Genomic DNA, 87,903 nt, shown 5'->3' on the forward strand with positions numbered 1-87,903 from the left:
TGCTGTACCCCATAACTGGTGACGGGTAAATTCACCCATTATCCAAAGTCAACGACTTGCGTGCTTTTGAGGTATTTTGGTTAGCAGGTTAAGTTGACTGCGTTTGCAACGTCATCAGCCTTTTTACTGGGCAATTGCTTGCTGAGGGTAAACATGGTCTGTCTTTCCCTGAGAACCAGAATATGTTGAGAACCCTTACAGAAGCTCATCAAATCCCCTTCCCAGTGACCAAATGTTGTCCGCTTATCATCGTGCTGGGCCGTTGATGGAAGAGACTCTGTTTGGTATACGTGAAGCACCAGCGCCTTTAGATTTCCTTAGTCCTCGCTTTGCTTTTATGCCGCGGAAGGAATCCAGATTTTCTCTTTTCGTCTGGAACCCTGATAAATCCAGTGGTAGATCGTTTCGTGACAAAATGGATTTAGCTCGAGTTTGACCATGCTTAAGATGACCGGCGATTTGCTCAGGTGTCCAGAAATGGTTCTGCATGTTCCATAACAAATTCCTGGAGCTTGATATCCTTGTCGAGTCGCGCTTGGCGGCAACGGCGGCCAGCTGCCAGGCGATGTGCCGTATCCGGCCAATATTGACCTGGCGGTGCTTCATTGCGCTTTTAGCTCCCGATAAACGGTACACACTGGACGGCCGATCGCTGAAGCAATCTGGCCTGCTAGCAGGCCAGATTGTTTTCAGCTGAGATATCTTTACTCTTCTTCATAACTTCAAATGGTTATATCTTTTCATACGCAACATCTTTTTGATTATCTGTTTTGACAACAAACATCATAAGGTGTTGCACTTCATTTTAGAACAGGCCACATATTAATATTTTTGAAAAAAATGAATGTATTTGTAGCGATAATAAGAAGGAAATGCTGATTTCTTATATCATTTTACGCTATAGATTTGGGTATAATCACGATAATGCTCTCCAAAGACTGGGAAATTTTACAGGTGACGAGATCTATGCATTAAGCCTGGGATTCTCACCTGCTGCCTTTGAGGATAAAACGAGAAGCCATGTTTTCATTATGCCGTTATTAATGAAACATTGCTCTCGCTTTAGATCGCCTGATTTTGTACAAAGAAGAGAGCACTTATGTGCGGCTATTAAAGAAACCACTGAGCATGGAGGGGAATCCAATCCAGAGGTTAACATTATTTCAATTTCAAAGGACGTTGTAAATGTCGCTTTCCCATCTAATTCTATAGAACTATTTAACGAAGAGGCAAATCAACTCCATGAGCTATACTTCAAGAGTGTTATGTCCCATGAACCTATAGAAATGCAACGCAGTAAGCCATCCCGACTAAACCAGAAAAAGATGATTGTCATGAGGGAAATTTCATTCTCATCATCGGTATTACCGGTATTGCCGATTGAGAGTGTGCAATCAAGTAAACGGAATGTGAACGACATAAAACGCAGTTCCAGAGAGGACTTGATGTGTTATGCCATTTTGCGATATCGGTTTAATTATGAGTCTGAACAGGCAAAGATTAGGGTAACTAAATTAACCATAGACCAGAAATATGCTTTATGCTGCGGATTTTCACCAGAGGTTTTTGAAATTAACGCTAGCAATTCTTGCATGACCTTAGCCCACTTATATAAAAATCCTCCAAGACACAGTAAGCCTTCTTTTCCAGATAAAATCAAATCAATGAACGATGCTATTGTTGAAAAAGCCCAAGAGCCTACTCTTATTGAAGGTACCCAATACCGTGACCTATCTGTTCCTCTTACCGTTTGTTCTGTTTCAAGGAGGCATGCTAAAAGTTTATTTCAATCTTCAAAGGAAACCAACAAAGAGGTAAGGTCACTCGAAAAGGCTTACTTTTCTGAAGAAACGGTGAAAGAGATCCAGAGCTGGAGAGAAAAGCTTGCAAGTCAAAAGAATCCTTTATCAGGTTCTGTACAACCAAAAATATGCTCATCTCTTGTGCCGGTTTCCCGGACGTGAATGAGACCAAAGGAAGATATTTTTATAGACTATCTGGCCTCTATCATGGAAAATAAGGAGGTGGGCGGCCTGCTCTTTTTAGGTTTAACGGAGGGGCTTTGTTTAAGCAATGATTGAACAATGGCCTTTATATAAAGTTACTTATATTCACATTCTGTACGTGTATGGCATACGTTGCTCAAGGTTGCGGTAATCGTTCCCATGCCAAGTTGGCCTTGAAATTTAATGGGAAGTGTTTGTTCGTCATCGGTTAAATAGACGTCAATTTCAGGACGCTCATTTTCATCATTCTTCCATTCTTTCTTGGTGTAACCTTCTAAGAGTTGCCGTGTAAAATGGACATGAATAACACGGAAATCCTGATGATTAACCGAAATGTTTTTTCTGCCAATAATCGTAAATTGATATTCAGCCAGTCTTCTTGCGTCATAAACCGGTATTTTAAAGTTGTTATGGGTTGGGTCCTTGCGGTACTCAAGGACATGGCGGTGGACTTCTAGTGACGCAAAAAGCGGATTAAACATGGTTTTACGGCTAGAGTTTACTTCTGGTCGTTTAACGCGCTTATCTGCTGGGATAACCTCTTCATGCTTTACTCCCCCCTGGTGGTCATAATCAATATGGATTGATTTTTCTTTATTACGCAAGGTTGATTCCGTACGAAATTGTATCGGCATAAGCCGACCATCCTTGGTATACGTTGTTTCAAGTGTGGAATGGCTGTGATGGTTGAGCAATATATCGACAATGCCGGCAGACTCAACGGCGAGGAACATGTTAAATCCTCCCTTCCGTGGCATTAACTCACCCAGCATATAGCCAGCCTTCATGGTCTGCCATTGGACTTGGTAGCGATAAACCGTATGAGGAAGATAGTCTGCTTGAGCTCGGGTATAACACCCCAAGCTCACAGCAATGAAAAGAGCTAGTATTCGTCTTAGCAAAGCAAAACCGCCTTTAGTTTTTGTTGCGGCGAAGGAATGCAGGAATATCGAAAACATCATCGGGAATTTTGCGCTCCTCAGGTGCCGCACCAACGGTCTCCAATTGACGCTGCCCGTGTTTATCGTCCTCTGGACGATGCTTAGGCGATCTAGAAAACAGGCTAAGTCCACGTGGGGTTTCTTGGTCCTCCTGGTCTTCCTGATCGGTTTCTGTAGTCTCATGATGATCGACAGCCTCAGGCTTAATTGCCGAATTAAATACATTGGTTTGTGGTCTGCGAATCTGTGGGGTCGCTGTCGGAGGGGCGGCTTCCGCAGGACGAGGGGGGATGTATGATTGTTGTTCCTTTTGTGGTGTAAATCCCGCTTTTTCTGCATTGAAAACAGATGGATCAATACGTTGGTCGCTTTTTTCAGGAGCCGGTTGAGGCTGCGTTTGATGGTGTGTTTGATGGTGCTCTACTTTGGCAAAACTTGGTTTATGTAACGGAAGCCCTCCCGGTTGACCAACACGGGTATCAATGCCAGTTGCAACGACAGATACGCGAATTTTTCCATCAAGCTGTTCATTGAAGGCAGATCCGAAAATAATATTAGCTTCAGGGTCAACTTCCTGACGTATACGATTGGCTGCTTCATCGACTTCAAAGAGAGTCATGTCACCACCGCCGGTAATATTGATTAACACGCCACGAGCACCCTGCATGGAGGTATTATCCAGTAAGGGATTGGAAATGGCAGCTTCCGCTGCTTTGATGGCGCGGTTTTCGCCTTCTGCCTCGCCGGTTCCCATCATGGCATTACCCATTTCGCCCATAACAGCGCGTACGTCAGCAAAATCCAGGTTAATGAGTCCTGGCATTAACATCAAATCGGTGATGCTGCGAACGCCAGAATGAAGAACCGAGTCGGCCATTCTAAACGCATCAGCGAACGTGGTTTTTTCGTTAGCAATCCTAAACAGATTTTGGTTAGGAATCACAATCAGGGTATCGACATATTTGTGAAGTTCTTCTAAGCCAAGTTCTGCAATCTTCATGCGGTGAGAGCCTTCAAAATGGAAAGGCTTAGTCACAACGGCAACGGTAAGTGCGCCTTGCTCTCTGGCAAGACGTGCAATGACAGGAGCCGCACCTGTGCCGGTTCCACCGCCCATCCCGGCCGTAATGAACACCATGTTGCACTCCTGCAGATAGGCACAGATTTCTTCCGAGACTTCTTCCGCAGCGCCCCTGCCAATTTCAGGTGAAGAACCTGCTCCAAGACCTTTGGTGATATTGGGGCCTAATTGAATTTTATTTTGAGCCATTGAGTTTTCGATAGCCTGCGCATCGGTATTGGTCACAACAAAATCGATTCCGTCCAGATTAGAAGTAATCATGTTATTAACAGCATTACCTCCAGCTCCTCCTACTCCGAAAACGATAATACGCGGTTTAAGCAGGGAACTCTCAGGTAAAAATAAATTCAGTTCACTCATGTGTGACTCCATCATTCAAAAAAATCAGATACATATATGTACTAGTTTATCACCGATTTATACGATTAGTACAACCAAAAAAAATAGTTCACTTAAAAATTTTCTTTTACCCATTTGAAAGCCCGTGGAAGAAAGTTTTTGACCGATAACTTAGGTGATGACTCATTATCAAAAGGATTAATAACCCCTTTTTGTTTTGCAAACATTAACATCCCAACCGGTGTCGAGAAAGCTGGGCCTTTGGTGCTTTCAGCAACGCCAGGAAGCTGTTTAGGAGACGCAATGCGCACTTGTTTTCCCATAATATGTGATGAAAGTTCTTTGATGCTGGGAAGCTGGCTGGCCCCACCGGTGAGAACGATACGTTGATTGGCATATTCCTCAAGCCCCTTTTCCTTTAACGTATCATTGATCATTTCAATGATTTCTTCTAGCCGAGGGCGGATAATGGCAATCAGTTCAGAGCGTTTGATGGAATGAAATTCTTCTTCGCCGACAATCTGGATATCAAGCTGCTCTTTATCATCAGCTGCTGTAGCGATAGCGTTACCATGCAGAATCTTTAATCGTTCTGCTGAGGCAAGTGACGTTGACAGGCAAGAGGCAATATCGCTGGTTACGTGATAGCCGCCAATAGGGATTGAATGGGTGTAAACGATGTTGTTATTCTTAAAAATAGCAATGGATGTGGTTTGCCCCCCCATGTCAACCAGGGTAACTCCAAGGCGCTTTTCATCATCGGTTAAGCAAGCAAGCCCGGAGGCATAAGGAGATGCAACATAATCATCTACATTAAGCTGGCATCGTGCCAGGCAGTTGCTGAGGTTAAACATCAAGGAAGAAGAAATACTCACAATATGAATATCGACCCCCAGTATTTTGCCATACATACCCACAGGATCCTGTATGCCGTATGTGCCATCAATGCTGTAATCGATAGGGATACAATGAATCACTTCGTAACTGTCCCGGTCAAATTTGGTATAGCCGTTGGCAAGTACTCGGTTAATATCGCGGCTATTGATCTCGTTACCAGAAACATTCACTTCTGCATGGATAATATCCGATCGTAATGTTTCGCCTGAAATATTGACAATGACATGTTCGACGGTTTCGCCTGCCATTTTTTCAGCATCCGCCAAGGCAGCTAAGATTGAATTCTCGGCGTGTTTGATATCGGTCACTACACTGCCACGGATACCTTGTGAAATTTGATGGCCGATGCCAATAATTTCAGGATCGTGCATCGGGTTCAAACGTGCAATAAAACATACGATTTTATTGGAACCAATATCAATGACTGTAATAATTCCATTTTTTGGCTTAACCATTCCTTAGCCTGCCTCCTCAGCATTTTGAATCTGTTGTGTCTTAGGACGAATGCGAATATATAATTTGCCTGGGATACGTAAGTCAACACTTGTTACAGGATGTTTATCAAGTTTTTGATGATAGTAAATATCAATGAGACGTCGCCACGATTCCTCGACATTCGCTTCGGGTAATTTTACTTCTATTCCATTGGTTAAACGAATATTCCATCGACGATTAGAAACCCAGATTGCCGAATGAACCATCGCACTAAATGTTGGATCAATGGATAAAAGAGAAAATAATTCTGAAGCATGTTTAGGCGCATCTTCACCCACTAACATCAATAAATCAGCATACGCATCAATATTGGGTTCAGGGATAATATCACCTTTTTTGTCTACTAGAATAAGTTTTTGTTGGTGCTGCCAAACGGCCATAGGCGTACGTTCCGTAATATGGACATGCAATGTATGCGGGAATTGCCGTTCAATGGTTGCATGATCAACCCAATAAAAATGTTCAATCTCGGACTGGATGTCTTTAAGTGATAAGCTAAGTAAAGGGGAACCTTTGGGGGTGTTAATAATTTTATGGATTGTTTGTGGTTTAATATGATGTAGGCCATCTACATAGATATGCTGCAATGTAAGCCCCATCGCTTGCGAGACAATCGATTGTTGGTGCCCCATATATCTAGCAAATGAAGCAAACGTACCTTTGTGCCAAAGGTAAAAACCAGTTACGGATAAGAGACTGATAACAAGGACATCAAGCATTAACGCTATTTTCCACGCGTTGGCTTTGGTGCGGCGGGATTTATAGTTCTTAGCTTTTGCATCCTGAGCTTTGCTTAATCGCATCGCGCCTCCTTGACTAAGCGATCCACGATGGCATGATAACTCATTTTGCAGTGTTTGGCGATATCTGGTACGAGCGATGTCGGTGTCATGCCCGGATGTGTATTTAATTCAAGGAAATAAAATTTTCCTTTGCTTCCGGTGTTATCATAGCGAATGTCGGCTCGGCTGACACCACGACAACCTAACGTACGGTGCATGAGTAACGTTAGCTCTTTGATGGATTCGAGATCTTCGGGCACAATACGTGCAGGAAAAATATGATCGGATCCACCCGGTGCATATTTAGATTCAAAATTATAAAAACCAAGATTGGGTTGAATTTCCATGACACCCAATGCTTCATCGCCAAGGATGGCGGATGTTAATTCGATTCCTGGAATATATGGTTCAACCATATAGGTGTCGGATAGGTCTAATTGTTGCTTCGTTAATTGACGCTGACTTTTTTCTAATAAAACAAAGACGCCGTTGCTGGAGCCTTCGTTGGTTGGTTTGATGACACAGGGAACGTCCATAAAATTGTTATTAAGAATATCTTCTTTCGTGCGGATTTCATGAGCAGGGAAGGGAATGCCAAGCGGCTCACATATCCGTTTGGTTAATAATTTATCCATCGCAATAGCGGAGGCCTGCACGCCAGAATGAGTGTACGGAATATTCATAATATTCAATAATCCAGGCAAACATCCATCCTCACCATAGGTCCCATGAAGCGCATTAAAAACCACATCAGGTTTTAAGTTAGCTAGCTGAACGGCAACATCTCGCCCCATATCGATTTCGGATACGTTATAGTTTAATTCCCTTAACGCATTGGCAATTCCGGTTCCGCTTACCAACGATACTTCGCGTTCGGAAGAAAGCCCACCTTTCACAACGGCCACATGGATCATTCTATACCTCTTTTTTCCTATGTTATAAACGTAGAAAGACTTCGTTAACGAAACCTTTACTAGCGTTCACCAATTCGTTTAATTTCCCACTCCAAGAGAATGCCTGAATGCTCATGCACCTTTTTTCGGATGGTTTCCGCTAATGTCTCAATATCGGCTGCTGAAGCATGTTGATCATTAATCATGAAATTACAGTGTTTTTCTGACATGTGCGCACCGCCGATTCGTAATCCTCTGCACCCAGCTTCATCAATGAGTTTCCAGGCACTTTTTTCTTGCGGGTTTTTAAAGGTGCTACCACCTGTTTTAGCGCGGACAGGTTGCGAAGCCTCGCGCTGTTGCATAATCCTATTCATGCGGTCTTTAATGCTGGCAGGTTCATCATCAATACATTGATAGGTGGCATTGGTAAAAATGTAGCCATCTGGTAAGTGATTACCACGGTACACATATCCAATATCATCAGGGGTTAGACGAACAAGGTTACCTAGTGGGTCAACAGCTTGAGCTTCCAGCAAGATAGATGCTGTGTCTTGATGATAGGCCCCAGCATTCATGGCCAATGCACCACCTACCGAACCAGGAATACCAACGTAAAATTCCAATCCTGATAAACCTTGTTCTGCTGCGTAACGGGCCACGTTGCCGGTAAGTGCCGCTGCACCTGCGGTGATACGATTTTCCTGATGGGATATCTGTGCAAACTCCCTGCCCATACGGATCACAATACCTTTTATCCCTCCATCTCTTACCAATAAATTGGAAGCAAGGCCGATAACAGTGATGGGTATCGAAGAAGGACATTCTTGGATGAAATGCTGGAGATCTGCAATATCTGCAGGGCGAAATAATACCTCTGCCGGGCCGCCAACTGCAAACCAGGTCACTTTGGACAAATCGTAATTATCACGGTAATTGCCGCGCACTTCAGGAAGATTTTCAATCATCAAATGGTGTTACACCATGTGATCGGAAGATGCAAGTTTTTTGGGTAGTTCGTAGGCCCATTTAGAGATGCTTCCTGCACCCATACATAAAACAATGTCACCAGGTTTAGTAACGTCTTTTATAAGATTGGGCAGTTGTTGTTCATTTTCGAGCATAACAACATGCGGATGGCCTGATTTTTGTATGCCTTCGACCAATGAGGTTTGTGTGATTCCTTCAATGGGTGTTTCTCCTGCGCTATAAATATCGGCAACAATGACCGTTTGTGCCTGAGGGAAACAGGTGCAGAAATCGTTAAATAAATCATGGACACGTGAGTAACGGTGGGGTTGGAAGACAGCGATGACATTGCCATTTGTTTGTTTGACAACATCAGAAGCCATATTCAGGGTTGTTGATATTTCTTTGGGATGATGGGCATAGTCATCAATTACGGTGACGCCGTTCCAATTACCCGTTTTGGTAAAGCGACGTTTCACGCCACTAAATGCCAATAAGCCCTTACGAATTCCTTCTTCTGGGATATGTAACCCCAGAGCTACTCCTAATGCTGCTAGGCAATTTTCGACATTATGCTCTCCTGGGACACCCAAACATAAATCCTTCCAATGGAAGGCCTCACCTGTAACACTGTCGTTGACCGTAATATCAAACGTGGTTTTGTCTGGGAATTTACGTAAATTGGAGGCTTTGATATCGGCATCTGCATAAATGCCGTAACTTATAAGCCTGCGTTCAATTCCCATATCCAAATAGGCGCTAGCTTGCGGATGGTCTTTGCAGATAACAGCAAATCCATAGAAAGGCAATTGGGTCAAAAACATTTTAAAGGCATCTAATTGCTTTTCAAACGTACCGTAATAATCAAGATGTTCAGGGTCAATATTGGTAATGATGGCTATTGAACGTGGCAGTTTAATAAAACTTCCATCTGATTCATCGGCTTCGGCAACGACATATTCACTATTGCCAATGCGTGCATTGCTTTTATAGGCATGAATGACGCCTCCATTAATAATGGTAGGATCAAGGCCTGCATGGTCAAGGATTGCACCCACCATGGCCGTGGTGGTTGTTTTTCCATGCGTTCCGCCCACGGCGATTGAAATTTTATCTCTCATCAGTTCGGCAAGAATATCCGAACGGTGAATGACCGGTATTCCCAATTCAATGGCCTTTTTAAGTTCTGGATTGGACGGCTTAATCGCGGTCGAGCGCACGATGACACTAATCTGAGACGTAATATTGACGGCTTCTTGGCCAATATTCACCCCAATACCCAGTGTTTTTAAATGGTCGGTTACGTAAGACTCGGCTGCATCGGACCCTGCCACACTAAAACCACGATGGTGGAGTACTTCGGCGATACTACTCATGCCAATGCCACCAATTCCAATAAAATAAATCTGTCCTAACGAAGGGGCTATATTCTTTGCAATAGGCAAAATTCGCTTATGTGTCATGTTAGGTGCTGCCTTAATATTCATGTGGGTTATAAGGTTAGAAGTAACTTTATTCCCTTCTGAATGCAAGGATTTTAATGCAATTTCACAAATAAATTATAAACCCTCACTTTCTTCTTGTTCCCTCTTGTCAATATTGATATGATATTTGCGGATGAGGTTAAAATGTTGGGATTAAGGGAAATGCAAGAGGGTGTTAAGGATGAATTTAGAAACCGAGATATCAGTATTGCAACGAAGAATAAAAAACTGTTGGGTTAGTGCTTTATGGGTGTGGTTTGTTTTCATTCTCGCGGCGTGTAATTCTTTTGCTCAGCAATCAGCTTATCAGCAACCATTGAGTTATCCTATTCAGAGTAATGCTCAGCAGCAACAAGTTCCACGGACACAGGCGGTTAGGCCATCTTCCACAGGGCAAGTGCATTATCAAAAAATAGCCCATCCTACCGAATATTCAACTAGTCAATATCCACGGGACAATGATTCTGATTATATTCCTTATCAGCCTGAAGATGGACGGGGATATGAAGGTTATCCTCAGGATAACGACTCTGATTACGTGCCTTATCAGCCTCAGGGAAAATCAGATCCTTACTATGGTTATGGACAAAAGGGTGATGAAGCAGGTCATGAAGAACCGACCAATCATCGTAATCAGGCGCCGGCTGACAATGATTTTGACTTTTACCCTATGTATTATAATTAAAACTAAATCGTTACGTTAGGGATGCCTTGACGATTTAGGCTTATGTTTACTTTTATGTGGTGTACTGGAATATATAACGAAAATCGGAGAGGGTCATGCATAGAATTAACATGTTGATTTGTATATCTGTATTGTTCGTGGTCGCTTCGTGTGCGAGTAAGCCGTCAACGCCTAAGCCAGCTCCAGCTGATACAAGTCAGGGACCATGGCAATCTCAGGAAGAGCCTACCAGTCACGATTTCGACTACTATCCTATTTATTACTAGTTTTTTGCGCTATGATATTATAGAATTCAATAAGTTAATTCTATCAAGGTATCTGGTATGGTTCGTTTTTCGACGTTGGGTTTGTGTGTCGTTTTGAGTTTGTCCTTACTTAGTCTATCAGGATGTGAAAGTCTTAAGCAAAAGCAGCAAACCTCTTCTGCTGAAGAGCTGAAATTCAAAGTCGACAAAAAACAAGGGCCTAATGTTAAAACGCTGGAACAAACCATGGAGGAAAATGCCAAGGCAGCTTTTGATGCCAGCGAGTATCGTAAAGCGGCAGAACTGTATGCTCAGTTGGTGATCGGTCGTGATACCAATACCAAATACCGATTAGCCTATGCAGATTCTTTGCGTTTACTAGGCGAAACACCAAAAGCACACCAACAATATCAAGATGTACTTTCTGCCGATGAAAATTCTATTGATGCCCTTGAAGGGAATGGCCTTACCTATATGGTTGAAGGTAAATTTCAGGATGCGGTAACGATCTTTAAAAAAGTGATGGAAAAAGATGCGTTGCGTTGGCGGACTATTAACGCCCTTGGTGTGTGTTTAACCATGACCAATCGCTATGATGAAGCGATTCCTTACTTTCAGACAGCACTTGAAGTAAGTCCGAATAATCCGGCTATTTTAAATAATAAAGCGTTGGCCTACGCCCTTAGCGATAAGAATGAGGAAGCTATCAAAACATTAGAGAATGCTTCACAATCGTTATCCGTTGCCGATCCTAAACGTAAAACCATCGATCTTAACCTAGCGCTTTTTTATAGCTTAGCTGGTAAGCTGGATGATGCTGAAAGAATTGCCCGCTTACACCTCAAGGATGCTGAACTGGCTAATAATATGGGGCTCTATGCTAGTTTGGCCCAAGATCCCAAATTGGCTAAATCTTATATCAATCAGGCATTAGCTCAAAGCCCTAGTTATTATCAAAAGGCGTGGGATAATTTACAAATTTTAGAGAGTAAGCATTCACTGGCTTCAGACGATTAGATCACGGTGATCGATTCTATTATCAGCGCTCGTGGCCAGCGCTTGGACCTACAGAAGGTGTGGATGAGGCAACCGTACTAAAGTTTCCTCCGTGAGAGTGTCCTTCTCCAATACCTGTGTAACCATAACCTTTTGTGGCACCGACTTCGTGGCTAAACATACCCGCAGATCCTGGGGTACCGTGTCCGCCAACGAAAGAATGATTGAATGCTTGGTTCCCCATTCCCTGAATTGAAAGGCCAACCATCATAGCGCCTTCTGGAGCACCTGTAGCGCCGCCGTCACCATTTCCTGCTGCACCAGATCCTTGTGGAGCTCCAGCGGCAGAACTATCTGCAGGTGCTCCTGTGGCACCGTTTGTTTTTGTGCCTGGAATCGCTTGGTCGTGCGGTGCAAAAGCTACACCTGCAGGGGCTTGATCATGTCCTGAAGAGCCAGCGCCAACGGGGCCATGACCTTGTCCATGGTCGGAAGATCCAGTTCCAACAGCCCCGGGGCCGCCACTTCCTGCTCCGGCATAACCAAAGCCTACTCCAGATCCTACCGTCGCATTATTCAAATGAGAGCCTGTACCAGGATTACCATGTCCACCAGCGTGAGCATAAGGATGTAACGGTGCACCTGAAGCACCTGAAGGCAAACCGCCTGGCATCTGCGATCCTTCAGGATTACCTGGTCCGCTGCCATCGCCATTTCCTGCGGCACCTGAATGCTGATTCTGGCCTTCTTGGCCGTGTCCCTGGCTTTGTTGATTTTGATGATCTTCACCAGTGGGTTGCTGCATGTCTTTTCCATGACCGCCAGCTTCTGAGTCGCCTCCGCTACCGGCACCTGTTGGGTCGGTGAGTTTTCCATCGGGATCTTGGAGAGAGTTAATGTCCTTTTCCTGCCACCCAAACGGATTTTTACCTAAAGGAGAACCTACTTTTAAGACCGATCCAAATATACCAGCAAAGAAAGGTAATCCCGTGACTTCTAAACCTGAAGTTTTCATCGAAGTACCAAAGTTGAAGGTCATAAAACGATCAACAGTACTGCCTTCAGCGGCATCCGTTGGGGCTGGAAATACACTTTTTAGTGAAAACAACCCGTCATTTCCTCCTTGGCCACCCGCTTGTTGCTGCGAGTGTTGAAGCATGGAGGTAATCATACCTGAATCGACGGGAGCTGGTGCACCAGACATAGGGAACATCCTTACTTGATTTTTTTTATTAAACTAGTAGTTATTATTATACCATAAAATACACTAAAATGGAAGAGTTTTAACAGGAGGTGCCGGCATTGGAGCTGGTATCGTATCCGCCGGCTCTGTGGCCTGTGAGTTGACATTGTTTTCGCTCGCCAATACTAGACATTCCCGTACCCAACGAGGAGGCTAATTGCCACATGATCTGCTTTATCGAGATGATAACAAGGGTGATTATCATGACGAATTGTACATATTTATTTTGTGAAAGTCAAGGGGCAATAGTGAGGACACGGCTGAAGGCAGTGTTTAGCGGCTGGGGCCACCCCCACCTTTGTGTCCGGCAATCGTGGCTTCTTTTGCGGCTCCCAACGATTGCGCACCGCGCGCCACTGCGTTGTTTTCTAGTTTAAAAGACTTGCTCAATCCTGTGTTTCAAGCGACAAAGACCCACCCTCACCAAAGGCGTTAGCATTTGTGATGCCTAAAACGCCTGCAGATTTGAGGGTTTTCTCAGCATTGCTCAAAATGGTTATCGATTTCGCATCGCTTAAACTATCCTGCATACCTACCGATGGACCATGCGCAGATTCCGCTGGTGGAGACTGTGACTGGCTTGATTCGCTACCGCTTCCACCTTTTTTTAAGAAGTCCATGATTCCCATATAGACACCATCCCTGTAATTGGTATAGTTACATTATACCATTAACAAAGTAAATTTTGTATAAACTACTTTAATTGAGAGGGGAGGAGGCCAATAAAAAGACAGAATGGGCAAGGGTTGAGAGCTCGTCTCTTGATATAGTCAGGGCTGGTGCGATATAAATAACGTCGTCAAAGGGGCGTAAAAATACTCCGTGTGTGACAGATTGTTGACGAAGTGCGAGTATATGGGAACGGTTTGAAGTGTGTAACTGTACTGCGCCTATAGCACCCATGACCCGAACTTCTTTGACATTTGGAAGATCCATGCAGGGCTTAAGAAGGTGCTGCAATTGGTGTTCTATGGCGTTAGCCTGGTCAAGGCGGGGTTCATTTTCGAAAAGGTCAAGGGAAGCGTTTGCAGCTGCGCAGGCAAGAGGATTGCCCATGTAAGTTGGGCCACTCATGAGGGCTTGATCTAAGCCTTCACCCAGGAAGCCTTCAAAAAGATATTCCTTGGCTAAACAGGCTGCAAGCGTCATCGTACCACCTGTCAGCGCTTTACCGATACACATCATATCAGGACTGATTCCTGCCTGGTTGCAGGCAAAAAAGGAACCAGTGCGACAAAAGCCGGTGAAAATTTCATCGGCAATAAAGGGGATGGTATATTGCTTACAGATACGATCTATTTCAGCTAGAATATCAGGAGCATGAAAGCGCATCCCACCTGCTCCTTGGACAAGTGGTTCAATAATCACCCCGGCTAGGGTTTTGTGAATGCTTTCTATAATGGCAGCAAACTCAGCAAGTGTATATTCATCTGAGGGGATATCTACGTAATATTGGCGCGGCATGTGATGATTGAGCGCGCGGTGCATGCCATGCTCGGGATCGGAAAGCGACATGCATCCCATGGTGTCGCCATGATAAGCATGTTTAAAGGCGATAAATTTATTGCGCTGTTTGTCCCCTCGATTGTGCCAATATTGGACCGCCATTTTCATGGCGGTTTCAACCGCTGTTGAACCAGAATCTGTAAAGAAAACGCGGTTAAGCCCTTCTGGGGCTAGTTTTACCAAGCGATCAGCAAGTGTGTAGGCTTGCTCATGGGCAAACGAGAACATAACGTGCGGCATTGTACGCACCTGTTCCATCATAGCCTCAACGATATGGGGGTGGTTATAACCGTGGCAGGCCGTCCACCATGAGGCAATTCCGTCAATTAACTCGGTTCCATCAGCCAAATAAATACGGCTGCCATCGGTTTTAACAACAGGTTGTGGTAAAGGCGCATCCTTCATCTGGGTATAAGGAAGCCAGATATGGGGAAACCCTTGTGCAAACCAGGATGGATAACTAGAGTTCATCGGAGATGACCCTCAAAAAATTAGCAATGACTCATCTTAGTTAACCCTAAACGCTTAAATAAATCGTTATCATTGTCAGCTTCGGGGTTGGCTGTTGTCAGTAATTTTTCGCCGTAGAAGATCGAATTGGCTCCGGCAAAGAAACACAAGGCCTGGGCTTCCGAGGCCATAGCTGTACGTCCCGCTGAAAGTCGTACAAACGAATAAGGCATGAGAATTCTGGCAATGGCAATGGTGCGGATAAAGTCAAATATGTCGACTTCACCTTGTTTTGAAAGTGGAGTTCCCTCTACTTTTACCAATAAATTGATGGGCACACTATGCGGATGTTCGGGCATGTTAGCCAGCGTAATCAGCATGTTGGCACGGTCATCCAGCCCTTCGCCCATACCTATAATACCTCCGCAACAGGTTTTCATACCGGATTGGCGGACATATTCTAATGTATCCAGGCGATCCTGATAGGTGCGGGTGCTGATGATTTCTTTATAGAATTCTTCGGACGTGTCGATGTTGTGATTATAGAAATCAAGGCCGGCCTCTTTTAATTGATGCGCTTGGTCTTGGCTCAACATTCCTAGCGTCATGCAGGTTTCCAGTCCTTGATCCTTGACGTGTTTGATCATTTCAACCACCTGGGGGAGGTCGCGGTCATGGAGGCGGCTCCAGGCGGCACCCATACAAAAGCGGGTGGCTCCGGCATTCTTAGCCTGCATAGCCATCTCTTTAACCCTGCCTGCATCCATCAGCGGCTCTTTTTCTAGCTGGGTTTTATAATGTGCGCTTTGCGGGCAATATTTACAGTCTTCCGGGCAAGCTCCGGTTTTAATACTCAACAGGGTTGAAGTTTGGATGGAATTAGGATCAAATGTCTGCCTATGGATCGAATGGGACTTGAAAAGCAAGTCATTGAATGGTAAAGCAAACAAGTCGAGTACTTCTGAGAGTTGCCAATCATGTTTGATAAGGGGGGAAGCATCAACAGCTGCTGTTGGTGTCTCGTGTGAAAATGGCTGCATAGGGCATCCTTTAGGATTTTGTCAGGTTCGTTGTTATAGCATGGAAGTCAGTTAATGTCATCTTTTGAAACCACATTTTCTAAGCGTCTTGAGGCTTTGCAGGATGCCAAGCAGTTGCGCACGCTTGTTTCTACAGATTATCTGGGGCACGGATTGATAGAGCGGCATCATAAAAAATTAATGTCGTTTGGTAGTAATGATTATGCGGGCCTTGCCGACCATCCTGAGGTCATTCAAGCGGCGCAAATGGCATTAGATACATATGGTGCGGGGAGTAGGGCTTCGCAGTTGGTCAGCGGTTATAGTGCTTTAATGGAAACGCTTGAAAAAGAACTGGCAGACTATGCCGCTTGCGAATCAGCCTGTCTATTTGGCAGTGGCTATCTAGCTAATATTGGGGTTATCCCCGCTTTGGTAGGAAAAGGTGATGTGATACTGGCAGATCGTCTGGTTCATGCGTGTATGATAGATGGCAGCAGGCTGTCTGGAGCAGCTTTTCATCGTTTTTATCATAATGACCATGAGCATTTAAGCACGCTGCTTGAAACGCATCGATCTCCTTATCGGCATTGCTTGATATTAGTTGAGCGCGTCTATAGCATGGATGGTGACGTGGCACCTCTGGATAACATATTGGAAATTGCAAAACACTATAATGCCTGGGTTTTGGTTGATGATGCCCATGGTATGGGAGTGTTACCGCCGCATCATGGCGACTATCTCCATTTGGGAACATTGTCTAAGGGATTAGGAAGTTATGGCGCATATGTTTGTGGGCCATTAAGTGTGATTGAATATCTTAAATCATCGGCACGGAGTTTGATGTTTTCAACATCGTTGCCGCCTGCATCGGTAGCAGCGGCGCTTACAGCCCTTAGGATTATTAAACAAGATCCCAAGAGAATGCAACATGGCCTTGACATGGCTAGGTATTTTACAGAGAAAATGCGAATGAAAATGGCACAGAGTGCGATTGTTCCGCTTATTATCGGTGATGAGGATAAAGCCATAGCATTATCCAAGCGATTGGAAGATGATGGATTGTATGTTCCAGCTATCAGGCCGCCTACTGTACCACCGCAATCATCGCGATTACGGTTCGCTTTTTCAATTTGGCATGATAAGGCTATTGTTGATAAGGTTATAGGGATTATTAAGTAAATATATTGGCTTATTTCTCCACAAAAAAGGAGGCCGGTTCTCAAACTACCGTGCGTGCTAGTGAGGGTAATCCACATATCTTGCCTCTTTCTCATGAAGCCATGCAACACAAAAATAATCCTCATGGTTTCAGTCCCAACGATCGAGCGTGGTCTATGAATTATCATGATGGGTATCAACACGGATATATACCAATACAATGCTTGATCTTACGAGAATGGATAAATCAGATGTTGAGTCCATGGTTAAAGCTGCTAAAACGGTTCAATGGAATGAAACGTATTCCAAACGGGGTAAAGAAGCAGGACACGAAAAAAGTAGTGTTGAGGCTGGTGGACATCGCCAAGCGGCTCGCAGTATGTAAATTTCAAGTGACTGAACTTGAAATTTGGAGTTGAATCTTTTTTCAAATCATTATCTAATCACTACTATAAGTTCCTTAACTTAATGGCATTTTTTGGGCTGGGGGTAGGGTTTTGGAAAAACGTGGAAATATGACATTTACAAGTCTCGGTTTGATGCTGGTCTTTTCTTTTCAGCATCTGTTGGTTATGCTCAAGAAGCACCTGGGATACTCCAGGATTTAGAAACGAATCTTGGGCGTTTGTCAGAGCGACAGGGGATCATTGCTAAAAATATTGCTAATGCCAATACGCCAGGTTATGTCGCTAGAGATATTGAAGCCCCTCGTTCAGGCCATGCTAGAAAGCACCGCTTGGGAATGGTGCGAACTAGCTCCATGCATATGAGCGGCAATATGCCCTCGTCATCGTCACGATTAATTGATGATACGACTGCGGAATTAAAACCCAATGGAAACCAGGTTGATTTAGTCCATGAAGTCGATAAGGCATCACAGACCAACCTTGATTATAATTTAACAACCAATCTCTATAAAAAAATGTCAGGAATGATGAAAAAAGCGGCAGGAGGGCAATAAGATGTTGCGTTACATTGGAAGGGGGTTACTTGGATTATCATTAGTTCTTACCGCTGCAGAAGCCTCAGGTGGGGATGATTTATTGAATGCGATGGCGACATCATCTTCTGGTTTGGAAACGCAGAGTAAACGGATGCGGGTAACTGCAGAAAATATTGCTAATGCCGAATCATTACCGGATGCACCTGGCAAAGATCCTTATCGACGTAAACTGATCTTCTTTAAGAATCAGCACGATCGAACCACAGGCAAAGATACGGTGCGGGTAAAGTCGATTAAAGATGATCCGTCCGAATTTCCTTTAAAATATGATCCTACCCATCCGGCAGCAGATGCCGATGGTTATGTTAAAACACCCAATCTTGATCCTACGATTGAGCAGATGGATGCGCGCGAAGCGCAGCGATCCTATGAAGCAAATTTAAATCTGATGGACATGACAAAAGGTATGGCGCAACGCACAATAGATGTGCTACGATAACACAAGGAATTATAATGTCGGTTAGGGAGTGAGCATGGCAGTGGGTATTTCAGGAGTTTCTCAATTTCAGCAAGGGCTTAATGCTTATCGTCAAGCGGCGAGCATGACGGTTGATAAATTGTCCGTGGAGCCACAAGTCAGAGCGACAGCTTCTGGAGCTTCTGCGGCCAATGGCAATGTAGCGGCTTCTGGTTTTGATGGCGTACTTGGATCAACGCTTGAACGAATGGTGACTTCAACACGCGATACCATCGGCAAATCTGAAGCACTCAGCGCCCAGGCCATTGCTGGAAAGGCATCGTTAAGTCAGGTTGTGTCGGCTGTCAATGAAGCGGAGCTTGCGTTGCAAACGGTCATGTCGATTCGTGATCGCGTGATTTCAGCTTACCAGGACATTATGAAAATGCCGATTTAGGGTTGTAGATATGGATGATACAGCTGTACTGGATATTAGCCGTGAAGCGATATTTTTGTTAATTAAAACATCAGCTCCATTGCTCCTGGTAGCACTGGTTGTGGGGTTAGCTATTTCATTGGTGCAGGCATTGACGCAAATCCAGGAAATGACCTTATCGTTTGTTCCCAAAATTGTGTCTATCTTTTTGGCATCCTTGGTGGTTGTGCCTTTTATTTTTCATGAGCTTGAATTATTTACCAATCACATTAGCGATATTATTATTGGTCAGGCAAATAGTGACCAGAATGATGATGTGAATGAATGAATTTTTAAAAGAACATGAGGATATCTGAAGTCGTGGTCTTAAGCGGATAGAGGTTCAGTAATCTGCACCAGTTGTGATTCTCTTTCACGCACCACGGATTTGCGTTCTTTGATGCTCTCTGATTTCAACTGACCACACGCTGCTAAAATATCACGTCCACGAGGACGGCGAATGGGGGCTTGAATTCCAGCTTCATAAACAATTTCTGAAAAACGTTCTATACGATTCCATTCGGAACATTCGTAAATCGTGCCGGGCCACGGATTAAATGGAATTAGATTGACCTTAGCAGAAATGCCTTTGAGTATCCGTACTAACTCACGAGCATCTGCATCACTATCATTTACATCTTTAAGCATCACATACTCAAATGTAATGCAATTCATCGCATTGGCGTTGGGATAATGGCGGCAGGCTTCCAGTAATTCCTTCAGCGGGTATTTCTTATTGATGGGCACTAATTCATCACGCAGATCATCGCGCACAGCATGGAGCGAAATGGCTAAGCGCACATTGACGTCTGCACCTAACTGGTTAATCATCGGCACAATGCCGGAAGTAGAGACGGTCACTCGGCGGCGTGAAAATGCAAGGCCGGATTGATCGAGCATAATAAGGATAGCATTGCGAACATTGTCATAATTATACATGGGTTCACCCATTCCCATAAAGACAATATTGGATAGATGATGGGGGGCGGCCGTGGATGGCCAGTCGCCGATGGTATCGCGCGCCAGCATCACTTGAGAAATAATTTCTGAAGCAGTTAAATTCCGCACCATAGGCTGGGTGCCCGTATGGCAAAACGAACAGTTTAAGGTACAGCCAACTTGTGAGGAGACACAAAGGGTGCCCCGATCATCTTCGGGGATAAACACGGTTTCGGCTTCATTGGCATCGCTGAATTTAAGGAGCCATTTTTGTGTGCCGTCATTGGATAGTTGGTGTTTGCTGGTGCCGGGACGTTCTAGCGTATAATGTTCGTTAAGACGCTCTTTAAGGGCTTTGTTGATATTGTGCATGGCATCAAAGGATGTGACGCCACGGCTGTAGATCCAATGCCATAATTGCTTTGCTCGAAAAGCTGATTCGCCCATGGCAAGCACTGCCTGGGTGAGTTCTTCCTGGGTAAGGCCAATAAGTGAGGTACGCTGATCCATGGGGTTTCCTTATAAGACAGTGGATTATACCTTATAAGGGACAAGGATGCAATAAAGCTTTGTACGGCAAATCGTGGGCTTTGTTTAGTCAAAGAACCTAAGTGCAGTAAGGGCCGCAACGGCTGTGGCAAGCATAAGGCCTAGTTTGACAGTAAGTTTAAGTTCAAGTTTGTCTATTTTTGCGTTAAGGGATGTATCAACATGTCCAATTTTAGATTCCAATTCCAGCATAGCCAATTTAAGATCAATCTTGGTAACTTAATTTGATAATTGTGAATCAGCAGAATATTTGATTTCTTCTGCGATGGCTTCGGAAGTGGCTTGATTAAGACCACTCTGCATCAAGCGTTTAGAAGATTTAAGAGGGTCAAAAATAACGATCATATTTTTTCATTCATAGAGAATTGTCTCATGATGTCATGTCCTTGTGCAAATACTATTAACAAAATTCTGTGTTATCAATAGTCTTTCTGTGCAATCTATATTGCAACATACAAATGTTGTCAATGCGTTGCGTTAGGTAGAGCGGTTGTTTTTGTTCTTTTAAACAGATATTTCCACATGCGTGTTTTTGGTTTCGATGATATGGTAATGCAATTCGAAGCTAAAGGGATCATTGTGGAGCATCTATTAAAAGACTTAACCATCGAATGGGTGTTAGGGGTCTTTCTGGTTTTTTGCCGGATTGGTTCGGCGATGGTGATGATGCCAGGCATTGGTGAAGCGTTTGTACCTATGCGCATACGTTTATGTTTTGCCCTGATGTTTTCGCTGGTGATGTTGCCTTTATTATCGGCAGTATTACCTCATGCGGTTCCACCAAGTGCTATGCAATTGGCAATGTGGGTGATGGCGGAAGTGTTGATTGGACTGGCACTGGGTGCGGTTGCACGTCTTATTTTAAGTACACTTCATATGGCAGGTATGATCATTGCCTATCAAACTGGGCTTGCATCAGCCATGTTATTTGATCCCAATAGTGGAAATCAGGGATCGGTCATCGGAAATTTATTTACGATGGTGGGAGTGGTGTTGATATTTGAAACGAATGCCCATCATTTATTTTTGAGGGGGCTTGCCCATAGTTATGATATATTCCGTTTTGGCACGTGGCTGCCAATTACCGATATGAGTCAGGCCGTTACTCAATTAATGTCACATTCGTTTATGGTTGCCATGCAGCTTTCGGCGCCATTTATCGTTGTTGGCATTGTTTTTTTTCTGGGTTGTGGGGTACTGGCAAGGCTAATGCCAAATATGAATATCTTCTTTGTGATTGTGCCACTGCAGGTATTGCTTGGATTATTCATTTTGCTGGCAATGTTTACGGCAGGAATGAGTTGGTATATTGATTCTTACCAGGATTCGTTGCATGATTTTCTAAGTGGAACCATGACGGTTCAGGATTAGGGATGTAGGATGTCAGAAGATCAAGACAATTCAGATAAAACCGAGGAACCGACTCAGAGGCGCCTGGAAGAGGCGCGTAAGAAAGGTCAGATTGCCGTTTCTCGGGAATTAGGTAGTTTTTTGATGATGCTCACGTTAAGCGGCAGTGTGCTGTTTTTATCGCCATGGCTTATGCACAAAACCAGCCTTAGTTTAGTGGCGTTTATTGATCATCCTAATGCGATTGAACTTTCCGGAGATGGTGTCAAAAAAGTGTTGGTAGCCGTACTGGGAATATTTACCGCCATTTTAGCAACGCCTATCCTATTAGCTGTTTTGGTTGCGATAGGGTCGTCGGTTGTCCAAAATGGATTTTTAATTTCGTATGATGCATTAGCGCCAAAACTAGAGCGTATATCTCTGGTTAAAGGATTGGGCCGTTTATTTTCGATGCGTTCATTGGTTGAATTAATAAAAGGTATTTTTAAAATTGTGTTGGTGGGTGCGGTAGCCTATATTTCGGTGCGGCCATTGTTGCATACGATTCCCATCATGCATACGTTAAGTATCGAGGGCATGTTAGCCCTTTTAAAAATGATGACCAAACGCATGTTGATCGGTATTTGCCTGGTGCTGGGATTTATAGCCATTGTTGATTTTTTGTATCAGCGTTTTGAATTTATGAAAAGCATGCGCATGTCGCGACAGGATATTAAAGACGAACTTAAGCAATCGGAAGGGGATCCGGAAATTAAATCGCGCCTACGTGCCTTGCGTAGTGAGCGATCACGTAAACGCATGATGTCAGCTGTTCCCAAGGCTGATGTGATCATCACCAATCCAACTCATTATGCCATCGCCTTGCAATATGATCGTTCAACCATGAAGGCGCCACGTGTTGTTGCTAAAGGGGTTGATATCATCGCCGCAAAAATTCGTGAAATTGCCAAAGAGCACGATGTTCCCATTATGCGCAATCCTCCTTTGGCGCGAGCCTTGTATGATACAGTCAAACTGGATGAAGAAATTCCAGAAAAACATTACCATGCTGTGGCTGAAGTGATTAGTTATGTCTATCAATTAAAAGGTGTTGCCGCCTAATGTCTGCATAATTATGATTGCACTCCGATTTTGAAGTGTTTAGACTGGAATGACCAACCTATATTTTTGGTGATATTGAACATTCTAAGAGGGACTTATGCACATACAATACACAGGGTTATCCACACCTAAAAAAGATACCGTGGTTATTTTAGTTTCGGACGCATGCAAGCTGAGCACAAAAGGGAAAGAACTAGATAAGCAAGTCAACGGTGCGATCACAAAAGCACTCAAAACAGCGCAGTTTAAAGGTAAACTAGGGCATACGTTATCTGTTTACACACCTGGTGATATGGGGATCGACCGTATCGTGGTGCTCGGCGTTGGCAAACCCAAAACGATTACGGAGATTGAGGCACAGAATGTGGGTGGAAAACTTTATGCCATGTTAAACAGTGTCCATGTTAAGCACGCAACCGTGATAATCGACGAATCATTTGGTGCCAAATTAAGTGATGCCGATATTGCGGCAGATATTGGTTATGGCGTATTGTTACGTAGTTACCGGTTTGACAAATACCAAACCAAAGATTTAAAAGACAAAGCTCCGTCTTTAGCAAAATTGGCTATTCAACTTAAGTCACAGCAAAAAGCAACAGAAGCGTATGCCGAAAAAGCTAAAGTGGCTGAAGGTATCTTTTTAGCGCGTGATGTCGTAACCGAGCCGCCAAATATACTTTATCCAGAAAGCTATGCAGAACGCTGTGTTGAAGAGCTTTCTGGCCTTGGAATAAAAGTAACTGTGTTGACCCCAAAGGAAATGAAAAAACTCAATATGGGTGCATTGCTGGGAGTGGGTCAAGGAAGTGTACGTGAATCGCGGATGGTTATCATGGAATATCATGGTGCTGCTAAAAGCAAAAAACCTATCGCGTTTGTTGGTAAGGGCGTTACCTTTGATACGGGAGGTATTTCGATTAAACCGGCTAATGGCATGGAAGATATGAAATATGATATGGGTGGTTCTGCTGCGGTTGTTGGCCTCATGAAAGCCCTTGCTGGCCGTAAAGCCAAAGTCAACGCCATTGGCGTGATTGGCTTGGTTGAAAATATGCCAGATGGCAATGCGCAGCGTCCAAGCGATGTGGTCAATACCATGTCGGGTCAAACCGTTGAAGTATTGAATACCGATGCAGAAGGCCGTTTGGTCCTGGCCGATGCCTTATGGTATACCCAGGAAAAATTTAAGCCGCAATTTATGATTAACCTGGCAACCTTAACGGGTGCGATTGTGGTCGCGCTGGGTGAAGAATATGCGGGTTTATTTTCAAACAACGATAAGTTATCAAAACAATTGACCGAAGTAGGGGAAGTCACCGGTGAAAAACTCTGGCGCTTTCCGCTCCATGCCAATTACGACAAAATGATCAACTCCGATATCGCTGATATCAAAAATATCTCCGATGGCCGTGGCGCAGGTAGCATTACGGCGGCTCAATTTTTGCAGCGTTTTGTTAATGATGTGCCGTGGGCGCATTTAGATATTGCTGGTACGGCGTGGACTAAAAAGCCACAGGACACAACCCCTAAAGGGGCGGTGGGCTTTGGTGTTCGCTTGCTCAATCGTTTGGTAAAAGAGCATTACGAAGAATAAATTGCATTCTTTTTGAAAGCTGATTAAGATGCAAAACCCCGGCCCTTATTAGGAGGGACGGGGTTTTTGCTTTTTAAACAGGTGGTCTTTTCGTGGCGCATGAGGTCAATTTTTATCATTTAACCGTTTTACCGGTAGAGCGCGCATTGCCCAAGCTCGTTGAAAAAATCTATGCTGGAGGCAAAAAGGCGGTCATTCGTGTATCGTCTGTTCAACGCGCGGAAGAATTGGATCAGTTATTATGGACTTATTCACCTAATGACTTCCTGCCCCATGGTTTGGCACATGATACTCAAGCGGCAGAACATCCGATTGTGATTACGGAAAAAGATGAAAATCCTAATCAATCGGATATATTGCTGATGGTAGGTGATGCCTGGTCTGAGCGTTGGCAGGATTTTGAGCGTTGCTTATTGATGTTTGATGGCCACCGCCAGGATGAATTAGCATTTGCCCGCAGGCAATGGCAGACCATTAAAGAGCAAGGAGTCACGCTTACATATTGGAAGCAGACAGAACAAGGTAGTTGGCAAAAGGCAGCGTAAAGCATGAATCACGATCATAAACTGATATTAGAAGAATTAAAATATACGGCACGTTATGCGGCGCCAACGGTTTCGTTTGAATTTTTTCCTCCCAAAAACGAAGAAATGGAACATAAATTGTGGGATGCTATTGCGGAATTAGCGCCCCTAAATCCTCATTTTGTTTCTGTTACCTATGGTGCTGGGGGATCAACCCGCGAGCGGACCCATGCCACTATTAAAGGTATTTTAGAAACCACCCGCTTAAAACCAGCAGCGCACTTAACGTGTGTGGCCGCTACCCGTGAAGAGGTAGACGAAGTAGCGAAGACCTATTGGGATATGGGCGTAAAACATATTGTGGCATTACGCGGTGATGCACCGGATGGAGCCAATAAATATGTGCCTCATCCTCACGGTTACGCGTATGCCGATGAGTTGGTTCGCGGCTTGCGGGATATTGGTGATTTTGAAATTAGTGTGGCTGCTTATCCGGAAGTGCATCCTGAAGCCATCAGTGCCAAGTCAGATTTGGATTATCTTAAGCAAAAAATTGATGCAGGGGCTACCCGTGCCATCACTCAATATTGTTTTGATACAGAGCAAATGTTGCGTTTTATTGACAAAGCCCGCAAAGTTGGCATAACGGCTCCTCTTGTTCCCGGAATTGTGCCGGTAGGACATTTTGATCAATTGGTACGTTTTAGCAAACGCTGCGGAGCGACCATGCCTGATTGGTTATTTACCCTCTTTGAACATATTCCCCATGATAGCCAGACTGCCCGTACGTTAGCTATTATGGTAGCGGTAGAGCAATGCCGAATCCTCCAGGCCGAAGGAATAGACACTTTCCATTTTTATACCTTAAACAGGGCCGACTTAATCGTCAGTATCTGCGAGGTACTTGGAATTAGGCAGACAATTTCTAGTGTGAAATGAATATAGTATTCCTGTTATAAATTTATATAATGTATTGAATAATTATATTTATTTATGCTAGAATGCTTGACGCAAGGATTTTTTTTGGATTTTTGATGGAGAAATTCTATCAAAGAGCATCTGTCTTCTTATCTTTTCTAAAGTTTCCTTGTTTTTTAAAAGGAAATGAATCAATGCCTAGGGAAATGTCAGGGTCGGAATTAGAAATTGAATCTGAAAATTTAGAAAATGAAAATGCTGTAGAATATTATTTACCGAGAGTGCTTGAGGACTTAAGGGTATATTGTGCGACTCTAGGAAAAGAGCTTCCAGAAGCGATAAAGATTCTAGGAAAAGAGCTTCCAGAAACGATAGAAAATATTACAGTTAACTATCTGGAAATCCTGTCTTACTTGGGAATGTTAGAATTATTGTCAGATGAGAGCAAACTCGCTCGATTTATTAAATCATTAGAACGTAGTATTACATCGCATACCATTGATTCTATTCTTCATTTGGATATCGCGCTCAATAATTATATTAATCTTGATTTGAGCAATTTGCAGAAATCTGTTGTTGGTATGGACGATGTTTTGCCAAATCCAGGGGGATTCCTTAGTCAGCCTCAAATTATGAGTATGCAACCCATATTTACTACCTTCTGTTTTGATTATCAAATGATGCGTATTAGGGATGAGACAAAGATTGATAATGCAGAGGCTACGCAACGTTATAGTTGGGCACTGGAAACCTTGGTCAAAAAATGCAAAAAATATATCTTTACTGTACCTCAGCCTAACAAAAATCTATTGACTGCATGCGCTCTCTACGCCACCGACATTGCCAGCAATATGAGTTTGACGACTGAGGAAGATATAAGATGCTTTGCCAAGAAAGTGGTTTCCAAAAAGGAAATTAAAACTATTCAACAATGCATGGATAATCAACCCATTGAAAATCATCGGCAGTTGTTGATTACCATCAATTTTTTTAAGGAAAGAGCATCTGCGTTGGCTAACGTACCTAAGGAAAAGGTTTCCTTCGTAGATCGCATGGGTGAATGGTTAAATGAGCTAGATTCTTCAGGAACGACATCACGCAGCATACGTCCAGTTTATGTAACCAAGAAACCGCAAGCTGAAAAAAATGCGCCAGTTAAATCAGATTCAATGGAGAGTATCAAAGCGACGTTAACATCTACTCCCTCTAAAGTAAGCTATGCGTTTGCCGGATCGGGTGCGGGTATTTTAGTTTTGTGTTTAACGGTGCCTGTCCTTGCTCCATTCCTTGTGGTTGGAATTCTTGTCATGTTGAGTGGAGGAGCTGTTTTTGGAGGTGGGGTGCTTAAATCGTCTCTGGGTGCAGATAAAGAATCTAAGTACCCTTCTTTACCCTCTGCAAATACCCAAGGAACCGATGTGAATCTGCAATTTTCTTCGCCTCATACATCGCGTATTCAAGGACGAGGGGCAGAGTCGTATATCAATAACAGGAGCGGTGGCGTGCTTTCGCTCTAGGAGGGGCATTTTTATGCTTAACAACGGATTGTTTGTTTGACATCGCAGCCTTTTCCCTCTGGATTTTCATCGCAAAATAAAGTAGAATAGGCGCCCATTTAATTTATTGCATATTTTTGAAGGAGCGTATCCATGGTAAAAGCCCGTAATTTAGGTTACCCGCGCGTAGGTGCCCATCGTGAATTAAAAAGAGCTGTAGAGGCTTATTGGAAGGGTGAATCTTCGGTTGATGCGCTGCAAGCAACGGCTAAGGAAATCCGTAAAACCAACTGGCAAACTCAGCAGAATGCTGGCATTGACATTATTCCATCCAACGATTTTTCATTCTATGACCATGTGTTGGACACCATCGCCTTAGTGGGTGCAGTGCCTGCACGCTATCAGTTTAAAGGTGGCAATGTTGGTTTAGATACGTATTTTGCAATGGCTCGTGGTGCACAAACACAAGGTGCCGATGTGACAGCCATGGAAATGACCAAATGGTTTGATACCAACTATCACTATATCGTTCCTGAATATAGTTCTTCGACTGCCTTTGCTGTTTCATCGACTAAAATTGTCGATGAATATAACGAAGCCAAAGCACTGGGTATTCAAACCGTACCTACGCTTGTTGGCCCTGTTACCTTGTTGCTATTAGGTAAAACCCATGAAGCCGGTTTCAAACCGATCAATCTGTTGGCTAAATTGGTTCCTGTGTATGTACAAGTGCTTGAGCAACTCAAACAAGCTGGTGCTGAATGGGTGCAATTGGATGAGCCTTATTTAGTGATGGATGGTGACGATGCAACCCGTAAAGCCTTCACGGATGCCTATAAGCAGATTGCTGCTGTGGCTGGTTTGAAAGTGCTGGTTGCTACTTATTTTGATAATCTGGGTGATAATTTAGCAACGGCTGTATCGCTGCCAGTTGCTGGTTTACATATTGATTGCGTTCGTGCTCCTGAGCAACTGGATCATGTGCTTGCTGCATTCCCTGCCGATAAAATTTTGTCTGTGGGTGTGGTTGATGGCCGTAACATTTGGAAAAATAATTTTGACCGTTCATTGGCTCTCATCAACAAAGCGATTGCTAAACTAGGTAAAGAGCGCGTCTTTGTGGCTCCTTCGTGCTCATTGTTGCATACCCCAGTTGATTTGGATAATGAAACCAAACTCGATGCTGAACTCAAACAATGGTTAGCGTTTGCTAAACAAAAATTGTCTGAAGTGGCAATATTGGCTAAAGCGGCTAACCAAGGTGAGGATGCTGTTGCAGCTGAATTGGATGCTAATCGAAAAGCCCATGCGGCGCGAAGTGCATCACCCCGCATCCATAAGCAAGACGTTAAACAACGTTTGGCGGCGGTTACTGACAACATGAAAAAACGTATGAGCTCGTATGGTGATCGTCGTGAAAAGCAACAACAGACTATTACACTGCCATTGTTTCCAACAACAACCATTGGTTCATTCCCGCAAACCGCTGATGTCCGCAAAGCGCGCGCTGATTTTAAAGCGGGTCGTATCAGTGCTGCTGATTATGAGGCGTTCCTTGAAAAAGAAACCATCAGCTGCATCCGTTATCAGGAAGAAGCCGACATTGATGTCCTCGTTCACGGCGAATTTGAACGTAACGACATGGTGGAATATTTTGGTGAACAATTAGGCGGCTTTACCTTTACTGAAAATGGTTGGGTGCAAAGCTATGGTTCACGTTGCGTAAAACCTCCGGTTATTTTCGGAGATGTTTACCGCGAAAACCCAATGACAATACGTTGGATCAATTTTGCACAAGCGCAAACCAAACGCATTATGAAAGGAATGTTAACCGGTCCGGTAACGATTCTTCAGTGGTCGTTTGTACGTGATGATCAACCTCGTTCTGAAACCTGCTACCAAATCGGTTTGGCCATTCGTGATGAAGTGGTTGACCTTGAGAAAGCCGGTATCAAAATCATTCAGATTGATGAAGCCGCTTTGCGCGAAGGTTTGCCGTTGCGTCGCAGCAACTGGAAAACCTATCTGGATTGGGCAGTCGATAGTTTCCGTTTAACGGCTTCTGGCGTTAAAGACGAAACACAGATCCATACCCATATGTGCTATTCTGAGTTTAATGACATCATTGAAGCAGTAGCTAATATGGATGCAGATGTGATCTCAATTGAGACCTCGCGTTCACAAATGGAATTGCTCGATGCTTTCGTTAACTTTAAATATCCAAATGAAATTGGACCTGGCGTGTATGATATTCACTCGCCACGTGTTCCTACTCAAGAGGAAATGGAACAATTATTGAGAAAAGCGCTGGAAGTATTAACACCAGCACAATTGTGGGTTAACCCAGATTGCGGACTCAAAACCCGCGGCTGGAAAGAAGTGAAACCTGCACTTGAAGGTATGGTGCATGCGGCTAAAAAATTACGTCAGGAACTGGCGAATAAGGCTGCTGCTTAGTTGTTTATTAGTCTAATTGTGTCTGCCCTCCTTTGTTGAGGAGGGCAGGTTTTTTTTACAGAAAAAATGGATAATGGCCCTTTTTAGCGGCATTCGCCTGCGGCACATATTGCTTAAAAAAGGTGAGAACGACGGAGTTTTGAGCGACTAGCGCACTTATCCATTAGTGCTACGCACAACGAAAATGAAAATGCTCTGATTTTTGTGCCTTCTAAGGAACCCCTTATCGATTGAATATGAATATATTTTCCTTGTTTGCTAAAGGTTTAAGCACTTTTTGAGAAAATGAAAGATGTGGTTCTTCGGGATTTTCTAAAGCGAGTTCATTCAATTCGCGCATGCACCATTTTTTAGCATGATGTGCGTGAGCTTTGACAATTAGATCTTCGATGATGCGTTGTTGGATATAGTATTTTGGATCATCAGGAAGTTCGAACTTCACACCATCGACCTTCAAAAAATCTTTTCCTGTTTCATCATCATGTTCAAAATCGCGATCAACTAATGTGCGTTTTTTATTAAGATCCTTCCGCCTAATAGTTTCTGGATGAAATTGTACCGATGTCAGGGGTAAATTAGCTTTAGTTTCCATCGATTCTAACGTGTTGTCGTCAGCTAAGCCAGTGACTATAATACTTTTCGGAAGATTATTGAAGTTCACACCCTGGTGGTGGGTGCTGTTTACATCAATCTGAAGGGGTCCATAAGGTGGCCTTGCTTTGGGGGCAAGGATGCCATAAAATGCACATCCGCCTTCAGGGCTTGGAGGTTTCACCGTGATTTTGTGGACAAAGACATGTTTTAAGTCACTTCTACAGTGGTCAATACCCCCATCATCAGGATGAGGAACGACATCTGGAAGATGTTGATGCATTGACATGTTTTCCAGAACACCATATTGTTGATGAGATCCGCAGATGTTCAATGCTGGGGTGATGTAACATTCGGTGGAAAGGCGCAGTAGCCTTCGCATGAAAAGAGTACGCTGAGGAGGGCGGGCAATCTTTGCTTCTGGATGCTTTTCTTGGTTAAATAATTCAGGTGGTATGTCTTTTGGGTCACCTAATAAAAACAACCCGTTAATTTGGCTGAGATATTCCTTAACCAAGGTATCAATTCGGTCTTTATATTTTTTTTCAAGCTGTTGGACAGGTAAGTGGTGATCTTCTTCTGCTATTTCCAGCCTTGTGTAATCGAGCAAGATCGGTTTATTAAAGTTGTTAGGAATCGTAAATGTCTTCAAATTTTGCAGTTTTTCAGTTGATTCCTCCGTATAGACAGGCAAATCTTTAACATTGAGAATCCCTATCGTAGGTCTTGTGGGGAGAATTGAATCTGATGAATATCGCGTTTTACTGAGTGGTAAAGATACTACCATAATTTACCTATTTGCTAAGAATTAATGTCCATTAAGAAAAATAAAGAACTCAATTAATACATTTATTGAATGATCAAAATTTATTAAATCGGCGATAAATAAACATTTTTATTCTTAGTTTTCAAGTTTTTTTTGTTGAGGTTATTTTTTCATTTATACTGGGTGAATGATATTGGGTGTCATAAAAGATGACTGCATGGTGGTGGCGACCCATGTGCTGTTTGAATGGACAGATGGTGATTATGGATAAATGTAACAAACAGGTCTAAGGGAAATGTTTTTGTGACCATGTTAATATTTCCTGCTTGGTAGGGAGGAAATGATGTTCTTCCCACCAGCTTTCTGCATGTTTTAGTCCCACGCCTATTTGTCTGCCGTGAAAGCCAAGGGCCATCAAGTCGCTACCTCGTACCGGAAATTCCGGAATAGCCCATTCCTGCGCCATCGTGTATAAGCGGTGCAGGTCATGGATGGAATCATGGCTGCAGTGGTGAAGCAATAATAAACCTATGTAATCATGCTTTCCAAGTTTTCGTATTAATTTTTTGGCCGATTGATCATCACTGAAAATCAGGGCATCCCTTTGGTTGGTCTGACATAAATAGGTATGCAATATCTGACGTTCTTGGTTTGATATTTTCCAATGTTGACTTAAATATTGGACGAGTGTTTCTGCCTCGTGATTGGGGATGGTCGATAAAAGGCAGGCAAGCCGTAAAACAGGATGGCTGGCTTCTGGATACGGGAATGAAATTAACCGTTCAAGGGATGATAGTTCGATAGAAAATGGCAATATCTGCTCTAAAACATGATGTTGCTGCATGAGGTGGAGGCTTCCCATGGGAGATGGGGCTGCTATAATTTTTAACATTTCAGTGTGAATGCGTTCGGCTGACAGTTTTTTTAGTTGGGGAGCTAGCAACTCGCAGGCTTCAATTGCTTCGTTATCAACATTACTCAGCGTACCGTAACGTGCATAAAAACGAAAGTAACGCAGAATGCGTAAGTAATCTTCCATGCAGCGATCTTTGGCATTACCCACGAAGCGGATGGTATGGGTAAATAAATCCTCATAGCCTTTGGTATAATCATAAATTTTTCCATCCCAATCGGCAGATAAACTGTTAATGGTAAAGTCACGGCGCAGGGCATCAAGTGCCCAATCCTGGGTAAAAACAACATCTGCATGCCTGCCATCACACGATACATCTTGTCTGAGTGTCGTGATTTCAACGGGATGGTTATCGATGACAGCCGTAACCGTACCGTGTTTGAGACCCGTGGGTATCACTTTAACCGAATGTTGGGTCAGTATTTTCAACACATCATCGGGGGGGTGAGGGGTTGCGATATCGATATCATCGCGGGGTAAGCCAAATAAAGCATCGCGTACACAACCTCCAACAAATCGTGCGTTATCAAAACCAAGTGCTTCAAAAATGATGCGGTTACTGGGTGAATGTAATATTTCTAAGGTGCGATCAGGCAGATGATAGGTTTGCACGGTCGTTACTTCCACGAATCGGGATAAAATGTTCCATCTTTAATATGGGCAGGCTGATAGCGATCTTCCGGAACGGTATCGTGGCCAAAGAAAATAATCACCGCAAAACAGAGGATGACACCGATTAATGCGACCAAGGTAATCATCATATAGGATAAATCACTGCCGAGTATTGGTTTTAAACCAAGTCCCTTGCGTTTGCTTCCATACCAACGCCATAGGAAAAGCGCACCAACAATCAACAAGACTGGCCATAAATCATACAGGATAAATCGAAACATAAGCGATACCTCACATCCAATTTATTATGATGGATTGTTAAAGAAGGTTCAAGGGTGTTGCGGTATTTATCATTATGGAACGTTAAATAATGTCTCTCTATGGTAGATCCGGTGAAACCTGCTTTTCGTTTAACCTTTGCTCTTGTATACGGCTACGGAAGCCTTTTTTAGAGGGCCCTTTTTCATCTTGGTTGATTTGGGATTGATCAAGATACGCTTCAAATGTCTTCCCAGACTTGTCCAATAATTCATGATTGGCACCTGCCTTTATAAGCTGTTGTACCGCTTTAACATGGCCATGACTAGCTGCCAGATGCAAGGCTGTGAGACCATCGTTATTGACAGCATTAATGTCGAGGTCCTTTTTTATGAAGTCGGCTAAATTTGGAATAGATTCTGCACGCTGGACAAGGTAATGGAGGCCTGTATTTCCATTAAGATCTTTAGCATTTAAATCAGAAGGAATTGTTTTAAGAATGTGTTTGATTTTAACAGCGTTAGAATTAAACGCTTGAGGATCAAAGGAACGTGCAAAACCATGGAACATGGTTTGACCTTTGGCAGGATTATAACTGAGACGATAGTTTTTATCTACTTTTAAACGCTTCCTTAATATGTCAGACTGAGCGGACTTAGGCAAATAATCCAGAGCTAATTTTTTCTCACTATCTTTAATGGTGGAATTAATGGCTTCATAACCGTTGGGTGCGTGTTTATGTTCCCATGTAATACCAATGCCCTTCAATGTATATTGGGTTTTTCCCAGTCCTGGTGTAAATGATTCATAGAGAATGGCTGCAATATCAGGATGGTTGCTCGCCGCATAATGCAGTGCCGTTTTCCCAAATACATCCTTCACATTAGGTGAACCACCATGGTTGCGTATATATGTTATGTTTTTAACAAGAAGCTCTGTAGCGTTTCTGGTTAGATTTTGATGTTTTGGCGAGCACTTGACAATTAAATGCAGTGGCGTTTTCCCTTCAGCATTTGTGGCATTAATATCAGCCCCCAATTGATGTAATTTTTGTATGTTATCTGTTAAAATGCGGCTTGCCGCAAAATGAATGGGCTGATTCCCATGGATGTCCGCAGCATGAATGTTTGCACCATTGTTAACCAAAAAGGTGAGTGTGTGCATGTTTAAAAAATAAGTGCTGGCATAATGTAATGGTGTTCTACCTAGGCTGTCGCATCCGTTAATCAAGTTAGCTATATCCGGTTCAGGATAATTTTTGATTAAGTGGTTGAGTAAATGACCGCGTTTGGTTTTGTTTTTAGCGCTAGTTCCTTCCGAAAATAGATGGAACAAGTTAATGTCTTTTACCAGAGTAGCAGTGTTAGGATCTGTACGCGTATATGTATCAAAGACATTAATAGAATGGTTCTTAAGGTGTTTCTTAAATGTGGAAGCATCCATTTTTCTGATGCGCTTTAAGGTCAGTTCGGGGGCAATGTTTGTTATTGGCTTCTGACCATTTTCATTTTCCGCAGTTTCAACATTAATCTTTGATTGATTTTTTGACATGTAAATCTCCATTATCACTCAATTGTATTTTTATGTTACCAATAAGAATGTTACATGAAAAATATGATAAAATTATGGCATTCATGTGGTTTATATTAAATTTCTATAAATATATTTATAATTATATTGTTTTTAATCGTTTTTTTGTTATAAAATTGTCTCATTCTCAGCGTTTGTCTTTTGCGCATGACTCAAATTCAATGCTATTCAGGCGAGAATGAGATTAACCTCAGTTTTAGATAAGGTAATATGGGACTCCATTTCTTGGTAGTAAATGGGTGCTTGCATACTCGACTATTCACGACTTTTTAGGTTAAAAGTCGTGTGAGTTGCCTATGAGTGTCGATTGAAAGGGGGCATGCAGTACCTGCACTTGTCGTGCTAAGCGACTAAATCCATAACTACCGGCACATGATCCGATGGTTGTGGCCAATCGCGGGCTTCTTTAAAGAAGTTGATTGCTTTACAGGCTTTGACTAGTGGCGGAGTTACCCAGATATGATCGAGCCTGCGGCCGCGATCAGATTTTTTCCAATCCTGATTGCGGTAGCTCCACCAGCTATAAAGTTTAGCGGGTTCTGGTACAAAATGACGGGCAACATCAACCCAGGTGAGGGATTGATACAGTTGGTGAAGATGATCGACTTCAATGGGTGTATGGCTGACCACATCCAGGAGTTGTTTATGTGACCATACATCATGCTCCAACGGGGCTATGTTTAAATCACCTACCAGGATCATGGGTTTAGAAGAGGCTCGATTGTCTTTAAACCATTGGGTCATATCTTGAACAAAATTAAGTTTGTGCGCAAATTTTGGATTTTGTACGGGATCGGCTATGTCGCCACCGGCAGGGACATAAAAATTATGCAGTTCAATGCCATTGGCAAGCGTTACCGCAATATGCCGTGTATCGTCCTTTCCTCCGAGTTTCAATGTTTCAAATTCGATAAAGGGAATTTTTGAGAGGATGGTAACGCCGTTATACGATTTTTCTCCACTGAAGGTGACATACGGATAGCCAAGGGCCTGGCAATCTAAACGTGGAAAAAATGGATCTGCGACTTTGGTTTCTTGAAGGCAGATAATATCTGGTTGAAGGTCCTTACTCAGTTGTGCCAATAGAGGCATACGCAAACGGATAGAATTAATATTCCAAGTAACCAGGCGAAGATGATTAGGCATGCAGTACCATCCAAAGTGCTAAAAGCAGTGCAGCGAGTGAAATAACACTTGTCCATACCGTATGATTTTGGGCTTTATTGAGTTCTGCAAGAGAGGTCGGATGGAGCTTTAGCCCTTCTTGGGAAGTGGTAAGAACCCATTGTTGCAGGGATTGAGTGAGCAATGGAACCTGCTTTATGGTTTGCTTAAATTGTTGATGGACTTCGGTTGCCCTGGCTTTCCAGCCTAAATTCTGCACGGCCCATTCTTTCATCCACGGCTCAGCAAGTTCCCACATATTGGCATGAGGGGCAAGGGTTGAACCCAGACCTTCAATCAAGAGCATCGTTTTTTGCAGCAATAATAGTTGCGGCTGTGTTTCCATGCTGAAATCCTGGGTAATTTTAAAGAGTTGTTTCAGCAGTTTACCAATGGATAAATGCGAAAAAGGTTTTCCAACGATTGGTTCACCAATCGACCGGCAAGCAAGCGCAAATGTAGCCACGTTTGTATCGGCAGGAATGTAACCGGCATCCAGATGCACCTGGGCAATATGATGATAGTCACGATGGATGAATCCGCGCAAAATTTCGGCAACAAAGCGGCGGGTGGATTGGTCAAGCCGTCCCATGATACCAAAATCGACAAGGGCAATATTGCCATCGTGCTTGACCAGGATATTACCGGGGTGTAAATCGCCATGAAAAAAACCATCGCGATAGGTTTGATTGAAAAAAGTATGCGACAGATGACGGGTCAGCATATCCAGATTATGTCCGGCATTGATAAGTGCTTCACGGTTATGGATGGGAATGCCATTGATCCATTCAAGCGTCAGCACGTGTTTGGCAGTACGATCCCAATCAATGGCGGGTACGTAAACGCCTTCATCCTGTTTAAGGTTATCACGTAATTCTGAGGCAGCAGCACCTTCAAACCGTAAATCCATTTCGAATCGAAGCATTTCGGTAAACGTGTTGATGACGTCAATTAAACGCAGGCGTTTTAAGCTTTCACACTGGCTAAACCAGCTGGCAATACGCCGTAGAAAAGTAAGGTCACGGTTAATCCTTCTTTCAATGCCTGGGCGTAATACCTTTACGGCCACATCACGGCCATCGGTGGTGATTGCGCGATGAATTTGAGCGATCGAGGCGGCAGCAACGGGTTGCTGATTGAATTCTTTAAACAGCGAATGAATCGATGTACCTAGCGATTTTTCGATGGTGCGCATGGCTTTGCGTGCGTCAAACGGTGGGAGGCGATCACGAAGCATGCCTAGGGCATCGGCAGCATCATCGCCAACAATATCAGGGCGAATCGACAGGGTTTGTCCAAGTTTAATGAAAGTCGGTCCTAATGAAACGAAGCAAAAACACATGCAGCGCCCTTTCAACTTGCGAGGACAAACTCCGTAAAGCACTAATAAAATGAAAATATGAGAAAAACGAAATAATGTATACATCCAGACCCTATACCTTCCATCCCGAATGAATGGCGACAATACCACCCGTCAGCGAACGAAACTGCACTTGTTTAAAGCTCGCTTCCTGAATCAGGTTAGCAAAATGTTGCGGCGATGGAAACATGCGGATGCTTTCGACCAGATATTGATAGCTGTCACGATCACCTGCAATCCATTCGCCAAGCTGAGGAATGACCTTAAAGGAGTAAAAATCATAGGGGATCTTTACAAGACTGTTGGGAGTGGGTGAAAATTCCAGGCAGAGGAAACGACCTCCAGGTTTGAGAACGCGGTAGGCTTCTTTGAGTGCCTTAAGGCGATCCGTTACATTACGGATACCAAAGCTGATCGTGTAGTAATCAAAGTGATTATCGGGAAATGGCAGTTGTTCTGCATTAGCCGTAACGCATTCAAATCGGCCTATCATATTGGCATCGACCAAACGATCATGGCCTTCACTTAACATGGAAGCATTGATGTCACTAACGGTGGCATGGCCCGTTTGGGTTTTGCGCAAGAACCGTAATGAGATATCGGCGGTGCCGCCGGCAACATCTAATAGTCTGCTGTTTTCACGGGGATTGAGCATGTTTAAGAATTCATGCTTCCACAGGTGATGCACGCCCATGCTCATCACATTGTTCATCAAATCATATTTGGGAGCAACCCGGTTGAAAACAGATTTTACCGCCGAGATTTTTTCGGTCAGTGGAATGGTTTTAAACCCAAAATCGGTGGTTTCTTGAGAGTGGTTAGGTGTTTCTGGTTTCATAGCTATCGAAATTAGCATGGGGAGCCGATTTTCGCAATGGGATTGAAGAGTGATTCATGTAAGGGATGTGAGTCCCTACCTATGTTTGAGTTATGCTGGCGTTGGTATGGGTTTTCTTTGATTGAATTTTCCTAATAAACTATAGCTTTGTTTGATAGAGAAAATCATGATACACATAACGTCTTGCCATTCATAAGAGATGAGATATGGAACATAAACCAACAATTTTAATCACGGGAGCAGCGGTTCGCTTGGGAAGGGAATTGGCTCTAGGACTGGCCAGACGAGGTTTTTCCATTGCGGTGCATTATTATCACCATCAGCAGGAGGCTCAGAAGTTGATTGATGAGATTCGGGAGCTGAATGTTGAGTGCCAGGGATTTTGTTATAATTTGTTGGAAGAAGGAACCGCTGACGCTTTAATTGAAGAGGTTATTCAATCCATACCAGGCTTAGGTGTGGTGATTAACAGCGCAGCTATCATTCAAAAAGCAACCCTGCTTACGACCTGTTACGAGGATTATGACTCGTTATTTGCGCTGAACCTTAAAGCGCCGTTTTTTATTACGCAGGCTTTTGCAAAACGATGCCAACAAGGCCAGGTGATTAATATATTGGATACCTATATTACTAAAGATAAAACGCCGTATTTTGGATATTTAATAACCAAAAAGGCCCTTGCTGCATTTACCCAAATGGCGGCCTATGAATTAGCTCCTGGCATCCGTGTAAATGGGATCTGTCCAGGACTCGTGATGTCAGCCGGAAGACAAGACGAGGAGTTTTATAAGCGCAAGTTAGAGCAATTACCGCTTAAATCATTGCCAACCCCTCAACAGGTTGTGGATGCAGCCTTCATGATTATTGAGTCACCTTATTTAACCGGACAGCTTATATCTGTGGATAGCGGCGAACATTTATTGTAATATGGTTTCATGACTCTATCTGTTTCGATCAATCAATTAGAATGTTGGGTAAATCTTGGTGTCTATGCCTGGGAGCAGGTGCGACCGCGCCTTGTTTTGGTTTCGGTTCATTTTACCTATAGCTCATCACACACGATAGAGGATGATACTATAAAACAGGCGCTGGATTATCATACACTCAGCGACCATATTCGGCAATTGCTCGGAGCACAGCGGTTTCAATTGATAGAAACGGCAGCACAGCATATAGCCGATTTTGTGCTTGAGGACCCACGCGTTGAGGATGTCACTGTGTGGGTCAATAAACCGGGGGCGGTGGTTGAGGCAACCTCCATTGAGGTGTCTGTTTATAAAACAAAATCATAAAACACGACTCTAAAAACATAGAAAGACAAACCTTATATCAAGGGGATGAATGATGGGAATGTTGGGCGAATTAGATTTGGTAGTATTATTGCTTACTGCATCGGTATGCATGGTTGCTATTTTCCGGTATCTGCGTTTAAGCCCTGTACTGGGTTACCTCGTGGCGGGACTTGCGATTGGGCCGTATGGTATCGGATTTATTAAATATGATGAAATTCCACAGCATTTGGCTGATTTTGGCGTGATTTTTCTCCTGTTTATGATTGGTTTAGAAATGACGTTGGACCGTCTTGCCAGTATTCGTAAGCATGTGTTTGGTTTTGGCTTGCTGCAGATTTTGTTTTCTGTAACGGCTTTTACGGGCGTGGGATTGCTGCTCAAATATGATTTTATTGAATCGCTGGTCATTGGATTTGGGTTGTCGATGTCGTCTTCGGCAATTGTGTTGCAAGTGCTGCAGGAATCGGGGAAGCAATCGACACAAACCGGTAGGTTGTCACTGGCTACCCTGATTATGCAGGACTTTGCGGTGGTACCTTTGCTGGTTGTGGTTCCATTACTATCGGGAGATTCGCATCATTTGATTGGCGGCATCATGTTATCCCTTATTAAGGTTGTTGCCGTATTATTTGCGATATTGGTGTTGGGTAGAATCATATTGAGACCCATTTTCCGTTTGATCTGGTCTACCACCAATGAAGAATTATTCGTGGCAACCACCTTATTGCTAGCCTTGGGTAGTGCATTAATTACCGAGCGTTTAGGTTTATCCATGGCACTGGGTGCGTTTGCGGCCGGATTATTAGTGGCAGAGACCGAGTACCAGCATCAGGTTGAAGCAGAAATAACTCCCTTCAAAGGATTATTCCTAGGGTTGTTCTTTATGACGATGGGCATGAAAATTGACTGGCATTATTTATTGGAACATGCTTCGGTGATTGCCCTGTGGGTGAGTATCATTATTGTGATCAAGGCGGCCATACTCTATGGGCTTTGTAAAGCGTTCCGTTTTCCATCGGGTGTATCACTCCATACGGCTTTATTATTATCCCAAGGCGGTGAGTTCGCTTTTGTACTTCTCACCTTGGCTGCTCAGGATAAAATCGGCATTATTGATCCCAAAATCGCCGATTTGCTGATGATGATCGTCACTACTTCCATGGCGCTTACACCCTTGTTGGCAATGCTTGGGGCATGGCTGGCTGAGAAAATTGAAAAGGGAAACATGGTCGAAGCTGAGGGCTTCAACCGCCCTATTGATTTGAGTGATTTGCGAAATCATGTGATCGTGGTTGGTTTTGGACAGGCCGGGCAGATGGTGGCTCAAGTGCTAAGGGAAGAAGGAATTGCCTATGTTGTTGTTGATAATGAAGCCACATTAATCGCCGAAGCCAGGCACGCAGGAATTCCTATCTATCATGGCGATGCTACTCGCAGGGGGACCCTTGAGCATTTGCAAATTAACCATGCTCAGTCTGTCGTGGTTACGGTTCATAATGACTTGGCGATTCAAAATACCATCGTGGCGGTTCGACGTTCCTCTAAAGACCTGCCTGTGATAGCAAGGACAAAAGAATGGTTTGAAACATTAGGGCAGGTGGGTGAAGCTGTGTTTATGATTCCTGAAAGCTTCGAAATGGGGCTGCAATTGGCTGGCTCGCTGTTAAAATATCGTGGCTTTTATGCACATGAAATTGAGCGAATGAAAACCACCTTTAGGGCTAATCATTATGCTAAGACTAAGGATTTGTTTATTAAGGATACGGTAGGAGAATAGGTCTTGTTTATTTCTTCGTTTGGGTCAGTCTTTAATAATAAAAAAACCGCCTACTAAACGCAAAATAGCGCTAAGAATGGCGGTTTTTGTATTTAAAGAACAGTTAAGCAGCGTGTGCTTCAGCAATTTGCTTTTTCAATTTTTTAGCAGAGCAGGTCAATTTTGTACCGGCTGTAGCCAACAGGAACATATCCAGGCTGCCGTGTTTTTCAACAGAACGAAGTGTATTCGTTGCTATGCACAGACGAACTTTTTGCTTCAATGCATCACTGTAAAGGGTTACGTTTTGAAGATTAGGCACAAAACGGCGCTTAGCCTTACGGTTTGAGTGAGATATTTGATGCCCTGACATAGGACGTTTAGAAGCGATAATATCACAGGTACGAGACATAGGATTTCTCCGAAATTCAATATATTTAATACTAAAATAGTCCGCTACTATACCTGGGTTGAAATGTGTTGGCAAGAGGATTTTTGGGCTATTTTAGAGATTATGTATGACGTCGATAAAGCGAGTTGATTGGTCTGTCTAACGGCAGTCGGCTCCAACGGCTTCGCTGATGTCTTTAAATCCATCTTTTTCAAGCAAGCCAACCAGATCGCGTTTAATCTGGGTAACCAAACCAAATCCTTTAAATACAAGGGCTGAATAGAGTTGAAGGAGGGTGGCCCCTGACTTGATCTTGGTGTAGGCTTCCTCGCTAGAAGAAATGCCGCCGACCCCAATTAAAGGAATCGTACCCTGCGTTAATTGGTAAAATTGTTTCAGGGTTTGCGTGGATAAGGCAAATAAAGGTTTGCCACTTAACCCTCCCTTTTCGTGACCGAAATGGCTTTTAAGGTTAGGACGTTCGAGTGTCGTATTTGAAATAATCACTCCATCAACTTTGGTGTTGAGACAGGTTTGGGCAATATGCTCAAGTTCTTCGCTAGAGAGGTCTGGCGCAATCTTAATGAGGATGGGGAGCGTTTTATTGTTATGGGTACTGAGGCCTTGGTTACGTTCGTTTATTAGAGCTATGAGCAGCTCATAGAGATTATCGTCAGACTGCATGCTACGAAGACCAGGCGTATTAGGCGAAGAAATATTGACGGAGATATAATCAACCAGCCCTTTCACACGTTTAAATGAGGTTAGATAATCACTGACCCAATCGTTGGAATCTTTGTTGGGGGCAATATTGATGCCCACAATACCGGGTTGTTTTCCATTCTTTTCAAGCTGCCTGGCGCAAAATTCAATTCCTTGGCTATTAAGCCCCATTCGATTGATAACGGCTTCATCTTCGGTTAATCTGAATAATCGCGGTTTTGGATTTCCCGGTTGTGAAAGAGGGGTTACTCCGCCTATTTCTACACATCCAAGTCCTTGGTCAAATAAAGCGGGATAGCATTCTCCATGTTTATCAAACCCTGCGGCTAAGCCAATTGGATTGCCAAATGTTTTATTCCAGATGTTGACTTTCAACTCGGGGGGATTGTAATGAGGTTGAGCAGGTACAGCCCCTAAAGCAAGCGCATTAACAGCGGCTCGGTGAGCAAATTCGGGATTAAGAGAAAAGATGAGAGGACGAAGGATATTGAACATGAAGGGCTACACAAAAAAGAGAAAAAGCTCTGGCGTTAAAATTGACTCGTGCTAGAATGAAAGCTTATGGTAGCAAATTTTTAAAGATTTCAAAATACCCTTGAGTCTTCTCTGGAGAAAAAAAGCTTATGTTCCGTTTTTGGTGTTTTCTTATCGTCATGTTATGTGCTGCAACTATTTCAATGGCACGCGCCGGCCAACCAGAAGATCAAAATACCAATGATCCCAATAATGTGCAGATGGAATATGTTCCTTTGGCAGATCAAAAGACGGGTACGACAACCATTCCTTCTCAAAGTGAAGAAGATGCGTTAAAGAATGCGTTTGATAATCTTTCGTCGCAAGCTTTAAATCCCACGGAAGCTGAAAAAGCAAAGAAAAAAGAAGCGGTCGAGAAAACCCAAACCGCCGCTAAGGACACGGGTGAAAAACTAAAAAAGCTAAGCGCGGATGCCGAGTTAGATCAATTTTTCAGCGAGGGAATGGATTCTCAAACCAGTTCACAAAAGGCATCTTCGAGTACAGCCACTTCTTCAGCAACGTCTGAGGCAAAGGCGACAACATCGGCTAAAGACCAGCAGAAAACAGAAAAAGCATTAGATGAGCTCATGAAGAAGCCAGTGATTGCGCCTAGTGTAAAAACCGAGCCGGCTGTTGATGCGACCAAAAAAGTTCCTCAATTGCCAGAGCCAAGCATTGTGACAACCCCTGGACAGGCACCAGCCGCAAGTTCGCTGGAATCGCTGTTGGGTAAACCGGTTGTTAAAACTGTAACTAAACCTTCTGGTTCAGACGTGGCCAAACCAGTCGCTGCGGACGTAAAAACGGAAACAAAAACTGAGACGAAATTAGAAACAAAAACGGGCACTAAAACAGAAACCAAAACAGAAACCAAAACAGTACAAGTGCCTGCTCAGGGGGCTAAGCAACTGGTTCAACCTACAGTATCCTCCGTTCCATCCACAAGTGCCGCTGTGTCGCCACCACCTGCGGTAGCTCCAGTCATGGTACCCGTACCAGCTCCTGTGGCTCCTACCCAACAGGGAAAAACACCCGTTGTTATAGCTCCCGCTTTGCCGGCAGGGCCTGGTCCTAAAACATCGCTTGTAACAACGAAAACAACCACTGAGACGATTCAGCCGGCAGTTCCCGCGCAGACACTAGATATTCCAAAACTGGGTGATATTAAGCAAGACGTTCAAAATCTCAAGAAAGCTGATACAAAAGTTGAAACCAAGACCGAAACCAAAACACAAGTAAAAACAGAAAATAAGCCGGATGAAAAACAACAGGCCAAATCCGAAATCAAAACGGAAGTTAAAGCCCAGACAAAGACAGCTTCACCGGTTAAAATGATAGCGCCTGTGACGGTTTTGCCATCCACAGGGCCTCAAACACCCGTTACTGCGGATACTTTAAATAAAGCAGAACTGCTTGGCGCAGATGCAAAAGGTAAAATAGAATTACCGGAGCAAGGGGCCAGTACTCAGCCTGACCAATCGGCAGCTGCCGCTGTTTTAGAAGAGCCCGATGCTGTAGTTGAAGCTAAGAAAGTTGAGAAAAATCCTACCAAGAAATCGAAATCAAAGTCTAAAGACAAAAGCAAACATTCGCATACTAAAAAATATGCAAAATCACCGCATCCAGCTACCCACAAGGACAGTGCTGATGTGACGGCTCAAGAGGGTGAAGGCACGAATGATGAAATACCATCTACGAATGACGTGATGCCAGATACTCAGAAAGCCATGGATAAAGTTGTGTCTACCCGTCGACAAAATCAGATTGAAAAATCGAAACAGAAGGGCAAGGGGGCTGACCAGGATAAAAATGAGACGATCGTTGTTGATCATATTGTGACACCTCCAGTTGCAACAAGTCCATCTGGTGAGGCAAGTCCAGCTGAAAAAGAATTATTTACCGTAACTCCGGGATCTGATTCGCCAGCTAATGGCGCGGCAGCTAAGCCGATGCGAGGTAATAATGGCGCTGATGCTGCTGCTCCTGCCAAGGCGGTGAAGCCAATGGAATTATCTATTTCAGAATCAAAAGAAGATAAGGCTGCAAACAAAGATCTCGATTTAGCCTATCAGGCCTACCAAGTTGGGCAATATGAAGCGGCTGCTAAGCTTTACGGCAGTGCTGTGAAGACAAGTCCCGATAATGAACAGGCTCTCTTTGGTTTAGGTACGGTTTACCATCAAATGAAAAATTATCGCCTAGCACAGGAATATTACAGCAAGGTGTTGAAAATAAATCCTAACCATTCGGGTGCGCTTAATAATTTGTTGGCGGTATTAACCGAGGATAATCCATCGGCTGCTATTGCTGAGCTGAACAGGCTGGAAACTGTAAGCCCGGGCAATTCTGCTATTATGGCCCATAAAGGGGTTGTGTATGCGAAAATGGGTGATAACGGCAAGGCTAACGAGTATTTTAAACGGGCAATTACTCTTGAAGCAGATAATACGGATTATGTTTATAATTATGCTGTTTTCCTGGATAAGTCGGGTCATCGCGAAGAAGCACGTCAGCAATATAGCCGACTGCTGGAATTAAATGCCGAGGGCAAGTCGCTTCCAATTCCAGCTCATGAGATTCATCAAAGATTAACCTTTCTTAGTGCAAAATAGTAAGTGAACGCCTGTCTGAGACAGGCCCTTACTTTGAAAGGTACTTTAGATGGAAATTACAGAGTTGCTGGCATTCGCCGAGAAAAACGGCGCTTCTGACGTTCATATTGTTTCTAATAATGCACCATTATTGCGTATCCACGGTGATATAGCGCCATTGCGCATGGGTAAATTGACTCCTGATGAAATTAAGCATCTGATATATTCGATTATGACCGAAAAACAGCGTGCGACGTTTGAGGAAGACTGGGAAATAGACTTTTCGGTGCAATTTGGTCCCCATAGTCGTTTTCGTGTGAACGCCTTTAATACCATGGAAGGACCAGCAGCCGCCTTGCGTTTTATTCCTACTAAAATTCAATCCTTAGATGATTTAAAAACACCGCCGATCTTGAGGCAATTAACGTATTTAAATAGTGGGATGGTCCTGGTAACAGGGCCGACTGGTAGCGGTAAATCAACCACGCTTGCAGCGATGGTCGATGAAATTAACCGTATGCAGAATAAACATATCTTGACGATCGAAGATCCGGTGGAGTTCGTCCACCATTCAAACGAATCATTGGTAAACCAGCGTGAAGTAGGTAAAAACACCAAATCATTTGCCAGGGCGCTTAAGAGTGCGCTGCGTGAAGACCCAGATGTGATATTAGTGGGTGAGATGCGCGATTTGGAAACGATTTCACTCGCTTTAACGGCGGCAGAAACAGGACACGTGGTTTTTGGTACGCTGCATACCAGTTCTGCGGCTAAAACCGTTGACCGTATTATTGACGTGTTCCCTGCTGACGATAAAGACATGGTGAGGACGATGTTATCGGGTTCATTGCGCGCCGTCGTTTCGCAGCGGCTGGTCAAACGTAAGGATGAAACGGGACGTATTGCGGTTCATGAAATATTGCTCAATACCCCGGCGGTAGGTAACCTTATCCGTGACGGTAAAATTCCGCAAATCACGTCGATCATGCAGGTGGGGTCGCGTTTGGGAATGATCACTATGAAGGATAATGCTCAGAAACTGCTCGACGAGGGGCTGATTAACCAGGAAGCCTATAATCTCTTAATTAAAGAGACAACAGCAGATGACACGCAGCCACCTCAGCCGAAGAAAAATCAAGAAGGATCATTCTAATTCATAGGAACTATTATGCTGAAAGCAGATCCCCAATCCATCATTAATCAAATGTTTGAAGCGATGGTAGCTAAGAAAGCATCCGACATCTATGTCACCTTGGGTGTTGCTCCTATGTTGCGATTAGATAATAAACTCCAGCCGATGGATATGCCACCGATGGAAGTGGATGATCTTGAACACATTGCTAATACGCTTATGACTGAAAATCAGCGTGAAGAGTTCCATTCAACGTTTGAAATGAATTTTGCCGTTGCCTGGGAAAGTAAAGCAAGGTTTAGGATTAACGTCTATAAGCAACAACAATCAACGGGTATTGTGATCCGCCGTATTCAAACAGACATCCCAACCATTGAGGGATTAAAATTGCCGGAAGTCTATGGCAAACTTGCTATGCTGAAAAAAGGGTTGATCTTTTTAGTGGGAGGAACGGGATCGGGTAAGTCTTCATCGCTTGCAGCCATGATTAATCAACGTAATACCTATAGCTCTGGCCATATTATAACCATAGAAGATCCTATTGAGTTCGTCCATCAACACAAAGGCTGTGTTGTAACGCAGCGTGAGATTGGCATCGATACATTCTCTTTTGGCATGGCGTTGAAGAATGCGTTGCGCCAGCGTTGTGACGTGGTGGTCATTGGGGAGATTCGTGACCGTGAAACATTAGAGCATGCGCTTTATTTTGCGGAAACGGGGCACTTATGTATTTCAACGCTGCACGCCAGCAATACCAACCAGGCGATCGAAAGGATCATCAACTTTTTCCCTGAAGAATATCATCGTCAAGTGATGATTACAGTTTCGCAGAATTTAAAGGCCATTATCAGCCAAAAAATTATACCATCACGTGATGGACGCACTGCCCTTGCGACTGAAATTCTGCTTAACCAAGGTTTAATTACCCGCTTGATTGAAGAAGGCAATGTTCAAGAAATTAAGGAAACGATGGAGCAAAATGCCCTTGATGGTGTGCAAACCTTTGACCAGGCACTTTATGATCTGTATATCAGTGGTCTGGTAAGCCGTGAAATGGCTCTGGAAGAAGCGGATAACCCGGCTAACCTGCGTTTGCGCTTTAAGCAAGCAGAGGCGGCGGCAAACCGTGATTCTGATCCTAAGTTTAAACTCGAACGTGACAATAAAAACCAGTTCTAGTATCATAGGGGCATTCACACCCCTAAGCATGCTATTTTATGACCACTCATCATCAAGGTTCCAAGCTTGAAGGTATTGCCTCTATCCTTGCTGTCGTTCTTATCTGGAGCGGATGGATGGCTATCAGTCGCCTGGGCGTTACCCATGCACTTAACGCTGCCGATATTGCCGCCATCCGTTTTTTTGTTTCTGGATTAATATTACTTCCCTGGTGGATGAAAAATATTACCTGGTTTGGCCCAAAAGGGTTGGGTGGAATTATTCTGGCCATCTGTCTTGGTGCTCCGTATACCTTTATTGCGGTCAGTGGCATGCATTATGCTACCGTTGCCCATGCCGGTATGATTTATGGTATTTCTGCATGCCTGACCTGTTTAATGGGGATGTGGTTATTGGGTGAATATTCAACACCGGTTAAATTGGCTGGTTTAGTGATTACGATGTTAGGTGCACTGGCTTTAATGTCCAAAGGAAGCACCCATGCCGAACTTAGTTTGGGCCATTTTTTGTTTATAGTTGCCGGTGGTTTATTAAGCCTATATGCCATTTTAGTCAAAAAATGGAAAGTACCTGCGTTTACTGCGGCGGCCAATGTGTGTGTATGGTCATTGTTACTTTATCTGCCTGTGTATGTCATGTTTCTACCTAAACAGATTATGACAGCTTCGTCATCAGAATTATGCTTACAAGTGGTGTATCAGGGAGTTATTACCAGCATTGGCGGATTGATATTTTTCAACCGGGGGGTGGCTATTTTAGGAGCGAGCCAGGCAAGCGCTTTCATGCCATTGGTTCCGGCTTTGGCAACGTTGATTTCGATTCCGTTACTTGGAGAAGTCCCTAGCTCGGTAGAATGGCTGGGGATATGCCTGATTTCTGTTGGAATATTACTGGCAAGTGGCGTTGTTCGTTTTGGCTGCAAAAAATGGGTTAACGTGTAACCGGAAAACCGGCATTAACCCAACTGCTAATCCCACCTTCTAAATTATAGACTTCCTGATCGGGAACGGTGCTTAGAATGAGTTGGCAGGCCATCGCACTGCGTTTTCCTCCTAAACATTGGATGACCAATTTTTTATCCTGTATTTCAGGAAGCTGTAGTGGTGAAAAACGGCTTAGGGGCAGATGAATAGCACCTTGAATATGAGCTTCCTTAAATTCGTCGTCCTCGCGCACATCAATGACAATTGCCTGATTGTGGTCAATCCATGTTTTAAGTGTGTCTACGTTAATCGTGGGCAAGGTGTTCATGGTGAGGCTCCATCGTACAAATTTCGTTCAGTTTTAAATGTAGTTGCGGGTGAATCTGGTGTAAGGCTGCATCATGGCAATAGGTGTGTTGCTCTGAAGAAGCCAGTGTTCTTAGGATGGCAATGATCGTCAACGTGTGGTTATTTTGGATCAGATTCTGGCATTGTGTTTTGCGCTGTGCAGATACAGGCATGACGGAATACGACTGATGGCCCGACCTGTAAACGTCAATTTCTAGTGGGAAATTCTGTTCTTTCAACGGGGCTATCGCATCGCGCACTAGTTGTTTAGGTAAGGTTTTAATAGCACCAGTCAGCAATTGAGGTGCATCTTGGGCCTGGGTAAGATTATTAGCGCGGAAGGTGCCTAGTAAAATCCCGTTCACAAACGAACAATCCGTATGTTCACTTTGCTGTTTGAGCCACTGCACATTTTTATCCAAAAGCGATAGAATCGAAGCTGGCGTAAGGGATGCTTGATGCGGTTTCATTCTGGCTAAAGCAAGTTTAGCAGAAGTAACCGTTTGGGTGGAGGGGCTGGACAATAAGGATAGGAGTGGCTCAAGGGCCGATTGAGAAAATTCCCCTAAAACAAGCGCAGATCCATAGGCAATATCGGTATCTTTTTGTTCGAGTAGTTTTAATAAAACGGGAATGTCGGTCTGGGAGAATTGCGTAGAAAAATGTGTAAGTTCAGCTTCTGGTAGCGTCTGTTTTTCGTATTTATCAAACAGATGCGCTTTCTGTATGGCACAAGAAACTTCTTTTAACCGGCTGCCTCTACAGCTGCTCCACCAATCCCATAATTGTGTACCACCAAGTACAGCAACAATAACCAGGGCGATTGCAGGCTTCAAGAACGCTTTAGGTGAAGTTTGGGGGCGTGGACGGGAATAAAACATATGGCTACAGCAAATGTGACAGTCTTTCTATTTTTATGGTAGGTGATAATATCTGTTTTTTCAAGGATTTATATTGTGTTATGAGGGGCTAAGAATGCAGGATTTAAGCCGTTTTGTAAGCGTTAGTAATCTCCTGTTAAACCATTAAGCCTATACTGGATAATATGACTAATGAAAAGGAAATGCTATGAATCATCAACATACTTGGATTCTCGTAGCTGACGCCGGCAACGCCAGAATCCTCCAATATGAAGGGCCCTTTAAACCATTAACACAGGTAGATGGTGCTCTGTTTGCGCACAAACATGAAATGAATCATGAGTTTGTATCCTCCGACAGAGGGCGAACGGCAGGACGATTTGCAGGTAGCAAACACGCATTTGAATGGCCGACCGATCCGCATCAATATGAGAAGAAAATATTTGCTAAGGAATTAACGAGGTTCCTGGGCGCTCATGAGCAGGATTTTCAACGGCTAATATTAGTGGCACCACCTGAAATGATGGGTAATATTCACCACGAAACCAAAGCAAATCATATATTGACGAAGAAGATCTATGCCAAAGAAACAAAAAATTTAACGCGAGTGCCACTCCATCGAATGGCTCAGCATTTGAAGGGAGTCCTCAACTTCCAATTAAAGGCTGCATGATAGAAATGTAATAAATTATTAATATTATTTATAAAAACCGGACAAAATAGTATTTTGTCCGGTTTTTATTATTTAAACCTATAATAAGCCGTGTCAGAGCCCTATTCACGTTTGAAGTGCAACTATTGATTTATAATGATCTATCATTTTAAATCCCAGAAGCCAATGAAAACAAGAGAGTGAGACCCTACTCTAGGTTTGTCGTTTATGAACGGCAGACGTTAGTGGACACTCTTGTTTTCGTCGACCACTGAGATTTGAAATTTTAGATCATTATAAATCAATGTGTTATTGATTGAGAAAATTCGATTTGGGTGTTCAGAGGAGATTTTGTATGTTCCTTTGATGTACATGCGATCCTAGAAGAACAAGAGCGGTAGCCTTAGTATCCCGATTATAGAAAAGTTCCGAGAGACCTATAAGGTTGTCGAAACAGTAGGTTGCGCAGTACTCCCTGTCTCCCCGGTCTATACACTCTGGTGAGGGGGGGGGGAGGTGGGAAGGCAACATGCTGTGATTCAATGATTCTATTAAAAACGAAACCAAACAGCCTCACATTTGGCAGAAGTCAGGAAAAAAGTTGATCGATCTCTAAAACCTCGTTTCAGGTGTCCCATTGACGAAGACAGGTGCCCGTATCAAGAATGAATCAATGGCTATGAAGGAAACAATTCTAGAAACAGCCAAAACACTGACAGATGGCCAAATAGTGACGTTAGATCAAGCGCATGGTCCAGTCTTGATTCTTACCTTCTCAAAGCAACGGGCCAAGAAAGACAGGCATAACCGAGATAAGGGTATAGACAAACTACGCAAACAAGTAGCGAAAGGTAAGCTACAAAAACAGCACATTAATAATCGGGGGTATAATAAGTTCTTGTCAATGCAAGGAAACATAGAGGTCACACTGGATGAAGAAAAGATCATTCAAGAATCTAAATGGGATGGGTTAAAGGGATATATCACTAATAGCACCTTACCGGCCCAAGATCTTGTTGAGCATTATAAGGAACTATGGAATATCGAAAGGGCGTTCAGGATTTCAAAAACGGACTTACGTATACGTCCCATCTTTCATCGAAAGAAAGAGAGGATAGAAGCACATCTGTGCATAGCATTTGCCGCCTATGCTGTGTATAAAGAATTGGAGCGTAAGCTTAAAATCAATAAGACAGGTATGTCTGCAGCACAAGCTATTGAACTCTCCAAAACTATCTTCCACGCATCATTCAAACTACCAGAATCAGGGAAAGAGATAACCATATTTAACAACTTATCTGGAGATCAAAAAAAGTTGATCGATCTCTAAAATCTCTCTCGGGTGTCCCATTGACGAAGACAGGAATCGTTCTAATTTTTCTTTCAATGAATCAGTTATTTTGACAGCGGCAGAAAGGGCAGAGTCAGGATGATTAAGCTTGGAAACAATATCACTCACCATATCCGTAATGTTTTTAATTCCATCCAACGGTATCTCAATATCCAGATGATCATGCTCATCGACCAGGATTTCCTGAACCTTGTTCACATCGCGGTTAACGCCATTCAGTTGGTCATCGGTTGCCGCCTGGCCTGCTATGGTGATGGTTCCTGCACCGATAGTGGCGTGGGTGACGCCGATTTTAGTGTCATCTTCTATCTTTAAGGATGGACTGCTTCATGAAATATCCGGGTTAGTAAGATCGCGAAACTTCTATTCTAGAAAACTCTCTTTCATTTTAAATATCAGAGAATTTTTTTGGCCCAGCCATTTAGATGTATTATTAACATATGTTCCGTTGAAAACGTATGAAAAATGCTATAGTTCAGTCATAAAACTGATGTCTAATCTCTAGGAAATCGAGTGCTTCCGAAATTTTTTTCAGAATAAATTCTTTTTGCTTTTCATCAATACTTCCGCTCGGTTCACGCGTTGGTTTTAGGCTGTTTTTATAAATGATAGTTATGTATGAGTCCAGTGGGGGGGATGCCTCCTTATATGTTTTTGGAAGTAATCCTGACTCTATAAAGATCTCAAATATGTGCCCTTTTTCAGTATATTTTATTTTTGATTTTCCCTCGATTTCGACTAAGAAACCTTCTGTGCTGAAAACCTTTTTGTTTCCCTTATTGATAAGCATTAAAAACCTCCGGTTAAGAAATCCACGCTTTTTATATTTGGTTTGGTTATTAAAGTTGGATATTCTATTGTGTTAAAAATTGAGTTAGAACTCGCTCCCTCCGTGAATGCTGTTACTGATCCAGAGGCCTGGGAAGCATACTTTTGGGATAATGAACCCCAAATACTGTCGGCTTGTTGCATCGTTAAATTCTCATTGCTGTACAGGTTTTGTGATTCCAACCATCGTCCTCCTGGAGTCATTTCTAAGGTTAATTTCCCATTCCCGAAAGCAAATTCCTCTGCTAATGCTTTGTTTCCTGGTCCAGAGTAAAAGACCGCTGAATTTTCTGCTGTAGTAACATCCAAACCTTCAATGGCTGCCATATAATCAGAATATAGCATTCCGCTTCCCCCAACACCTTCAACAGCTACTTCGCCTCCCAAGAATGTTCCTCCTGACAAAACTACAGGTATACCAAAGCCTATCCATTTGAGAGTTTTTAGGGATGCATCTATACTGACTTGTTGACAACTTGGATCGAGATTACATTCATTATCAAACGCAAGATCATCGGTAACATTATATAAATTACCAATATCTGGTGCATTCATGATTCCTTTATAGAGTGAATGAGCTTCTGAAGCGGTTTTTTCGCTTATGCTTACTGTTTTTCCTTGTAACGATAACTCGCACATTCCTCCTGCAGCATATGCATCTTGAATAAATAAGCTTTTAATATTAAAGCTAACTTGACCACACCCAACCAGTTGCTCAGTAGTTAAATCACCATCTTTCAACGCTTCCAGGATTGCATTTACATTAGCCTTATCCTCTGGATCAATTACATTCTTTGCTACGGCTTGGTCAACTGCCTGACTAAATAATTGAGATAATTTATCGTTTACTGAAGTTGCTGCATCTCCAATAAAAGATAATGTTAACTGTAGTGTTTTGCCATCAATAGGTACCTCTACATCTAAATGGTCATGCTTATCCACCAGGATTTCCTGCGTCTTATTGATATCACGATTAATGCCCTTCAATTGGTCATTAGTGGCAACTGTGTTATTGATGTTAATCGTACCATTGCCAATCGTAGCATGGGTCACGCCGATGGTGGTGTCTTGGGCAATTTGCAGTGATGGAGTATAAGAAGAGGAGAGGTTCGAGCCAGAACCAAATACTGGCTGGCCTGGTTGTCCGCCGAAACCTACTGCCATTCCGGCTCCGCTGGAATTCCAGATATCTTCATCGGTTAAGTCGCTCACTACCAGTGAATCGGTGTTTAGGGTAAGATTACCACCGTCCATGTATGTGCCATCTTCCTGCGGAGTGGCTTGCGCAACCAGTGCCCCTTTTATCATTGTTTTTCCATCTGTGTTAATGGTTATAGAGTTTGTACCAATAATAGAGGTCACATTATCCGTCCAGTTGCGGTGCCCATCACCACTGCTGGCAGAGGCATTGGCACCAAAGGTGGGGGACAAGCCGTTAACGCCATAGCTAATACCTACACTCAATCCGCCGCTATGGCTGCTTTGGCTGGTTTTTTGCACGTTTTGTACTGATTCTATATCCAGGTTGTCGCCTATATCCATGTTCACATTCTTTGCCTGGATGTTAGCTCCCTTGACTATGGTGTCTTTACCGCTTTGGCTGATAAAATCATGACCGGCAGAAATGCTGGCTTGGGTAAAGTTGCTGCCACTGGTTTCATATTTAGAAGAACTGCTTGAGATTCCAAGGCTTACAGAAATGCTGGGCAACAATTGTGAGGGATCGATAAAACCTTTACTGGCATTATACATTGATCTAAATTGGAATACTCCTTTATAGATGTCGGCTGCCGTTTGGATGCCAGCATAACTGCCAGAACCTTTATCGCCGATGCCCTTTAGCGAATCTATCAAACCCGTAAAGCCTTCTTGAATCGCAACCGATACGCCAATGCTGTTCATCTTATGCGATTCGGCATAGCTGTTATCAGCATCCAGTGCCAGCAGGTTAATGTTGTTATCGCTGTTGAGGATCACATCATGCCCGGCCTGTAATTGGCTGGAAAGGATGTTAATATCATCATGGGCATCCATGGTGATGTCATGCCCGGCTACCATCATTGAAGGTAATAAGGTTTCCTGGTAGCTATTGATCCTGTCTTTGGTCTGCTGGTAGCTTACCCCAAAACTCATGCCAGAAAGTCCACCGGTGAAACCGCTGTCCTTTTTATACACGTAGCTGGATTCATAACCCTTACCAGCTTCTACCGTAATACCGCCTGTATCGTTATGATCAGCATCAGCCAGTAAATGGATGTCGTTACCTGCTTCTGCGTAAGAGGCGGTAACGTTGATATCATCATTGGCATTGATGTTAATGTTATTTCCTGCCGTTAAAGTAGAACCGCGTAAACTTTCCTGATCCTGTTTGACCTCCTTCTTGCTAGAGCTCATAAAGCCATGGCTGCTGCTGGTTTCGTGGTAATGGTAGCTTTCGGTTTCGGCACCGATGGTGACATTCTGTGCGGTTAAATTAATATCACCAGCACTTTGCGCATCGCTGCCTTTGATGGTGATGTCGTTAGCGGCATTTAACACCAGCTGCTGACCGCTTAATAACGAGCCAATTTGCAAGGTGCTGTCACTGGTGTAGTGGCTGTGGCGATAGGACGCATCGGTGTGGTTGTTTAAGGCCTGGCTGTCGATGATGATGTTGCCGTTGGTCGACGTTAAGCTGCCCGTTCCACCGGCATCGAGCACACCGCCGTTAAAGTGGATATCACCGCTGGTGTTGAGGTTTACGTTGTTTCCTGCGGCAAGGGTTCCTTGATGTTGTAGTGTTTCAAACGTGCTTTTGCCATAACTGCTTGATCCTACGGATGCGCTGTTGCTGATTGTGTCTGCGGTGATATCTAGATTATTACCCGCTTTGATTAATCCACCTTGGTTTGAAACGGTGCTTGAATTGATAGTGACATTATGCTGCGCCTGGATGCCGCCCTGATTGGTGATGCTGTTGCCTGTTAAGGCAATATCATGACCATTAAGAGTAGCGCCGGTATTAAGGGCGATGTCCTGTAATTGTGCGTGACTACTGGATAGATAAACGGTAGGCACTAAGACTTGTTTCCCGTTTATGGTTTGCTGCACCAGCCACACAATATCTTTGGTTAAAAGCGATTGCTGTGAATCGGTTAAGGCAATACCAACCGATAAATTTAATGTACCCATTTGCTCTTTGGCATTATCATAAAGCTGGGTGATTTGTGCGTTAGCATTGGTAATGCCAGGGGTGATAAAACGTGTGCCTAGTTTTTTAAGCAAGGCATCTTCAATTAATTGCGTTTCGTAAAAAGGATCGCCTAATAATAAGATGGTGTGGTCAAGCTGATAACCGAGTTGATCTAATAAGTAACTGGAACCCACATAGCCATTTTGATTAATGTTTGGTATTTGGGTGGTTATCAAGTAAGGGGAGTTAGGATCAGATGCTACTCCAAATAAACCACCTACGCTAACATTCACTCCAGGGGAAACCACCGATGATTGATCAATACGTGGGGTAATTAATACGCCGCTTATTGGAAGCGATGTCTGGTTATTCACCAAATTACCACCCAACGTTAATGTGCCACCGGCTTCAATGGTGCTGGCGACATGGCCGGATTGATAAACGAGGTCAAACGTTTCAAGTGGAGCAATAGAGCCAACCAGGTCATATTCATTGATGACTGGATTATAGATATGCGGTAAACAGCCGGAAGTCATACAGGTATAGCGCAAGATACTGTTGATATCCATCCCGGTATTAGTGACATTGGCATTCCCTAAATCAACATTGCCGCTGGCGCTGATATAACTGACCTGCTGGTTGAGGGTGGCGGCGTCTACTACCAGGTTTCCTTGGGAAATAATTTCGCCGGCACGCTCGGTAAAATCTTCTGTTTCTGTAATGACCTGACGTGCTACACCTGGAGGAAGGTTGGGATCCGCCTGCCAGGTCGAGTTATTATCGACCATGAACTTAACGCCGTCTAAATACGGATCAGCATTAAAAATCAGCCATTGATTGTCTTTGCCGGTATGTGCCAGCATATCGTCATTGCCATGGCCTAAGCGGATATCAAAATACTCGATATCGCTGGATTGTTCGGTGAATGAAGGGTTTCCGACGCGGTGGTTGCTGAGAGTGTCTGCGACTAAGGTCATTAAACCACCCGATTGAATTAAACCGCTTTGGTTTTCTAATAAGACCATGCGGGTGTTGTTTAAACCGCCTATCCTTAAACTGCCCGTTTCTGCCAGGATGTAACCCTGGTCATTGAGGAGATGGTTGCCAACTTCTATGTTCATATTGCCGTGCGTATAGAGTACGCCTTGGTTCGTTAGGTCATGTGTAGCTCCGAGTAACGCGTCATTATTGGACGCGATGACACCGGTTGCGGTGTTGTTTAAATCGTGTGCGCTTATATCGATATGCGTTGCTGAAGAGAGTTCTCCTTGATTGGTTAAGGTTCCACCGACTGTTAAAGACAAATCACCTAGCATCGATATAATCGATGTATCATTTAGCCAATTGCCGCTTACGTTTTGCAAGAGGGTGTTGGCTAGTAAGGTGCTGTTCGTTGCGCTGAAACTGCCATTAGTTAGAGACAATCCGTCATTAGCCACAATCTGACTGGTCGTGATAGTGGTTGCTCCAGTGGAAATAAACACCACCGAGTTCGCGAGTATATCGCTATCGCTTATATCGAGGCTGGCGGCTGTCATGGATATCACATCTTCTGTTCCGCTGGTGAGTACATGTGTTAAACGAATAGAGTCTGCATTGCCCGTAATGGTGTTGGCTTTCACAAACGCAAAGCCAGAATCAGCGCCTGAGCCATCTAAGGTGAGTTGATTGCCAGCAGTGAGAGTAAGCTGATCACCAGCATAGATATATTGACCACTTAATTGAGCATCACTCTGTGCATTCACGGTTACCGAACCACCAGCAGAGGTTCTGCCGGTATGGGTCACTTTGCTGGCTGTTGAGGTAAGCTTCACATCTGCAGTAGCAGAAGCAGTGCCGGCCTGAACAAGCTCACCATCGGCGGTGATTTCTAAATTACCGTTACTGGCTTGCAAGATGCCGCCATTATTAACACCAACGCCTGCTTCGGTGCTTTTAAGATAAATCTTTCCTGCATACATGCCACCCAAAGCAGATGCATCAATCGCAATGGTGGGTTTGCTAACCTCTGATTCCGGTGTGGCAGCAAGTGGAGTGGCCACACCCGTTTGATAATTGACTTGGTTGCGCCCCGTTGTGACGCGCACTGTATTGCCACCATAAATAGCAGCGTGGATTTGCGTAGCGCGGGAGATGATATCAAACGAATCCGTCTGGCTGGCATCAACGCCGTTGCCTTCGATTAAAACAGTGCCTTTATCAACGGTGATATGGTCTATATTGCCCGCACCATCCATATGGGGCACTCCGGTCGTTAACGTGACTTTAGGTGTTTTGAGAAATCCACAGCCATTGCAGCTGATGCCGTTGGGGTTAGCCACGACATACTCGGCTTCTCTGCCAAATATTTCCGTTGGGCCTTGCAAGGAAGATGGATTCGTTCCGGTTACTTCATTAATAATAATGCGTGCTTCATTACCGGAAGTAAGGTTGCCATTGCCAACCACAATGCTACCAATCGTTGACATTCCTGAACTGGCTGAATTATTAACAATCAACCCCTCGTTACCAACTTGTAGTTCCCCAAGCTTATTGTGAGAAACTCCGCCCCCATTAGGTGTGGCAATGTTTTCCACTGGTGTGTGATTAAGAGATTCTGCAACCGTGGGTTGATTGGCTGTGGGCGCGGCGGTGTCTGGCGTAATCACAGTTTGTGCGTAGACGATGGGTGCTAACATCGGCTGTAGAACCAGTAGCACAGACAGCATTAACACAAGAGAATGATGTAATTTTCTTGGCAATTCTTGACCCAATTTTTTCATAAACACCGAATGCGAATTAATGGCTATTTCCCACAGAGGAAAAATTGTATACCATGGTATAAAGTTGGAAACAAGGAGTTATTTTCAACTGAAGGTTAAATAGAGGATTGGCGCATTTTTGTATGTAAGTTAGCGAATGTCTGTTTTCCTTCTTCATGAATTATACCAATTCTTATATTTAAATAAACTAATTAATAGCGCAAATCTGAGCGATCCGCTCTGGAGTGAAGTCGTGAATGGCTGCGCAAACGGCAACTTCAAGCTCATCTATTGAATCATAGATTTTGTTTCTGATGGTTATACGCTTGAGTTGTTGCCAGAATCTTTCCACAGGATTTAATTCCGGAGAATAAGGAGGCAAATGGATGATGCTTATATTCGCGGGCAGATTAAGTTGCCTTGACCTGTGCCACCCGGCTCCATCCATAACAAGAATAATTTTATCGTCCGCAAATTGCCGAGACATTTCTTGAAGATAGAGATTGAGCATATCTGTATTGACGTTAGGTAAAATCAAAGTGAATGTTTCGCCTGAGTTAGGCTCTACAGAGCTATAGACATAGAAATTTTGAAAGCCAAGCTTCATCTTCACACAAGATCTTTGTCCTGTTTTGAACCATCCATGGCCTATTTTTGAATGAGTTCCAAAGCGTGATTCATCCATAAAAAACATGCGCCTTCCTGGGCATTCACTTAGATGGTTTGATAGATTTTTTTTTGAATTCCACTTCATCCCCTTGGTTTTTCTTGTGATGTTCTGGACGTGGAGTTATATAAGAAAAACGCATTTTCTTTATCAATCGATGAACGGTTGATCGCCCCAATTTCACCTGCATAGTTTTAGAGATTTTCTGTTGAATAGACTCAATCGTTAGTTGTGGATCGGACTCTAGCCATTTGCGAATCTCCTCTTGCTGAGAGGGGCTTAACAAAGACTTGCGACCCCTTCCTGGCTTAACAGACAGCGTTTCAAAACTACCATCCCGAAGCGCTTTAATCCATGAAATGACGCTAGCCTTGGTGACGCCCATTATGTTGCACACAGCACTATACCATGCTCGTGCGCTGCCAAGACTATTCTTAATTTAATCGCTATAGCCCCACTCTTTCCAACCTCTTCTAAGCCAATACGTGCGCGACTTACAACAATATCTGTCAATAACTTCGTTTTTCTGCCCATAACAACCAACCCTTCATTGCGTTAATGGGCCATAGAATATCACAAATAATGACAGATATAATTAGTTTATTTAAATATGAGATATGGTATTACATCTCTGCCCGCGAATTCCGGCCATCGGCGATTGATCTCTAAAGTCTTGTTTCGGGTGTCCCATTGACGAAGACAGGAAAATAGTATTTTGTCCGGTTTTTATTATTTAAACCTATAATAAGCCGTGTCAGAGCCCTATTCACGTTTGAAGTGCAACTATTGATTTATAATGATCTATCATTTTAAATCCCAGAAGCCAATGAAAACAAGAGAGTGAGACCCTACTCTAGGTTTGTCGTTTATGAACGGCAGACGTTAGTGGACACTAGTGTTTCAAAAGAGAGGGTGAATTCACCGCTAATTAGAGGAGCTTTTGTGCCAATTCCATCTGTGCTAATAACGCTAATTCTTTCGTTGCTGCGGCAATGATGCGGTCGGAGGAGCTGTAGGTTATCGGAGTGCCTTGCCAGTCGCAGCAGAAGCCTCCACTTGCATTAACGACAGCTGCTAAGGCCATCATATCATGGGGTTTGAGACCTGATTCGATGACCAGATCAACCGTGCCGGTAGCAAGCATCGCATAATTATAGCAATCTCCGCCCCAAATCGGGAAGCGGCATAAACGCATGATGTGCTGATAACGTTGCCAATCTTCTTCATTAAAATAAGTAGGGCCGGTGGTGGCGATGATCGCCTCTGCTAGCTGTGTGCAGCCAGATGTGCGGGTAGGCTGATTATTAAGCGTGCAGCTTCGTTGCGGGTCACCAATCCATCGTTCGTGGGTGATGGGTTGGTCGATCACACCCAGAACCGGATCTCCGCGATGGGTGAGGCCAATAAGCGTGGCAAACCAGGGTCTACCCGCAATAAAGGATTTGGTGCCGTCAATGGGATCTAATACCCATAACCATTCGGCATCGCCTTGATGGGGGGGGAATTCTTCTCCGGCAATGCCGTGCTGCGGGTAATGCTGTTGAATCAATGTTCGTAAAATGGTTTCGGTTTCTTTATCGGCGATGGTGACCGGGGTTAAATCGGATTTGGATTCGGTTTGTGGTGTATGTCTGAAATAACGCCTGATGATGTCCCCACTGGCATCGGCCAGCAAATTAACAAAGGCTATTAGCGATGAATCTATCATGGTTAATACTTGGGTTTAAAGGGTTTGCGTTCAGTTGGTTTGGGATACACCCGTATATCGCTACGCCGATTCTTTAATGCTAGGATATTCCAGCTGATGGCTTTGGCAATAGCAAAGATAGAAACCTTCCGTGATGATTGGATTAATTTACGTTTTTGAAGAACAGGTTCCATACCCCATAACGCGTCTTTAATGGCTTTTAAAAAGGGAAGGCCATGGCCCAAACGTACGGCTTTTACCCCTAATAATCCATGCATGATGATCAATGGGGGCAAACTAATGGGCATTAACAATAGGGGCATGTTTTTAAGCCAGGTCCAGATACGGTTTCTAACCCCGTAATAGGTTTGAAAGACGCTGTTTTGACCGGCAATGGCAGAGCCTACATGATACACCACGGCCTCCCTTACCTGTACCGCTTGTTGCCCTAACCAGCGAAAGCGAAAGCCAAGATCGACATCTTCGCCATAACAAAAAAAAGATTCATCAAATCCGCCTGCTTCTCGAAAAATTTCGTGGTTATAGAGTGCCGCAGCAGCACACGGGGCAAATGTTTCTCCCGTTGCTGGTAAGGTTGAAAGTGGCCAGCGATAATGGCCGCGATAAGGAATGCCAAAAATATGATAAACATCACCGGCGCCATCAAGCTCAGACGGGCGATTGGCATTTATCTGGGTAGAGCCAAACATCATAATTTTAGGAAAGCGGATGGTGGCAAACATCAACTGCTGTAGCCAGTCTTTAGCGGGAAAAGCGTCTGGGTTTAAGCACGCAATCCACGGGGCATCGGTTTGTAGTGCTCCTACGTTATTGGCAGCCGCAAAACCAAGATTCGTGGTGCTGCGAATGAGTTTTAGCCTGGTATCCTGAGGCAATTGGTTTATGGAACCATCCTGTGAGGCATTATCAACCAGGATTACCTCAAAGTCGGTAAAGCTCTGCAACAATACGCATTCCAGGCAGCGTTTAAGGTAATCACCGGCATTATAATTCACAATGATAACGGCAACTTTAGCAGGCAAGGGTTTTCTCTATTGTTTTGAGGATATGGATAGGATCCGTTGCTTCGGTGATAGGGCGGCCAATAACAAGATAATTGGCGCCAAGAGCCAGTGCTTGTGCTGGTGTGAGTACGCGTTTTTGATCGCCCGTCTCGGATCCTTCTGGGCGAATGCCGGGCACGACTAATAAAAGTTCATTACCAAGTGCCATACGTAATAATCCAATTTCATGGGGTGAACAGACTACACCATCAAGCCCACACTCTTTTGCCAGGGTTGCCAGGCGTAAGACCTGTTCTTCCACTACTTCGTTCATACCAATCTGCCTTAAGTTAAGAGCATCCATGCTGGTAAGGATGGTAACGCCGAGTAACTGAGGCGGTACTCGTTGATATTGTTCACACCAGTTGGAAACGGTATCGGCAGCGCGTGTTAGCATATCTTTGCCGCCGCTGGTATGGACGGTAATCATCTGCACATTGAGGGACAACGCCGAACGCAAGGCTCCAGCAACCGTATTGGGGATATCATGAAATTTAAGGTCAAGGAATATGGGGATATTGTGCTGAGCAATTGCCGTTACCCCCTGGGGGCCATGATAGGTAAAGAATTCTAGGCCTAGTTTAATACCGGCAATATGCGGGGCTAACATCCGTGCCATCTGGCTGGCACGGCCAAGGTCGGTTGTATCAAGGGCGCAATAGATAGGAAGCATGGAAAGGAACCCCAAATAGGCTTATTTACGTTACGCTACTCTAGCGTAACGGGGTTTATTTTCAAGGGCTAGTTTTTTGACGTTTGAATAATGCATTGTAAAATAGTTCGTATGGGTGTAAAAGAGTAAAGTCGAAAAACAAAAATGGTAGTAATGTGGCTAGTGAAAGAGAATTTACAGAAATAAATTCTAATACTGTTGTGATTGCTCAGGGAGAGGTTAAAGCAAGGGATGGGATTATATGGGTCGATGAAACAACCTTTGCCTTATTTAATAGTATCAGCAGGTCTGATTATCCCTCAGTGGTCCAACACTTAGATGCTGGGGCGGATGTCAATGCCGTACTGCCGTTGGCGCAAATATTTCGTACGAATGAATTTTTTGAAAAAGACACTCCTCTTATGGCCGCTTTGTCTGATTCAAGATATGGTTCTGTTGAAGAAAGAAAAGCTATTGTTAGATTGCTGTTGGAAAGGGGGGCTGATGTTAACTGTACGCAGGATCTTGACAGAAGATCGCCTCTGTATTGGGCATGTTACTTTGGTTGGGAAGATGTTGTCGGAGACATTCTTGAACGCGTACCACAATGTAATCAGAAACAATATGTAAATCTCTGTGATAACGATGGTTTTGCGGCACTGCATGCTGCTGTTATATCAGGAAGTAAGACTATCGTTCATAGACTTTTAGAGTTGGGGGCTGATTGCAAACAAAAAGCATATTCGGAGGGAGTGGGATACACCCCTGGGGCAATGGCAAAAACCGCTGGTAATCGGCACGAAATAACCGAAATGATTAAGCGTTTCAAATCAAGCGAAGTCGAACAAGGTCGATAGTTTTACCGTTGTGGAATTTCTGGTTTTTGGTTGCTTGTTTTGGGTGTTTTTGCAATTTCAGCGATGTTTTTTAACGACATGATTCTCGTTGTTGTGAGGTTCTCTTTCAGTGTATCGACTTCTTCTTTAGTCATAGGTTGATTTTGTATATTTCTTATAAAGCCTTCAAGATTTACACCTTCCATGTATTTCTCCATCAAGAGGGTATTTTCCACGGTTAGTCTAGAACAAACAAGAGTGGCTTGTTCCGCCGTGCGTTGAGGTAGCCAATTTTTTTGAATTGCGGTAGGCATATGCTGTTCCATCGCGTTATAAATTTTTTGAAATTGATCTGGGTTATTAAATGACAAAGGAAAATTATTACGAATGGTGTTTGCTACAGCCTCAAAATATCCAGGATCTATGTTTTGGAATCGTTGTACCATATGGTCAACAAATCCGTTTGTAAAGGAAGCGTGAAGAGCATGCTCTCTTTGAATACTCGTTGGGATCATATTAATAGGCATGTTATGGTAGCCTTTTTCAGCGGTAACTCGGGCGATATTGAAATTGTTTATCTCGGTTGGCAATTCTGTAGCACTATTTGAAATACGGTCGACCATACTCTGGATGCTATTTGAGGGATCATATTCCAAGATATCGGACGTTCTTTTACAGCCAGCACGGAAAGCCTTATTGATGCCTTCATTAATCTTATCAGAAGCGGAGGGGTTTTCTCCTGATTTTCGTGAATAAGCTTCTTGTATTCTCTCAATAATAATGCCCCAAGCTGGACCCATTTCAAATAAAGACGGATGCATTTTGACTAAGAATTTACTTAATTTTTTTTCATCTAATCGCTCTGGAACAACCTGTTGCATCTCTTGATTAAATTGGCTAGCTGGAAGATCTGGATAGAGAAAAAAGGATCTAGAGCCTTTTAATGTAGTGCCACCAGATCCAAATAGACCGGATTTGACCAGGCTATTTTGAATATTCGTCTCTACTTCACTTGAAATAAAATCTTTCACGGATTGAGCAAGTTCATTTTTGCTGACAGGTTGACTTTTTGACATAATACTCCCATTTCATTGGTTGTGGAGTGTTGTAAGTATTGGTATAATACATAATGAATTATATTATTAATATATATGATATATATTAAATTAATATTAAAACATTGGTTGTGTTATTCCCAGGATTGATGCCTTGCCAAATGGGCATAATCATTAAATCGTGGCTTATTAGCTGGATTTGGGATTGCCAGGTAAGGGGTGTGTGGGCTGTTAAAAACGGCAAAAAGATGTTTTAGACCTGCTTCTGCCTCTTTTAACAATGAGGCTAACTCTTTCAGTTCTTTCTTTTCAGTAAAATTATAAGCTTCTGCAGGTGGCCTATTGCCGGTGAGGCACCAATAAGCGAGTTCGGCGATATCTAAATGCTGGTATGTTGGTGATTGTTTGAGCCCGAGTGCATAGATCAAAATCTGCGGAGAAAGCCCTGTTTTAATTTCCCTTTGTTTGGGAAGTGAGCCCGTGCCATGGGTTTTGTAATCAACGAGAATGGCTTCGCCAGTTGGAAAATAAGAAAGCCTGTCAATGCGGCCTCGGATCGTCCATTGTTCATTCTCGTGTGGTACATCAAGCTGGAATGGTAATTCACAGACTGTGTTTGCTTCATTACGTTGCCAAGCTAGTTCAATCTGTTGAACCCACGGCGTGAGGTTCGTTAATTTCTTGCGCCAGAAAAAAATCACTGGTTCAGGTGGGGCAATTTCTAACAGTGCTTTTTCGCCACAAGCACTCAAGATAGAAGTAAATGAGGTTTCGTCAAAAGGCTGCTGATGGAGCAATTCTAGGCAACGATGGATAAACATGCCAAAATCGCGGGTGAGGGTATCGCGTTTGAGTGGCTCAAGTTTTTTGAGATTGAGTATGTTTTCGGCATAGATTGAATAAGGGTCACGCATCCAGGTTTCAATTTGCCGCACAGTCAGTGACCTTGGGCGTGCACTTACCGGAGGCCGAGGCTCTGGAGGCGATGCTGGTTGAGGGGCTGTTGTGTGGTGTTGTTTAGCAAGGTACGTATCGTATAGAGGAAAATGGGTTAGTCTTTCCCTGACGCCGCATAACGAAGCGTAGGTGAGTAAACGCTGTAACCAACGACTTTGTACGCTCACCGTACCATTGATTTTTCGTGAACGGGTGAATAGGATCGATTGTGCTGCAAATAAATGGCAGAAATCGTGAGATTCAAGGCCTAGCTGTTTTTGATAATCGGGCAGGCCCACGTGCTTACGCATGGTATTATTCAACCAGGGTTGGTGAGACCGGGCAAAGGGAATAGAACCTTCATTACAGTCGGCGATGATCACACGTTTATAATCGGCCAGTCGTGCAGCAAACGGAGTTAGGATGGAAATGGCCGTATTGGGAGATGGTATTGGCTCAGCGGCAATATGTTGCTGCCTTGCAAGTTGGCTAAGTACCTCTGGGTAGTCGGCAGTATCCATGGTTTGATCAGCCAATGGTCCGTTTAGCCACTCATGGAGGAATGAAGCAACTTTTTTTCCTTCCTCTGTGTGCCACAATGCATGGTCATCCCAGGTTCGTCCCTCTGCATTCAATGTTAACGATGCAAGATGTAACCGTAAAAAATGTCCCAGTGTTTGTTTGGGTTGATGCGCATTAAAGCCATCGTGAAGAAAAACAAATCCATCAAGCACAGGTTTAAGCCAGTTATATAAAGTGTTGTCGGATGATTGATAAAGGGCGTGGCCGATGGATTCATAATCCTCAAAGGTAAATCGTTTATGACGCAGAAAATGTACCTCCAGCTGCCTGGCCAATAGCGAACTAGGCGGATGCTCAATTGTATCGGGCATCAGTGGATGCTTAAGCAGGGCCATAAGGCTCGAGAGATTAAAGGGTTGCAAGGCTGTTTTAAGAAATAACATCATCCATTGCCATAAGGCGGTGCGGTTAAGGGGAAGAGAGCATGATGAGTGGAGTGGAATCTGTAAATGCTTACAGGACTGAACCAGATATTGTTCCAGTTCATAGTTATTGGTAATGATGGCAATTGGTTCATGAGGGGCTTCGTTTAACCAATGGTGTGCCGTTTGGGCGATGATTGCAGCTTCTTCTTGTAAATGCGGACACTCAACAACATGGATATTGTTCCATAACGCAGAATGAATGGTATCGGTCACTTGTCCAAATAATTCAGCCGGTGCAAAAAATTGTTCCAACAATGCCGATGTTGAAGGATCGTTTTGCGAAGTTATCTCAATCACCTGAATATCCATAGCCGTGGATTTAGCAAATTGCTGGACGTGGTAACAAGGGTGAGCTTCAGAGAGTGTTTGTGAACCTATTGCTGGGGTCAGTCCTTCCAGATAAACCATACCATGTGGAAGTTTGGCAATGGCTTGGAGGAGTTTAGCCGTTGTTGGTCGACTGGCTGTTGAACCCAATGCGATCACTGGTTTACTCGGATTATTCGTTTCTAGGTAGCGGGTTATATGCTTAAGTAGCGCATGGTTTGCCTTGATTGGGTCGACTAATCGATGTTGATGAAGATACGATTGCCAATAGGAAAATGTTTTGCCTAAAAGTGCAAGCGATTGCTGCCATCGTTGCGCATGGTCCTGAGGAACTAATGTTCCAAGAGCTGAAAATGGGATATCATACAGGGTCATTTCGTCCATCAGATCAAGCAGTTGGACACTGATCTCAAGAAGGCTTTTGGAGGATCCTTGGGGGGCTTGATTGGTTTCTTTGAGATAATGGTAGATACAAAGCAGCCGTTGAGCTTGTGAAGGCTTCTGTTGAGACGGTGCCATGCGCTGCTGATGAGATTCTAACCACTGGGTCAACGCATAGTCATCGCTTAAATGCACGATCAGGGGAACCGCCAGGTTCGACTTTGTTACCTTGTCAAGGAGTGATTTAAGGAGGGCCGTCCCAGCAGGTGAAGGGGTTATAATGGTTGTGTGCGCTAAATCACTCTCAGGAATAGTGTGCACTAAATGGGCAACAGCTGTTTCAAGATACGGAACACCAAACGGTATGGAGAAAACAGTCATGACTAATCCAATTCTGTTTTATCCTCCTTTTTAGAGGAGGGGGTGTTTAATGCCGGAAACCGATCGTTATTTTGAATCTTTCAAATAGGATTTATCGTAAACCGAAACGGCATTACTGGCATCTGGCAGATCCAAAATGTGTGGATCGGTAAATTGACTGCGGTCGGTTACCATCTGCACCATGTTGGATGCAACAGAGCAACCAAACGCTTTATGATTCTGGTTGGTTAAATTATAGTGATTAGAAACAAAACGGTTGTCACATGGCTTTGCAGCGATGCGATTATAAACAAGGGTAACCGTGTCCTGCGTGCCTTGCTCAAGCTGGCTGGAAATACCATACAGTTGCAATGTTTCTTGTGCTGCTTGGCAGAGTGGGTTGACCGCAGGGTTACATTGCAATGATGCATTAGCAGGTTGCTCATGTTCTAGATGCTTCACGAGTTGGTCGACCTGTTCCTGTGTACGTAGAGGCAGCGTCACTTTTTGGGTAGCAACATCAAGCAATGATTCAGGCTGTCCAGGAGACACAACTGACACAGCAGGATGTGTACAAGCAGCTAGTAAAAGCGAAGATAAGAGAACCAAATGTAATTTTTTCATGACCATAACCACCATTTACGTATAACGCATTAATCCATCATAAAGCCAAAAGGCCCTTCAAGTGAAGCAGGGTTTCCGCCTTGTTTTGCTGTTGTGCCCAAGGCACCAAAAAACATGGTTTCCAACATGGTTGCCGGACGGAAATAATCAGTAGGTAAACGCACATCGCTACCTGTCAAAGGATTGACAAGATAGGGGGTTACAGCAATGACCAACTCGGTTTCATTACGTGATGTAGCGGTATGGCGCAATGCTGCTCCTAAAATAGGAATATTTGAGATACCAGGTGTTTGTTGAATTTCGGTGCTGAATTGATCCTTGATCAAACCTGCAACCATAAAGCTTTCACCCGGGGAAAGTTCAACCGTCGTATTGGCGCGTCGAGTTGTAACTGAAGGAACACTCAGTTCTTTGGTTGAAATGGCACCTGAAGCTTGATCGGTGCTGATTTCCGATACTTCGGGTGCGACACTTAAGCGGATACGGTTTTGAGAGAGCACTAATGGGGTAAAGGAAACAGAAACACCGAATTTTTTATACTCGACCGACATGCGCTCTTCGCCTTGCGAAACCGGCACAGGGAACTCGCCGCCCGCTAAGAAATCAGCTGACTTACCAGAAACGGCTACCAGGTTTGGCTCAGCCAACACTTTAAACATCCCGTCTTTTTCAAGCAAATCAAGGCTGGCAGAAAGATCGACACCGCTTCCACTATACATGATTCCACCGGTTGCAAACGAATCAACCGCAGATCCTAATGTATTGATGCTGGTACCGACTTCGTTCCCAGTAGCAAAAGGAATTTTTAATTTACTGGTTGCGCGCAACCCTTGAAGGCTAACGCCAATTTTCTTTAATGCTGTACGTTGAATCTCACCTACGCGGACGCGCAGCATCACTTGTTGTCCAGAAGCAACTTGCATCAAATTAACAACATCGCGGCCATAATTTTGAACTTTGACAAATTCGTTAGCAATCATCACAGCGCGTGCTGCCGCTTCTGCATCAGAAACAATGCCGGTTAGAGCAATGTTATTGCCGATAATTTCTACCCCGATATTTTCATGGGGGAGTAGTGATTTTAATGATTGGCGTACCGAAGGCAAGTCCGGAACCACGGTGACATTTACCAAGGAAAGCAGATTTCCTGATTTATCTAAGGTTCTAATGGTGGTTGTTCCAACTTTAAGTCCTTGAATAGAAAGCTTTTTATCGCCGTGGCGAACGACATCGACCACCTCGTTATTGCCAATGATAAATTTAGAAACGGTTTTATCGAGACTGATAATCTCTGAACGATGCAAAGACACCGTTGCAGAAGAAGAATCCGACGCTTGCGCAACAAGAGGGCTGCACAATACAACCATTATACTTAGGCTTAAAGATAGAAATTGTTTGAATGTCATAAGTAATCCATTTCGAACTTGATTGTTTTGACACAAGTTTTCCTCTGGTATAGGGCATTGCCAGCAATCCGTCAAGTTTTTTACGTTACGCGTGAAGAGTTAGTCGGAAAGGGGAGGGTATTGGATGGGGTGTTCCCAAGCCTAATATCCATCTACCACTTTATACGGCTGAGGCTTCCACGGGGTAAATCCAGCTAAATAACCAATTGCTGAAGCTAAATGCTTCGTTGCAGTAAAGGCATGGACTAATAAAAACTGGCGGACATACGGAATATGGATAAACCATACGACAATAACAAGGACAAGAGAGCCATAGCAGAGGCGAAGCAATGATTTAATGCCATAACGGCGAAGTGTTTTCAGCAGCCCTTTGCGTTTGCGGTGAACGGTACATGCGTTGGATGCAACACGTAAGTGGCGGCGGAGGATCCAGCCTAAATCAAGGCGTTCGGCAATCACCGTTTCATGCACTTCAGCATCGTCAACCCAGCGTATCGTGGCACCCAGATCTGTAGCGCGAAAGAAAAAATCAGTATCACTTCCTCCGGTAAAACGCATAGAAGTATCAAAACGCAGTCCTAATCCCTCAGGTTTACTAACGAATAAGCGTTTATGCATCATAATATTATTAGTAGCCGCTACGTGCATGAGTGTGCCAGTGGAAAGGTGTCGGCGCTTCTTTTTTTCAAACCATAAAGGAATCGGGTGTGTGTATTCGTACCGCACAGGTCCTTGAAACGCATCAGCTTTAAAATGCAAAGATGCTTCAAGCATGTTAGAAACCCACGAAGGAGAAGCAACTTCATCATCATCGATGAAAAATACCCAGTCACTTTGATGTTCAATGCTATATTCAAGAGCATGATTACGTGCATAAGGAATCCCGCGCACAGGTTCAAAGACATAATGGATAGGTAGCAAACAGTGGTAGCTCACTTCTGTGACGATATCCCGACAGTGAGCTACCTCATCATTTTCGATCACCAGGATCGAAACATCCCATCCAGCTGGTATCGATTGATTACCCAACGAAAGAATACATTCTTTCAACATAACCGGACGTTGGGCAGTGCATACAGCAATAAAGGCTTTTGGCATGACTACCTATTTGAAAATTTGAAAAAAGATGGACACATGTTTATAATCACTATTATATAGGGTATACAAATCCACCTTATTCCTCAAGGGTAAAGAAATGACTTATACATTCAAAAAGGTAATCTCGGCTTCTATTGTGTTGGAGTGGGATAATGCTCAGGAATTACTGGATCACGATAGTGCTTGTTTTATAGAGCGTTTGACAACTATTTTAGAAAAGAATATTAAAAACAATGTCATCGGTTCCAGTGAACTTTTCATTGTTTATGATCCCCAAAAAATTGCATTGACGACTCTAAAGGGGTTGCTTGACCCGTTACTTGCTTCTGCGCAAACCTATCTGTCGGTGGTTTATCTTGCAGCTCCGGGGACGTCTTATTATGAAAAAAAGGCCGTGCCAGCCTTTCTTACGAAAGCAGATATTATGGTGATGGCCGATAGTGATTGTGTCTATCATGAAAACTGGCTTGAACAGATAGTGGAGCCGTTTGCTGATCCATCTGTGGCTGTGGTGTACGGTGAAACCTTTGCCAAGCGAGGTTCTTTTTTCAGAAAATGTAAGTGCGATCTGCTGGTTTTTTCCTATCGAAAATAAGAGTGATACACGCAGCAAGCGCCAGACGTTTTATGCTAATAATTTTGCCGTACGCACCGAAGTGATGCGTCAGCACCCGTTCGTAAGGCAAAGCGATGCGCGTATGTGGGGTGGTTATTGGATGGCTCATATAAGAAATCTTGGTTTGAATGTTGTGCATGTTGCAGCCAAAGTCGAGCATAAGCAGCTATATACTTTAAGCTACATGTTACGCCGTGCCGTTTTTATTGGTATTCATAATGATGTATGGGTCTGCGTCTGTAAAAATCCCAGCAGGTTCTATCGTGCTAAACGGGGAGCGATGAACCTAATCAAAGGACAAATCAAATTTGCCAGACAATATAACCGTTTATGGCTAAAAGCGGGTATTCCGTGGTATTTATATATCCCTGGTTACGCATTGGGAATGGTCTTTCATATGCTTTCTTCCTTATCGCAAATAGCGGCTTCAATGGTACAGAAAACCCCAAAAGTGGAGTTGGATTACCAAGCAGTTGTTCCCGAAATAAGCGCTCTTACAGCCTAATATTTCATTACCATTGCGTCCGCAATGTATAGCTAAGTTTGGATGCTGACCCTGCGGCTAATGGTACGGCAAATTCGTAGAGACTATTGCCCTTATTAACAGGCTTATGGCTAGGTTTAAGGATTTGTACATTAGAACCCGAAACAGGTTCATCCACCAATACGGTGATGGCATCTTTTTTGCGGTTTTTGAGTTCTACCTGAATATCGTCTTCACGCCATTTATGCTCGTTATTTTCGCGCGTGGCCATCACTTTACGCTCGGCCACAATATCGAAAGCATTGCCAAGTTTTAATTTAAGTTCTTCATCTTTGGGGGTGTGGTCGATGGTGTCTTCACCAATAAGTTCCATGCTTTTTCCGTCTTGTTTGGAAATGCGAACCCTGCCTGCGGGGAGTGGTTTACCAAGGCCTGATTTTTCATTATTGGTAATCTGTAAATAGACACCGACCTTATTGCCTTCCTGTGTCTTTAGCACATATTGCCGTTTAGCTGGGATATTGGTAATTGGGGTAAATAAGGCGATTTGTTTGGTGGCGTTATGGGTGATGGTTTCCGGGCGCCCTAAGGTATAGAGATGGTATTCAAAGAATGATTTTTCGGCAAATCCTGGTGGTGCAGCGGGGATGGCACCAGCATCACGTTCCATTGCCATGGCTTTATACATGATGCGTCGTGGTTCCTGCTGGCGGTTAATATCGCCTGCCATTAATTTAATTTCGGCATTGGTAAAACTGGTGCCGGTTTGATTGAGGATACTGACCCACGGAGCAATGTCGATCATGTCCTGGCCGTCTTTGCCTTCTTTGGTAAGGGTGATGTTATAATCGGTCCACCACGTGATGCCCTGAGTTTGGTAAGCAATGACGCTATCATGATTTCCCTGTTTCTTGGTATAAATATCCCACTCTAGTGTTGGTTTAATACGTAAGCCTTCGGGTAATTCTTTAAAACTGGTGCTGGTAACATTATTGGTTGAATAAATACCATCTTTGGTTTTAAGAATGGTGGTACCAAAGTTGCTGGTGAGCAACTGGCCGCTATGGGTGCTGGTTGAATTTCCGTTATGTTGCTCAATGGTGATATCTTTTCCCAAGAAACGGTTTAACAAGGCTTCCTGACTAACTAAATCGAATAGATAATTTTGTGAGACCACATGCGTGCCCAGCGGATCTGTTAGCGATTTAAATGTTACGGTTGTTGGATCAAGCAACGCAGCTACTCCATCAAAATCGATGCGACTGGTTCCTGCTTTCAGTGCAAACGAATGCGTTTGGCGGACCATAGCATAACCAGGAACAGCACTGCCAATAAAAATGTTATTTTGTCCGGCAACCGGTCGGTATTGATCTGGGTTAATAGCACCGGGCTGATTACTGCTGTAAATAGTCAAGCTGACATTATCCGCATAGGCAACACTGCCTAACCCAACAATCGTAGCCATACATGCAACAAATGGTGATAAAAATTTAATCATAATGCCCCCTTATAGATATCCATTTATTCTAGTTGATATCAGCGGAAGATTTCAAGCTTATTTGCAGTGAGCATGGAACACAATACTAACCTTTAATAATCAACAGGTAAGCCAGGACGTTGGTCTAATTCATCGCGGCTAAGCATCATTTTATTAACATCAAACTCAAGAATTTGCCGATAAGGTTTTTGTTCTGGTTTTAATTTATAGGCTGCAGCATTGAGATAAAGCCCATCTCGTTGAACACGGATACCCGTGAAACCAGCGGTTTGAAGTTTATCAGCAAGGCGTTGGGCAATGAATCCTGTGCGATACTGAAGATGTTTAGCTGAAGTGTTCTGGCTGGCAGGGCCAAAAAGACAAGCCATGGGATTGGTTTGGCCCTTTTTATCCGTTAGTGCCATTCCTTCTAGCTTACCCGAAGCCAGGCTTTCTCCAACGGTCTGTAAATCATAGACTGTGATGAATAAAAATCCCCCTGGTTCAACCACGCGAAAATATTCCTGTAATGCTTTTGGAACTTCGTAGGTAAACAAATACTCTAATGCCTGGTGGGCAACGATGGCCTGGACGGAATCATTATTATACTGTGTAAGATGATAAAGTTTTTCAGGGTGTTTGGGATCGGCTGCAATATTTAATTCCTGCCATTGTCCTTTGGCAAGGGATGGGTGTATCTGTGCAAGTGGAAGATCGCTAAAGCCGATACGCAGTAATGTTGATTTAGTCATGCGGCCTTCCTCCATGGGTATTGCTTAGATACAACTGCGAAGGTGGTACAAATTGTTTGGCGATGGTTTGCGCAATCGGTGGCTGTACGTGACCTTGTGCGAGTTCACGGATTAATTGAATATGCAGCGGTAAAAGGGTATTTAAATCATAAAAATCTTCCACTGTTTTGCGAGCCATCAAGCGCATCGACTGCATGCGATCCTTATGTTCAAGTATAGCACAGACTTTATCGGCAACGTCTTCAGGTGAAAAGAAATCGGCTAATAACCCATTGACTCCATCTTCAATGACTTCTAGCACGGGTGACGTGCGTGAAGCAACAAGGGCACATCCGGCTGCCATCGATTCAAGCATTGACCATGATAACACAAACGGAAATGTAAGATAAATATGTGCCGTTGATAGCTGGATTACCTTTAAATAATCCGGGTAGGGAAGGCTACCAAGCACGTGCAGCTTTTCAAAATCAAGATTGGCTTTTTCAAAATAGATCTGCCGATAGGTCTTATTGCCTTCAGGCTTTTTGCCATAACTGACACCATCGGCCCCAACCATGATAATATGCGCGTTTGGACGACGCTTCTGGAGTATTTCCAACGCTTTAACGGCGGTAGGAAAACCACGATAAGGCTCAAAGTTTCGTGCTACATAGGTAATAATCTCATCGTTTTTATGTAGGGTTTTGCCATTAGGAAGGGTGTAGGTGACGTCGTTGTTTGGTTTAACAATCTGAGTATTAATTCCATCATGAAGAATCGACATTTTATAGCGAAAATAAGACGGGTGGACATTCGCTTGAAAATAAGTGGGGCTGATGCCCCAGTCGCATGATTCCAGAGCTAATAAATTATTACAGTTTTTAACCCGGATACGTGCCATATCATCGCTGGTTAGTGGATCTTCAGGATCGAAATTACTATCGGCACCATGAGCATTATAATAAAATTCTAGATAATTAAGAAGTGGGGTATCAGGGAAAATATCTTTGACAAACATAGCTTCGCCCCAACCGGGATGAGCGCAGATAATATCAGGCATGAAACCTTTATCTTTGAGGGCTTTGCATGCGCGCCAGACTTCCTGCCCGTATAAGATGGCTTTTTCAAGTGTGATTAAATAACGGTGCGTTTCTTTTTGTGGTTCACGGCGAACCTCGTAAAGGATTTTTTTGATTCCAGGAAGTTCGATATCCTTACGCCGCGTAATAAACACTACTTCATTTTGGGGATCCGCTGCTAATTCACAAGCAATATGCTTATATTGACCCGGCATATTTTGGTGGATAAACAACACACGCATAGAGATGGTATCCAGTGTAAATTAGAATCCCCTGTATTTTGCTTTGACCGGTAAGGTTATCGGGAAAAAGAAAGTATGGTCTTCAAAGGTTGGAAAGGTTGGATCAGTATAGGCTTGTGCTACGGAAACACGGCGTTTTTCGGGAGTCAGGCTTAAAAATTGGGGATCATCCATATTGGCTGGATTATTAGGGAAATACATGATGGTTTCAAATTTACCGACATTTTTATCATGAATGATAAAATGAACCTGTCTAGCCCTATTTTTATAAGGTTCTGGCATCACCGTTAAAAAATCAAACCGCCCCATATTGTCGGTTACCGTAGAGCCGCCGCCGGCAAAATTAATATCGGCTTTTTCATTATTATCGTAATAGCCTTGATAATTGCCAAAGACATTGGCCTGCCACATATAGATACTGGCGCCTTCCACCGGCGTACAGTGTTTATCCAGTAAGCGTCCAACAATACGCATGGGCGTGCCTTCCGCTAGTGTGGGTGAGCCATTTTTGCGGCGCAGATTATTGCTCTTAGGGAAGAAATCAGGAGGATCAATAGGGCTGAAGATTTGAGGGCTTTCTTTGCAGGCATAGATATTGGGATCAGGCCCACCTGCGTAGGATTGACTCCCCAGTAACACGGTGAGGCCAATAATAACCGGGCATAAAACGCGCAAAACCTTCATCATACATTCCATTTTTGTCCCTACAATACCGCCAATTCTAACAGAGAGAAAGTGTTTTTTGTGTTAATTCCTCTGCTTATTTAATTGATGGTTCAACTTGCGTATGGCTTGTTTCTTTAAAACGTCAAGTCCCACACGTGCGTCTCCCACAATGGAAACCTCAAGCGTGGTCTGTGGATCGATCGCGCTGACTTTTACAGCATGACCGACCTGACGCCATTCTATAAGGTAAGGACTATTGTTTAAAGGGGAATCTTTATCCATATTTTCTAAGTGAATCACGACAATAATAATTCTACGTAACCGGATTTTGGAGTTTCTTCGGTGTATTAGGCGTATCAGATAGACCGAGTTAATCCAGGACGTGATGCCAATAAGGCGATGGAACTTCTCTGGTCGGTTTATTCGGCTTAACGTTTATGCGGCTACTACCACGTAGAAGCCGCATAAGGGAGGATGACATTAATTTAATCCCGTTTCAGCCATAGTATGTGAAAACGCGCTATGTGCGGCAGAATCTTCCGAGAAGCTCACCTGAGACCAGGCTGTTTCGTCACTGAAAAGGGCACGCAGCAATTTGTTGTTGAGGTCGTGTCCTGAGCGATAGGTTTTGAATGAACCTTTAACAAAACCACCAGCTAAGAAGAAATCACCAACGCAATCTAATAACTTATGGCGGGCAAATTCATTGTCGAAGCGCAGTCCGTCTTTATTCATGATGCCTTCTTCGTTAATGACGATGGCGTTATCCAAAGAACCGCCTTTCGCCAGTCCCATAGAGCGAAGCTGTTCTACTTCGTGGAGGAAGCCAAACGTACGGGCGCTGGAAACATCGGTTTTGAATGAATATTGACGCGCATCAAAGAAATATTTTTGATGACCAATAACCGGATTTTTGAAATCGATTTCAAGTTCGATTGCAAATGTATCGCTTGGCGATACAGAGGCAAATTTGCCATCTTCGATGATGTGGATTTCTTTTTTAATCTCAATAACACGACGAGGCTGAGTTTGTTTATGAATACCTGCACATTCAATCAGGAACACAAACGGTTCTGAACTGCCATCCATGATAGGTACTTCAGGCCCATCGATTTCAATCACCGCATTATCAATCTGGCAACCCCACAAAGCGGCCATTAAATGTTCAATCGTATCAACGCTAACGCCGTGTGCGTTTTGGATACGAGTCCCAAGCATAGTGTGGGTGACTAGATCGTAACGAGCAGGTACGAGCGGATGCTTATTGCCTACATCGGTGCGGTTAAAAACAATACCAGTATCTTCGGCCGCAGGGCAGAGGGTGATAACGGTTTGTACGCCGGTATGCAAACCAACGCCAACGCAACTGACTCGATGTTTTAATGTACGCTGCTGACTGTAGAACATATTCACTCATCCTTATAGATAGATATAGCGAGTTTAAAGCCTTATATAAAATCTGACTTATATAAAAATAAACTCCTTTATTCTAATTTAATAAATTGGGCGGTACTATACAAATCACGCTTTGTTACATTTTGTTACAGGCCCGAAATAAGATGATTAAAGTCGCCTTAGACAGGCGTATGGAGGTGATTGTGGGTCAGTCTTGCATGTTGCAGAGCAATTCGCTAGTCTATATATTGAAAGTTGAATTTAAGCAGGTGGGGGACAATGTTTAAGCGAAGTGTGATTGTGGGTTATGGAAGATCTCCATTTACTCCGGCGTTCAAAGGACAACTGGCAACAATAAGGCCTGATGACATTCTGGCGCAGGTGATGCGAGGCCTTATTGACCGAACCGGTATTAATCAAAACGACATTGAAGATGTTATCGTTGGTTGCGCATTTCCAGAAGCGGAACAGGGATTAAATATTGCCAGGCTGGCCAGTTTTATCGCGGGTATTCCAATTCGTGCAGGCGGTGTGACTGTGAATCGTTTTTGTGGATCCTCTATGGAAGCTATCCATATCGCAGCGGGTAAAATTGCCTGTGGTGCAGGTGATTTATTTGTGTGTGCCGGAATTGAGTCTATGACTCGGATACCGATGACGGGTTTCAATCCTTTGCCCCATCCTTCGCTTTATGAAACCTATCCTCAAGCTTACGAGGCTATGGGAGTTACGGCTGAAAATGTGGCTGATCGTTACTATATCTCTCGTAAAACGCAGGAAGAATTTGCCGTAGCCAGCCATAAAAAAGCAGCGGCGGCATTTGAGAGCGGAAAGCTGAAGGACGAAATTATACCCATCCGTGATGGTGATCATCTCATTGAACATGATGGATGTATCCGTCCTGAAACATCGTTGGAAGCATTGGCAAAACTAGAACCAGCTTTCTTAAAAGGCGGGATTGTCACCGCAGGAACCTCTTCACCTCTTACCGATGGTTCTGCTGCGGTTATTGTCTGTTCCGAAGAATATGCTAACCTCCATCAATTGCGAAAAATTGCCTATATCAAAAGTATGGCAGTTTCAGGTTGCGCTCCTGAAATGATGGGAATTGGTCCCATCAGCGCTACTCATAAGGCACTGGAACGGGTGGGACTAACGATTGCCGATATGGATATTATTGAATTGAACGAAGCGTTTGCTTCGCAATCATTGGCTGTCCTTAAAGAGTTGAAAGCGGATATGAAGCGCGTCAATTTAGATGGTGGCGCTATTGCCGTTGGCCATCCACTCGGTGCTTCAGGAGCACGGATTACGGGTAAGGCGGCTATGTTGCTGCGGCGCATGAATAAAAAGTTTGCACTGTCAACCATGTGTATCGGCGGTGGACAAGGGATAGCAACCGTGTTGGAGGCTGTATAATGATCACAATCACAAAAGTAGGTGTTATTGGTTCGGGGATAATGGGTTCACAAATTGTAGCACATCTGGCAAATGCTGGCTTGGATGTGGTGTTGCTGGATATGGTTCCAGAAGGTGCCGCACAACGCGATCAGCTTGCATTGCAAGCCCTGGAACGCATGAAAAAGGCTAATCCCGCGGTGTTGACACATCCGCGTAATATCAAGCGGATTACCATCGGTAATATTGAGGACGATATTGAATTGCTCAAATCCTGTCAGTGGATTGTTGAAGCCGTGGTTGAAGATATCGAAGTCAAACGGACTCTCTATAAAAAGATTGACCGGGTGCGCCGGCCAAATTCTATCGTGTCGTCTAATACCTCGACGATTCCGGTAAAGGCATTGGTGGAAGGAATGACCAAACCATTCCAACAGGATTTTATCATCACCCATTTTTTCAATCCGCCGCGTTACATGCCGTTGCTTGAAATGGTGACCACCAATCGTAACCGCAAAGAAATTGAAGCGGAAATGGAAGAGTTTGCCGAGAAAATATTAGGCAAAGGTGTGGTGCATTGCAAAGATACTCCTGGTTTTATCGCTAACCGCATTGGTTCATTCTGGATGACACTTGCCTTACGCAAAGCCATCGAAATGGATATTTCTGTTGAAGTGGCTGATGCTGTTTTAAGTAAACCTTTTGGGGTGCCTAAAACGGGGGTGTTTGGTTTAATGGATTTGGTTGGCATTGATTTGATGCCAAAGATTGCTAAATCGCTACTTGAATATCTTCCCGACAATGATCATTTCCACCGCGTATATGAAAATTTTCCTTTAGTCACCAACATGATTGAAACGGGGTATATCGGTCGAAAAGGCAAAGGTGGATTTTATCGTCTTCATACGGATGGTGATATCAAAGAAAAAGAGGCGGTCAATCTGCAAACAGGCGAATATGCGCCTGCTAAAAAAGTAAATATGGAGATCATCGACCAGGCTAAAAAGAATGTGCGCCTGTTGCTGACCAGCGACGAAAAGGCCAGTCGCTTTGCCTATGAAGTGATGATCCCGACGCTTGCTTATGCGTCACGATTAGTTCCAGAGGCTGCCGATTCGATCGATGCTATCGATAAAGCGATGCGTCTGGGATATAATTGGAAATGGGGCCCATTTCAGTTGATTGATAAGTTAAGCACGGATACCCAGTCGGGAGCTGCGTGGCTTGCTGAGCAATGTACGTTGCTGGGAATGGCGGTTCCTGAGAATATTTCAGCCGTTGGTACAGGGCATTTCTATCACGATGAAGGCCGCGATATCATGGTATTTTCAGGACCTGAACAGTATCATGTTCAGCCGGTTCCTGATTATGGGTGGACATTGGCTGATAAAAAACGTGGAGCCAAACCTCTGCTTAAAAATGGTTCTGCTTCGCTGTGGGATGTGGGCGATGGTGTTGTGTGCCTAGAATTTACCTCAAAGATGAATTCGCTTGATCCGATGGTACTTGAGCTGATTCAAAAATCGATCGCCTTGGTGAAGGATCAGCAATATAAGGGATTAATCATTGGTAATGACAGTGATAATTTTTGTGTGGGGGCCAATATCGGTGTATTGCTGTTTACGGCCAACGTTGCTGCCTGGAAAATGGTGGATGATGTGATTAAACAAGGTCAAAGCACGTATCAAAGCCTTAAATATGCGCCGTTCCCAGTGGTTACGGCTGCCAGTGGGATGGCGCTGGGAGGCGGTTGTGAAATGCTGCTTCATTCCGATGCCGCTGTTGTGCATATGGAAACCTATACCGGGTTAGTGGAAGTAGGCGTTGGTATTATCCCAGGGTGGGGAGGGTGTACTGAAATGCTGGTGCGCCATCAAAAAATGCGCTTAAAAGAACAATCTACGGCTGCGGCATTAGGGCGGATGTTTTCAAGGATAAGCCTGGTGAAAACAGTGAATATGATGCCGGCAATTACCAAAGTGTTCGAATATATTGCAACCGCTAAAGTATCGACTTCAGCCGAAGAAGCCAAAGAAATGGGTATTTTACGCGACAGCGATAAAATTGTGATGAACCGTCAGCATGTGTTGGCTGAAGCTAAAGCTAAATGCCTGGCGCTTGCGCCTAATTATAAAGCACCGGAGCCTGATACATTGAGTCTCCCCGGAAAAACGGCACGTACGGCATTGCATATGGGGATTCAGCAATTTGAGCGAAGAGGCAAAGCGACACCGCATGACGTGGTTGTTTCTAAAGCGTTAGCTTATGTACTAAGCGGAGGTGATACGGATATCACCAAACAGCTCAGTGAACAGCAAGTGCTCGATTTAGAACGCGCTGCCTTCCTGGAACTTATTCAAACTCCAGCGTCATTGGCAAGGCTGGAGCATATGCTGGATGTTGGAAAACCGTTGCGGAATTAGGATAGAAAAACAATTCAACAAGGTGAGTCATATTCTTGCTTTCGTCGGCTACCGGGATTTAAAATTAAAGATCCTTATAAGTCAACATGGTGTTGATTGAGAGAATTTGATTTGGGTATTCCGCGGAGATTGGGTATGTTCCTGTCATCTACATAGTCACCCATAAAAACCCAATTTTTACCTAAATTGAGCCATTTCTTGCTTGAAAATCTCCCAATGGAATGGGCGCAAAAGCAGTCGCGGCAGCTCCCGTAACGGTGACGGGTTCAACCATATTCCAGCCCTTGTTTTCATCGGCTACTGATATTTAAAATTACAGATCATTATAAATCAATATGTTATTGATTAAGAAATGTTGATTTTGGTGTCCCGCTGAGATTTGGTATGTTCCTTTGATGTGCATACGATCCAAGAAGAACAAGAGCGGTAGCCTTTCATGAAAAAGAAAAACAGGTATTCGCTAACTTACATACAAAAATGAGCCAATCCTCCATTTAACTTCCAATTGAAAATAATTCCTTGTTTTCAACTTTATACCATAGTATACAATTTTCCTTCTGTGGGAAATAGCCATTCACTTGCATTCGGTATTTATGAAAAAATTGGGTCAAGAATTGTCAATAAAATTACATCATTGCCTTGTGTTAATGCTCTCTGTAATACTGGCACTACAACCTATGTTAGCACCCATCGTCTACGCACAGACTGTGATTACATCCGACACAGCTGCTCCTTTAGCCAATCAACCTCATGTTGCTGAATCGCTTAATCATACACCGGTAGAAAACATTGCTACACCATCTGCTGCTGGTGTTTCCCATAACTAACTAACCGATCTACAAGTTGGCAATGAAGGCTTGATTGTGAATAATTCTGCGTCAACGGGAGTCTCAACCCTTGGTAGTGTTGTTATTGGCAATTCTAATCTTAGCACAGGCCATGAAGCGAATATTATCCTCAATGAAGTCACCGGCACCAATACCACCAGTTTAAACGGCCCTACGGAAATTTTCGGCAAAAAGGCGGAGTATATTGTCGCTAACCCCAACGGCATCAGCTGCAATGGCTGCGGATTCATCAACACGCCTAAAGTCACGTTAACGACCGGAGTGCCCCATATGGATGGTGCGGGCAATATAGACCATATCACCGTTGATAAAGGCAACATCCTGATTGAAGGCAACGGCGTTGATGCCAGCCAGACCGATTCCTTTGATATCATCGCCCGTGCGGCACAAATCCACGCAGCCATTTATGGTGGCAATACAGTGCGCGTCACGACAGGCCGCAACCAAGTCAATTATCAAACGGGTGTGGCCACTCCACTTGCTGCTACACCGGAATCAGTGGTTAGCAAGCCCACCATTGCGATTGATGCATCTGCTTTGGGTGGTATGTATGCGGGAAAGATTTATCTTAAAAGCACCGAAGCAGGCGTTGGTGTTAATAATGGCGGTATCTTGCAAGCCAGTAACGGTAATTTAGAAATCACGGCTGATGGTGAGCTTGTGCAGGCGGGCACTGCTTCTGCTACTGCTACTGCAGATGTGAAGCTTACCTCAACAGCCAGCAAAGTGACCCATACCGGCAGAACCGCTGCTGGTGGTTCGGTAACCGTAAATGCACATAGCGATGCTCAATTAAGTGGTCAATATATCTATGCTGGTGATCAGATTAATCTCACTGCCGGCGATCAACTCACCTTAGATGGCTCAGGCGCTGATTCAGGCTTTGCGTTTGTGAAAGCCAACACCATTACGGGCAATGCAGACTCTATCCATTTAACACATGTACTCACCAGCGGAACAGAAGAGGTGATATCCATGACAGCCGCCAGCCTCGATATAAGCGATAGCGATATACTCGCGAACTCGGTGGTGTTTATTTCCACTGGAGCAACCACTATCACGACCAGTCAGATTGTGGCTAATGACGGATTGTCCCTAACTAATGGCAGTTTCAGCGCAACGAACAGCACCTTACTAGCCGACACCTCTTGCAAAACGTAAGCGGCAATTGGCTAAATGATACATCGATTATATCGATGCTAGGTGATTTGTCTTTAACAGTCGGTGGAACCTTAACCAATCAAGGAGAGCTCTCTTCAGCAACGCATATCGATATAAGCGCACACGATTTAAACAACACCGCAACCGGTGTCATCGCGTCCAACGATGATGCGTTACTCGGTGCTACACATGACCTGACAAACCAAGGCGTACTCTATACGCACGGCAATATGAATATAGAAGTTGGCAACCATCTCCTCAATGATCAGGGTTACATCCTGGCAGAAACGGGCACCTTATGGATGGGCGGTTTAAACAACACCCGCATGGTCTTATTAGAAAACCAAAGCGGCTTAATTCAATCTGGTGGTTTAATGACATTAGTCGCAGACACTCTCAGCAACCACCGCGTCGGGAATCCTTCCTTTATTGAGGATGCAGGCGATATCGAGTATTTTGATATCCGCTTAGGCCATGGCAATGACGATATGCTGGCACATACCGGCAGTGATAATCAATGGCTGATTTTTTAATGCTGATCCGTATTTAGACCGCGTTAAATTCATGGTCGATAATAACTCTACCTGGCAGGCCGATCCCAACCTTCCTCCAGGTGTAGCACGTCAGGTCATTACAGAAACAGAAGATTTTACCGAGCGGGCGGGCCAAATTATTTCTCAGGGCAACCTGGTAGCAGACGCCTCTACACTCAACCAGCAGGTCAGTTATGTCAGCGCCAGCGGCAATGTTGATTTAGGCAATGCCAATGTCACCAATACCGGGATGGATATTAACAGTATCCTGCGCTATACCTGCATGACTTCCGGCTGCTTGCCGCATATCTATAATCCAGTCATCAATGAATATGACCTGGTTGGCTCGATCGCTCCACTTGAAACGTTTGACCTCGTTTATCAATCCGGCCATGTAGCCAGCACCATTGAAGCCGGTGGCACATTAACGTTGGGTGGTAATTTGGTGAATAACCAGACATCGCTTCCAATAAGCGGCGTATTAATTACCCCACGTATCGATCAATCTTCGGTGGTTTCCCCTGGAGTGAATGTCAGCGTAGGTGGTTTATTTGGAGTAGCATCTGATCCTAACTCGCCCTACTTGATCACCACCCAAATACCAAACATTAATCAAAATGGCTATGTGGGTTCCAGTTACTTATTAGATCAACTCGGTTATCAGCTTGACCACACCATCTTATTATTAGGCGATCCTTTTTACGAAACGCAATTAATTGAAGATGCCTTGCTTAAAAAACTAGGAACACGTTTTATTACCCCTGGTATTACCGATGCTAACGCACAAATCACCCAGCTTTATGATAATGCCAAAGAGCAAATGGGTAGTTTAAATTTATCGGTTGGTATTGCCTTAACCGATTCACAGCAATCGCTTTTAACCAAAGATATTGTGTGGCTGGTGCAGCAAACCATTAACGGTAAACAAGTGTTAGTGCCTACTGTATATCTAGCCAGTAGCGATGCCCAATTAAAAAGACATTGCACAAAACACCGGCGCAACATTAAACGGCCATGATATTGCCTTAACAGGCAACAGCATCACCAACCAAGGTGGTCTACAAGCTCAGCATAATCTAACCATCAACTCAAGCACCGTTTCAAACCAAGGTGGATTAATCAAAGCGGGTAATAATCTGGATATCACCGCAGACACAATCAGCAACAGCGCATCCGTAGGATCAAGCAGCTACGGCAAAAGCACGTTTGAAACACTGCAACATCAAGGAACCCTTGCCGCAGGAAACAACGTAAACCTCACCACCAGCGGTGATATCCATTTTAACGGCGGTGTGCTCGATGCCGGTGGGACGGGCAGCTTAACGTCGACCAACGGCAATATCATCATCGACAGCCAGGCCTTAAACAACCACACCGATGCGTCCTATCGCCACAGCCATTACACCAGCGACAGCACCTTGCAAATTGGCTCGTTATTAAGCGGTCAGCAGCTGGTGTTAAATGCCGCCAACGACATCACCATCAAAGGCAGCGATGCGCAAAGTGCTGGTGATATTAATTTAACCGCACAGAATGTCACCATTGGTGCCGAAACCGAAAGCTACCATTACCACGAAACCAGCAGCAGCCACGGCTTTATGAGTTCTAGCAAAGAAGGAGGTCAAACAAGATAAAGAAAGCTTGCGAGGTTCTACTTTAACGGCAGGAAATAACATTAACATCAATGCCAATGATAATATCAACGTTACCGCCTCTTACGCAGAAGCAGGTAACGACATCCATTTACTCGCCGATGCCGACCACAACAACACAGGCGGCATTACGGTAGAAGCTGGCAAAGGTTATGAATCCAGCTACGTGTATAAAAAGGACAGCGGTTTCACCGGCGGACTTTCTGGCATGAGTTTTGGCGTGAGCTACCAGCAGACCAAGGACAAGATCAGCAGCTACCAGGAAACCTTATTACCTTCAATGATGGTAGCCTGGCATGACATCACCATGGATGCCCATGATGATATCAACATTCTCTCTAGCGTCGTGAATGCTGGCCATGATGTTATCCTCAACAGCGATAATAACATTAACCTGTTGGCACTGGATGCTGATAACAGCTACGCCGAATCGCATAAGATGACTAGCATTGGCGTAACCGTTGCCATTCAGGAAGGATTTACCGGCTTGATTGATTCTGTAAAAGGATTAGGCGATAAAGGTTCTGGCAGCTATGCAGGAATTCAAACGGCGGCGGATGCCTATAAGGGAGCTTCGCAATTTGCATCGATGTATAAAGCCAGCAAAGGCTTTACTGACCCCGCCAATTACTGCCTAGCATTTCTGTCAGCCTCGGCATCTCCAGCAGCTCCTCTAAATATGAAACCAGCGGCAGCAATTTTACGCAGACGCAAATTACCGCCGGACATGATTTTATTAGCCATAGCGGTAAGGACACGACTGTAAAGGGAGCGAATATTCTGGCACAGAATGTGAATATGGATGTAGACGGCGACCTCACCGTAGAATCAGTACAAAACACCCAGGAAACCAGCAAAAGCGAACATAGCGGTGGCATGAGTGTGGGTATTAGTTATGGTGTTAATGGCTTATCACCAACATTTGGCGCAAATGCCTATAGCGGCAGTGGTGATGGGCACAAGAAGTGGACGGATAATGTCACATCGATTATTGGCACTAACTCAGTTGATATTGATGTAACAGGCAAAACAACCCTAACAGGTGCCATCATCGCGCAAGCAACCCCACAAGAAGACGGCACTTACATAGACGGCGGTAACCTCACCTTAAACACCGGCTCACTGGAAGTGAGCGATTTAACCGATGAAGATATCTGGCATTATGACGGCGCTGGAATAGCCGTTGGCTTTGGCGGCCCTCCAGGACAGCCAGTTATTGGATCAGGTTCTAACCTATCCTCATCCTATACCCCATCCTTAAAGATAGAAGATGACACCAAAATCGGCGTCACCCACGCCACTATCGGTGCAGGAACCATCACCATAGCAGGCCAGGCGGCAACCGATGACCAACTGAATGGCGTTAACCGCGATGTGAACAACGTACAAGAAATCCTGGTGGATGAGCATAATAGCTTGGATGTGGAAATCCCGCTTGATGGACTTAAGGATATTGTGGAGGTTTTGAAAGATATTGCTGCAAAATTAGATACTCCTAATGTTGGTCTTTCAACAGCAATCGAAATTACACAATCTCTAGCAGAAAAATTGGATCAATTAGGAGTATCTGACGCTGACCAAGCAAAATTAATTAACAGCGCAGGTGGAATGAAGGCTGCTGGTTATATTTATGGTACTGAACTCATTGAATCAATCAATGGAACATTATCAAGCAAAGATATGGCTCTCTTGCTGGATGGATATGTACCCGTAAAAACAAGTGACGGCTATTCATGGCTATTAGCTTCGGATATTGGATTAACATCTAATAATGGTGTAACGAGCATTCTTATCACAAATGGTGCCAAACCTAGAACCACTGCAGAGATTGCAGCTTCTTATCAAGCCGCAGGATTAACGCTTGGGGGTGGAAAAACACTTCTAGAATTAGCTGGAAGTATGGCAAGCGATTTGCTCGGATCGTTAAAGTCGATTGAATCTAAATGCGGATGTTTGAGTGCGATTGAAGCTGCGATCGAAATAGGCGTTCCAACCATTGCCGGGGCTGTCAGCGGTGCACTCGCTGGAGCGGCAACAGGCAGTCTCGCAGGTCCAGGAGGAGCAGCAGTTGGAGCATTGGCTGGAGCTACATCAGGAGGTGTAGCTGGTTTTGAAGTGGGCACCATGGGTTGGGCAGGCGAACAGCTCATTAATGCCAGCATTATAGGTGACGGTTTAGCCTATGCTGCAGATCAAGCTATAGAAACTGCGGCGAATAAATATCAAGCTCAAGGCTTGTCTTCGGAAGATGCTTACGCTCTTGCCGCAGTTACAGTCATTGCCGCTGCTTATGCGACTGCTGTTTCTGTAAAAACGGTCATGGGTGTGGTTAATGCTAAGGGTATCGGGAAAATTGTCGATGGAGAAATTGAGCATTCTGGAGCTACCAATAAACCTTTAGGATTAGGATCAACAGGAAGGACGCAGCCCGCAAATCTTGCCGAAGAATTGGCAATGAAAGAAGCTATTTCTAATCCGGCAGCAGGAGAAGTCTTGCCACTTAAAATGAATGACCCAAGATGGAAGGCCAATCAGGGGTGGGTTAAAATGCAGCAA

Annotated in this window: 79 protein-coding genes and 1 pseudogene; 38 read left to right on the plus strand and 42 right to left on the minus strand. The window is 43.9% G+C overall.

Going from position 1 to position 87,903, the window contains the following annotated elements:
* Positions 1-246: 246 nt before the first annotated feature.
* Positions 247-636, minus strand: a complete 390-nt coding sequence (locus tag IPP74_11860; GenBank protein MBL0319962.1) for a hypothetical protein — start codon at positions 634-636, stop codon at positions 247-249.
* A 236-nt stretch (positions 637-872) separates the two neighbouring features.
* Between IPP74_11860 and IPP74_11865 the strand changes: the two genes are divergently transcribed.
* Positions 873-1,964, plus strand: coding sequence for a hypothetical protein (locus IPP74_11865; protein MBL0319963.1), 1,092 nt, complete (start codon positions 873-875; stop codon positions 1,962-1,964).
* A 137-nt stretch (positions 1,965-2,101) separates the two neighbouring features.
* Here IPP74_11865 and IPP74_11870 read toward each other — a convergent pair whose 3' ends face one another.
* The 7 genes from IPP74_11870 to IPP74_11900 all read right to left on the minus strand — a co-directional run bounded on the left by IPP74_11870 (position 2,102) and on the right by IPP74_11900 (position 9,866).
* A complete protein-coding gene (locus tag IPP74_11870) occupies positions 2,102-2,908 on the minus strand; it encodes a DUF3108 domain-containing protein (GenBank protein ID MBL0319964.1) in 807 nt (268 codons plus the stop codon).
* 13 nt (positions 2,909-2,921) lie between these two features.
* Positions 2,922-4,388: a cell division protein FtsZ gene (ftsZ, locus tag IPP74_11875; GenBank protein ID MBL0319965.1), complete on the minus strand. Its 1,467-nt coding sequence runs from the start codon at positions 4,386-4,388 to the stop codon at positions 2,922-2,924.
* A gap of 92 nt (positions 4,389-4,480) precedes the next feature.
* A complete protein-coding gene (gene ftsA, locus IPP74_11880) occupies positions 4,481-5,719 on the minus strand; it encodes a cell division protein FtsA (GenBank protein ID MBL0319966.1) in 1,239 nt (412 codons plus the stop codon).
* 3 nt (positions 5,720-5,722) lie between these two features.
* Positions 5,723-6,562 (minus strand): FtsQ-type POTRA domain-containing protein, encoded by an 840-nt coding sequence (locus IPP74_11885; protein MBL0319967.1) that lies wholly within the window; start codon positions 6,560-6,562, stop codon positions 5,723-5,725.
* On the minus strand, positions 6,553-7,455 hold the full coding sequence (locus IPP74_11890) for a D-alanine--D-alanine ligase (protein MBL0319968.1): 903 nt from the start codon (positions 7,453-7,455) through the stop codon (positions 6,553-6,555). Before IPP74_11890 ends, IPP74_11885 begins: the two co-directional genes overlap by 10 nt.
* A 59-nt stretch (positions 7,456-7,514) precedes the next feature.
* Positions 7,515-8,402 (minus strand): UDP-N-acetylmuramate dehydrogenase, encoded by an 888-nt coding sequence (gene murB / locus IPP74_11895; protein ID MBL0319969.1) that lies wholly within the window; start codon positions 8,400-8,402, stop codon positions 7,515-7,517.
* Positions 8,403-8,411: 9 nt separating this feature from the next.
* Entirely contained in the window at positions 8,412-9,866 is a 1,455-nt protein-coding gene (locus IPP74_11900; GenBank protein MBL0319970.1) for a UDP-N-acetylmuramate--L-alanine ligase, read from the minus strand.
* A 202-nt stretch (positions 9,867-10,068) separates the two neighbouring features.
* On the opposite strand from IPP74_11900, the gene IPP74_11905 reads away from it, so the two are divergent.
* On the plus strand, positions 10,069-10,572 hold the full coding sequence (locus tag IPP74_11905) for a hypothetical protein (protein MBL0319971.1): 504 nt from the start codon (positions 10,069-10,071) through the stop codon (positions 10,570-10,572).
* 323 nt (positions 10,573-10,895) lie between these two features.
* A complete protein-coding gene (locus IPP74_11910) occupies positions 10,896-11,834 on the plus strand; it encodes a tetratricopeptide repeat protein (GenBank protein ID MBL0319972.1) in 939 nt (312 codons plus the stop codon).
* A gap of 22 nt (positions 11,835-11,856) precedes the next feature.
* Here the strand turns inward: IPP74_11910 and IPP74_11915 are convergent, their stop codons facing one another.
* The 4 genes from IPP74_11915 to bioB all read right to left on the minus strand — a co-directional run bounded on the left by IPP74_11915 (position 11,857) and on the right by bioB (position 16,052).
* Positions 11,857-13,017, minus strand: coding sequence for a hypothetical protein (locus IPP74_11915; GenBank protein ID MBL0319973.1), 1,161 nt, complete (start codon positions 13,015-13,017; stop codon positions 11,857-11,859).
* Positions 13,018-13,442: 425 nt separating this feature from the next.
* Positions 13,443-13,685, minus strand: a complete 243-nt coding sequence (locus IPP74_11920) for a hypothetical protein (protein ID MBL0319974.1) — start codon at positions 13,683-13,685, stop codon at positions 13,443-13,445.
* Positions 13,686-13,755: 70 nt separating this feature from the next.
* A complete protein-coding gene (locus IPP74_11925; protein ID MBL0319975.1) occupies positions 13,756-15,033 on the minus strand; it encodes an adenosylmethionine--8-amino-7-oxononanoate transaminase in 1,278 nt (425 codons plus the stop codon).
* A gap of 20 nt (positions 15,034-15,053) precedes the next feature.
* On the minus strand, positions 15,054-16,052 hold the full coding sequence (bioB, locus tag IPP74_11930) for a biotin synthase BioB (protein MBL0319976.1): 999 nt from the start codon (positions 16,050-16,052) through the stop codon (positions 15,054-15,056).
* A gap of 54 nt (positions 16,053-16,106) precedes the next feature.
* Between bioB and IPP74_11935 the strand changes: the two genes are divergently transcribed.
* From IPP74_11935 to fliQ, 6 genes are all read left to right on the plus strand, one after another.
* Positions 16,107-17,213, plus strand: a complete 1,107-nt coding sequence (locus tag IPP74_11935) for an 8-amino-7-oxononanoate synthase (GenBank protein MBL0319977.1) — start codon at positions 16,107-16,109, stop codon at positions 17,211-17,213.
* 199 nt (positions 17,214-17,412) lie between these two features.
* The gene (locus tag IPP74_11940; GenBank protein ID MBL0319978.1) at positions 17,413-17,577 is read left to right on the plus strand and encodes a hypothetical protein; all 165 of its coding nucleotides are present in this window, start codon (positions 17,413-17,415) and stop codon (positions 17,575-17,577) included.
* A gap of 240 nt (positions 17,578-17,817) precedes the next feature.
* Complete coding sequence (flgB, locus tag IPP74_11945; protein ID MBL0319979.1) at positions 17,818-18,153, plus strand: flagellar basal body rod protein FlgB; 336 nt, start codon at positions 17,818-17,820, stop codon at positions 18,151-18,153.
* Between the two features lie 91 nt (positions 18,154-18,244).
* On the plus strand, positions 18,245-18,634 hold the full coding sequence (gene flgC, locus IPP74_11950) for a flagellar basal body rod protein FlgC (GenBank protein ID MBL0319980.1): 390 nt from the start codon (positions 18,245-18,247) through the stop codon (positions 18,632-18,634).
* Positions 18,635-18,737: 103 nt separating this feature from the next.
* A complete protein-coding gene (locus IPP74_11955) occupies positions 18,738-19,049 on the plus strand; it encodes a flagellar hook-basal body complex protein FliE (GenBank protein MBL0319981.1) in 312 nt (103 codons plus the stop codon).
* 10 nt (positions 19,050-19,059) lie between these two features.
* Positions 19,060-19,356, plus strand: coding sequence for a flagellar biosynthesis protein FliQ (gene fliQ, locus IPP74_11960; protein MBL0319982.1), 297 nt, complete (start codon positions 19,060-19,062; stop codon positions 19,354-19,356).
* A 38-nt stretch (positions 19,357-19,394) separates the two neighbouring features.
* On the opposite strand, the gene rlmN is transcribed toward fliQ, so the two are convergent.
* Complete coding sequence (gene rlmN / locus IPP74_11965) at positions 19,395-20,516, minus strand: 23S rRNA (adenine(2503)-C(2))-methyltransferase RlmN (protein ID MBL0319983.1); 1,122 nt, start codon at positions 20,514-20,516, stop codon at positions 19,395-19,397.
* 585 nt (positions 20,517-21,101) lie between these two features.
* Here rlmN and fliR point away from each other — a divergent pair.
* From fliR to metE, 7 genes are all read left to right on the plus strand, one after another.
* A complete protein-coding gene (gene fliR, locus IPP74_11970) occupies positions 21,102-21,926 on the plus strand; it encodes a flagellar type III secretion system protein FliR (GenBank protein ID MBL0319984.1) in 825 nt (274 codons plus the stop codon).
* A gap of 9 nt (positions 21,927-21,935) precedes the next feature.
* Positions 21,936-23,006, plus strand: a complete 1,071-nt coding sequence (flhB, locus tag IPP74_11975; protein MBL0319985.1) for a flagellar biosynthesis protein FlhB — start codon at positions 21,936-21,938, stop codon at positions 23,004-23,006.
* 97 nt (positions 23,007-23,103) lie between these two features.
* The gene (locus IPP74_11980) at positions 23,104-24,600 is read left to right on the plus strand and encodes a leucyl aminopeptidase (GenBank protein MBL0319986.1); all 1,497 of its coding nucleotides are present in this window, start codon (positions 23,104-23,106) and stop codon (positions 24,598-24,600) included.
* Between the two features lie 92 nt (positions 24,601-24,692).
* On the plus strand, positions 24,693-25,145 hold the full coding sequence (locus IPP74_11985) for a DNA polymerase III subunit chi (GenBank protein MBL0319987.1): 453 nt from the start codon (positions 24,693-24,695) through the stop codon (positions 25,143-25,145).
* Between the two features lie 3 nt (positions 25,146-25,148).
* On the plus strand, positions 25,149-26,063 hold the full coding sequence (gene metF / locus IPP74_11990) for a methylenetetrahydrofolate reductase [NAD(P)H] (GenBank protein ID MBL0319988.1): 915 nt from the start codon (positions 25,149-25,151) through the stop codon (positions 26,061-26,063).
* A gap of 173 nt (positions 26,064-26,236) precedes the next feature.
* A complete protein-coding gene (locus tag IPP74_11995; protein MBL0319989.1) occupies positions 26,237-27,559 on the plus strand; it encodes a hypothetical protein in 1,323 nt (440 codons plus the stop codon).
* A 132-nt stretch (positions 27,560-27,691) separates the two neighbouring features.
* Positions 27,692-29,995, plus strand: coding sequence for a 5-methyltetrahydropteroyltriglutamate--homocysteine S-methyltransferase (gene metE / locus IPP74_12000; protein ID MBL0319990.1), 2,304 nt, complete (start codon positions 27,692-27,694; stop codon positions 29,993-29,995).
* A gap of 223 nt (positions 29,996-30,218) precedes the next feature.
* Here the strand turns inward: metE and IPP74_12005 are convergent, their stop codons facing one another.
* The 7 genes from IPP74_12005 to ubiE all read right to left on the minus strand — a co-directional run bounded on the left by IPP74_12005 (position 30,219) and on the right by ubiE (position 38,087).
* Positions 30,219-31,373, minus strand: a complete 1,155-nt coding sequence (locus IPP74_12005) for a gamma-glutamyl-gamma-aminobutyrate hydrolase family protein (protein ID MBL0319991.1) — start codon at positions 31,371-31,373, stop codon at positions 30,219-30,221.
* 265 nt (positions 31,374-31,638) lie between these two features.
* The gene (locus tag IPP74_12010; GenBank protein ID MBL0319992.1) at positions 31,639-32,877 is read right to left on the minus strand and encodes a CCA tRNA nucleotidyltransferase; all 1,239 of its coding nucleotides are present in this window, start codon (positions 32,875-32,877) and stop codon (positions 31,639-31,641) included.
* Between the two features lie 5 nt (positions 32,878-32,882).
* On the minus strand, positions 32,883-33,158 hold the full coding sequence (locus tag IPP74_12015) for a hypothetical protein (GenBank protein ID MBL0319993.1): 276 nt from the start codon (positions 33,156-33,158) through the stop codon (positions 32,883-32,885).
* A 97-nt stretch (positions 33,159-33,255) separates the two neighbouring features.
* Entirely contained in the window at positions 33,256-34,686 is a 1,431-nt protein-coding gene (locus IPP74_12020) for an ankyrin repeat domain-containing protein (protein ID MBL0319994.1), read from the minus strand.
* Positions 34,687-35,067: 381 nt separating this feature from the next.
* Positions 35,068-35,871, minus strand: coding sequence for an exodeoxyribonuclease III (gene xth / locus IPP74_12025; protein ID MBL0319995.1), 804 nt, complete (start codon positions 35,869-35,871; stop codon positions 35,068-35,070).
* A complete protein-coding gene (ubiB, locus tag IPP74_12030) occupies positions 35,864-37,315 on the minus strand; it encodes a 2-polyprenylphenol 6-hydroxylase (protein MBL0319996.1) in 1,452 nt (483 codons plus the stop codon). Before ubiB ends, xth begins: the two co-directional genes overlap by 8 nt.
* 7 nt (positions 37,316-37,322) lie before the next feature.
* On the minus strand, positions 37,323-38,087 hold the full coding sequence (ubiE, locus tag IPP74_12035; protein MBL0319997.1) for a bifunctional demethylmenaquinone methyltransferase/2-methoxy-6-polyprenyl-1,4-benzoquinol methylase UbiE: 765 nt from the start codon (positions 38,085-38,087) through the stop codon (positions 37,323-37,325).
* A gap of 206 nt (positions 38,088-38,293) precedes the next feature.
* Here ubiE and IPP74_12040 point away from each other — a divergent pair, with 206 nt between their 5' ends.
* The 3 genes from IPP74_12040 to IPP74_12050 are packed head-to-tail and all read left to right on the plus strand — an operon-like array spanning position 38,294 to position 41,156.
* Positions 38,294-39,013 (plus strand): SDR family oxidoreductase, encoded by a 720-nt coding sequence (locus IPP74_12040; GenBank protein ID MBL0319998.1) that lies wholly within the window; start codon positions 38,294-38,296, stop codon positions 39,011-39,013.
* A 9-nt stretch (positions 39,014-39,022) separates the two neighbouring features.
* Positions 39,023-39,379, plus strand: coding sequence for a dihydroneopterin aldolase (gene folB / locus IPP74_12045; protein ID MBL0319999.1), 357 nt, complete (start codon positions 39,023-39,025; stop codon positions 39,377-39,379).
* Between the two features lie 49 nt (positions 39,380-39,428).
* On the plus strand, positions 39,429-41,156 hold the full coding sequence (locus tag IPP74_12050) for a cation:proton antiporter (protein ID MBL0320000.1): 1,728 nt from the start codon (positions 39,429-39,431) through the stop codon (positions 41,154-41,156).
* A gap of 103 nt (positions 41,157-41,259) precedes the next feature.
* On the opposite strand, the gene rpmB is transcribed toward IPP74_12050, so the two are convergent.
* Together rpmB and IPP74_12060 are read right to left on the minus strand one after the other, a co-directional pair.
* Positions 41,260-41,547: a 50S ribosomal protein L28 gene (gene rpmB, locus IPP74_12055; protein ID MBL0320001.1), complete on the minus strand. Its 288-nt coding sequence runs from the start codon at positions 41,545-41,547 to the stop codon at positions 41,260-41,262.
* A gap of 138 nt (positions 41,548-41,685) precedes the next feature.
* Positions 41,686-42,744: a quinone-dependent dihydroorotate dehydrogenase gene (locus tag IPP74_12060; GenBank protein MBL0320002.1), complete on the minus strand. Its 1,059-nt coding sequence runs from the start codon at positions 42,742-42,744 to the stop codon at positions 41,686-41,688.
* A gap of 128 nt (positions 42,745-42,872) precedes the next feature.
* On the opposite strand from IPP74_12060, the gene IPP74_12065 reads away from it, so the two are divergent.
* Genes IPP74_12065 through IPP74_12080 form a run of 4 tightly spaced genes read left to right on the plus strand, consistent with a single transcriptional unit; the run spans position 42,873 to position 48,608 of the window.
* Positions 42,873-45,377 carry a tetratricopeptide repeat protein gene (locus IPP74_12065; GenBank protein MBL0320003.1) on the plus strand — a complete coding sequence of 835 codons (2,505 nt, stop codon included), beginning with the start codon at positions 42,873-42,875 and terminating at the stop codon, positions 45,375-45,377.
* A 49-nt stretch (positions 45,378-45,426) separates the two neighbouring features.
* Complete coding sequence (locus IPP74_12070) at positions 45,427-46,509, plus strand: type IV pilus twitching motility protein PilT (GenBank protein MBL0320004.1); 1,083 nt, start codon at positions 45,427-45,429, stop codon at positions 46,507-46,509.
* Between the two features lie 15 nt (positions 46,510-46,524).
* Positions 46,525-47,667, plus strand: coding sequence for a PilT/PilU family type 4a pilus ATPase (locus IPP74_12075; protein MBL0320005.1), 1,143 nt, complete (start codon positions 46,525-46,527; stop codon positions 47,665-47,667).
* Between the two features lie 38 nt (positions 47,668-47,705).
* The gene (locus tag IPP74_12080) at positions 47,706-48,608 is read left to right on the plus strand and encodes a DMT family transporter (GenBank protein MBL0320006.1); all 903 of its coding nucleotides are present in this window, start codon (positions 47,706-47,708) and stop codon (positions 48,606-48,608) included.
* Here IPP74_12080 and IPP74_12085 read toward each other — a convergent pair.
* Together IPP74_12085 and IPP74_12090 are read right to left on the minus strand one after the other, a co-directional pair.
* Positions 48,598-48,918, minus strand: coding sequence for a rhodanese-like domain-containing protein (locus IPP74_12085; GenBank protein ID MBL0320007.1), 321 nt, complete (start codon positions 48,916-48,918; stop codon positions 48,598-48,600). The two genes, IPP74_12080 and IPP74_12085, sit on opposite strands and share 11 nt — an antisense overlap.
* On the minus strand, positions 48,896-49,819 hold the full coding sequence (locus IPP74_12090) for a hypothetical protein (GenBank protein ID MBL0320008.1): 924 nt from the start codon (positions 49,817-49,819) through the stop codon (positions 48,896-48,898). The genes IPP74_12085 and IPP74_12090 overlap by 23 nt, the downstream gene beginning before the upstream one ends.
* Positions 49,820-50,006: 187 nt before the next feature.
* Here IPP74_12090 and IPP74_12095 point away from each other — a divergent pair, with 187 nt between their 5' ends.
* The 3 genes from IPP74_12095 (at position 50,007) to IPP74_12105 (ending at position 52,116) form a co-directional block, all read left to right on the plus strand.
* Positions 50,007-50,471, plus strand: a complete 465-nt coding sequence (locus IPP74_12095) for a host attachment protein (protein MBL0320009.1) — start codon at positions 50,007-50,009, stop codon at positions 50,469-50,471.
* 658 nt (positions 50,472-51,129) lie between these two features.
* On the plus strand, positions 51,130-51,780 hold the full coding sequence (locus IPP74_12100) for an IS1634 family transposase (GenBank protein ID MBL0320010.1): 651 nt from the start codon (positions 51,130-51,132) through the stop codon (positions 51,778-51,780).
* A 99-nt stretch (positions 51,781-51,879) separates the two neighbouring features.
* The gene (locus IPP74_12105; GenBank protein ID MBL0320011.1) at positions 51,880-52,116 is read left to right on the plus strand and encodes a hypothetical protein; all 237 of its coding nucleotides are present in this window, start codon (positions 51,880-51,882) and stop codon (positions 52,114-52,116) included.
* 160 nt (positions 52,117-52,276) lie between these two features.
* Here IPP74_12105 and IPP74_12110 read toward each other — a convergent pair whose 3' ends face one another.
* The 7 genes from IPP74_12110 to pyrF form a co-directional block, all read right to left on the minus strand.
* Positions 52,277-52,591, minus strand: a complete 315-nt coding sequence (locus IPP74_12110) for a hypothetical protein (protein ID MBL0320012.1) — start codon at positions 52,589-52,591, stop codon at positions 52,277-52,279.
* A complete protein-coding gene (locus IPP74_12115) occupies positions 52,591-58,563 on the minus strand; it encodes a hemagglutinin repeat-containing protein (protein ID MBL0320013.1) in 5,973 nt (1,990 codons plus the stop codon). The genes IPP74_12110 and IPP74_12115 overlap by 1 nt, the downstream gene beginning before the upstream one ends.
* A 187-nt stretch (positions 58,564-58,750) precedes the next feature.
* Positions 58,751-59,296, minus strand: a complete 546-nt coding sequence (locus IPP74_12120; protein ID MBL0320014.1) for an IS630 family transposase — start codon at positions 59,294-59,296, stop codon at positions 58,751-58,753.
* Positions 59,253-59,606, minus strand: coding sequence for a winged helix-turn-helix domain-containing protein (locus tag IPP74_12125; protein MBL0320015.1), 354 nt, complete (start codon positions 59,604-59,606; stop codon positions 59,253-59,255). Before IPP74_12125 ends, IPP74_12120 begins: the two co-directional genes overlap by 44 nt.
* 531 nt (positions 59,607-60,137) lie before the next feature.
* On the minus strand, positions 60,138-60,917 hold the full coding sequence (locus tag IPP74_12130) for an inositol monophosphatase family protein (protein ID MBL0320016.1): 780 nt from the start codon (positions 60,915-60,917) through the stop codon (positions 60,138-60,140).
* A 2-nt stretch (positions 60,918-60,919) separates the two neighbouring features.
* The gene (locus tag IPP74_12135; protein ID MBL0320017.1) at positions 60,920-61,939 is read right to left on the minus strand and encodes a glycosyltransferase family 2 protein; all 1,020 of its coding nucleotides are present in this window, start codon (positions 61,937-61,939) and stop codon (positions 60,920-60,922) included.
* A complete protein-coding gene (gene pyrF, locus IPP74_12140; GenBank protein MBL0320018.1) occupies positions 61,929-62,633 on the minus strand; it encodes an orotidine-5'-phosphate decarboxylase in 705 nt (234 codons plus the stop codon). The genes IPP74_12135 and pyrF overlap by 11 nt, the downstream gene beginning before the upstream one ends.
* Positions 62,634-62,788: 155 nt before the next feature.
* On the opposite strand from pyrF, the gene IPP74_12145 reads away from it, so the two are divergent.
* A complete protein-coding gene (locus IPP74_12145; GenBank protein MBL0320019.1) occupies positions 62,789-63,469 on the plus strand; it encodes an ankyrin repeat domain-containing protein in 681 nt (226 codons plus the stop codon).
* Positions 63,470-63,471: 2 nt separating this feature from the next.
* On the opposite strand, the gene IPP74_12150 is transcribed toward IPP74_12145, so the two are convergent.
* From IPP74_12150 to IPP74_12170, 5 genes are all read right to left on the minus strand, one after another.
* Entirely contained in the window at positions 63,472-64,524 is a 1,053-nt protein-coding gene (locus IPP74_12150; protein MBL0320020.1) for a hypothetical protein, read from the minus strand.
* Positions 64,525-64,637: 113 nt separating this feature from the next.
* Positions 64,638-67,535, minus strand: a complete 2,898-nt coding sequence (locus IPP74_12155) for a PD-(D/E)XK nuclease family protein (protein MBL0320021.1) — start codon at positions 67,533-67,535, stop codon at positions 64,638-64,640.
* 66 nt (positions 67,536-67,601) lie between these two features.
* Positions 67,602-68,138: a hypothetical protein gene (locus IPP74_12160; protein MBL0320022.1), complete on the minus strand. Its 537-nt coding sequence runs from the start codon at positions 68,136-68,138 to the stop codon at positions 67,602-67,604.
* Between the two features lie 29 nt (positions 68,139-68,167).
* Entirely contained in the window at positions 68,168-69,544 is a 1,377-nt protein-coding gene (locus tag IPP74_12165; GenBank protein ID MBL0320023.1) for a type II and III secretion system protein family protein, read from the minus strand.
* Between the two features lie 141 nt (positions 69,545-69,685).
* Entirely contained in the window at positions 69,686-70,642 is a 957-nt protein-coding gene (locus tag IPP74_12170) for a glycosyltransferase family 2 protein (GenBank protein MBL0320024.1), read from the minus strand.
* 97 nt (positions 70,643-70,739) lie between these two features.
* On the opposite strand from IPP74_12170, the gene IPP74_12175 reads away from it, so the two are divergent.
* Positions 70,740-71,237 (plus strand): glycosyltransferase, encoded by a 498-nt coding sequence (locus tag IPP74_12175; GenBank protein ID MBL0320025.1) that lies wholly within the window; start codon positions 70,740-70,742, stop codon positions 71,235-71,237.
* Positions 71,170-71,763: a hypothetical protein gene (locus IPP74_12180; GenBank protein MBL0320026.1), complete on the plus strand. Its 594-nt coding sequence runs from the start codon at positions 71,170-71,172 to the stop codon at positions 71,761-71,763. Before IPP74_12175 ends, IPP74_12180 begins: the two co-directional genes overlap by 68 nt.
* A gap of 7 nt (positions 71,764-71,770) precedes the next feature.
* Here IPP74_12180 and IPP74_12185 read toward each other — a convergent pair whose 3' ends face one another.
* From IPP74_12185 to IPP74_12210, 6 genes are all read right to left on the minus strand, one after another.
* Positions 71,771-73,240 carry a DUF4139 domain-containing protein gene (locus IPP74_12185; GenBank protein ID MBL0320027.1) on the minus strand — a complete coding sequence of 490 codons (1,470 nt, stop codon included), beginning with the start codon at positions 73,238-73,240 and terminating at the stop codon, positions 71,771-71,773.
* Between the two features lie 92 nt (positions 73,241-73,332).
* A complete protein-coding gene (locus IPP74_12190) occupies positions 73,333-73,971 on the minus strand; it encodes a methyltransferase domain-containing protein (protein ID MBL0320028.1) in 639 nt (212 codons plus the stop codon).
* Positions 73,964-75,271, minus strand: coding sequence for a glycosyltransferase family 4 protein (locus IPP74_12195; protein ID MBL0320029.1), 1,308 nt, complete (start codon positions 75,269-75,271; stop codon positions 73,964-73,966). Before IPP74_12195 ends, IPP74_12190 begins: the two co-directional genes overlap by 8 nt.
* Before the next feature lie 21 nt (positions 75,272-75,292).
* Complete coding sequence (locus IPP74_12200; protein ID MBL0320030.1) at positions 75,293-75,958, minus strand: hypothetical protein; 666 nt, start codon at positions 75,956-75,958, stop codon at positions 75,293-75,295.
* A gap of 60 nt (positions 75,959-76,018) precedes the next feature.
* A complete protein-coding gene (locus IPP74_12205) occupies positions 76,019-76,219 on the minus strand; it encodes a hypothetical protein (GenBank protein ID MBL0320031.1) in 201 nt (66 codons plus the stop codon).
* Between the two features lie 198 nt (positions 76,220-76,417).
* Entirely contained in the window at positions 76,418-77,344 is a 927-nt protein-coding gene (locus IPP74_12210) for a UDP-3-O-acyl-N-acetylglucosamine deacetylase (protein ID MBL0320032.1), read from the minus strand.
* Positions 77,345-77,611: 267 nt separating this feature from the next.
* On the opposite strand from IPP74_12210, the gene IPP74_12215 reads away from it, so the two are divergent.
* The 9 genes and pseudogenes from IPP74_12215 to IPP74_12255 form a co-directional block, all read left to right on the plus strand.
* Positions 77,612-78,751, plus strand: coding sequence for a thiolase family protein (locus tag IPP74_12215; GenBank protein MBL0320033.1), 1,140 nt, complete (start codon positions 77,612-77,614; stop codon positions 78,749-78,751).
* Positions 78,751-81,153 (plus strand): enoyl-CoA hydratase/isomerase family protein, encoded by a 2,403-nt coding sequence (locus tag IPP74_12220; protein MBL0320034.1) that lies wholly within the window; start codon positions 78,751-78,753, stop codon positions 81,151-81,153. The genes IPP74_12215 and IPP74_12220 overlap by 1 nt, the downstream gene beginning before the upstream one ends.
* A 593-nt stretch (positions 81,154-81,746) precedes the next feature.
* A complete protein-coding gene (locus IPP74_12225; GenBank protein ID MBL0320035.1) occupies positions 81,747-81,980 on the plus strand; it encodes a hypothetical protein in 234 nt (77 codons plus the stop codon).
* 36 nt (positions 81,981-82,016) lie between these two features.
* Positions 82,017-83,162, plus strand: coding sequence for a filamentous hemagglutinin N-terminal domain-containing protein (locus tag IPP74_12230; protein ID MBL0320036.1), 1,146 nt, complete (start codon positions 82,017-82,019; stop codon positions 83,160-83,162).
* Positions 83,150-83,695: a hypothetical protein gene (locus IPP74_12235; protein MBL0320037.1), complete on the plus strand. Its 546-nt coding sequence runs from the start codon at positions 83,150-83,152 to the stop codon at positions 83,693-83,695. The genes IPP74_12230 and IPP74_12235 overlap by 13 nt, the downstream gene beginning before the upstream one ends.
* A 31-nt stretch (positions 83,696-83,726) precedes the next feature.
* A complete protein-coding gene (locus tag IPP74_12240) occupies positions 83,727-84,713 on the plus strand; it encodes an S-layer family protein (protein MBL0320038.1) in 987 nt (328 codons plus the stop codon).
* Positions 84,676-85,053 (plus strand): annotated as a pseudogene (locus IPP74_12245) (hypothetical protein). Before IPP74_12240 ends, IPP74_12245 begins: the two are co-directional and overlap by 38 nt.
* 283 nt (positions 85,054-85,336) lie before the next feature.
* The gene (locus IPP74_12250; protein ID MBL0320039.1) at positions 85,337-86,113 is read left to right on the plus strand and encodes a hemagglutinin repeat-containing protein; all 777 of its coding nucleotides are present in this window, start codon (positions 85,337-85,339) and stop codon (positions 86,111-86,113) included.
* A 26-nt stretch (positions 86,114-86,139) separates the two neighbouring features.
* A partial coding sequence (locus IPP74_12255) for a hemagglutinin repeat-containing protein (protein ID MBL0320040.1) occupies positions 86,140-87,903 on the plus strand: 1,764 nt, incomplete at its 3' end.

Source organism: Alphaproteobacteria bacterium (genome assembly GCA_016722515.1).
Lineage (GTDB): Bacteria > Pseudomonadota > Alphaproteobacteria > Rickettsiales > JADKJE01 > JADKJE01.

Coding starts and splice junctions, on each gene's coding strand:
- IPP74_11865 (MBL0319963.1), top strand. CDS start 873: ATGCTGATTTCTTATATCATTTTACGCTATAGATTTGGGTATAATCAC.
- ftsZ (MBL0319965.1), bottom strand. CDS start 4,388: ATGAGTGAACTGAATTTATTTTTACCTGAGAGTTCCCTGCTTAAACCG.
- ftsA (MBL0319966.1), bottom strand. CDS start 5,719: ATGGTTAAGCCAAAAAATGGAATTATTACAGTCATTGATATTGGTTCC.
- IPP74_11885 (MBL0319967.1), bottom strand. CDS start 6,562: ATGCGATTAAGCAAAGCTCAGGATGCAAAAGCTAAGAACTATAAATCC.
- IPP74_11890 (MBL0319968.1), bottom strand. CDS start 7,455: ATGATCCATGTGGCCGTTGTGAAAGGTGGGCTTTCTTCCGAACGCGAA.
- murB (MBL0319969.1), bottom strand. CDS start 8,402: ATGATTGAAAATCTTCCTGAAGTGCGCGGCAATTACCGTGATAATTAC.
- IPP74_11900 (MBL0319970.1), bottom strand. CDS start 9,866: ATGACACATAAGCGAATTTTGCCTATTGCAAAGAATATAGCCCCTTCG.
- IPP74_11905 (MBL0319971.1), top strand. CDS start 10,069: ATGAATTTAGAAACCGAGATATCAGTATTGCAACGAAGAATAAAAAAC.
- IPP74_11910 (MBL0319972.1), top strand. CDS start 10,896: ATGGTTCGTTTTTCGACGTTGGGTTTGTGTGTCGTTTTGAGTTTGTCC.
- IPP74_11915 (MBL0319973.1), bottom strand. CDS start 13,017: ATGTCTGGTGCACCAGCTCCCGTCGATTCAGGTATGATTACCTCCATG.
- IPP74_11920 (MBL0319974.1), bottom strand. CDS start 13,685: ATGGGAATCATGGACTTCTTAAAAAAAGGTGGAAGCGGTAGCGAATCA.
- IPP74_11925 (MBL0319975.1), bottom strand. CDS start 15,033: ATGAACTCTAGTTATCCATCCTGGTTTGCACAAGGGTTTCCCCATATC.
- bioB (MBL0319976.1), bottom strand. CDS start 16,052: ATGCAGCCATTTTCACACGAGACACCAACAGCAGCTGTTGATGCTTCC.
- IPP74_11935 (MBL0319977.1), top strand. CDS start 16,107: ATGTCATCTTTTGAAACCACATTTTCTAAGCGTCTTGAGGCTTTGCAG.
- IPP74_11940 (MBL0319978.1), top strand. CDS start 17,413: ATGCTTGATCTTACGAGAATGGATAAATCAGATGTTGAGTCCATGGTT.
- flgC (MBL0319980.1), top strand. CDS start 18,245: ATGGCGACATCATCTTCTGGTTTGGAAACGCAGAGTAAACGGATGCGG.
- IPP74_11955 (MBL0319981.1), top strand. CDS start 18,738: ATGACGGTTGATAAATTGTCCGTGGAGCCACAAGTCAGAGCGACAGCT.
- fliQ (MBL0319982.1), top strand. CDS start 19,060: ATGGATGATACAGCTGTACTGGATATTAGCCGTGAAGCGATATTTTTG.
- rlmN (MBL0319983.1), bottom strand. CDS start 20,516: ATGGATCAGCGTACCTCACTTATTGGCCTTACCCAGGAAGAACTCACC.
- fliR (MBL0319984.1), top strand. CDS start 21,102: ATGGTAATGCAATTCGAAGCTAAAGGGATCATTGTGGAGCATCTATTA.
- flhB (MBL0319985.1), top strand. CDS start 21,936: ATGTCAGAAGATCAAGACAATTCAGATAAAACCGAGGAACCGACTCAG.
- IPP74_11980 (MBL0319986.1), top strand. CDS start 23,104: ATGCACATACAATACACAGGGTTATCCACACCTAAAAAAGATACCGTG.
- metF (MBL0319988.1), top strand. CDS start 25,149: ATGAATCACGATCATAAACTGATATTAGAAGAATTAAAATATACGGCA.
- IPP74_11995 (MBL0319989.1), top strand. CDS start 26,237: ATGCCTAGGGAAATGTCAGGGTCGGAATTAGAAATTGAATCTGAAAAT.
- metE (MBL0319990.1), top strand. CDS start 27,692: ATGGTAAAAGCCCGTAATTTAGGTTACCCGCGCGTAGGTGCCCATCGT.
- IPP74_12005 (MBL0319991.1), bottom strand. CDS start 31,373: ATGGTAGTATCTTTACCACTCAGTAAAACGCGATATTCATCAGATTCA.
- IPP74_12015 (MBL0319993.1), bottom strand. CDS start 33,158: ATGTTTCGATTTATCCTGTATGATTTATGGCCAGTCTTGTTGATTGTT.
- IPP74_12020 (MBL0319994.1), bottom strand. CDS start 34,686: ATGTCAAAAAATCAATCAAAGATTAATGTTGAAACTGCGGAAAATGAA.
- xth (MBL0319995.1), bottom strand. CDS start 35,871: ATGCCTAATCATCTTCGCCTGGTTACTTGGAATATTAATTCTATCCGT.
- ubiB (MBL0319996.1), bottom strand. CDS start 37,315: ATGTATACATTATTTCGTTTTTCTCATATTTTCATTTTATTAGTGCTT.
- ubiE (MBL0319997.1), bottom strand. CDS start 38,087: ATGAAACCAGAAACACCTAACCACTCTCAAGAAACCACCGATTTTGGG.
- IPP74_12040 (MBL0319998.1), top strand. CDS start 38,294: ATGGAACATAAACCAACAATTTTAATCACGGGAGCAGCGGTTCGCTTG.
- folB (MBL0319999.1), top strand. CDS start 39,023: ATGACTCTATCTGTTTCGATCAATCAATTAGAATGTTGGGTAAATCTT.
- IPP74_12050 (MBL0320000.1), top strand. CDS start 39,429: ATGATGGGAATGTTGGGCGAATTAGATTTGGTAGTATTATTGCTTACT.
- rpmB (MBL0320001.1), bottom strand. CDS start 41,547: ATGTCTCGTACCTGTGATATTATCGCTTCTAAACGTCCTATGTCAGGG.
- IPP74_12060 (MBL0320002.1), bottom strand. CDS start 42,744: ATGTTCAATATCCTTCGTCCTCTCATCTTTTCTCTTAATCCCGAATTT.
- IPP74_12065 (MBL0320003.1), top strand. CDS start 42,873: ATGTTCCGTTTTTGGTGTTTTCTTATCGTCATGTTATGTGCTGCAACT.
- IPP74_12070 (MBL0320004.1), top strand. CDS start 45,427: ATGGAAATTACAGAGTTGCTGGCATTCGCCGAGAAAAACGGCGCTTCT.
- IPP74_12075 (MBL0320005.1), top strand. CDS start 46,525: ATGCTGAAAGCAGATCCCCAATCCATCATTAATCAAATGTTTGAAGCG.
- IPP74_12080 (MBL0320006.1), top strand. CDS start 47,706: ATGACCACTCATCATCAAGGTTCCAAGCTTGAAGGTATTGCCTCTATC.
- IPP74_12085 (MBL0320007.1), bottom strand. CDS start 48,918: ATGAACACCTTGCCCACGATTAACGTAGACACACTTAAAACATGGATT.
- IPP74_12090 (MBL0320008.1), bottom strand. CDS start 49,819: ATGTTTTATTCCCGTCCACGCCCCCAAACTTCACCTAAAGCGTTCTTG.
- IPP74_12095 (MBL0320009.1), top strand. CDS start 50,007: ATGAATCATCAACATACTTGGATTCTCGTAGCTGACGCCGGCAACGCC.
- IPP74_12100 (MBL0320010.1), top strand. CDS start 51,130: ATGAAGGAAACAATTCTAGAAACAGCCAAAACACTGACAGATGGCCAA.
- IPP74_12105 (MBL0320011.1), top strand. CDS start 51,880: ATGATTAAGCTTGGAAACAATATCACTCACCATATCCGTAATGTTTTT.
- IPP74_12110 (MBL0320012.1), bottom strand. CDS start 52,591: ATGCTTATCAATAAGGGAAACAAAAAGGTTTTCAGCACAGAAGGTTTC.
- IPP74_12115 (MBL0320013.1), bottom strand. CDS start 58,563: ATGAAAAAATTGGGTCAAGAATTGCCAAGAAAATTACATCATTCTCTT.
- IPP74_12120 (MBL0320014.1), bottom strand. CDS start 59,296: ATGAAGTGGAATTCAAAAAAAAATCTATCAAACCATCTAAGTGAATGC.
- IPP74_12130 (MBL0320016.1), bottom strand. CDS start 60,917: ATGATAGATTCATCGCTAATAGCCTTTGTTAATTTGCTGGCCGATGCC.
- pyrF (MBL0320018.1), bottom strand. CDS start 62,633: ATGCTTCCTATCTATTGCGCCCTTGATACAACCGACCTTGGCCGTGCC.
- IPP74_12150 (MBL0320020.1), bottom strand. CDS start 64,524: ATGTCAAAAAGTCAACCTGTCAGCAAAAATGAACTTGCTCAATCCGTG.
- IPP74_12155 (MBL0320021.1), bottom strand. CDS start 67,535: ATGACTGTTTTCTCCATACCGTTTGGTGTTCCGTATCTTGAAACAGCT.
- IPP74_12160 (MBL0320022.1), bottom strand. CDS start 68,138: ATGAAAAAATTACATTTGGTTCTCTTATCTTCGCTTTTACTAGCTGCT.
- IPP74_12165 (MBL0320023.1), bottom strand. CDS start 69,544: ATGACATTCAAACAATTTCTATCTTTAAGCCTAAGTATAATGGTTGTA.
- IPP74_12170 (MBL0320024.1), bottom strand. CDS start 70,642: ATGCCAAAAGCCTTTATTGCTGTATGCACTGCCCAACGTCCGGTTATG.
- IPP74_12175 (MBL0320025.1), top strand. CDS start 70,740: ATGACTTATACATTCAAAAAGGTAATCTCGGCTTCTATTGTGTTGGAG.
- IPP74_12185 (MBL0320027.1), bottom strand. CDS start 73,240: ATGATTAAATTTTTATCACCATTTGTTGCATGTATGGCTACGATTGTT.
- IPP74_12190 (MBL0320028.1), bottom strand. CDS start 73,971: ATGACTAAATCAACATTACTGCGTATCGGCTTTAGCGATCTTCCACTT.
- IPP74_12195 (MBL0320029.1), bottom strand. CDS start 75,271: ATGCGTGTGTTGTTTATCCACCAAAATATGCCGGGTCAATATAAGCAT.
- IPP74_12200 (MBL0320030.1), bottom strand. CDS start 75,958: ATGATGAAGGTTTTGCGCGTTTTATGCCCGGTTATTATTGGCCTCACC.
- IPP74_12205 (MBL0320031.1), bottom strand. CDS start 76,219: ATGGATAAAGATTCCCCTTTAAACAATAGTCCTTACCTTATAGAATGG.
- IPP74_12210 (MBL0320032.1), bottom strand. CDS start 77,344: ATGTTCTACAGTCAGCAGCGTACATTAAAACATCGAGTCAGTTGCGTT.
- IPP74_12215 (MBL0320033.1), top strand. CDS start 77,612: ATGTTTAAGCGAAGTGTGATTGTGGGTTATGGAAGATCTCCATTTACT.
- IPP74_12220 (MBL0320034.1), top strand. CDS start 78,751: ATGATCACAATCACAAAAGTAGGTGTTATTGGTTCGGGGATAATGGGT.
- IPP74_12225 (MBL0320035.1), top strand. CDS start 81,747: ATGAAAAAATTGGGTCAAGAATTGTCAATAAAATTACATCATTGCCTT.
- IPP74_12240 (MBL0320038.1), top strand. CDS start 83,727: ATGGTCGATAATAACTCTACCTGGCAGGCCGATCCCAACCTTCCTCCA.